The organism is Micromonospora sp. NPDC047730 (assembly GCF_043204765.1).
In the GTDB taxonomy this organism is placed as follows: Bacteria; Actinomycetota; Actinomycetes; order Mycobacteriales; family Micromonosporaceae; genus Micromonospora.
Genome location: NZ_JBIDCU010000006.1, coordinates 57,672 through 173,014 on the forward strand (window position 1 = coordinate 57,672; position 115,343 = coordinate 173,014).

Annotated in this window: 90 protein-coding genes and 1 pseudogene (2 of these 91 cut by a window edge); 26 read left to right on the forward strand and 65 right to left on the reverse strand. The window is 71.7% G+C overall.

Annotation, left to right across the window (positions count from 1 at the left end):
* The 11 genes from ACGF5G_RS16365 to ACGF5G_RS16415 all read right to left on the reverse strand — a co-directional run.
* Positions 1-259, reverse strand: partial view of a hypothetical protein gene (locus tag ACGF5G_RS16365; protein ID WP_393263410.1) — the 5' portion only. The gene continues 686 nt to the left of window position 1, outside the view; only the first 259 of its 945 coding nucleotides appear in the window; its start codon is at positions 257-259; its stop codon lies off the left edge, out of view.
* A 29-nt stretch (positions 260-288) separates the two neighbouring features.
* Positions 289-1,092 (reverse strand): sugar phosphate isomerase/epimerase family protein, encoded by an 804-nt coding sequence (locus ACGF5G_RS16370; protein ID WP_393263412.1) that lies wholly within the window; start codon positions 1,090-1,092, stop codon positions 289-291.
* Positions 1,089-2,240 carry a DUF993 family protein gene (locus tag ACGF5G_RS16375; protein ID WP_393263414.1) on the reverse strand — a complete coding sequence of 384 codons (1,152 nt, stop codon included), beginning with the start codon at positions 2,238-2,240 and terminating at the stop codon, positions 1,089-1,091. Before ACGF5G_RS16375 ends, ACGF5G_RS16370 begins: the two co-directional genes overlap by 4 nt.
* A complete protein-coding gene (locus ACGF5G_RS16380; protein ID WP_393263416.1) occupies positions 2,237-3,391 on the reverse strand; it encodes a Gfo/Idh/MocA family protein in 1,155 nt (384 codons plus the stop codon). Before ACGF5G_RS16380 ends, ACGF5G_RS16375 begins: the two co-directional genes overlap by 4 nt.
* A gap of 108 nt (positions 3,392-3,499) precedes the next feature.
* The gene (locus ACGF5G_RS16385) at positions 3,500-5,587 is read right to left on the reverse strand and encodes a PQQ-dependent sugar dehydrogenase (protein WP_393263418.1); all 2,088 of its coding nucleotides are present in this window, start codon (positions 5,585-5,587) and stop codon (positions 3,500-3,502) included.
* Between the two features lie 37 nt (positions 5,588-5,624).
* Positions 5,625-6,581 carry a LamG-like jellyroll fold domain-containing protein gene (locus tag ACGF5G_RS16390; protein WP_393263420.1) on the reverse strand — a complete coding sequence of 319 codons (957 nt, stop codon included), beginning with the start codon at positions 6,579-6,581 and terminating at the stop codon, positions 5,625-5,627.
* A gap of 103 nt (positions 6,582-6,684) precedes the next feature.
* On the reverse strand, positions 6,685-7,434 hold the full coding sequence (locus ACGF5G_RS16395; protein ID WP_350682651.1) for an ABC transporter ATP-binding protein: 750 nt from the start codon (positions 7,432-7,434) through the stop codon (positions 6,685-6,687).
* Complete coding sequence (locus ACGF5G_RS16400) at positions 7,424-8,164, reverse strand: ABC transporter ATP-binding protein (protein WP_393263422.1); 741 nt, start codon at positions 8,162-8,164, stop codon at positions 7,424-7,426. Before ACGF5G_RS16400 ends, ACGF5G_RS16395 begins: the two co-directional genes overlap by 11 nt.
* A 76-nt stretch (positions 8,165-8,240) precedes the next feature.
* Positions 8,241-9,404 carry a branched-chain amino acid ABC transporter permease gene (locus ACGF5G_RS16405; protein WP_393263424.1) on the reverse strand — a complete coding sequence of 388 codons (1,164 nt, stop codon included), beginning with the start codon at positions 9,402-9,404 and terminating at the stop codon, positions 8,241-8,243.
* On the reverse strand, positions 9,388-10,275 hold the full coding sequence (locus ACGF5G_RS16410; protein WP_393263426.1) for a branched-chain amino acid ABC transporter permease: 888 nt from the start codon (positions 10,273-10,275) through the stop codon (positions 9,388-9,390). The genes ACGF5G_RS16405 and ACGF5G_RS16410 overlap by 17 nt, the downstream gene beginning before the upstream one ends.
* A gap of 6 nt (positions 10,276-10,281) precedes the next feature.
* Entirely contained in the window at positions 10,282-11,508 is a 1,227-nt protein-coding gene (locus ACGF5G_RS16415; RefSeq protein WP_393263428.1) for an amino acid ABC transporter substrate-binding protein, read from the reverse strand.
* Positions 11,509-11,624: 116 nt separating this feature from the next.
* On the opposite strand from ACGF5G_RS16415, the gene ACGF5G_RS16420 reads away from it, so the two are divergent.
* The 6 genes from ACGF5G_RS16420 (at position 11,625) to ACGF5G_RS16445 (ending at position 15,748) form a co-directional block, all read left to right on the forward strand.
* A complete protein-coding gene (locus ACGF5G_RS16420; protein WP_393263430.1) occupies positions 11,625-12,731 on the forward strand; it encodes a LacI family DNA-binding transcriptional regulator in 1,107 nt (368 codons plus the stop codon).
* Positions 12,732-12,777: 46 nt separating this feature from the next.
* Positions 12,778-13,281, forward strand: a complete 504-nt coding sequence (locus tag ACGF5G_RS16425; protein ID WP_393263432.1) for an O-acetyl-ADP-ribose deacetylase — start codon at positions 12,778-12,780, stop codon at positions 13,279-13,281.
* A gap of 123 nt (positions 13,282-13,404) precedes the next feature.
* On the forward strand, positions 13,405-13,971 hold the full coding sequence (locus tag ACGF5G_RS16430) for an RNA polymerase sigma factor (protein WP_393263434.1): 567 nt from the start codon (positions 13,405-13,407) through the stop codon (positions 13,969-13,971).
* Positions 13,968-15,050 (forward strand): hypothetical protein, encoded by a 1,083-nt coding sequence (locus tag ACGF5G_RS16435; protein ID WP_393263436.1) that lies wholly within the window; start codon positions 13,968-13,970, stop codon positions 15,048-15,050. Before ACGF5G_RS16430 ends, ACGF5G_RS16435 begins: the two co-directional genes overlap by 4 nt.
* Before the next feature lie 207 nt (positions 15,051-15,257).
* Positions 15,258-15,461 (forward strand): hypothetical protein, encoded by a 204-nt coding sequence (locus ACGF5G_RS16440; RefSeq protein WP_393263438.1) that lies wholly within the window; start codon positions 15,258-15,260, stop codon positions 15,459-15,461.
* Positions 15,458-15,748 (forward strand): sulfurtransferase TusA family protein, encoded by a 291-nt coding sequence (locus ACGF5G_RS16445; protein WP_393263439.1) that lies wholly within the window; start codon positions 15,458-15,460, stop codon positions 15,746-15,748. The genes ACGF5G_RS16440 and ACGF5G_RS16445 overlap by 4 nt, the downstream gene beginning before the upstream one ends.
* Before the next feature lie 126 nt (positions 15,749-15,874).
* Here ACGF5G_RS16445 and ACGF5G_RS16450 read toward each other — a convergent pair whose 3' ends face one another.
* Together ACGF5G_RS16450 and ACGF5G_RS16455 are read right to left on the reverse strand one after the other, a co-directional pair.
* Complete coding sequence (locus ACGF5G_RS16450; RefSeq protein WP_393263441.1) at positions 15,875-18,214, reverse strand: heavy metal translocating P-type ATPase; 2,340 nt, start codon at positions 18,212-18,214, stop codon at positions 15,875-15,877.
* 275 nt (positions 18,215-18,489) lie between these two features.
* Complete coding sequence (locus ACGF5G_RS16455) at positions 18,490-19,515, reverse strand: acetylxylan esterase (protein ID WP_393263443.1); 1,026 nt, start codon at positions 19,513-19,515, stop codon at positions 18,490-18,492.
* 391 nt (positions 19,516-19,906) lie between these two features.
* Between ACGF5G_RS16455 and ACGF5G_RS16460 the strand changes: the two genes are divergently transcribed.
* On the forward strand, positions 19,907-21,856 hold the full coding sequence (locus ACGF5G_RS16460) for a hypothetical protein (RefSeq protein ID WP_393263445.1): 1,950 nt from the start codon (positions 19,907-19,909) through the stop codon (positions 21,854-21,856).
* A gap of 472 nt (positions 21,857-22,328) precedes the next feature.
* On the opposite strand, the gene ACGF5G_RS16465 is transcribed toward ACGF5G_RS16460, so the two are convergent.
* The 4 genes from ACGF5G_RS16465 to ACGF5G_RS16480 form a co-directional block, all read right to left on the reverse strand.
* Positions 22,329-23,474, reverse strand: coding sequence for an RNA polymerase sigma factor (locus tag ACGF5G_RS16465; protein ID WP_393263447.1), 1,146 nt, complete (start codon positions 23,472-23,474; stop codon positions 22,329-22,331).
* Between the two features lie 4 nt (positions 23,475-23,478).
* Positions 23,479-23,886 (reverse strand): YciI family protein, encoded by a 408-nt coding sequence (locus tag ACGF5G_RS16470; RefSeq protein ID WP_393263449.1) that lies wholly within the window; start codon positions 23,884-23,886, stop codon positions 23,479-23,481.
* Positions 23,887-23,949: 63 nt separating this feature from the next.
* Positions 23,950-24,081 (reverse strand): hypothetical protein, encoded by a 132-nt coding sequence (locus ACGF5G_RS16475; RefSeq protein ID WP_393263451.1) that lies wholly within the window; start codon positions 24,079-24,081, stop codon positions 23,950-23,952.
* A gap of 22 nt (positions 24,082-24,103) precedes the next feature.
* The gene (locus ACGF5G_RS16480) at positions 24,104-24,526 is read right to left on the reverse strand and encodes a VOC family protein (protein WP_393263453.1); all 423 of its coding nucleotides are present in this window, start codon (positions 24,524-24,526) and stop codon (positions 24,104-24,106) included.
* 85 nt (positions 24,527-24,611) lie between these two features.
* Between ACGF5G_RS16480 and ACGF5G_RS16485 the strand changes: the two genes are divergently transcribed.
* Positions 24,612-25,649: a hypothetical protein gene (locus tag ACGF5G_RS16485; protein ID WP_393263455.1), complete on the forward strand. Its 1,038-nt coding sequence runs from the start codon at positions 24,612-24,614 to the stop codon at positions 25,647-25,649.
* A 289-nt stretch (positions 25,650-25,938) separates the two neighbouring features.
* On the forward strand, positions 25,939-27,093 hold the full coding sequence (locus ACGF5G_RS16490) for a serine hydrolase domain-containing protein (RefSeq protein WP_393263457.1): 1,155 nt from the start codon (positions 25,939-25,941) through the stop codon (positions 27,091-27,093).
* 116 nt (positions 27,094-27,209) lie between these two features.
* Here ACGF5G_RS16490 and ACGF5G_RS16495 read toward each other — a convergent pair whose 3' ends face one another.
* From ACGF5G_RS16495 to ACGF5G_RS16565, 15 genes are all read right to left on the reverse strand, one after another.
* Entirely contained in the window at positions 27,210-30,518 is a 3,309-nt protein-coding gene (locus ACGF5G_RS16495; RefSeq protein WP_393263459.1) for a S8 family serine peptidase, read from the reverse strand.
* A complete protein-coding gene (locus tag ACGF5G_RS16500) occupies positions 30,518-30,781 on the reverse strand; it encodes a sulfurtransferase TusA family protein (protein WP_393263461.1) in 264 nt (87 codons plus the stop codon). Before ACGF5G_RS16500 ends, ACGF5G_RS16495 begins: the two co-directional genes overlap by 1 nt.
* 163 nt (positions 30,782-30,944) lie before the next feature.
* Entirely contained in the window at positions 30,945-34,031 is a 3,087-nt protein-coding gene (locus ACGF5G_RS16505) for an ATP-binding protein (protein WP_393263463.1), read from the reverse strand.
* 219 nt (positions 34,032-34,250) lie between these two features.
* Positions 34,251-34,718, reverse strand: coding sequence for a nucleoside deaminase (locus ACGF5G_RS16510; protein ID WP_393263465.1), 468 nt, complete (start codon positions 34,716-34,718; stop codon positions 34,251-34,253).
* 243 nt (positions 34,719-34,961) lie between these two features.
* Positions 34,962-35,315 carry a hypothetical protein gene (locus ACGF5G_RS16515; RefSeq protein ID WP_393263466.1) on the reverse strand — a complete coding sequence of 118 codons (354 nt, stop codon included), beginning with the start codon at positions 35,313-35,315 and terminating at the stop codon, positions 34,962-34,964.
* Positions 35,316-35,871: 556 nt separating this feature from the next.
* Positions 35,872-39,621: a S8 family serine peptidase gene (locus ACGF5G_RS16520; protein WP_393263468.1), complete on the reverse strand. Its 3,750-nt coding sequence runs from the start codon at positions 39,619-39,621 to the stop codon at positions 35,872-35,874.
* A gap of 258 nt (positions 39,622-39,879) precedes the next feature.
* A complete protein-coding gene (locus tag ACGF5G_RS16525) occupies positions 39,880-42,828 on the reverse strand; it encodes an ATP-binding protein (protein ID WP_393263833.1) in 2,949 nt (982 codons plus the stop codon).
* 337 nt (positions 42,829-43,165) lie between these two features.
* Positions 43,166-46,075: a beta-N-acetylglucosaminidase domain-containing protein gene (locus ACGF5G_RS16530; protein ID WP_393263470.1), complete on the reverse strand. Its 2,910-nt coding sequence runs from the start codon at positions 46,073-46,075 to the stop codon at positions 43,166-43,168.
* 130 nt (positions 46,076-46,205) lie between these two features.
* Positions 46,206-49,673 carry a LamG-like jellyroll fold domain-containing protein gene (locus ACGF5G_RS16535; RefSeq protein ID WP_393263471.1) on the reverse strand — a complete coding sequence of 1,156 codons (3,468 nt, stop codon included), beginning with the start codon at positions 49,671-49,673 and terminating at the stop codon, positions 46,206-46,208.
* A 404-nt stretch (positions 49,674-50,077) separates the two neighbouring features.
* Positions 50,078-50,827 (reverse strand): sugar isomerase domain-containing protein, encoded by a 750-nt coding sequence (locus tag ACGF5G_RS16540; protein WP_393263473.1) that lies wholly within the window; start codon positions 50,825-50,827, stop codon positions 50,078-50,080.
* A complete protein-coding gene (locus tag ACGF5G_RS16545; RefSeq protein ID WP_393263475.1) occupies positions 50,820-51,974 on the reverse strand; it encodes a hypothetical protein in 1,155 nt (384 codons plus the stop codon). The genes ACGF5G_RS16540 and ACGF5G_RS16545 overlap by 8 nt, the downstream gene beginning before the upstream one ends.
* 86 nt (positions 51,975-52,060) lie before the next feature.
* Positions 52,061-52,996, reverse strand: coding sequence for an N-acetylglucosamine kinase (locus ACGF5G_RS16550; protein ID WP_393263477.1), 936 nt, complete (start codon positions 52,994-52,996; stop codon positions 52,061-52,063).
* Positions 52,993-53,892 (reverse strand): carbohydrate ABC transporter permease, encoded by a 900-nt coding sequence (locus ACGF5G_RS16555; protein ID WP_393263479.1) that lies wholly within the window; start codon positions 53,890-53,892, stop codon positions 52,993-52,995. The genes ACGF5G_RS16550 and ACGF5G_RS16555 overlap by 4 nt, the downstream gene beginning before the upstream one ends.
* Positions 53,893-54,843 (reverse strand): carbohydrate ABC transporter permease, encoded by a 951-nt coding sequence (locus ACGF5G_RS16560; RefSeq protein WP_393263481.1) that lies wholly within the window; start codon positions 54,841-54,843, stop codon positions 53,893-53,895.
* Complete coding sequence (locus ACGF5G_RS16565) at positions 54,822-56,096, reverse strand: ABC transporter substrate-binding protein (protein ID WP_393263483.1); 1,275 nt, start codon at positions 56,094-56,096, stop codon at positions 54,822-54,824. Before ACGF5G_RS16565 ends, ACGF5G_RS16560 begins: the two co-directional genes overlap by 22 nt.
* Before the next feature lie 158 nt (positions 56,097-56,254).
* Here ACGF5G_RS16565 and ACGF5G_RS16570 point away from each other — a divergent pair, with 158 nt between their 5' ends.
* Positions 56,255-57,028 (forward strand): GntR family transcriptional regulator, encoded by a 774-nt coding sequence (locus ACGF5G_RS16570; RefSeq protein ID WP_393263485.1) that lies wholly within the window; start codon positions 56,255-56,257, stop codon positions 57,026-57,028.
* 20 nt (positions 57,029-57,048) lie between these two features.
* On the opposite strand, the gene ACGF5G_RS16575 is transcribed toward ACGF5G_RS16570, so the two are convergent.
* The gene (locus ACGF5G_RS16575; RefSeq protein WP_393263835.1) at positions 57,049-60,372 is read right to left on the reverse strand and encodes a beta-N-acetylglucosaminidase domain-containing protein; all 3,324 of its coding nucleotides are present in this window, start codon (positions 60,370-60,372) and stop codon (positions 57,049-57,051) included.
* 366 nt (positions 60,373-60,738) lie between these two features.
* On the opposite strand from ACGF5G_RS16575, the gene ACGF5G_RS16580 reads away from it, so the two are divergent.
* Complete coding sequence (locus ACGF5G_RS16580; RefSeq protein WP_393263487.1) at positions 60,739-60,882, forward strand: hypothetical protein; 144 nt, start codon at positions 60,739-60,741, stop codon at positions 60,880-60,882.
* Between the two features lie 279 nt (positions 60,883-61,161).
* Here the strand turns inward: ACGF5G_RS16580 and ACGF5G_RS16585 are convergent, their stop codons facing one another.
* From ACGF5G_RS16585 to ACGF5G_RS16595, 3 genes are all read right to left on the reverse strand, one after another.
* Positions 61,162-61,869 (reverse strand): hypothetical protein, encoded by a 708-nt coding sequence (locus tag ACGF5G_RS16585; RefSeq protein ID WP_393263488.1) that lies wholly within the window; start codon positions 61,867-61,869, stop codon positions 61,162-61,164.
* Between the two features lie 243 nt (positions 61,870-62,112).
* Positions 62,113-62,562 carry a hemerythrin domain-containing protein gene (locus ACGF5G_RS16590; protein WP_393263490.1) on the reverse strand — a complete coding sequence of 150 codons (450 nt, stop codon included), beginning with the start codon at positions 62,560-62,562 and terminating at the stop codon, positions 62,113-62,115.
* A gap of 133 nt (positions 62,563-62,695) precedes the next feature.
* Positions 62,696-63,502 (reverse strand): DUF2249 domain-containing protein, encoded by an 807-nt coding sequence (locus ACGF5G_RS16595; protein WP_393263491.1) that lies wholly within the window; start codon positions 63,500-63,502, stop codon positions 62,696-62,698.
* A gap of 129 nt (positions 63,503-63,631) precedes the next feature.
* On the opposite strand from ACGF5G_RS16595, the gene ACGF5G_RS16600 reads away from it, so the two are divergent.
* From ACGF5G_RS16600 to ACGF5G_RS16610, 3 genes are all read left to right on the forward strand, one after another.
* Positions 63,632-64,807: a hypothetical protein gene (locus ACGF5G_RS16600; protein WP_393263493.1), complete on the forward strand. Its 1,176-nt coding sequence runs from the start codon at positions 63,632-63,634 to the stop codon at positions 64,805-64,807.
* A 68-nt stretch (positions 64,808-64,875) separates the two neighbouring features.
* Positions 64,876-66,033 carry a hypothetical protein gene (locus tag ACGF5G_RS16605; RefSeq protein ID WP_393263495.1) on the forward strand — a complete coding sequence of 386 codons (1,158 nt, stop codon included), beginning with the start codon at positions 64,876-64,878 and terminating at the stop codon, positions 66,031-66,033.
* 2 nt (positions 66,034-66,035) lie between these two features.
* Positions 66,036-67,403 (forward strand): multicopper oxidase domain-containing protein, encoded by a 1,368-nt coding sequence (locus tag ACGF5G_RS16610; RefSeq protein WP_393263497.1) that lies wholly within the window; start codon positions 66,036-66,038, stop codon positions 67,401-67,403.
* Positions 67,404-67,598: 195 nt separating this feature from the next.
* Here the strand turns inward: ACGF5G_RS16610 and ACGF5G_RS16615 are convergent, their stop codons facing one another.
* The 7 genes from ACGF5G_RS16615 to ACGF5G_RS16645 form a co-directional block, all read right to left on the reverse strand.
* A complete protein-coding gene (locus tag ACGF5G_RS16615; RefSeq protein WP_393263499.1) occupies positions 67,599-68,774 on the reverse strand; it encodes an RNA-guided endonuclease InsQ/TnpB family protein in 1,176 nt (391 codons plus the stop codon).
* Positions 68,775-69,086: 312 nt separating this feature from the next.
* Positions 69,087-70,085 (reverse strand): IS481 family transposase, encoded by a 999-nt coding sequence (locus tag ACGF5G_RS16620; protein ID WP_393263501.1) that lies wholly within the window; start codon positions 70,083-70,085, stop codon positions 69,087-69,089.
* 489 nt (positions 70,086-70,574) lie between these two features.
* Positions 70,575-70,883 (reverse strand): YciI family protein, encoded by a 309-nt coding sequence (locus ACGF5G_RS16625; RefSeq protein ID WP_393263502.1) that lies wholly within the window; start codon positions 70,881-70,883, stop codon positions 70,575-70,577.
* A gap of 146 nt (positions 70,884-71,029) precedes the next feature.
* The gene (locus ACGF5G_RS16630) at positions 71,030-72,274 is read right to left on the reverse strand and encodes a nitrate/nitrite transporter (RefSeq protein WP_393263504.1); all 1,245 of its coding nucleotides are present in this window, start codon (positions 72,272-72,274) and stop codon (positions 71,030-71,032) included.
* On the reverse strand, positions 72,271-72,492 hold the full coding sequence (locus ACGF5G_RS16635; RefSeq protein WP_393263506.1) for a hypothetical protein: 222 nt from the start codon (positions 72,490-72,492) through the stop codon (positions 72,271-72,273). Before ACGF5G_RS16635 ends, ACGF5G_RS16630 begins: the two co-directional genes overlap by 4 nt.
* Positions 72,489-72,728, reverse strand: coding sequence for a DUF6457 domain-containing protein (locus ACGF5G_RS16640; RefSeq protein WP_393263508.1), 240 nt, complete (start codon positions 72,726-72,728; stop codon positions 72,489-72,491). Before ACGF5G_RS16640 ends, ACGF5G_RS16635 begins: the two co-directional genes overlap by 4 nt.
* Before the next feature lie 17 nt (positions 72,729-72,745).
* The gene (locus ACGF5G_RS16645) at positions 72,746-72,991 is read right to left on the reverse strand and encodes a MoaD/ThiS family protein (protein ID WP_393263509.1); all 246 of its coding nucleotides are present in this window, start codon (positions 72,989-72,991) and stop codon (positions 72,746-72,748) included.
* 513 nt (positions 72,992-73,504) lie between these two features.
* Here ACGF5G_RS16645 and ACGF5G_RS16650 point away from each other — a divergent pair.
* The 7 genes and pseudogenes from ACGF5G_RS16650 to ACGF5G_RS16680 all read left to right on the forward strand — a co-directional run bounded on the left by ACGF5G_RS16650 (position 73,505) and on the right by ACGF5G_RS16680 (position 83,251).
* Positions 73,505-74,659: a TIGR04053 family radical SAM/SPASM domain-containing protein gene (locus tag ACGF5G_RS16650; RefSeq protein WP_393263511.1), complete on the forward strand. Its 1,155-nt coding sequence runs from the start codon at positions 73,505-73,507 to the stop codon at positions 74,657-74,659.
* Positions 74,660-74,810: 151 nt separating this feature from the next.
* Positions 74,811-75,506, forward strand: a pseudogene (locus ACGF5G_RS16655) (helix-turn-helix transcriptional regulator); the annotation flags it as partial.
* Between the two features lie 552 nt (positions 75,507-76,058).
* Positions 76,059-79,757: a nitrate reductase subunit alpha gene (locus ACGF5G_RS16660; RefSeq protein WP_393263512.1), complete on the forward strand. Its 3,699-nt coding sequence runs from the start codon at positions 76,059-76,061 to the stop codon at positions 79,755-79,757.
* On the forward strand, positions 79,757-81,388 hold the full coding sequence (gene narH / locus ACGF5G_RS16665) for a nitrate reductase subunit beta (protein ID WP_393263513.1): 1,632 nt from the start codon (positions 79,757-79,759) through the stop codon (positions 81,386-81,388). The genes ACGF5G_RS16660 and narH overlap by 1 nt, the downstream gene beginning before the upstream one ends.
* Positions 81,385-82,080, forward strand: a complete 696-nt coding sequence (gene narJ / locus ACGF5G_RS16670) for a nitrate reductase molybdenum cofactor assembly chaperone (RefSeq protein WP_393263514.1) — start codon at positions 81,385-81,387, stop codon at positions 82,078-82,080. The genes narH and narJ overlap by 4 nt, the downstream gene beginning before the upstream one ends.
* Positions 82,077-82,826 carry a respiratory nitrate reductase subunit gamma gene (narI, locus tag ACGF5G_RS16675; RefSeq protein ID WP_393263516.1) on the forward strand — a complete coding sequence of 250 codons (750 nt, stop codon included), beginning with the start codon at positions 82,077-82,079 and terminating at the stop codon, positions 82,824-82,826. Before narJ ends, narI begins: the two co-directional genes overlap by 4 nt.
* A 77-nt stretch (positions 82,827-82,903) precedes the next feature.
* Positions 82,904-83,251, forward strand: coding sequence for a carboxymuconolactone decarboxylase family protein (locus tag ACGF5G_RS16680; protein ID WP_393263518.1), 348 nt, complete (start codon positions 82,904-82,906; stop codon positions 83,249-83,251).
* Here ACGF5G_RS16680 and ACGF5G_RS16685 read toward each other — a convergent pair.
* Entirely contained in the window at positions 83,151-83,417 is a 267-nt protein-coding gene (locus ACGF5G_RS16685) for a GNAT family N-acetyltransferase (RefSeq protein WP_393263520.1), read from the reverse strand. The two genes, ACGF5G_RS16680 and ACGF5G_RS16685, sit on opposite strands and share 101 nt — an antisense overlap.
* Positions 83,418-83,476: 59 nt before the next feature.
* On the opposite strand from ACGF5G_RS16685, the gene ACGF5G_RS16690 reads away from it, so the two are divergent.
* Positions 83,477-84,430, forward strand: a complete 954-nt coding sequence (locus tag ACGF5G_RS16690) for a hypothetical protein (RefSeq protein WP_393263522.1) — start codon at positions 83,477-83,479, stop codon at positions 84,428-84,430.
* Between the two features lie 264 nt (positions 84,431-84,694).
* Here ACGF5G_RS16690 and ACGF5G_RS16695 read toward each other — a convergent pair whose 3' ends face one another.
* The gene (locus ACGF5G_RS16695; protein WP_393263524.1) at positions 84,695-84,961 is read right to left on the reverse strand and encodes a helix-turn-helix domain-containing protein; all 267 of its coding nucleotides are present in this window, start codon (positions 84,959-84,961) and stop codon (positions 84,695-84,697) included.
* Between the two features lie 89 nt (positions 84,962-85,050).
* On the opposite strand from ACGF5G_RS16695, the gene map reads away from it, so the two are divergent.
* Both map and ACGF5G_RS16705 read left to right on the forward strand, forming a co-directional pair.
* On the forward strand, positions 85,051-85,869 hold the full coding sequence (gene map, locus ACGF5G_RS16700; protein WP_393263836.1) for a type I methionyl aminopeptidase: 819 nt from the start codon (positions 85,051-85,053) through the stop codon (positions 85,867-85,869).
* 311 nt (positions 85,870-86,180) lie between these two features.
* On the forward strand, positions 86,181-88,445 hold the full coding sequence (locus ACGF5G_RS16705) for an NACHT domain-containing protein (RefSeq protein ID WP_393263526.1): 2,265 nt from the start codon (positions 86,181-86,183) through the stop codon (positions 88,443-88,445).
* Between the two features lie 144 nt (positions 88,446-88,589).
* Here the strand turns inward: ACGF5G_RS16705 and ACGF5G_RS16710 are convergent, their stop codons facing one another.
* From ACGF5G_RS16710 to ACGF5G_RS16720, 3 genes are all read right to left on the reverse strand, one after another.
* On the reverse strand, positions 88,590-90,134 hold the full coding sequence (locus tag ACGF5G_RS16710; protein WP_393263528.1) for a hypothetical protein: 1,545 nt from the start codon (positions 90,132-90,134) through the stop codon (positions 88,590-88,592).
* Between the two features lie 326 nt (positions 90,135-90,460).
* Positions 90,461-90,841, reverse strand: coding sequence for a VOC family protein (locus ACGF5G_RS16715; RefSeq protein WP_393263530.1), 381 nt, complete (start codon positions 90,839-90,841; stop codon positions 90,461-90,463).
* Between the two features lie 327 nt (positions 90,842-91,168).
* A complete protein-coding gene (locus tag ACGF5G_RS16720; protein WP_393263531.1) occupies positions 91,169-91,528 on the reverse strand; it encodes an ArsR/SmtB family transcription factor in 360 nt (119 codons plus the stop codon).
* A 66-nt stretch (positions 91,529-91,594) separates the two neighbouring features.
* Here ACGF5G_RS16720 and ACGF5G_RS16725 point away from each other — a divergent pair, with 66 nt between their 5' ends.
* Positions 91,595-92,701, forward strand: a complete 1,107-nt coding sequence (locus ACGF5G_RS16725; protein ID WP_393263533.1) for a cation diffusion facilitator family transporter — start codon at positions 91,595-91,597, stop codon at positions 92,699-92,701.
* Positions 92,702-92,931: 230 nt separating this feature from the next.
* Here ACGF5G_RS16725 and ACGF5G_RS16730 read toward each other — a convergent pair whose 3' ends face one another.
* The 10 genes from ACGF5G_RS16730 to ACGF5G_RS16775 all read right to left on the reverse strand — a co-directional run bounded on the left by ACGF5G_RS16730 (position 92,932) and on the right by ACGF5G_RS16775 (position 103,619).
* Complete coding sequence (locus tag ACGF5G_RS16730) at positions 92,932-94,455, reverse strand: aldehyde dehydrogenase (NADP(+)) (RefSeq protein ID WP_393263535.1); 1,524 nt, start codon at positions 94,453-94,455, stop codon at positions 92,932-92,934.
* Positions 94,448-95,926 (reverse strand): NAD(P)/FAD-dependent oxidoreductase, encoded by a 1,479-nt coding sequence (locus ACGF5G_RS16735; RefSeq protein ID WP_393263536.1) that lies wholly within the window; start codon positions 95,924-95,926, stop codon positions 94,448-94,450. Before ACGF5G_RS16735 ends, ACGF5G_RS16730 begins: the two co-directional genes overlap by 8 nt.
* Positions 95,919-96,218, reverse strand: a complete 300-nt coding sequence (locus tag ACGF5G_RS16740) for a (2Fe-2S)-binding protein (protein WP_393263538.1) — start codon at positions 96,216-96,218, stop codon at positions 95,919-95,921. The genes ACGF5G_RS16735 and ACGF5G_RS16740 overlap by 8 nt, the downstream gene beginning before the upstream one ends.
* A complete protein-coding gene (locus ACGF5G_RS16745; RefSeq protein ID WP_393263540.1) occupies positions 96,215-97,372 on the reverse strand; it encodes an NAD(P)/FAD-dependent oxidoreductase in 1,158 nt (385 codons plus the stop codon). The genes ACGF5G_RS16740 and ACGF5G_RS16745 overlap by 4 nt, the downstream gene beginning before the upstream one ends.
* Before the next feature lie 90 nt (positions 97,373-97,462).
* The gene (locus ACGF5G_RS16750; protein ID WP_393263542.1) at positions 97,463-98,146 is read right to left on the reverse strand and encodes a GntR family transcriptional regulator; all 684 of its coding nucleotides are present in this window, start codon (positions 98,144-98,146) and stop codon (positions 97,463-97,465) included.
* On the reverse strand, positions 98,143-99,144 hold the full coding sequence (locus ACGF5G_RS16755) for a proline racemase family protein (RefSeq protein ID WP_393263544.1): 1,002 nt from the start codon (positions 99,142-99,144) through the stop codon (positions 98,143-98,145). Before ACGF5G_RS16755 ends, ACGF5G_RS16750 begins: the two co-directional genes overlap by 4 nt.
* The gene (locus ACGF5G_RS16760; RefSeq protein ID WP_393263546.1) at positions 99,141-100,046 is read right to left on the reverse strand and encodes a dihydrodipicolinate synthase family protein; all 906 of its coding nucleotides are present in this window, start codon (positions 100,044-100,046) and stop codon (positions 99,141-99,143) included. Before ACGF5G_RS16760 ends, ACGF5G_RS16755 begins: the two co-directional genes overlap by 4 nt.
* A 50-nt stretch (positions 100,047-100,096) precedes the next feature.
* Positions 100,097-101,419, reverse strand: coding sequence for an aminopeptidase P family protein (locus ACGF5G_RS16765; protein ID WP_393263548.1), 1,323 nt, complete (start codon positions 101,417-101,419; stop codon positions 100,097-100,099).
* A complete protein-coding gene (locus ACGF5G_RS16770) occupies positions 101,412-102,761 on the reverse strand; it encodes an alpha/beta fold hydrolase (RefSeq protein ID WP_393263550.1) in 1,350 nt (449 codons plus the stop codon). The genes ACGF5G_RS16765 and ACGF5G_RS16770 overlap by 8 nt, the downstream gene beginning before the upstream one ends.
* 231 nt (positions 102,762-102,992) lie before the next feature.
* Positions 102,993-103,619, reverse strand: coding sequence for a LuxR C-terminal-related transcriptional regulator (locus ACGF5G_RS16775; protein ID WP_393263552.1), 627 nt, complete (start codon positions 103,617-103,619; stop codon positions 102,993-102,995).
* Between the two features lie 447 nt (positions 103,620-104,066).
* Between ACGF5G_RS16775 and ACGF5G_RS16780 the strand changes: the two genes are divergently transcribed.
* Positions 104,067-107,645: a BTAD domain-containing putative transcriptional regulator gene (locus ACGF5G_RS16780; RefSeq protein WP_393263554.1), complete on the forward strand. Its 3,579-nt coding sequence runs from the start codon at positions 104,067-104,069 to the stop codon at positions 107,643-107,645.
* A 109-nt stretch (positions 107,646-107,754) separates the two neighbouring features.
* Here the strand turns inward: ACGF5G_RS16780 and ACGF5G_RS16785 are convergent, their stop codons facing one another.
* The 7 genes from ACGF5G_RS16785 to ACGF5G_RS16815 all read right to left on the reverse strand — a co-directional run.
* Positions 107,755-108,504 carry a hypothetical protein gene (locus tag ACGF5G_RS16785; RefSeq protein ID WP_393263556.1) on the reverse strand — a complete coding sequence of 250 codons (750 nt, stop codon included), beginning with the start codon at positions 108,502-108,504 and terminating at the stop codon, positions 107,755-107,757.
* A gap of 13 nt (positions 108,505-108,517) precedes the next feature.
* Positions 108,518-109,930, reverse strand: coding sequence for a hypothetical protein (locus ACGF5G_RS16790; RefSeq protein WP_393263558.1), 1,413 nt, complete (start codon positions 109,928-109,930; stop codon positions 108,518-108,520).
* A gap of 91 nt (positions 109,931-110,021) precedes the next feature.
* Positions 110,022-111,095, reverse strand: coding sequence for a zinc ribbon domain-containing protein (locus ACGF5G_RS16795; protein ID WP_393263559.1), 1,074 nt, complete (start codon positions 111,093-111,095; stop codon positions 110,022-110,024).
* A gap of 949 nt (positions 111,096-112,044) precedes the next feature.
* Positions 112,045-112,593, reverse strand: a complete 549-nt coding sequence (locus ACGF5G_RS16800; protein WP_393263561.1) for a phage tail protein — start codon at positions 112,591-112,593, stop codon at positions 112,045-112,047.
* Positions 112,593-114,533, reverse strand: coding sequence for a putative baseplate assembly protein (locus ACGF5G_RS16805; protein WP_393263562.1), 1,941 nt, complete (start codon positions 114,531-114,533; stop codon positions 112,593-112,595). Before ACGF5G_RS16805 ends, ACGF5G_RS16800 begins: the two co-directional genes overlap by 1 nt.
* Entirely contained in the window at positions 114,533-114,961 is a 429-nt protein-coding gene (locus ACGF5G_RS16810) for a GPW/gp25 family protein (protein WP_393263564.1), read from the reverse strand. The genes ACGF5G_RS16805 and ACGF5G_RS16810 overlap by 1 nt, the downstream gene beginning before the upstream one ends.
* A gap of 8 nt (positions 114,962-114,969) precedes the next feature.
* Positions 114,970-115,343, reverse strand: the final stretch of a protein-coding gene (locus tag ACGF5G_RS16815) for a phage baseplate assembly protein V (protein ID WP_393263566.1). 1,555 nt of this gene lie beyond the right edge of the window; 374 of the gene's 1,929 nt are visible here — the last part of the coding sequence; its start codon lies off the right edge, out of view; its stop codon occupies positions 114,970-114,972.

Consider the following 115,343-nt stretch of genomic DNA (forward strand, 5'->3'; position numbering starts at 1 on the left):
CGTAGCTGGCCGCCTGCTCCGGAAAGGGCTGGAATCGGGCCGCGTCGTAGCCGAGAGTGGGCCGGCCGCCGGGTACGAGCGCGAATCGCATGCCGTTACGGTCGAACAGCGCCATCCGGTGCGACCGCCCCGCGTACGCCGTGTCTTTCAGGCCCACCACAGTCAGGTCGTGTCGGTCGGCGATGTCCTGGGCGATCCGGCGGGCAGCGCCGTCAGACAGGTCGTTCCACTGCGCGAAACTGAGGTCGGCGTACGGCACCGCGCAAGGATAGAGCCGAAGGCGCCGATTCAGGCAACGTGCGTGAGGTAGCCGGCGACGGCCTCGTCGAGCACCTCCCGGCCGGGCCGTGCCCACACCTCCTCGGCGAAGACCTCCACCTCCACCGGTCCGTCGTAGCCGGCCGCGTCCACGGCTTCCCGGAAGCGGCGCAGCTCGACGCAGCCCGTGCCGGGCAGCCCCCGGCCGAGCAGCACCCCCGCCGGCAGCGGCGTCAGCCAGTCGGCGATCTGGAAGCAGGCGATACGTCCCTCCCGGCCGGCCCGCGCGATCTGCGCCCACACCTGGTCGTCCCACCAGAGGTGGTACGTGTCGACGACGACGCCCACCGTCTCCGCCGGATACGGCGCGACGAGGTCCAGGGCCTGACCGAGGCTGGCAACGACGCACCGGTCGGAGCAGAACATCGGGTGCAGCGGCTCCACGGCGAGCCGGACCCCTGCCGCCCGGGCGTACGGCACCAACTCGCCGATCGCGTCCCGCACGTGCGCCCGGGCACCGTCGATGTCCCGGCTGCCGTCGGGCAGGCCGCCGGAGACCAGCACCAGCACCGGCGCGCTTATTGCCGCCGCCTCGTCGATGGCACGCCGGTTCTCGTCGAGCCAGCCGGGAGCGCTGAAGAACCCGCCGCGGCACAGCGATGTGACGGTCACGCCCGCGTCCCGCACCAGCGCCGCGGCCGGCTCGACCCCGTACGCGGCCAGATCCTCCCGCCACAGCCCCACCCCGGACACCCCGGCGTCGACGCAGCCGGCGACGAGCTCCGGCAGCGGCCACCGCTTCGTCGTCGCCGAGTTGAGTGCGAACCGCTTCACTGCGCCACCCCCGCCGTGGTCATGAACGCCCGCGCGCGGTGCGCGGCCAGCTCGGCGTCGGGCAGCAGCCCGGCCGCGTCGGCCAGCCGCAGCAGCCGGCCCAGGTGCACCGGTGACCGCCCCGACTGGAGACCACCGACCATCGTGAAGTGGTCCTGGTGACCGGCGAGCCAGGCCAGGAACACGATGCCGGTCTTGTAGTAGAAGGTCGGGGCGCCGAACAGGTGCCGGGCGAGCGGCAGCGTCGACGCCAGGATCCGGTCGTACGTCGCCAGGTCGCCGCCGTCCAGTGCGCGCAGCGCGGCGGCGGCCGGCGGCGCGATCGCGGCGAGGACGCCGAGCAGGGCGTCGGAGTGGCCCTCGCCGTCGCCCCGGATCAGGGCCGGGTAGTTGAAGTCGTCGCCGGTGTAGAGCCGTACCCCCGCGGGCAGGCGCCGGCGCAGCGCGACCTCGAAGTCCTCGTCGAGCAGCGACAGCTTGACGCCGTCGACCCTGCCGGTGTGCGCACCGATCAGCGCGACCACGGTGTCCGCGGCCCGCGCGGGATCGACGTCGCCCCAGTAGCCGGCGAGGGCCGGGTCGAACGCCGGGCCGAGCCAGTGCAGCACCACCGGGCCGTCGGCGTCGGCCAGCAGCCGGCCGTAGACGTCGAGGTAGTCGTCGGCGGACCGGGCCGCGGCGGCCAGGTGGCGGCTGCACATGAGGACCGGCCGGGCGCCGGCGTCCTGCACGTCGGCGAGCTGCTCGGCGTACGCCTTGCGGATCTCGTCGAGCGTGGCCGGGCCGGCCGGCAGCTGGTCGGTGGCGACGCCCGCGCAGATCGCGCCGCCCTCGGCCCGGGCGGCCGCCGCCGAGCGCCGCACCAACTCGCGCGCCGCCGGGTAGTCCATGCCCATGCCACGCTGGGCGGTGTCCATCGCCTCGGCGACGCCGAACCCGTACGACCACAGGTGCCGGCGGAACGCCAGGGTCGCGTCCCAGTCGACGGCGGCGGGCGTGCCCGGCACGTTCTCCGCGCGGGGGTCGGCGACGACGTGCGCGGCGGCGTACGCGACCCGGCTGGTGAAGCGGGCGCCGGGCGTGACGTGCTCGCGCCCGGCACCGGAGAGGGTGAGCGGCCCGTCGGGCAGGTTGACGGTCCGGGTCACGGCCGCAGCTCCGTGACCTCGACGCGCCGGCCCTCCCGCGCCGACTGCAGGCCCAGCTCGGCCAGCTGCACACCCCGCGCGCCGGCCCACAGGTCCCAGGTGTACGGGGCGTCCTCGGCGACGTGCCGCAGGAACATCTCCCACTGTGCCTTGAATCCGTTGTCGAACGCCTCGTTGTCCGGCACCTCCTGCCACTGCGCGCGGAAGTCGTCGGTGGACGGCAGGTCCGGGTTCCAGACCGGCTTCGGGGTGGCGGCCCGGTGCTGGACGCGGCAGCGACGCAGGCCGGCGACCGCGCTGCCCTCGGTGCCGTCGACCTGGAACTCGACCAGCTCGTCCCGGTTCACCCGGACGGCCCAGGAGGAGTTGACCTGCGCGACGATGCCGCCGTCCAGCTCGAAGATCGCGTACGCGGCGTCGTCGGCGGTCGCGTCGTAGGGCTGACCGTCCTCGGCCCACCGGCGCGGGATGTGGGTGGTGACGTGCGCGGTGACCGCCCGGACCGGCGCGAGGATCTGCTCCAGGACGTAGTGCCAGTGCGGGAACATGTCGACGACGATGCCGCCACCGTCGGCGGCCCGGTAGTTCCAGCTCGGCCGCTGGGCCTCCTGCCAGTCGCCCTCGAAGACCCAGTAGCCGAACTCGCCGCGCACCGACAGGATCCGGCCGAAGAACCCGCCCTTCACGAGTCGGTCGAGCTTGCGCAGGCCGGGCAGGAAGAGCTTGTCCTGCACGACGCCGTGCCGTACGCCGGCCGCGTCGGCGACGCGCGCCAGCTCGACCGCGCCGTGCAGGGTGGTGGCGACGGGCTTCTCCGTGTAGATGTGCTTGCCCGCCGCGACGGCGAGCCCGATCGCCTTCTCCCGTTCGCTGGTGACCTGGGCGTCGAAATAGATCGAGACGTCCGGTCGCGCCAGCGCGGCGTCCAGGTCGGTCGTCCAGTCGGTCAACCCGTGCCGGGCCGCGACGTCGCGTAGTTTGGCCTCGTTCCGCCCGACCAGGACGGGTTCCGGCCAGAGCCGGCTCCCGTCACGCAGCGGTACGCCGCCCTGCTCGCGGATGGCCAGCAGCGACCGGACCAGGTGCTGCCGGTAGCCCATCCGCCCGGTCACGCCGTTCATCACGATGCCGATCGGGACACGTGCCGTCATCGTCCCACTCTCCTCAGGGGTCATCTCCGCACCCGGGCCGGCCGGGTGCCGCACACTGCCCGTCTCCGGCGGGGACGACGGCCCTGCCGTCGTCCCCGCCGGAGGGGTTCAGGCCGGGGTTCCGGTCACCGTCAGGTGACGCAGCCGGCCGATGTTGTCGAACGAGCCGAAGCCGACCCGTCCGGAGCCGAACGTGGTGTCCTTCGCGGTCATCAGCGGGTCCTTCTTCCCGTCCACGTAGACCGCGATCTCGCCGGTGGCCGGCAGGTGCACGACGCGCACCTTGTGCCAGTCGGCGTCGACGATCGCCGGGTTCGCGCCGCGTGACCGGCCGTTCCACTGGTGGTCGATGCGCTGCCGGTCGGCGTTGTTGACCTTGAAGATGCCGTTGTGCGGCAGGATCGTGTTGTCGGTCGACAGGTGGGCGTAGTAGAACTCGGTGTCCGAGCGCCAGCCGAAGACGATGATCACGTCCCGGTTGCTCACCTCGACCGGCGTGTCGAGCCGGACGTCGGCCTGGATCTCCACGGACGACCACTGCGGCCCGTCGGTCACCACCGCGTACTCGAAGGGGCGGCGCGGGCCGGGCCGGCTCACGCCCGCCTCGGCGAGGATCACCTCGTCACGGTCGAACTGCCACTTCGACGGGGTCACCGGCGCCCAGCCGTCCGGGCCCGAGGGCTTGTGCAGCTTGGTGCCGCCGACGTCGCCGCCCGCGAACTCCCGGGTTCCGGTCACCTTCCAGATCTTCCCGTTGGCCTTGGCGAGGAGGTAGAGCCCGCCGGCGGCGTCGGTACCGAAACGCAGGTCTACCCGCTCCGGGTTGCCCGGGGCGCCGGGGCCGGAGAGGTCCTGCATGCGCACCGGCTCACCGGCGGCGGTGAAGAGCGCGAGGCGGTGGATCGTGGCCATCTCGTGGCCCTGCCGCATCTCGTGCGCCTCGGTGTAGAGGACCTGCCCGTCGACCAGATCGCCGAAGACGTACTTGCCCTTCAGCGCGGGCAGCTCGTTGCCGCGGTAGACGAACCCGCCGGCCACCGCGACACCGACGTCGGAGGTGCAGTTCCAGCCGGGCGCCGGGTTGTGGTCGTACGCCGCGACCGGGTACGTGTAGCCGAAGTCGGCGTCGTCCGGCGGCAGCGGCAGGAGCTTGTCGCAGGCGCGCCCCGCCTTGTTGAAGACGAACGCGCCCTCGCGCTCGCTCCAGCCGAAGTTGTCACCGGCGCGCACCTCGTAGATCGCCTCGATGGCGTGCTCGCCGATGTGACCGAGGAACATCCGGCCGGTGGCCGGGTCCCAGCTGAACCGGTGCGGGTCGCGGAACCCGACCGCGTAGACCTCACCCAGGGCGTCGGCCCGGCCGACGAACGGGTTGTCCGCCGGGATGCCGTACTGCCCGTTGGCCGAGTCGGTGCCCTGCGGGTCGATGCGCAGCAGCTTGCCGTGCACCATGCCCAGGTTCTGCGGCTCGGTGTTGCGTACGCCGGTGCCGCCGTCGCCGACGGCCAGGTACAGCAGCCCGTAGTCGGGCTGGCCGGGCCGCGCCGTGGGGTTGAAGTTGATCTCCTGGATGCCGTGGACCTGGCCGGCGAAGCCGATCCGCAGCAGCTCGCGCCGGCTGCCGGAGAACGTGTCGGCGGCAGGGTCGGTCGCCGTCCACTCGGTGATCACGCCGTGGAAGATGCTGTTGGCCTGGGCGTGGTCCGGCGCCTTGGTGGCCAGCGACGCCTGTTCGGTGTGGATGGTGTAGAAGCGGCCGTTGGTGCCGAACTCGGGGTGGAACGCGACGTAGCCGAAGCCCTGGCCGAGCCCGCGGCCGGAGAAGAACTGCGGCGCGAACGTGTCGGCGACGTCCAGGTAGACGTGCGGCACGCCGTCCCTGACCAGGTAGAGGTGGCCGTTGAGGTCCGGCACGGCACGCCGGCCGGAGCCGTCGGGCAGCTCCATGATGGTGTTGATGCGGGCGGTACGCATCAGCCGCTGGTCGGTCGGTGCCGGAACGGGGAACGACTGCGGGAAGCTGGCGTACTCGGTCAGGACCAGTCCGAGCCGGGACTGGCTGGGCATCTCGACGACCGGGTCGTAGACGGGGTCGGCGGCCCGGACGGGGCCGACTACCAGGGTGGACAGGACGAGGGTGGCGGCGGTCAGCCCGGCCGTCAGCGCGGATCTGCGGGTCTTGCGGACACTGCGCACGCGGGTCTCCTTCCCGGTGAGGCGGTGCGGAGGGTGGTCAGCGGGCCATGTAGCGGTACTGCTTCTCGACGTCGGACGCCGAGACGACGGTGTCGAGGAACATCAGGGCGTCCATGCGGCAGTCGCACGGGTTGCGCTCCAGCGTGTCCTGCGGGAAGCTCCCGCCGATCTTGATGCCGCGCGGGTCCGAGGCGGTGGTGACGTGCGGGCCGGGGCCGGACACGAGCCACGGGTCGTCGGTGCGGGTGTAGAAGCCGTCCACCGGCTGGCCGTTGCGGTAGAGCGCCAGCGCGCCGGTGTTGAAGTCGAAGGTGGCCGCGAGGTGGACCCACTCCCCCTTCGGCAGCAGCGTCCGCCAGTCCTCCCCCGCCGCGAAGGTCTGCGAGTTGCCCCCGTCGAGGCGCCGGCCGAGCGCGACCAGCCGCAGTTCGCCGTTGACGTCGATGAGCTCCAGCAGCGCCCGGACGCCGTGGCCGTCCGAGTCGCCGGTCAGCACACCGGCCAGCCCGATCGCGTTGAACCGGTCGGCCGGGTTGGCGGTGGTGGAGTTGGGCGCCGGGGCCTCCATCTCCATCTTGAACCAGCCCATCACGGTGGTGCCCTGGGTGCCGGCGAAGGGGCGCAGGGTGCGTACGCCGCTGGCCGACCAGATGCCCGCCTTCCAGTCGTCGTTGCCGGCCTGGGCGGGGTTCACCTGCCGGGTCTGCAACGCGTTGCCGCTGCCCGGGTAGGCGTGCTCGGCCACGCGCATGTCGGCGCCGCCGTTGACGAGTTCGATCTCGGTGCCGGAGCGGCCCAGGTCCCGCTCGAGCGCCGCGTCACCCTCCGCCGGGTGGTCGAAGTCGTAGAAGGCGACCAGGCTCGATCGCAGGTGGGGATGGACGTCGCGCGGGTTGCTCCGGTCCGCCTGGGCCGGTGGCACCCCGGCGCCCGCCAGCACGCCGGTCGCCAGTACGGCGGCGGTGGCGACGGCGAGCTGTCTCGTTCTGGTCATCGCGATACGCCTCGTTTCAGCTCTGGCGGAGCACGCGACCGCTTCCGGAAGCGCTTCCGTGCTCACGCTCCAACTCTGTGTGCCGCTGTCACATCGGGGTCTGTCACCGCTTCGGCGGTGCCGTCGGCTCGGCGGGCCGTCCGCCGAGGTACAGCTCGCCGAGCTGCGGGTCGGCCAACAGTTGCGGCGCCGGCCCGGAGATGTGCACGCGCCCGAGGTCGAGCACGCAGCCGAGGTCGGCCGTCTCCAGCGCCCGCCGGGCGTTCTGCTCCACGAGCAGCACCGCCGTACCGGCGTCGCGCATTCGCACGACCTGTTCGAACACGGTGGTCGTCGCCTTCGGGTCCAGACCCATGGACGGCTCGTCGAGGAGCACGACCTTGGGGTTGACCATGAGCGACCGGGCGAACTCCACCTGCTTCTGCTGCCCGCCGGAGAGCAGCCCGGCCAGCGAGTTCCAGCGCTGCGCGACGACCGGGAAGACCTCCTTGACGAAGGCCGTCCGTTCGGCGATCAACGCCTTGTCCTTCAACGTGTAGCCGCCCAGCAGGACGTTCTCCGCCACGGTCATTTCGCGAAAGACGCTGTGCCCCTGCAGGACGTGCGCGACGCCGGAGGCGAGCATCCGCTGCGGCCCCTGGCCGGTCACGTCCACGCCGCCGACGAGGATCCTCCCGGAACGGGGCCTGAGCAGCCCGCTGGCGACCTTCAGGACGGTGGACTTCCCGGCGCCGTTGGGGCCGACCAGGCAGACGATCTGGCCCGCGGGCACCGAGACGGTCAGGCCACGCAGCACCGGCGCGGCGCGCCCGTAGCCGGCCTGGATGTCGACGAGTTCGATTTCAGACGCCAAGGTAGGCCCCCAGGACGCGTTCGTCGGAGCGGATGAGCGACGGCGGACCTTCGGCGATCGGGCGGCCGCGGTCGAACACCACGATGTGGTCGCTGACGCTCATCACGAGGTCCATGTTGTGCTCGACGATCACGAACGTGCGCCCCTCGGCGTTGAGTTCGCGGACCAGGGTGCCGATCCGGTCCAGCAGCGCCGGGTTGACGCCGCCGGCCGGCTCGTCGAGCAGGACGGTTTCCGGGTCGCTCATCAGCACACCGGCGAGTTCCAGCAGCTTCTGCTGGCCCCAGGACATGTTGCGCGCCTCCACGTCGGCCAGGTGCTCGATGCCGAGGCGGGTGAGCCAGCCCCGGGCACGTTCGACCTCCGCGTGGCCGCGGGCGCCACGCAGCAGGCCGGCCAGGCCGGCCGGGCGTACGGCCGCGAGGACGTTGTCCAGCGCCGTCATCCGGGGAAAGACGCGGCACAGCTGGAACGTACGGCCGACGCCGGCGTGGACGATGCGGTGCGGGGCCGCGCCGGTGATGTGCCGCCCGCGGTAGGTGACCTGCCCGCCGTCCGGCCTGATCATCCCGGTGACGCAATTGAAGAAGGTCGTCTTGCCCGACCCGTTCGGCCCGATCAGCGCGTTGACCTTGCCGTGCTGGAACTCGACGGTCGCGCCGTCGAGCGCCACCACGCCACCGAACGCCTTGGTGAGCCCGGCGGTGGCCAACCCTCGTACCTCGCTCATGCCGGCACTCCGCTTCGCTCCGTGCCGCCATGAGGCACCACCGCCCTGAGCCAAACGATTCGCTCACTTCGCTCGCTCATGCCCGCTCCTCCGTCGACTGGGCCCGCGTGCCGGCGGTGCCGGCGGCGGCGTCCACCGGTTCCCGGGCGGCCGGCGCGCCGGCGGCCGTGGCACGCTGCTGGCGCAGCTGCGCGGCCGTGATCTCGCGGATCGAGTTCTGCGCCGGCCGCATCCGGCCGAGCAGGGAACCGATCGCGGGCAGCACGCCGTCGGGCATGAAGAGCACGACCAGCGCGAGCAGCAGGCCCGTCGCGACCAGGTGCAGCTGGGTGTCGCCGAACTCCACCTTGAAGTACTCCAGCCCGATGCCGACCACCAGCGCGCCGATCAGCGGGCCGAACAGGTTCCGGACCCCGCCGAGCAGCGCCATCAGCACCAGGTACGAGCCGGTGAGGATGGAGAACTGGAACACCGGGTCGAGGTCGCCGAACCAGAGCGCGTAGAGCCCGCCGCCCAGGGCGGTGAACCCCGCCGAGACCACGAACACCACCAGCTTGTACGCGAAGGTCGGGGTGCCCAGCGCCTCCGCCTTGTCCTCGTCCTCCCGGATGGCCTTCAGCCCGAGGCCGAACCGGGAGCGGTCGACGACCCACCAGGCCAGCAGGGCCAGCGCGAGCAGGCCGGTGAACAGGTAGTAGAACACCCGGTGGTGCTCCGGACGGAGCAGGTCCGGGAACGGGCGCGGCACCACCAGGCCGCGTGACCCGCCGGTGAGCGACGCCCAACTCTGGAAGACCAGCAGCAGGATCAGCACCAGCGCGATCGAGACGATGACGAACGACGCGCCGCGGACCCGCAGCGCGGCGAAGCCGATCGGTACGGCGAGGGCGGCCACCAGCAGGGCCGCCACCGCGAGGGCCACGAAACTCGGCAGGCCGGCCTTCGTGACCAGCAGGGCGGTCCCGTAGCCGCCGAGCCCGGCGAGGGCGCCGTGGCCGAGGGAGATGTACCCGGTGAACCCGCCGACGAAGTTCCACGACGTCGAGAGCACCGCGTAGTTGAGCACCACGACGCCCGCCGAGAGGACGTACGGGTTGGGTGCCAGGGACGGGAAGGCCAGCACCGCCGCGGCGAACAGCACGATCGCCGCCACCTGGAGGACCCGGTCGAGGCTGCGCCGCGCGGTCACCGCCCCGGCCGGCGGGACGGCCACCGTCGTCGGGTCAGAAGCGCTGGGCAAGGCGACCTCCGAAGAAACCTTGTGGCCGGAACGCCAGCGTCGCGAACAGGGCCAGGTAGAAGATGGTCTGCGCCCAGGTCGTGCCGAGCGGGATCTGCAGCAGGCTCTGCAGCATGCCGAGCACCATCGCGGCCATCGCGGCACCGGGTACGCTGCCCAGCCCGCCCACCACGATGATGGCCATCAGCGGGCCGATCCAGTGCCAGTGCAGCGACGGGTAGATGGTGGTGTCGAGGGCCAGGGCCGTGCCGCCGACGGCCGCGGTGGCGAGGCCGAGGCCGAAGCCGTACCCGGCCACCCGCTCGGTCTCGATGCCCACCAGGCGCGCCGCGTCGCGGTGCTGGATGGTCGCCCGCAGGGCCCAGCCGAAGGTGGTCTTCTTCATCAGCAGGTAGAGGGTGGCCAGGGCGACGGCGGCGAGGCCGAACGCGATCAGCTTGACCACCGCGACCCGGGCACCGAGGATCCCGAAGCTCGCCGAGCCGTAGCCGAGCTGGACCCGCCGCTGGGTGCCGTCGAACGCGTAGCCGAGCAGGCCCTCGATGGCGACCGCGATCGCGAAGGTCAGCAGCACCGACATCATGGTCAGCGTGGCCGGGCGCAGCCGGGCCAGGAGCAGCCGCTGCAGCAGGACGCCGCAGGCGAAGAAGAGCGGCACGGTGGCGATCATCGACAGCAGCGGATCGACGCCCAGCCGGGTGTGGAACCACCAGGCGAGGTACGCGGCGAGGATGAGGAACGCCGAGTGGGCGATCATCACGACCCGCATGATTCCGAAGTAGAGGGTGAGTCCCGCTGCCAGGAGGGCGTAGAGCCCTCCCAGCAGCAGACCCAGGATGACGCTCTGGAAGAGCAGGGCACCGGAGGGCATGTCGTCCTACCAGGCCGGCTTCGGGTAGACGAGGTCGGTCTCCTTGGCGTCGGCCGGCAGCACGATCTGGATCTTGCCGCCCACCCACTGCTGGATCATGTGGGCGCCCTTGGGCTTGCCCGTCTCGTCCCAGGACAGCGGGCCGACCACCGTCTCCACGGTGTTGCCGCGGATCCAGTCGACCAGCTTCTTCTGGCACTCACCCTGCCCGGCGCAGCCCACCGCGGCGATCGCCGCCGCGACGACCTGCCCGGTCGTGTACGCGTTGGCCTCGTCCTCCTCCGGCGGCGAGCCGAACTGCGCGGTGTACTTCTCGACGAACTCCTTGTTGCTCGGGTACGGCGCGTCCTGCGTGTACCCGGTCGGCGAGAGGATCCCCTCGGTCTTGTTGCCGATCGCCGCGGCGAACTCGGGGTTCGTCGGGGCGGTGGAGAAGGCGGCCAGCTTCGGCTGGTACCTGAGCTGCTGGAGGGCGACGATCAGGTTCACGCCGTCCTGGTACTGGGAGCCGCCCACCACGAGGTCGGCCTTCGACGACGCGATCTTCGCGGCGATGCTGCCGAAGTCGGTGGTGTTCGGCGGGTAGACCTCGTCGACGACGGTGCGGACGCCGCCCGCTTCGAGCTTCTCCTTCAGCCCGTACGCCGTGCCCTGCGCGAACGGGTCGTCCATGGCCGCGTACGCCGCGGTCTTCGGCCGCTGGTCGGGCGGCAGTGCCAGGATGTACTCGGCCAGGTGGTTGTAGTGGTCGTTCGCCACCGCCGGGGCGGCATAGAACAGGTTCTTGAAGCCCTGCTCGAAGACCTCCTTCGCCGCGCCCGCCGGCTCGACGAAGAGCATGCCGTACTCCTCGGCGACCCGGGCCGCGGGCACGACGAGACGGGTCGAGAACGGGCCCACCACGAGGTCCACGTTGTCCTTGCCGATCAACTGCTCGTAGTCGGCGACCACCCGGTCCGCGTTGGACTGGTCGTCGAGGATCTTCAGCTCGACCTTGCGGCCCAGGAGGCCGCCCTTGTCGTTGGTGATCTTGGCCCAGGCCTCGTAGCCGCGCTGGACACCCTTCCCCGGTTCGGAAAAGTCCCCGGTCAGGGGAAGGGAGATCCCCACGACGATCGGATCGTCGGCGTCGGAGGAGCCCCCGCCACCACCGCCACCACAGGCCGCGAGCGCGAGGGTGAGGCTCGCGCCGAGTGCTGTCATCCACTGGATTCGCTTCAAACGGGTTGTCATCCCGAGACGCTCCTTTGCCGGGACGGAAGCGCTTGCGAAAGCGCTTGCGTAGACTAGGCTGTGGTTTGCGTCACTGGCAATAGTCAGATGACATCGATGTTTCCAGGGAGTTGCCGATGCCCAGGCCTGGCCCGAGACTGCGGCTGATCGACGTCGCCGAGCGCGCGGGTGTCTCGCTGGCGACCGCGTCCCGCGCCCTCGCCGGCCGGGAGGGGGTCAGCGAGGAGGTCGCGGGGCGCGTCCGGCAGGTCGCCCAGGAGCTGGGATACGTCGCCAACCCGTACGCCCGCACCCTCGCCGGCGGCACGAGTTCGACGGTCGGGCTGGTCGTGCACCAGGTCGACGACCCCTACTTCTCCGAGATCGCCGGCGGGGTCATCCAGGTGGCCGCCGAGGAGGGGCTGCTGGTGCAGATCTGCCACTCCGGCCGGGACCCGGACGCGGAGCTACGGCAGCTGCGCCATCTCATCGCGCAGCGGGTCGGGATCATCCTGGTCGCCGGATCGGGCTACGACGACGCCCGGATCGAGGCCGAGGCCCGCGCGGAGCTCGCGGAGTTCCAGAGCCAGGGCGGCCGGGTCGCCGTCATCGGCCGGCACGCCCTCGGCGTCGACGCGGTCCTGCCCGACAACGAGGCCGGCGGCCGCGCCCTCGCCGAGCACCTGCTGGACCTCGGGCACCGCCACATCGCCGTCGCAGCCGGCACGGCCGGGCTCACCACCGTCGCCGACCGGCTCTCCGGCGTGGCGGCCGCCCTGCGGCAGCGCGGCCTCTCCCTCGACGACCTTCCCGTCGTGCACTCCGACTTCACCCGCGACGGCGGCCGGGTCGCCGCCGAACGGATCCTGCGCGACCACCCCCGGACCACCGCGATCATCGCGCTCAACGACGCGATGGCCATCGGCGTGCTGTCGACGCTGCGGGCGCACCGCATCCCCGTGCCCGAGCGGATGTCGGTCGTCGGGTTCGACGACGTCTCCGTCGCCGCCGACCTCGCCCCCAGCCTCACCACCATCCGGCTGCCCATGACCGACATGGGGCGGATGGCGCTGTCGCTCGCGCTCAAGCCCCGGTCGACCCGTCCCCGCCGCCGGTCCACCGGCCACCTCCTGGTGGTCCGCGACTCGACCGGGCCCGCCCCCACGGTGCTGCCCGCGAGCCGCGCCGACGGCCACCGCACCGGGGCCGGCGACCTGAGCGGAGCCGTCGGGCCCGTCGGCTGAACTCTCCCCGAGGTCGCGGGCCCTGCACCGGTGGCAGGATCAGGCCATGCCTTTGATCGAGGTCGTACTGGGTGACATCACGGACGAGGACGTCGACGCGATCGTCACCGCGGCGAACGAGTCGCTGCTCGGTGGCGGCGGCGTCGACGGGGCGATCCACCGCGCGGCCGGGCCACGGCTCGCCCGGGCGGGCGCCGCGCTGGCGCCGTGCGAGCCGGGCGACGCGGTGGCCACTCCGGCGTTCGACCTGGACCCACCGGTACGACACGTCATCCACACGGTCGGCCCGGTGTGGGAGGGCGGCGGCCACGGGGAGACCGACGTCCTGGCGTCGTGCTACCGGCGCTGTCTCGAGGTCGCCGACGTCATCGGCGCGCGCAGCGTCGCGTTCCCGGCCATCGCCACCGGCGTCTACGGGTTCCCGGCCGACCGGGCGGCGGCGATCGCCGTGACCACGATCCAGGCCACCCCCACCGAGGTCGGGCAGGTACGCCTCGTCGCCTTCGACGAGGCCACGTACGACCTGCTGACCGCGGCGCTGCACACCTGACCGCCTCGTACGCGCCATCCCCGTGCCGCATCGGCGGGACCCGAATCGAGGTCGGCCCGGCGAGCGCCGCGATTCCCGGGTCGGGTCTGTCACGATGGGCGCTCCCCCGGACATGGAGTAGACGTGGGTTCGGGGACTGAGCACGAGGACCGCTTCCGACGCGTCTACGCGGCGAACTTCGAGCCGCTGCTGGCGTACGCCATGCGGCGCGTCGAGCAGCCCGAAGACGCGGCGGACGTGGTCGCCGAGACGTTTCTCGTCGCCTGGCGGCGCAGCCGTGACATGCCGCCGGAGGCTGAGGTTCGGCTGTGGCTGTACGGCGTGGCCCGACGGGTGCTGGCCAACCACCACCGCGGCGGAGTGCGCCGGGAACGGCTCGGTGAACGGTTGCGGCAACGACTCAGGGTCGCCGTCGCCGGCGACCCGGGCAGCGAGGTGCCCGAACGGCTCACGGTCCGGGCCGCGCTGGCCCGGCTGGGCGAGTTGGATCGCGAGGTGTTGATGCTGACCTTCTGGGAGGGCCTGGAGCCGCGCGAGGCCGCCGCGGTCCTGCACGTGAGCCCGGCTGTGGTCCGTACCCGGCTGTCACGTGCCCGGGCCCGGTTGCGAGATCTCGTCGGTGACGACCTCGGCCCGCCCGGACATGTACTCGACGTCATGGCAGCACGCACCTCGGAGGAGGGCAGATGACCGACGAGCACCTCGGCCGGATGGTCCGAGACGCCGACCCGTACCGACCCGATGTCATCAGGCACCTCGACGGGGCCGCGCAGAACCTCTTGGAGGAGATCATGTCCGTGCCGACCCTCGGACCTGTCGCCGAGCCGCCCGGCAAACGCCCCCGGGCGCGCCGCGGCATGATGAGCGGGCTCGTCGGCGCAAGCGTCGCGGCCACCCTTCTCGCCGGCGTCCTGGCCGTCTCGATCATGAACGGTGACCAGCCGGAAGGGCGCCCGGCGACCCCGCCGATCGCCTCCGAAGCGACGGGCCCGGCCGCGTATTCGGCGATGGTGCTCAAGGCGGCCGAGGAGAACCCGCGGCTGCTGATCGACCAGCCTGGCTGGAAGGCGACCACCGTCTACGGGTTCGCCGAGAAAGCGGGCACCATCGCGTTCAGCAACGGCGGACAGCAACTGGAGATGAACTGGTACCCGGCCGCCCAGTACGACGGCTACCACAAGGATCGGCTCCGGGTCAGCGAGCCGGAACCGGTGAAGGTCGACGGCTGGCCGGCCGACCTGTTCCGGTACAGCGCGAGCGACTTCGCCGTCATGCTCCGTCCCCGCGACGGTTCCTTCGTCGAACTGCGTACCGGGAGCGCCTGGACGCGGAGCGAGTTCGATCGCGTTGTCGCCGACGTGGTCCGCGTCGACGCCCGCACCTGGCTGGCCGCACTTCCGGCCGAGATCGTCACACCCGAGCGGGTGCAGGAGCAGGCGGCCAAGGTGCTCGCCGACGTGCCGCTCCCGCCAGGCTTCGACATCGCCGCACTGAACGGTCTCGGCACCAACGACCCCTACCAGTTCGGCGCCAAGGTGACCAGCCGGATCGGCTGCGGATGGATCGCCGAATGGCTGCGGGCGAAAGAGGCCGGCGACGACGCCGCCCTCCGGCGGGCCGCGGACGCGTTGCGCGGTAGCCACAAGTGGAAGGTGCTACACCAGATGAACGACGAGGGTGACTGGCCGGAGGTGTTCTGGGAGACCGCCGACAAGGTGGCCGCCGGAAGCCCGCCCGTCGGGTACAAGGAGGCCCTGGGCTGCGAGTAGCCGTCCCGGACCGGCGAGCAGTCTCGGGCTGGGCGCTGAGGATCCCCGGATCCTCAGCGCCCGGCGCCTGCTCTGCGTCTCATCGCGCCCCGGGGGCGGCGCGCCGATTACGGTCCTGACGGCCTTGCCGCCCTGGGCGGCCTGCTCGCCATCGCCACAGCCCTACTCGGATCGGGCTGGAACTCGGCCTGATCGCCGGCACCGCAGATGGTCACCGACGCGGTGCCCCTGGCCAACCGGGCCAGGACCCAGGGCATGATGGACGTGTCCATCGCTGTCGCCGGCGCCACCGGCGGCCTTTCCTCCGGCCTGGTCGTCTCCGCCGCCGGTTCTCCGGTCCTGGCGCTCGTCGGCGGCCTCGTGTCCCTCACCATGCTGCCCACCATCACCGCCACCACGAGGATCCGATGAACCCGCCCACCGACCCTGCCGTCCGCACCGTCGACGGCAGTGGCCTTCTCTGCGTCACCCTCCTGCTCCGCCTGCGGAAGGAAATCGACGGCGTCCCGCCGGGCACCGTCGTGCACGTCATCGCCACCGACCCCGTCGCGCCCATCGACCTACCCGCCTGGTGCCACCTGACCGGCCACACGTGGCTCGGCCGCCAACCATCCGCGGCCGGCACGGTCTACGCGATCCGCGTCACCGCAGCGGCCACACCGGTCGACCAGCAGCGACCCTGGATCACCCACCGCTGACCGGCCTGCGGGGCGTTCACCCACTTCACCGTGCCGAGCCTGAGCCGCTCCGATTCGGCGATCCCAGCCCGGTCGGGGTCAGCATCGGCTGCGACGGCGTCTGCGCTCCCCGAAGGACTCGAACCCCTAACCTTCTGGCGCATAGGTCGGGTTGAGGGAGAAGTAGTCCTCCTCTTCCTGGGCCAGGTGCAGCCGGAGCACGGCGTCCAGGCCGTACAGGGCGGCCAGCAGGTCGGGCACCTCCTCGCGGCGCAGCCGGCCGTCCGGGTGTTGGGCCAGGTGGCCGCCGATCCGGTTCATAAGCCGGTGGATCTCCACGTGTGCGCGGCTCATCGTCGAGGTCGCGTCGGCGCTGCCGAGCGGGCCCGCCAACGCCGGGTAGAGGTGGCGTTCCTCGGCCGCCTCGTGCGGCAGCACCTCGTCGACCAGGCGGCGGTGCACGTCGCGCAACGCCGGCACGCACTCCGGCGCGTCGGGGCGGGTCGCCACCAGGTCGGCGGTGTCGCGCAGCCGGGTCAGCACGTCCCGCACCCCGCCGTGCTCGCCGGCGTACCGGTCGAGCAGTTTCCGGGTTTCCGGCGGGACGTCGCGGCGGCGCAGGCCGCCCCCGAGGGCGCGCAGCGCGTTGAGGATCACCAGCACGTCGATGCCCTCCTGGAGGAACGCGCCGGCGACCGGGGGCAGCCCGCCGGCCGCAGCGATGATCATCGCGACGACGGCCAGGCCCATCCCGACGGTGGCGCTCTGCACCGCGATGCGGCGCGCGTACCGGGCGATGTCGACGGCGTCGGCGAGCCGGTCCAGCCGGTCCACGGTGAGCACCGCGTCGGCGACGTCGGCGGACGCCGTCGCCCCGGTGGCGCCCATTGCCACCCCCACGTGCGCCGCAGCCAGGGCCGGGGCGTCGTTGACGCCGTCGCCGACCATCACCGTGATCGTCCGGCCGGACTCCTCCCGGACCCGGGCCACTTTCTCCTGCGGCGAGCACTGGGCGATCACGTCGTCCACGCCGACGGCCTGCGCCACTTGTCGAGCGGTCTCCGACCGGTCGCCGGTGACCATGATCAACCGGCGGAGGCCGGCCTCCCGGAGCCGCCGCACGGTACGCCGGGCGTCGGGACGTACCGGATCCTCCAGCAGGATCGCGCCGAGCGGGACGCGGTCGTCGCTGACCCAGACGGTGGAGCGGCCGGCCATTTCGGCGCGCTCGTGTACCCGGCGCGCCCACTCGGGTGGTTCACCGGTGAGCTGGCCGACTCGGACCAGGCGGCCGTCCACCCGGCCGGTGACCCCGCGCCCCGGTTCCTCGGTGACGTCGGCCGGCTCGGCCAGCGGCAGCCCCTGCTCGCGGGCCTGCCGGACCAGGGCGGCGGCAAGCACGTGCGGGGAGAGCTGCTCGACGGAGGCGGCAAGCCGCAGCACCTCGTCCCGGTCGCCGCCGGGGGCGACCACCGTCTCGGCGGCACGGGGGCGGCCGGTGGTGAGCGTGCCGGTCTTGTCCATCAGCAGGGTGCGGGCCCGGCCCAGCAGCTCCAGCGACCCGCCGTCGCGGACCAGTACGCCGCGCCGGGCCACCCGGGACAGCCCGGAGACGATCGCGATGGGGGTGGCCAGCAGCAGCGGGCAGGGGGTGGCCACCACCAGCACCGCCACCGCCCGCAGGAACTGGCCGCTGAGCAGCCAGGCGAGCCCCGCCAGCAGCAGGGTGAACGGCACGAACGCGGCGGCGTACCGGTCGGCGAGCCGAACCATCGGGGCCTTGTGCGCGGTGGCCTCCTCCGCGAGCCGGACGATGCCCGCGTACGTGCTCTCTGCCGCGCTCTTGCCGGCCCGCAGCCCGAACCCGGCGCCGGCGTTGACCACACCGCTGACGACCTGCTCACCGGCGGAGCGGGTGACCAGCTGCGATTCGCCGGTGACCGTCGACTCGTCCAGGGTCGCGGCCTCCTCGACGGTCCCGTCCACCGGCACCACGTCGCCGGGGCCGACGACGAGCCGATCTCCCACCGCCACCTGGTCCAGGGGCACAACCTCGATCCCGCCGTCCGGGGTGCGTCGCCGCGCCTGCCGGGGTGCCCGTTCCAGCAGCGCGCGCAGGTCACGGCTGGCCCGGCGCTGCGCGTAGTCCTCCAGCGCCTGCCCGGTGGCGACCATCACGGCGATCACCGCGCCGGCCAGGTACTCGCGGACCAGCAGCGTGCCGACCAGCGCCAGGACGGCGATCACGTCCACCCCGAACTGCCGGCGCCACACCTGCCGCAGCGTCGACCAGGTGGCCGGCAGCAGTGCCACCAGGGTCACCGCCGCCCAGACCAGTTGGGCCGCCTCCGGCAGCCCGGCGAGCCACAACCCGGCGCCGGCCAGCACGGCCAGGGTGAGCAGGGTCAGCGGCGCCCACTGCCGCCAGTCCACCCGGCGCCGCCCCACCGGCCGCTCCGGTACGCACTCGCGCGGTTCCGCCCTCACCTACGGATCGTCCCAGCGGCGCGGCCGGCCGGACCGGGCAACCGAGGTAATCCGGCGCGGGCCGGGCGAGCGCCAGCGCGCTCACCGAGGCCGCCACGACGGCCGGTCGCGCCCCCCTCCGTGGACAACACCCCACCCTGGCGCTGGGCAGCCCTCCCGACGCGCTGGCACTACGGAGGGTGCGGGCCCCGCCTCGCCGCCACCGACCCGAGGGTTCGGGTAAGATCCCCCGCCAGCGGAACATCCCTGGCTAATGCCATCAGCTATCCGAGGGCTCACGCCGAGCTACTCTCCGCCGCCCCGTTCTCCCCGCCACCCCGGTTTCCTCCAGCGGCCAGCACCTCGGCGAAGAACCGCAACCGGACCTCGTCCTGCACCGACTCACCGCCTTCGTGTCCGTTGAACGGGTACACCTCGATCCGGCGCGGGCCGGCATAGTGGTGGTAGGCGCCGAACACCGTCGACGGCGGGCAGCTGGCGTCCATCAACGCCACGCTGAACAGTGCCGGGCAGCGCCCCCGGATGGCGAAGTTGACCCCGTCGACATAGCTCAACGTGTCGAAGACCCGCTCCACGTTGCCCCGGTGGACCTTCAGGTAGTTGACGATCTCCTGGTAGGGGCCGGCGGTGGCCCGCTCGGCGCCACGCCGGAAGTCACAGAGGAAGGGCACGTCGGGCGCGACCGCGCGCAGCCGGGGGTCGAGGGCCGCGACCGCCAGCGACAGCCCGCCACCCTGGCTGATTCCGGTGGCCACCACCTGGTCCGGATCGACCAGCGGATGCGCCCGGGCCGCCTGTACGGCACGCACCGCGTCGGTGACCACCCGCCGGTAGTAGAGGGTTCGGGGGTCGAGCACGCCCCGGGTGACAAAGCCGGGATGCTGCGGGTTGCCGCCGGCCGGCTCGTGGTCGGGGGTCGCTCCGGCACTCCACCCGCTGCCCTGGCCCCGTACGTCCATGAACAGGTGGGCATAGCCCGCGGCGGCGTAGAGCAGGTTCTCGTGCGGCAGGCCCCGGCCGCCGCCGTAACCGGGAAACTCCACCACGCACGGCAGCGGCTTTTCGGCACCGGTCGGGACGGCGAGCCACGCCTTGACCCGGTCGCCGCCGAAGCCACTGAACGTCACGTCGTGGACGGTGATCACGCGCAGCGGCGAGTCGACCGGCTCGAAGGTGGCGTCCAGACCGCGCCGGGCCGCCTCGGCCAGGGTGTCGGCCCAGAACTCGTCGAAATCGGCGGGCTCGCGGCGCACCGGCCGGTATCCGGCGAGTTCGGCCAACGGCAGGTCGGTCAACGGCATGGCGTACCCCATTTCCTCTGGTCGCGTCGGCCGACCCGAACCAGCCATGGTCACGCTGAGTGATGACTGGTGTCCAGTATGGACGGGCGGGTGAACGGCCGGATGCCATCCTTGGCTGCGGCGAGCGGCCGGGTCAAGAGCCCCGTCGCCTGACTAGACGACCGGGAAGTGCGCTACTAATCCGTATTAGCTTCTTGACTCGACGGATCGCCCGGGACCACACTCAGCACTCGGATCAGCCTGACACCTACCGCGCCCTTCGTCACTATCGGTGTCGGGTTGGCCATGCCCCGACGCCGCCCTCGCCGCGACCGCCGGCCAGTCTCCCGTGCCTCGTCCGAGTCGCCGATTCCGCTCCGACCCGCCTGCCCGTCCCGACAGGAGGACCATCATGGCCAACGACCCGACCCCGACCAGGTTCAGACGCCGAGCGTTGCTGGCCGCCGCAGCAGGCGGAGCAGCGCTGCTCGCCGTACCGATCCGGGCGCTCGCCGAGACGTCGGAGACCGCTGGGACGTCGGCGACCACCGCGTCGGGCCTGCCGCTGCTGGCCCCACTGCCGCCCGGAGCACCGGACCGGGCCCTGTTCGCCCCGCTGGAACAGCGGTTCGCCGGCTACCTGGCGATCCTTCCGGGGATGACCAACGACATCGACGACACGACCAACCACGGGTTCATGGGCGGCGGCTGGTGGCGCTCCCCGAACGCGCCGTACAACGCCAGGGTGCAGGAGCACGTCTACACGTTGAGCTGGTTCCACGCCAACCAGCGGCCGTGGAATCCGTACGCCGGGAACGCGGCGCTGGCCGGGCGGCTCGACGCGGCGCTCGGGCACTACCTCGGGCTCCAGCACGACGACGGATCCTGGCCGGAGTACAGCCGCAACGAGCACTCGCTGCCCGCCACCGGCTTCGGCCTCGGTTACCTGGCCAAGACCCTGGCCAACCTGCGACAGTCGGGTGCGCTGCCGCAGCGGCGGACAGAGATCGAACGGGCCCTGCACGCCGGGATGGGCTGGCTGCTGAATCCGGCCAACGGCATCTGGCGTACCCCGGTCCAGTGGACCAACCAGGTCGCCGGTGGCCTCGCCGGCGCGACCCTGGCGCTGCGGCTCCAACCGGACGCCACGCTGGCCGCCCGGCTCACCGAGCGGATCGACTTCCTGGCCGAGCACGGACAGAGCCCCGCCGGCTTCTTCTACGACCCGACCGGCATGGACATCAACTACAACTTCGAGGTGATGCTGCCGGAGCTGGCGGAGATCTACCTGCTCACCGGCAACCGGGCCGTGCTGGGGATGGCCCGCCGGTTCACCGAGTGGTTCGGCCACAACCTGCTCCGCGAGCCGGACGGCTCGGGCTGGCTCACCTACTACGCCATGTCCGCCCGGACCAGCGTCGCCTACTACGACAACGTGATCCCCGACCCGGACCGCACCAACCTCAACTCGGCCTTCGTCCCCGACCTGCCACAACTCGGCGCGTTCCTCACGTCCAGGGAGGACCGGGCCGCCGCCCGCGCCGCCTGGGCCGCCCAGCCGGGTCCCGCCCCCGGGCCGGCCAAGCAGGACACCTCGCCCCGGATCATCGCGCACGCACCGTACGAGGAGACGCTGCCGAGCAACGCCGAGAAGGAGCGAGCCATCGCGGCGCTGCCCTACCTTCGGCAGCCGGAGTTCGCCCAGGTGCGCCGGGACACCGCGGTCAAGCAGGACTACCTCTACGTCAGGCGGCCGGGGCTCTATTTCGGAGCGTTCTTCGGCACCCGGCCGACCAGCACGGTCCGCAGCGGACCGGGCTTCCTCTGGCACCCGGCGGCCGGCACCATCGTGCACGCCCAGCAGAGCGACACCGGCTGCTGGTCGACGCTGCTGCCCAACGGCAACCCGGACGGCCGGAGCAACCTGGTCGCCGAATACCAGGTCGGTGACCGGGAGTGGAACGGGAAGTTCCTCTCCCCCGGCGACGCGCCGGTGCGGGTGCGCTACCGTCTGCCGGACTCGCGGATCACCACCGAGCTGACCGTCACCCGGGACAGCGTGATTCGCTCGGTGCGGGTCACCTCGACGGCGACCGAGCAGATCCCACTGGTGCTGCAACCGCGGGACGTCGTGACGTTCGCCGACGGCACCCCGGTCGCCTACGGCGCCGACGCGGCTGCCCGCACCGACGGCCTGACCATCCGTCGCGGCGGCACCGTCGTCACGGTCAGTTGGGACAGCGTACGGCCGGCCACCGTGACCAGCACGTCCCGGACCTACCTGCACGACGCCCGGCGCCGGGTGCACACGCTGCGGGTGCCGCACGACGGCCGGATCGAGGTACGCATCACCCTCTCCTGACCGTACGGTCTGATACCGACCAACTGCCGGACAGCACCACCCTTCCGGCGACCGAGGCGGCCGCCGGCGTGGACACCACGCCGGCGGCAGTCCTCCCAGCAGATAAAATCCGTCCGTGTCCCGCGGCTCGAACAAGGACTGTTCCGCGCCAGGCTGCCCGTCCCACTCGGCTGACCGCCATCGCTTGACCAGTAGCCGTGGCCCGGCCCGCCCGATCTCTTGACACCGCGTAACGGCATTCCCGGCCGCCGGCCAGGTGCGCTACGACGCGGTGCGGTTCCGGCCCGTCACCGACGATGGCTACGGCGTCATCAGCGACGTCGCCGCGCTGTCCGGCGGGAGGCTGGCGCTGCGGCCCGGCGCACTCGCCCGGCGCACCGACGAGGGACTGGTCGAGCCGGACCGGGAGGAGAGGGACGACTACGCCGCTACCGCCGGCTCACCGGCGCGGGCAGGATCCGAGCGCGACCCGTCAGCGACTCCGGCGGGCGTTGAGCCGCGCGGCCTGACGCGTCAGGTGGTCTCGCTCGGCGAGGTTGGGGGCCTTGTGGGCCGCCTCGGCGTACAGCCGTGCCGCCGTGGCCAGGTCGCCGTCGCGCTCGTGGAGGTACGCCGCCACCGCGGCGTGGCGCGGCAGCGAGTCGTCCAGCGCCGCGAGCGCCGCCAGCCCGGCGCGCGCTCCGTCGGCCTCGCCGACGGCCACGGCGCGGTTGAGCCGGACGACCGGGCTGTCGGTCAGGCGCGCGAGTTCGTCGTACCACTCGACGATCTGCACCCAGTCCGTCTCCTCGGCGGTGCGTGCGTCAGCGTGCAGTGCCGCGATGGCGGCCTGGGCCTGGAACTCGCCCAGCCGGTCACGGGCGAGTGCGGCCTGTAGGATCTCGACGCCCTCGGCGATCGACGCGGTGTCCCACCGGCCGCGGTCCTGGTCGGCCAGTGGCATCAGGCTGCCGTCGGGCGCGGTCCGGGTGGCGCGCCGGGCGTGGTGCAGCAGCATGAGGGCGAGCAGCCCCGCCACCTCGGGGTGGTCGATCGCGGTCGCGAGCTGCCGGGTGAGCCGGATGGCCTCGGCGGCGAGGTCCACGTCGCCGGAGTAGCCCTCGTTGAAGACCAGGTAGAGCACGCGCAGCACGGTGGCGACGTCGCCGGGCTGGTTGAACCGCACGCCGGAGACGGTGCGCTTGGCCCGGCTGATGCGTTGCGCCATGGTCGCCTCGGGCACCAGGTAGGCCTGGGCGATCTGGCGGGTGGTCAGCCCGCCGACGGCGCGCAGCGTGAGGGCGACCGCGGACGACGGCGTCAGTGACGGGTGGGCGCACAGGAAGTAGAGCTGGAGCGTGTCGTCGACCGCGGGCGCGGGCCCGGGCGCCGGCTCCTCGTCGATGAGGTCCTCACGCCGGCGGCGGGCGGCGTCCGCCCGGGTCGCGTCGAGGAACCGGCGCCAGGCCACGGTGACCAGCCAGCCCTTCGGGTCCCGCGGCGGGTCGGCCGGCCAGACGCGGACCGCCTCGACCAGCGCGTCCTGCACGGCGTCCTCGGCCGCCGCGAAGTCGGCTCCGCGGCGGACGAGGATCCCGAGCACGCTCGGCGTGAGGCTCCGGAGCAGGGCCTCGTCCATCAGATCACTCCGTGATGGTGGGCGGCTCGGCCAGGAACGGACGTACCTCGAGCCACTCGTGGATCGGCTTCCCGCCCGCCCCCGGCGCGGCCGACAGCTCCCCAGCCAGCTCGATGGCGCGCTCGTAACTGTCGACGTCGATCACCATCCACCCGGCGATGAGGTCCTTGGTCTCGGCGAACGGGCCGTCGGTGACCGGCGGGCGACCCTCCCCGTCGTACCGGACGAACGTCCCCTCCGGGGCGAGCGCCTGACCGTCGACGAACTCGCCGGTCCCCTCGAGCCGGGCCGCGAAGTCGCGCATGTACTGCACGTGCGCCGAGATCTCCTCCGGCGTCCACTGTTCCATGGGCACGTCGTTGACCGCAGCCGGAGCGCCGCGGTAGTGCTTGAGCAGCAAGTACTTGGCCATCGTGTTTCTCCTCGGTGCTGGTGCGACCCATTCTGGTCACGGCCAGCCCGGGGACGGAGCCAGTCACGGGTTCTCGACATCGCCGTCCGAGATTTTTTGGCTCTCCGCCGCGGTCGCCTCGGCCCCGGGACAGGTCTTCCACAGCAGCCCGTCGATCTCGACGACGGGCTGCTCAGCCTCCGCCGGGGGGGCCACCGACCGACCTGGGGTATCTGTCCTAGAGCTCCTGGACAGGACGTGACAGCAGGCAGAACTCGTTGCCCTCAGGATCAGCGAGCACGACCCAGCTCACGTCGGAGGACTGTCCCACGTCGACGCGTCGCGCACCGAGGGCGAGCAACCGGTCAAGCTCCTCCGCGGTGGACACGCCGTCGGCACGCAGGTCGAAATGCAACCGGTTCTTGATCACCTTGCCCTCCGGCACGGCCGCCACGTCGATCATCGGCCAGGAACGGTCGGAGGCCGCAATGGTGATCACCTCACCATCCTCATCGACAACCTGCCAGCCGAGAACCGAGCACCAGAAGTCGGCGATCAGTTGTGGCCGGACGGCGTCGATGGCGATGGCGGCAAGACGGCTCGGCATGCCGTCATTCTCACCCACGAACAGGCTGAGCCGCGTTCTGGCCGTCCGCTCCACCGCGCCACTACTCAATCGACGATTCTCCATATACTGTGCAGGCCGGAAGCGCCGTCGCCGTTAACTGTGGAGCGTGGAGGAGCGGATGAGACTCATCTCGTGGCAGGACAGGCGACGCGGCCGATCGGCGCCGGCGGCCCTGGGCATCCTGGTACTGGCGGCCGGACTGGCGGTTGCCGGTCCACCCACCGCCGCCCAGGCATCCGACTGCACGCGCACCCACACCGGTCGCACGCCGTTGCCGGACCTGCGTACCGGTACGTACCTCGGTGCGCAGGGCGGGCTCTACCCGGGTGGCGTCAACGTCCGCCCGGCCGCACACGACTCGGCGGGGCGGTCCCTGGCGGCCACCCAGGTCGTCCCGCGCAACGCGGCGGGCGCCGCCGACCCGACCAACGGCCGGATCGTGTTCGCCTCGATCGGCATGTCGAACACCACCCAGGAGTTCCAGGCGTTCATGCAGGCGACGGCAGGTGACACCACCATCAACCCCCGGTTGGTGATGGTCGACGGAGCCCAGGGCGGGCGCGCTGCGACCGACTGGGCCGACCCGAACAGCACCACCTGGCAGATCCTCAACGATCGGCTGAGGCAGGCCGGGGTCACCCCAGCCCAGGTGCAGACAGTCTGGCTGAAGCAGCAGTTCGCCGGGGACGGGCTGGGCGCGTTCCCCAGCGGGGCGCAGAAGCTACGGGACTCCCTACGCAGCATCGTCACCATCGCCCGGAGCAAGTACCCGAACCTGCGAATCGTCCACCTGTCCAGCCGCACCTACGGTGACTACTCCACCGCGACCCGCGGTACCGGCGCCTACGAGCAGGCGTTTGCCGTCAAGTGGCTGATCGAGGACCAGATCGCCGGAGATCCTCGACTGGCGTACGCCGGCAGCGGCGCCCCGGCTCCATGGCTGGCCTGGGGCCCTTATCTGTGGGCGGACGGGCTCGGCGCGGACGACGTGGTGGGCGGCGTGCCGGGGCGCAGCGACGGGCTGGAGTGGTCCTGCGCTGACTACCAGAGCGACGGCGTGCACCCCAGCACCTCCGGCCGGAAAAAGGTCGCCCAGGCGCTGATCAGCTTCTACAAGAACGACACCACCGCCACCCCCTGGTTCCGTCGCAGTTGACCGCAGCCAGCCCGCGGCACGCCGCCCGGCAAAGGGACGGACCGGTCGGGCAGGATGGATCCGGTCGCGGAGAACTGCCATGATGCCGCGCATGTCACTGCACCGCCGCACCGTGCTCGGCGCCGGTCTCGCGGCAGCCGCCGCCGCCCTCGCCGGCTGTCGCGAGGTGGTCCGTTCGGCCACTTCCGGCCCGACCGCCGGCCCCAGCCCGTCGGCCGCGTCGCCGCGACCGGCGGCGCGACGGGATACGGCTCCGAGGGTCGCGACGTCAGCCACCACCGGCACCCCTGTGACGTCCGCCGACCGCAGGCTGCTCCGCGAACTCGACCGCCACCTCGTTCCGACCAGCGCCAACCCCAAGCATCCGGCGTACGCGGGCGCGGTCGCGCTCTGTCAGGTGAACGGCACCACCACGGCGCGGGCGCGGGTCGGCAAGGCGCTGCGCTACGGCGCGGGCCCGGTGCTGCTGCCCGAGTCGAAGCAGGTCGCGATGCGGCCCGACTCGATCTTCGACCTGGCCTCGATCACCAAGGTCTACACCGCGATCCTCGCGCTGCAACAGGTCGACAAGGGGCGGCTCGATCTCGACGCGCCCGTGGCCGCATACCTGCCGGCCTTCACGGGCACGGGCAAGACCAGGGTCACCGTCGCCATGCTGCTGGCGCACACCAGCGGACTACCCGTCGGAGCCAAAGTCGCCGGCCTGCCCGACGACGCGGCCCGCCGGTCGGCGGTCCTCGCCACTTCCCTGGTCAGCGGCGCGATCCCCGGCACGGTCTTCCGCTACTCCAGCGTCGGCCTGATGGTCCTCGCATTCCTGGTCGAGAAGGTCACCGGGCAGCGGCTCGACCAGGCCCTCACGACCGGGTTGACCGGGCCACTCGGCCTGAAAGACACCGGATTCAACCCCAAGACCTGGCTCAGCGCCTCAGATCAGGCGAGCCGACTCGTCGCCACCGACGCGCGGTCCTCCCGAGGGCTGCTCCGCGGCGTGGTACACGACGACGTCGCCAACCACATGGGGGGAATCGCCGGCCACGCCGGCATCTTCAGCACCGCCGCCGAGGTAGCCGTCATCGGGCAGCTGCTGCTCAACGGCGGCATCCACAACGGCACCCGGATCCTCTCCGAAGAGATCACCCGACAGATGCTCACCAACGTGAACGCCGGCCTGCCCGCCGTCGACCCGGAACGACCCAACCGCACCGCCGCGCACGGCCTCGGCGTCGTGCTCGACCAGCCCTGGTTCATGGGCCGACTCAGCAGCCCCCGCACCTTCGGGCACACCGGCTTCACCGGCACCTCCCTGGTCGTCCACCCGGACCGCCGGATGGTCCTGGTCCTCCTGACAAACCGCGCCCACCCGAACTGGAGCTGGGCGAACCCGGACCCGGTTCGGGTGGCCGTCGCCAACGCCGTCTCCGCCGCCGCGACTCCGCGCTAGTACTGCCACTACCGGGCCGCACGGTGGCGACGAAACCTCAAGGGGCGTACGGTGCGCCACGGCGTCATGCGTGGTGGGGCCCCTCCCGCCGGTCGGCGGAAGGGGCCCACAGGTCGTCAGCCCTTGACCGGGATGGCCCGGGGCAGCGACTGGTCGATCGAGGCGCCGCCGGCGTCCTCGGCGGTGACGCGGAAGCCGAGGAAGCCGCCCGCGACCAGCGCCGTACGCGGCGCGACGAAGGCGTACTCGCCCTTGCCCCTGCGCGACACGTCGACCTCGGTCCAGGTGGCGCCACCGTCGGCGGTCACCCAGGCCCGCACCTTGCGGAGCGTGTCCGACGCACCGGTGATGCTGGCCTCGAGGGTCAGCTTCCGGTTCGGCCGGGCCCGGTTGTGCAGGTCCAGGTCGGCGGTGACGCGGGTGTTGAGCAGCCGGACCGGGGTGGCCGTGCCGGACGACCCGTCGGTGCGGAAGGTCCACCGGGTCTGGCCTTCGCCGCCCATCGGGAAGACGCCGCCCGAGGTGAACGACCGCTCCAGGACGTAGGACGCGGGGCCGGCGTTGTCGAACGTCTTGTCGATCTTGGCACCCCCGTCCACGACCAGTGCCCCGTTCCGGTAGAGCCTGGTGGTGGACGACCACTTCTGCGGGTAGCTGAAGTCGATGTAGTCGACGGTACGGCCCGTCGTATCGACAGCGTCGTTCATGCTGAGCTCCAGCCGGGCCCCGGTGATGGTGCCCTGGGCACGGGTCGTCAGCGGACCGGCGAACCAGGTGGCGCTGGTGGTGGTGCGCGGCTGGTAGGTGGTGACCGGTCCCGGCGTGTTACGCAGTTCCACCCGGTCCTTCCGGCGGTAGGTGAACCGCATCCACTGGGTGTCCCGCGCCTGGATGTACTCGGTGCGGACCCGGGGCACGGTCAGGTACGACGGCGAGGTGATGTTGAGCGCGATCAGGCCAGGGCCGTAGACGGTGCTGCCCTCCTGGTAGCGGTGGTCCTCGTTGTAGCCCTTGTAGGTGGTGCGGATCTTGGCCAGGTCGCGGACGTCGCGCCGGCTGAGCCGGTGCGAGGCCTCGGCGGGCACCTCGTCGTCAGCGAAGGTGAGGTCGAAGAGGAACTTGCTGTCACCGGTCATGTGGTCGCTGTTCGCGTCGGCGAGCCGCCAGCGCTCCGAGCGGCCGACGGTGCCGCCCATGGTGCCGTTGGTCGGGCTGATCCAGAGCGTGTCCCGGCTGAACGGGCCGTACGCCCCACCGATCAGGACGCTGTGGCCGGTCCAGTACTTGCCGTCCGGCGTCGTCCGGCGCAGGTTGGCGGCGACCAGTTCGGGCCGGGTGTCGAAGCCCTCCACGGTGACGGTCCAGCGGCGGGTTTCCCGGGCGTCCAGGACGATCGAGTCGGAGTCCGTCGCGTTGTCCAGGGTCAGGATCGCAGCGGCGTGGTTGCCCCCGACCATCATGGCCACGGTGCCGACCACCACGTACGGGCCGTCGGGCACCCGGATGTCGGCGGTGCCCGGGTCCGCGGGGATGTTCGCCGTGATGGCGGTGCCGCTCTGGGTGTTGAGCAGCGTCACCTGGGCCGCTGCCGGGCTGCCGTCGCGGTCGAGCGCGGAGACGGTCACCGTACGGGTCCGGTCGAGCATCAGCGGCACACGTAGCGCCTGGCTGCCGTCGGTCGGGGTGGCGGTGAGCGCACCGCTGTAGGTGCCGGTGGGCGTGCCGGTGCTGTCGACGGTGAGCGTGACCTCGCCGGAGCCGCCGGCGGGCAGGGTGAGGGTGCTCGGGCTGACAGCCAGGAGACCGGCGGGGGTGCCGGCCCCCGAGCGGCCGAGGACGCCGGCGAGGGAGACGGTGGTCTCCGCCGTACCGGTGTTGGTGATGGTGACCTTACGGGTGGTGGTCCCCTCGGCGCCGGGGAAGGCGACTGACACCTCGGAGGCGAGCAGGCGCTGCGACAGCGCGGCGTTGGCGTCGAGCAGGCCGGCGCCCACCTCGTGGATCGACTGCGTGGCGGGCGGGGCCACGGCGGTCCCCATCAGCGCCGACTTCAACCGGTCGGCCTTCCAGTCCGGGTGTTCCTCGGCGAGCAGCGCCGCGGCGCCCGCGACGTGCGGGGCGGCCATCGACGTACCGCTCATCGCCATGTACCTGGGGTCGGGCTGAGGGGTGCCCTTGTTCGTCCCGGCGGCACGGGCGGCGACGATGTTCACGCCCGGTGCGGCGATCTCCGGCTTGATGAGGCCGGGAGCTCGCGTCGGTCCCCGGCTGGAGAAGACGGCGGTGCCGCCCGCGTAGTCGACTGCGGCGACCGACAGGGCGCTGGGGGCGATCGACGGGGCGGAGACGGAGCCGACGCGCGGACCGTCGTTGCCGGCGGAGACCACGAAGAGCGCGCCGGACTGGGCGGTGAGCCGCTCCAGCGCGGTGGACACCGGGTCGGTGCCGTCGGTGGGGCCACTGCCCAGCGACATGTTGATGACCCGGGCGCCCTGCCCGACCGCCCATTCCATGCCGGAGATGATCATCGAGTTGGTACCGTCGCCGTTGTCGTCGAGGACCTTGCCGACGATCAGGTCGGCCTGCGGGGCGACCCCGGAACGGATGCCGACCGCGCCCGCGCCGCTACCCGCCACGGTCGCCGCGACGTGGGTGCCGTGGCTGTGGCCGTCGATGGCGTTGCCCTTGCCGGTGAAGTCCGCGGAGCTGCTGATCCGGCCGGCCAGGTCGGGGTGGGTCGGGTCAACGCCGGTGTCCAGCACGGCGACCTTGACGCCCTTGCCGCTACGCCCCGTCGCCCATGCCTCGGGGGCCTTGATCTGGATCAGGTTGCGGTCGAGGGCGTCCACCCTGACCTTGGCGTCCAGCCAGATCCGGCTGAAGCTGTCCAGCGTCTCGCCGAGCTCGTCGGCGTCGTCCTTGTCCAGCATGGCCGCGCTGGCGCCGATCGACGGCAGCTCGCGTTCTGCGGAGAGCAACCCGTCGGCCGCGCTCCGCGCCCGGGCCGCCGCCTTCGGGTCGGACTTGACGATCAGCGGGAGGGTATCCCGGCGGGCGTCGTCGAAGCCGTCACGCAGCAGGCCCGTGACGTTGAACAGCTGCGGGTCGAGCCGGCCGCCGACCTGCCCGATCACGTCGCTGGGATAGAAGAAGGTGTCGCCGTCCACGTCGGTGCGGGCCAGGAACGTTCCGGGCGGCGAACCGGGCGCGGGTTCCGCGACGTAGGACCGACTGCCGTCCGGGGCGGTGGTCACCGTTACCCGGTCCCCGGTGACCAGGGTGATCGTCGTGGCCGTAGCCCCCTCCGGGGCGGTGGTGGTGCCGGCTGTCGCACCGGGCGCAGCGGACGCGGGGAGCGCCGGCAGCCCGAGGATCGCCAGGCCCGCCAGCCCCGCGATCCATCGTGAGCGGATGGGTTGTCTCATCAGTCCTCCAGATTCCATTGCCTGTGCTGCGATCCCCCGATTCGGATCCGGAGCACCACGGGAACGCCGGTCTCGTCCGTGGCGAGCAGTACCGCACCGCCCGCCGCGCACCATGCGCCCACCTCGCCGGGGACCGTCGGGTCCTCGGTGAGCAGTTCCACCACGCAGCCGGGTGGCAGGCGATGGCAGTGCCGTTCGAGAACGTCCCGCACTCGTGGCCAGGACTCACCGCCGGCGTCGACGACGGCATGAACGGGTTGCATGCGTTTCCTCGGGGTTGAAAGCGTCTGGCTCGTCGCACGGTAGGAGGCGGCAATTACCACGCCCTTACCGCCGCCAGGCGGGTCCACGCCGCCGGGTCCGCCGGCCCGCCCGGCCGTTTCCCGAGGCCAAGCCCTCGGCCTCCCGTCGGGGCTCGGCCGCGCCTCAGCCGCCGACCGGGCCGGCGGTCGCGGCGTCCGCTGCGGCCAACTCGTCGGCCAGCGCGCGGATGCCGTCGAGGACCTGCAGATCGCCGGAGTCCCGGGCCACCCGCTGGCAGGCGGCCAGCGCCGCCCGCGCCTCCTCCGTGCGGCCGGTGCGCAGGAGGATCTCGGTGAGGTTCGCCAGGGTGGGTGGTAGCGCCCACGAGTGGCCGAGCGAACGGGCCAGCCGGACCGCGGACCGGGCCAGGGCGTGCGCCCGCCGATGCTCACCCAGGTGCAGCTCGATCACCGCCAGGTTGCTCTGGTCGATGGCGAGCACCGTCGGGTCACCCATCCGCCTGGCCGCGGTCACCGCCCGCCGGGCACAGTCCCGCGCCACGTCCAGCCGGCCGTTGACCCGGGCCAGTTCGCCCATGGTGGAAAGCGCCCCGGCCAGCAGCGTCAGGTCGTCGCAGCGTTCAGCCAGCCGCAGCGCCTCCGCGCAGACGTCGGACGCCCGCTCGAGCTCCCCGGTGAGCATCAGGCACGCCGCGCGGATCGACTCGACCCGGGCGAGCCGAGGCAGGATCGCCGCCTCGTCGAGCCCGACGACCGCCTGTTCCGCGCGGGTGAGGGCCGTCAGGGCCTTCGCGTACTGCCCGCAGCCGAAGTGCATCGTCCCCACGGTCAGCTCCAGGTCGACGCGTTCGGTGACGTTGCCCCCACCGGGCACCTCCGCCAGCCGGTGCCGGACCGAGTCCAACTCGGCCAGGCCGTCCTGCGGGCGGGACACCCGGCCGAGCACCTCCGCCAGCACGATCGCCACCCGCACCGTACTGCGGGCGTCCGACGACTGCTGGAACGTCCGCAAGGCCGCGCGCAGTACCCGCTCCCCCTCCTGGTAGCGGGCGCTGCGGCGCAGCACGATCCCCCAGTCCAGGCGGGCGGCGGCCGCGGCGAACGAATCGGCGGCGTCCAGTCGGGCCACCAGGTCCGCGTAGTAGACGCAGGCACTGTCGTTGGCGAAGAGGCTGGCTGCGCGTTCAGCGGCGCGCCGCAGCCAGTGCACGGCCCGCGGGTCGTCAGCCCGACCGAGATGGAAGGCAACCGCCTCGATGGCGTCGGGGCGGCGCGCCAGAATCGTGTCGGCGTACGCGCGATGCAGGTGGCGCCGGCTCGCGGCACCGAGCTGCTCGGCGCAGGCCAACTCCACCAGAGGATGGCGGAACGCGTACCCGAGCACTGGCCGGCCCCCCGTGGTGACCTCCCGTTCCACGACCAGGCCGGCGGCGACAGCGATGTCCAGCGCCGCCGCCACCGCCGGACCGCCGAGCGGCGGGTGGAGCCCGGCCACCGCGACCGCCTCCAGCTCACCGAGAGAGACCGCACCGCCTCCGCCGACCGCGAGTGCCCCGAGCACCGCCCTGGCCTCGCCGGAAAGGCGGGTCAGCCGGCCGCGGACGAGACGTCGCACCCCGTCGGGTACGCCTCGCATGTCACCAGCGGTGGCGAGTTCCAGAGCGAACAGCGGGTTGCCCCGGGACAGCTCGTAGATGCGCCGGGCACGCTGCGGCGCGACGCCGGTGAGCCGCGCACAGTCGGCGAGGCTGAGCCGGAGCAGGGCCACCTCCATGGCCAGCCCCTGTTCCACGGCGGTGTCCAACACCAAACGCCGCGGGTCGCAGGCGGGCAGCTCGTCGTCACGGATGGTCGCGACGAGCCGCCAGCGCCGAAACCGGATGGTACGCAGCAGGTGGTGCAACAGACGCAGCGAGGCCGGGTCGGCGGCGTGCAGGTCGTCGAGGACGATCAGCAGCGGTCGGGCGGCGGCCAGGTCGGTCAGCAGCGCCGCCACCGCCCGGAAGAACCGGGCCTGCTCCTCCTCCGGGCTGGCGGCGCTGCCGGGAGCATCCCCCAGGGTGGTCAGCACAGCGGCCAGCCCTGGGTGCTCGGCCGCCACCGCTGCCCGTTCGGTCGCGGGGCAGGTGGCGAGGTACCCGTCGAGCGCCTCGGCGAACACCCCGTACGGGGTCTGTCCTTCCGCCGGGTGGCAGGTGCCCCACAACACCTGCGTGCCAACCGCGGCGGCCTGCCGAGCGGCCTCCGCGACCAGCCGGGTCTTGCCGATACCCGCCTCGCCGGTCACGAGCGCGAGCGGCACCCCACCCGGCTCGGTAGCGGCCCCGCGACCGGCCGTGGCGTGCTCCACCAGCAGGGCCAGCGGGCGGGTCCGGCCGATCAGCGGCTGGTCGTGCGGGCGGCGGATCGCCGAGGGCAGCAGCGTCGCGGTGTTGTCCGCCGGCACGGTACGCGGAGCAGCCAGCAGGTCCAGCGCTTCCCGCAGCAGCGTCTGGAACTCGGGGGCGGGTGGGACTCCCAGTTCCTCCGCGAGCACGTCGCGCGCCACGTGGTACTGCCGCACCGCCTGCCTCGGCCGCCCCGCGTCCAGCAGCACGCGAGCCAGCAACAGATGCAGCTCCTCGGCATCGGGCACCCGGTCCAGTTCGGCCCGCAGCACCTCGACGGCCAGGTCCGGCTCCCCCGCCGTCATCAGTACCCCGGCCAGGGCGGGTACCACCCGGGCACGCAGCGCCGCCCACTGCCGCCGCCGCTCGTCGGCCCAGGTGGCGTACCGGTCCTCGGGCAACAGTTCGCCGCCCAGCATCTCCAGCGCGGCGGTGAGCGACGCCCGATCCCCGGTGTCGAGGGCGAGACCGGCCATCCTCGTGGCCTCGTCCGCGTCGACCACCGTCGAGGCCGGGTCGAGGCTCAGCAACTCGCCGTCGCTGTGCACGTACGCCGACGGAATCCGCGGAGGTAGTTCCGGTTCCAGCGCGTGCCGGGCACTGTGCAGGGTCACGTGCAGGTTACGCAGGGCCGCCTCGCGTGACACGTCCGGCCAGATCGCCTCCAGCGCCTGGTCCCGGTGCAGGCGGTTGCCGGGCGTGACGGCCAGGATCTTGATCAGGGTCCGGGCGCTGCTGCGCCGCCAGTGCCCGGCGACCGGCAGGCCGCCCTCCCGCTCCACCCGGAATCCGCCAAGAAGGTGGATGCGCAGCCGGCTGGGCCGTCCGAACTCCGGTTCACCCGGCTGAGCTGGCCCTGGCATGCGCGACACCATAGCGATGGTCAGGTGCCGGCCGCCCGCAAGGGGCCACGTCGGCCCAGCGGGACCCCGGTGCGGGTGGTCCCGTCCGACGGACACCGGCCACACATGGTGTCCGAACAGCCGGAGATCCGGACGGCGACGTCTGGGGCAGCCTCAGCCGTCGTTGAGCCTGCGTGAAGCCGCCCGGACCGCTGCGGCGGCATCGGGTGGAGACGCGCCTCAGCGTGCGCCGTAGTAGCGGCGGTGCAGGTCGTGCACCTGCGCGGCGAGGTCAGGCACGGGCCCTTCCACCACGACGTTGGGAGCGATGTCCCGGATCGGCAGAGACCGCACGGGTGGCGGGGGCACGTTCATCTCGGTCAGCCAGCCCGCCAACTGCTCGGAAGAAGCCACGTACACGATCCGGCCGAGACCCACCCAGCCGTGCGCCGCAGCACACATGGGGCAGTGCTCGCCGGAGGTGAAGACGGTCGCCTGCGCTCGTTGTTCAGGGGACATGTTCGCCGCGGCCCAGCGGGCCAGCTCGAACTCCGGGTGGCGGGTCCGGTCGCCGCCCGCCACCCGGTTGCGGTCCTCGGCGAGGGCGGTCCCGTCGGCGTCGACCAGCACCGAGCCGAACGGCTCGTCGCCCACTTCCAGAGCCTCGACGGCCAGCTCGATACAGCGGCGGAGATGCCGCAGTTCCATGTCGCTTACCATGGGTCTCCCGGGAGTCAACCGCCGCTTTCAGGGCACTGCTTCAACTGGCTTCGCTCTCGGCAACGGAGGTCAGCCGGTCGGCTGCTGCGACAGGATAGCGATGATCGCGGTGTTGCCGCAGCCGCCGCGCGTTGTGTTGCACCGTGTCGATGCACAACCACCCAGCCGTGGCCGGCACCGCGCGGCCGACCCCGGAGGCCAGGTCCGTTTGTGTCGGGTTCGAGGGGCGTCTCATTGATCGAACGTGAGCCGCTCCCATTCGAGGCCGCCGCGCCAGTCGGACCGGCCGGCCGCCCAACCGGTGATGACCGACTGGAGCACGTCCAGTTCGTCGACGTACGCCCGGAAGTGGCGGTCCGGCCCGCCTTCCCGGTACTCGACGACCAGACGCCACCTCCCGTCGTCGTCGCTGGCCTCGGCGCACTGGATATAGGTCTGCCCGTCGGGGGCGCCAGTGCGATTCACAACCAGGAACTCCTCGCCCATCGAGTGCACCCGCTCGGCGAGATCCAGCAGCAGTTCCTCGGCCGGGTCGTCGTACGTGGCACCCGACTCGACTCTGGCCCGGACGGTGGGACTTGTCATGCGGCGAGTGTGCCAGCCCGACTCGACCCCGCGCCTGCCCGGGGAGAACGAACACGTTCGGCCCCTCGGGCAGATTTCATGCCCTTCGCGCCGATCGCAACAAGCCTGGAGGTTCTGGGTCGCCGCTGCCGCGCCCACGTGCCGGCGACGAGGCGATCGTAGGAAGCCGGCCGATCAAGGACGACAGCCGCAGCGCTGCTCAGCGACGGAGCCAGCCGGCCTACCGACCGTTTCGGCCGGACCGACTGGACTGGCGTCCTGACGACGCCTGCACGACATCGGGGCTGCCACCGCCCGATGTCAAGGCCGCGTTCTCCGGGCTCATCGCAGCCGGGCTGCTGGCCGTCGATGACGAGAACCCCGACGCGGTTACGGCAGCTCGGCCGGATCTCGCGGGCGAGGTTCTGCTGTTGCGCCGGATGCAGGAACTCCACGAGGCGCGGGCTGTGCTGCAACAGTTGACGCTCGGCTACCGCACGGCCCCGCGGCAACGCGACCAGTCCGACACGGAAACGGCCCGGAGCCACATCGCCCCGGGCCGCTCCTTCACCCTGGTTCAGCGCACCGCGTACGCCCTGATCAAGGTTTGCTCGACCGCGTTGCCGCGGTCGTCCTGTGCCTTGATCCGCAGCGAGACGAATCCGGAACCGGGGTTGCGGACGCCGACGTGGAAGCCGTCGCCTTGTGGGTGCACGGTCGTGTCGTGCCACGTGGCGCCGTCGTCGTACGAGGCCCGGACCTCGACGGTCTTCACGGCGCCGACGGACGCCCCGGTCTGCGGCACCACCGTCAACCGGAAGTGGCCGGTGACCCCACCGAGCTGGGTGTTGTGCTCGTCGGTGGCGAAGTCGTAGCGCGGCCACAGCAGCGGCAGCGTCGCGGATCCGCCGGCCGGGCGGGTCGAGTCGAAGGTCCAGGCGGTGCGGGTCGACGTCGACAGCGGGTACCAGTTTGCGTGCGAGGTGTCCATGGTGATCCGGTACGTGCCGGGATCGGCGCTTACCGGCACGGTGGCGCGGAGGAACCGTCGCTGCTCGTTGATCAGCTCACCGTTGCGGTAGACGCGCACCAGCGAGGTGTCACCCGGGGTGTCGAACCGGCCCAGGTGGCTGGGGTCGGAGTCGCCGATCTCGGGGATGTACAACTTGAACTCGTCGCCCTGACGGTACGCCTCGGCGACCTGCGGCCCCGCGGGCCCGTTGGCCGGGGCCAGCCAGGTGGACGAGGCCACCTCACCCGGGGTGTGGACCCGTAGGCCGTCGTTGAGCGAGCGCGAGATCTTGGTGACGTCGGGGAAGTAGTTGTGGACCCAGCGGACTCCGGCGAGCGCGCCGGGCGCGTCGCCCGCCGAGTACCACTCCTCCCGCTGGTGCGGCGCGGAGAACCAGTCCACGACGTCCAGCGAGACGCTGTCGTACCACAGCCACATCGGCTGGGTGTCGCCGATGACCGTCTTGTCCTTTGCCGCGGGGAAGGTCGACTTGTAGACGGCCGAGTTGTTGCGGGTGACGTTCACCTGCGGGTTCTCGGGGAGCCCGCCCGAGTGGAGGTAGCTCACGTTGTAGACGTACGGGCTGTTGGCGATGCCCCGCAGGTCGAGCGTGGTGGTGCCCCTGGCGATGGTGTCGGTGAGCACCTTGCCGGTGTCCGCGCCGAGGCCGTAGGTGGGGATGGGCGTCGTGCCGGGCGGGAACGGCGGTGTGAAGGCGCCCGGGGTTCCGTTGACCATGACCGCGACCGCGGCGCCCTTGGCGGCGACCGCCTTCACCTGGTCGAGCATCTGCACCCCGGTGGTGCGCTGGATCACCGCCAGCTTCCCCGTCAGGTCCACGCCCTCCAGCGCGGCCGGGGTCGCCGGGCCGGCGTCGACCGCCTGCATCTTGGTGTGGCCGTCGAAGTTGGCGGTGAAGGCGCCCGGCATCAGCGGGAGCGGGGTGCCGTCCGCGTAGGAGGAGCGGATGATCGGGGCATATCGGCGCGTGCGGAAGTTCAGGTCGAAGGACCCGCGGGTCACCTTCTCGGTCGGCACCACGTACGCGTGCTGGTAGAAGGGGCCGGACATGCCGAGCATGACCTGGAGGCCCGGGCCGAAGGGCGGGATGTAGGTGAAGCCCAGCCTGAAGCCGTGCGCCTCGGTGTTCCTCGGCGTCCGAACCTTGATCTCCTTGCCTTGCCGAGCGTCGAGGGTGACGGTTGTGGGACCGTTCACCTCGAGTTGCGGGTCGCCGGCCAGGGTGAGGTCCTCGGCGCGACCACCAGCGTTCGCGGTGCCCACCAGGCCCATGACGAAGTAGCGGCCGACCGGCACCCGCAGTGTCGTAATTCCGCTATTCAGCGGCACGTCACGGAAGAAGCCGTTGTCGGTGTTGTAGACATAGACGGAGTTGCCGACGCTCGCCGGGTTGCCCTTGCGGTCGGTGGCGTTGATCGTCAGGTCGTAGCCCGGGGGCTGGATGAGGGCACCGATCGTGGTCCGGGTGACCTCGCCGGTGTCGGCGGTCGCGGTGACCCGAGCGGTGTAGGCGCCGTCGAGGCCGGTCGACGGAGTCACCGTGACGGTGGTCTCGGCCGTGCCGACTGCCGGGACGGTGACCGTGTCGGCGGCCAGCGTGAACACACCCGCGGGCGCCGCAGACCCGGTGGGGCCGGTGGCGGTGAGGGTGAGTTTCAGTGTCCTTGAGGTGCCGGCGGTATTGACGTAGGTGATCTTTCTGAGGACCGGGGCGCTGTTGCCGTCGATCGCTCCGGCGCTGACCGTGGCCGGGTTCGAGTAGAGGGTGGCGTCGAGGGTCTTCGGCACGTCAACCCTGCCGTTGCCCTGCTGGAACGCCGTGAACGGGCCCGGCTTGGCGGTGCCGACCAAGACCTGCTTGAGGTGGTCGTACGTCCAGTCGGGGTGGCGCTGCTTGAGGATGGCGGCGGCGCCGGCGACGTGCGGGGTGGCCATCGACGTACCGTTGGCGCTGGTGTAGCTCCCGTCCACCGGGGTGCCCATGGTGGTGCCGGCGGCGCGGGCGGCGACGATGCCGACGCCGGGCGCGGTGATCTCCGGCTTGACCGCGAAGTCCGCCGCGCGCGGACCACGGCTGGAGAAGGGCGCGAGGACGTCGCTCTTGTCAACGGCACCCACGGTCAGCGCGGCGTCGGCAGCGCCGGGAGAGCCAACCGTCGTGCTGCCGGGGCCCGCGTTGCCGGCCGCGATGACGAAAAGGGTGTCGCTGGAGGCGCTCAGATCGTTGACGGCCTGGCTCATCGGGTCCGTGCCGTCGCCGGCGGCCGTCGAGCCGAGGCTCATACTGACGATGTCCGCACCCTGGGCGACCGCCCACTGCATACCCGAGATGATCCCGGACTCCGAGCCCTCGCCCTGGTTGCTGAGCACCTTGCCGATGTAGAGGTCGGCCGCAGGCGCGACGCCCTTGTACTTGCCGCTGGATGCGGCGCCGGAGCCCGCGATGGTGGAGGCGACGTGCGTGCCGTGGCCGTGGTGGTCGACGGGGTCCGGGTCGCCGGTAAAGTTCTTGGTGGCCTTGATCCGGTCGACGAGGTCGGGGTGGTTGGGGTCGATCCCGGTGTCCAGGACCGCGACCTTCACGCCCTTGCCGTCATAGCCCTTTGCCCAGGCCTCTGGGGCGCCGATCTGCGGCACGCTGCGATCCAGGGCGACCTTGACGGGCTTGTCGAGCCAGAGCTTGGTGATGCCGTCCGCGAGCACGGGCCGGACGGCCGTGGTCTTCGCGTTGTCGTCGTCGACCGCCTCCCAGAACGTCCGGGCGTGCTTCTTCGACGCCGACAGCGCGAGGCCGTCGATACTCGACAGCTTGGCCTGCCGCACCGAGCCAGCAGGGGTGGAGGCGTCATCGGCCGCCGCGGGCGTGTTGTACGTGGCGATCAGCGGGATGGCGGCGCGGCGCTCGTCGTCGTACCCGTACGAGACGAGTTTGGTGAGGTTGAACAACTCGCGGTCCAGCCGGCCGGCGGCGATGTACGGGCCGGCCTCCGTCGGGATGGCGTAGAGGTCCTCGCCGAGCTTGACGGTGAGGATGTCCGGCTGCGTTCCGTCGGCGTTCGGCACGACAGTGCCCGCGGAGGTGCCGTCCGAGTACTGGTCGAGCTGGATCCGCTCGCCGGTGACCAGCGTGAGCTGGTGGGAGTCGACGAGTTTGGCGGACTGCTGGGGCCCGGCCGATTCGGGGGGACTCGCGGTCGCTGGGCCGGCGAGTGAGCCGGCCAGGACCCCGACGGCGAGCACCGCCGTCAGCCGCCGGGGCCACGGCGGCCGGGGAGATACGGGAATGGTTCGCACGTGGCGACCACCTTTCAACGGGGGTGGGACGGGGACTTACAGGGCTTCGTAGCCGTCGTCGTCCGCGGGCACGCTGCCCTGGCTGGACGTAGGCTGCTGCGGGGCAGTGGACCGCGCGGACGCGCGAGACTGCTCAGGCTGCTGGTCCGGCTCGTTCGACGGCGGGACTTGTGGTGTTTCCATGGCGGTCGAGTGTTGTCCCCGCACCGGTTACCGGGCGACTGGGCAGATGACCCAACTTTGCCGCCCCGCACCCGCCTAGCGGTCGTCGCCGGCCGGGTCTTCGGTGACGACGCCGGCTTCCACGACCCGCACGGCCAGCGCCGTCCTGGACGACACCTCGAGCTTGCGCATCGCTGCCTCCAGGTGCCGCGCAACCGTCTTCGGTGACAGGAAGAGGGCGGTGGCGATTTCCCGGTTGGTCCGGCCACCCACGAGCAGCCGAACCACGTCGAGTTCCCGGGGAGACAGCTGATCGCCGTAGCTGCGCCGTCCACCCCGCCACGACGGACGCTTCACCTCCACGCCGTGTGCCCGCAGCGTGTGCATGACCCGCATGGCATCACCACGGGCTCCGAGGGCCGACAATCCCTGGAAGGTCTCCGCAAGGACAGGCAGCGCGGCGTTCGACCGGTCCGCGCGCAGCAGGCAGCCGGCCTGCCGCTCCCGGCTGAGCAGGGCGTCGTACGGCTGCGGGAGGCCCTGCCACGCCTCGGCGGCAAGTGCGAACTGGTCGGCGGCGCTGAGGAGATCGCCTCGGTGTTGGGCCAGGATGGCCCTGCAGGTCGCCAGGGCGGCGTGCGGGGCAGGTGCGCGGCGACCGCACACTCCCGCGGCGAAGGCGTCGACCAGGTCGCTGGCCGTGCTGACGCGGCCGGTCATGAGCAGTGCCTCGACCCGGGCCGGGGCGAGTTCGGTGGCCCAGATCCAGGTGTCCTTGCCCTCGATGAACCGGATCGGCTCGTCGGTCAGTTGCAGCACGTCGTCGATCCGCCCGGCGCCCAGCCGGAGCTTGGCCAGGGCGCCGGCAGGCTCGACCGAGTATTCCGCCCCGCCCTGCCGATCCGCCTGTTCAAGGACAAGCCGCAGGCATTCGTCCGCTCTGTCCTGGTCGCCGCGGGCCGCGTGCAGCAAGCCGGTGACCATGGCCGGCGCCAGGCGACTCACCGGCTGCAGCAGATCCTCGTCGGTAGCCAGCGAACCGGCCCGCTCGGCCAACCCGTCCCACGCTCCGGTGAGCCAGTCCAGCTGCGTCAGCGTCACCTGTCCCACCGCGCGAAGCTTGCGGTACTGGTACTTCTCGGCCAGCCCGACGCCCAGCGCGAGCACCCGACTCGCCTCCGCGTACCGCCCCCAGATCAACGCCATGTGCCCGACGTTGAGATGGCCGACCGTGACGTGCAGCCTCTCGGCGGTGGTGGCCGCGTCGTCGCCGATCAACGCCGCCTCCGCCCACCCCTCCTCCTCACCGAGCAACAGGAGCCCACTCGCCCGTCCGATCCGGATGCTCAACTGGTCCACCGGCGCCATCGAAGCCGGCACCTGCGCTACCCGGCGCAGCCACCTGAGGTGTTCGGCCGCTGGCGTGGTCGTCCCGTACGGCAGGCCGAGAAACATCATCGCGCGGGCCGCCTCCGCCGGGTTGTGCCCGAGGTCGGGAAGTGCGCGTTCCATCTCGATCCGGGCCTGCGCGAACGCCTCCATCTGCAGCAGCAGCCGGGCGACCTGGAAGCGGATCTCCGCCGCCTCACCCGGCGTCGGCTGGCCGGTGGCCAGCACACGGCGGAGAGCGTCCATCAGTTCGCGGTAGCGGTCGCGCCCGGTGAGCAGGCCGAACGGAATCTTGCCGGTGAGCCGGACCACGTCGGCGGGCAGCAAGACGCCGTTGGTGAGCAGATCGTGCAGCAGGACTACCGCCGTCGCACCGTCGCCCGAGGCGAGCGCGAGGTCGGCGGACTGTTCCGCGTACCGACACCAGGCCGTGGTGTCGCCGGCCTCCCTGAAATGGCGCGCCAGTTGCGCGACCGGTGGCGGGGTGACGCCTTCGAGCACATGTGCGGCGCGCCGGTGCATCGCCCGCCGTTCCGGAGCCGGGATCGCCTCGTACACTGCCCGGCACGACAGCGTGTGACGGAACGAAACCAGCCCTCTCGGATCCTCCCTCAGCAGCCCTGAACCCACCGCCTCCGCCAGGCCGACCAGCCTGCTCGCGGGATCCCCAGCCGGCTCCATCACCTCGACGACGGTGTCCTCGGCAGCGGGGTCGGTCAGTACGGCGGCCGCACGCAGCGCCGCCTGCGCGGCCGGGCCGAGCCGTACGGCGCGTTCCAGCACGGCGTCGCGGACCGTCGGCGGTACATCGATCTCGCCGAGCCGATGCCGCACCCAGGAACTACCCCGCCTGACCAGGTCAGCGCGGTTCCACATCAGTCGCACGGACTCCTCGATGGCGAGCGAAAGCCCGTCGGTCCGATCATGCAGAAAGGTCGCGAATTCGTCGGAAACCGGTTCCCCGCCGAGCATCGAGGACACCATGTTGGCAGTCCCGGCGACGTCCAGCGGTTCCAGCGTCAGCCGCAGCCGCGCCACCCCCACCGGTTGCCGCGACGACAACCGCAGCAGCAGGGAGTCCGGCGCGATCTCCCCCGGACGATAGGTCACGAGCAGGCTGATCCGTTGCCGCGGACGTGACGCCAGAAAGAGCAGGAACTCCAGGGTTGCCTCATCCGCCCAATGCACGTCCTCCACCGCGAGCAACCTGATGTTCAGCCGGTCGAGGATCTCCGCCAAGGCCCGGAACAGGCGGTGTCGTGCCGCTGCCGCGTCTTCGGCCGGCTCGGGAGCAGGTGGCAACGCCGTCGCCCACTCGGGGAACAGCGGTCGAAGCGCCCCCGCCAGCCCGCTCAGGCCGAGCCCGGCGACATCCTCAGCCGCCGGTCGGATCGCATCCACCACCGGGCCGAGGGTGAACGGCTGCCGGAACGCCGGGCAGGTCGCCAGCAGCACCTGTCGACGGTCCGAGGTCCGCGTCGCGAGAGTCTCCTGCACCAACCGGCTCTTGCCGATACCGGCTTCGCCCTCGACGAGCACGATCGCCGGCGGATCCGACAGCGCCGTCCTCAGGGCGGCGAGTTCGTGCCCACGTCCGACCATGCCGGGCGACGAAATCGCCGAGAGGTCGCCGGTGTCAGACCCGCTGGTAGACATTCGCACTATCGGGCGAACAGGGGCGACCGCGCACCGGCCGTCATGCCGGTTCCGGCGGAGGCGAGCAACATGAGCAGAGGCTACAACGCGGGAAAGCGCGTTTGAAGTGCCCGTACAAGGGCTCAGGAACCTTGCTGGAGTGCCACAGTGCCGGTCGGCGGCCGCTCGATCCCGCCGCAGCGTGATGTCCTTCGTCACGCAGGCTGCCTGCTCCTTCTGCCGACCGCGGGGGTACAGCTCGCTCGAGCTGTACCCCGCCACCCCGGCCAGCCGGTGCCGCGCCACCACACAGGGGCGCGTCGGCACCGTCGGCCGATGGCCAACTGGGACGGCCCCGTCAGCGCAGGAAAGTGGTTCCTCCCCATCCTGGGCCGTGTGCTGCCGCCGTCGGGAACATCAATCCGCTCGCGAAACGACCCGCATTGATGTTCGTGAGGAGCCGGCCCTCACCGTTGATCGAGATCAGGTCGGCGCGGCCGTCCCCGCTCAGGTCGGTCGGGTAGGGCAGCATGTTGGCGTTCCAACCCTGGCCCACCGAAGCTCGGGGTCCGAAGCTGACCAGCCCGTTCGTCACACCCTGGTTGCGGAAGGCGGCAAGCGTCCCGTCCGCTAGCACGCCGAGCACATCCGCGGGTCCGTCACCATCGAGGTCGACGACGTGCATGGCCAGGTAACCGGTCCAGCCCGCACCGACCCGCTGACCGGCGGCGAACATACCTCCGCTGAAGCTGCCGGTGTTGAGGTAGTGCCACAGCGACCCATCCGGCTTGATGGACATCAGGTCGGCTCTTCCGTCACCCGTGAGGTCACCGACGAAGGGAAGCTCGGCGGTGCTCCAGCCCTGGCCCACCGGGACGGCCGGACCCCAGGTGACCGCACCGTCGTTCATGCCGGTGTTGCGGAATGCCTTGAGCGTGCCGTCCGGGAACACCCCCAGCAGGTCGGCGCGCCCGTCGTCATCGAGGTCGGCCAGGTGCACCGCCAACGTCCCCTGCCAGCCACCGCCGACCTGGACGCCTGCGGCGAACATGCCACCCGTGACGGACCCGGTGTTCCTGAACTGCACCAAGGCTCCGGTGCTGGTCACCGTGAGCAGGTCCGCGAGCCGGTCACCGTCAAGGTCACCGATGATGGGCAGTTGCGAGGCCGACCATCCCTGCCCGACCGTCTGGGTAGCGCCCAGCTCCGGCCAGTTCACCGTGGTGCGCAGGTTCTCGTACGCGTTCAGCGTGCCGTTTCCCGTCACGGCCAGGACATCGGAGCGCCCGTCTCCGCTCAGGTCCACCCGGTCGATGCCCCGACGCAGCGCGAAGGTCACCAGGGGGTGGAGCACACCGTGTGCCACCGACTCGGGATGGGCGGCGATGGCGGGAAGAAGGTTACGGATCTCCTGGCGAAGGTTGTCCGCGACGGTGGTCTGTCCGGCGCGCTCGGCGGTCAGGAGATCCACGGCGCGGGTCGCCGCGTCCACGAGGCGCACCGCCTGCTGCAGCCATGGCTTCGCCTGGGTTGTCAGGCTGGTTTGCATGGCCTGCAGGTCCATGCTGGCCGTCTTGAGATCAGCGAGCCTCTGTTTGAGTGCGACGGCGGCGCCGTCCACCCCGTTTCCGGTGCGGAGGGCGTCGCGGAAGCTTCTGATGGCGGCCGCCAGCGCCACCGAGTCGGTGTGGTCGATGACGGACGAGCGGTTGATCTCCGCGAAGGTTCGGAGCTGGCCGGCCTTCGGCCCACCGAGGGTGTTGATGGCGCGTAACCAGGAGTTCTCTGGCTGGTACTGTGCCGGATTCCAGGCGAAGTCGGCGGCGGTGAGCAGGGGGAGCTGAGAGGGGCCCTGCTGGGTCATCTCGTTGAACAGGATTCCTGGAGCAGCCGAGAGCGCGGGCTCTCGCCCGGCCAGCGGGCCCATCTGGAGCCGGTCCCAGACCTGGTCGTTGACGGGGAAGTTGTCCCAGATGGCGAGGCGGTGCCGGGGGAACGCCAACTGTGCGTCGTCGAGATTCTTCTTGGTGATACGCGGAGACAGCACCTCGGGTCCGGTCCAGTACACGCCCACGTCGGCGCCGAGCCGGGTGTCGAACTCGGTGCGGTAGCTGCTGGCCGCCGTCCCGGCGTACTCGCTGCTGACGGTGTACAGCTGGCCCATGTCGGCGTGGGTGCTGATGAACTGTGTCTGGACGAAATTCGTGACGTCGGCCTGCGCCCGGGCCCACGCCGTGACCCCGGTTCCGTATGTGCCGGTGTCGGTGGAGCAGGAGAACGGCCGTGTCGGGAAGACGTCGTCCCAGGCGATGACGAAGTGCCTGACTCCGATCTGGCGCAGCTGGTCGAGCCGGGAGAGCAGCGTGCTGCGCTCCGTGGCGGACGAGTGGCAGATGCCGTTGGCCTGGTCGAGTGGCATCTCGGGTGAGATCCGGTATACGAACGCGACGTGCAGGCTGTTGGCCTTGGTAACGGTTTCTCGTAGATCGCCAAGTTCGGCGTCCGTGTACGGGGTCCGCCAGTTGTTGCTGCCGCTGCCGCCCGTGCGCGGGTCCGCCGCGGGCCCGTAGAAGAAGCGGTTCATCTTGTTGCGGGCGAGGACCTCCACCTGTTCCAGCCGGTCAGCTTTCGTCCACAAGGCCACCCCTGGTGGTGGGGGGTTGGCCGAGTCCATACCGCCGCGGAACGAGAAGGCCGGCCAGTCCTTGATCGTGACCCGCGCGATTTCCGCGCCGGAGGAATCCGACGCCAGGAGCTGTCTCAGGGTCTGCGCGGCGTAGAAGGTGCCCACCTTGTCGCCGCCGGCGAGCACGACCCGCTGCCTGCCGCCAGAGTCCGTCCCGGTGGCCAGCAGATAACCCTGGTCCGGCAGGGTGCTCGGGGTGGTGACACCGAGTGCGTTCAGGGCCGCCGCGCTGGCGGGGGTCTCCCGCGCTCCCCCGACGTAGACGGTTGTTCCGGCGCCGGGATCGGTGTTGGTGAGGGTGACCCTGGTGCGGTGTGCGGTGAGAGCGGCCACCACGGCGTCAACGGCCGGCTGGTCCGCGGCCGCGCCACGGACGACTGTCACAGCGACCGGCAGGTCAAGCGTGGTCCCGGTGACGGACAGCTCCCGTGGCTGTGGATTGAGGGGCGGGGTGGCCGCAGCGCCGCTGGCCGTGGACGGTGAGCCCAACAGCCCGACCGCGCCGAACAGCGAGGCGAGCACACAGCCGGCCACTGTGCGTGGGAAGCGCCAGCGTCCCCGAGGACGGTAGCCGTTTCGCATGGACGCACTCCTAGGAACTCGAGGTTCGTGACTGGATGCCGTGGCGCGCGGCAGGCACGCACCGGCTTAGAAATACTGGACTAGACCATCGAGATTCGTCAATGACTACAGGCCGGTTGATCAACAGGCTTCACCGCCCCACGACCGTCACACCCTTGACGTAGTGGGCCTTCACCATGTCCGGGGTGAGCGCGCGATCGTAGACGGCGACCTCGGACATCCATCCGCCGAAGCGGTTCGCCGCGTCATCCCCTCGTGCCCCGATCTTCAGCGAAGCAGCCCCATCGGTCGGCACCCGGCTGATCGGCACGGATGCGCGCTCGGTGCCGTCGAGATAGACCTTGAGCGTCGAGCCGTCGAAGACGGACACCAGGTGGTGCCAGCCCCACTGCAGCACGGGGGCACCGACCGGACCGGTGGTGGACAGGGAGTCCGAGAGGTTCATCGCCGCCGGCCGGTTCTTCGCACCCAGGCGCAGGAGGTACCCGTTACGGGCGGGCGAGTCGTACTTCTCCAGCACGCCCTGGTCGCCGCCCTCCCGGACGTAGACCCATGCCTCAAGGGCATAGGGGCCGGTCAGGCTCAGGCTTGCCGAGTCGGGTACCTCGATGTAGCCGCCCTCAAGGCTCATCGACCGGCTGTTCCCAGCGGCCAGCGGCCCCGGCTGGCCCTGGACCACGGATCCCCGGACGACCCCGTTGTTGCCGTGCCCGGACCTGTCGAGCACTGTCGCCCCGCTGTCGTCGAGCCGCCAGTAACCGACGGCGCCGTCGGCCCGCACCAGGTCGGCGTAGGTCCCGGGAGCCGGCCTGGCCACCGTCACGGTCGTGGTGAACGCCCTCGGCTCCCCGCCATCCGGGCGGGCGGTCATGACGATCCGGTAGTCACCCGGCGCCGCATTCTCCGGGACCGAGACGCGCGTACGGACCTGCTGCCAAGCGAGCCCGTTCCTGGCGTTGCGGGCGAACAGGATCTGCTCGGACGATGGCGTCCATCCGTTCGGAAGGTCCACCGAGATCCGGCCCTGGACGACTGCGGTCCCGGACATCTCGACGAGCATCCCGAGATCAGTCGTCGCCCCCGGGGCGACCATGGTCGCCAGTTCGGTCGCAACGACCTGCGCCCGGGACAGTTGGCCCACCTTGACGCGCGACACCGTAGCTCGAACGGTCGTCGTCCCTGTGCCCGGCACCGTCACGGCGTCGCCCTCGATGGCGACTGCCGCGCCGTTGGCGGTCGCGGCCTCCAGCCGGTAGCCGGCCGGCAGTCGTAGGTGCAGCTTGACCTGCTGGAGCCCGGGGCGACCCGCCGCGGCGGGCGGGGGCGTCACCGTGGCTTCGATCGTGCCCCGGGCAACGGCCGAGGTGATGGAGTAGGTCACCGGGCCGAACAGGGTCGGCAGTTTGGTGACCCCGACCGTCTGGCCGTCGGACAGCCACGGCTTGGGCGTTGCCGGCGCGAGGTCGAGCTCGGTCGGCACCCCCGCGGCGTCGAGGGTCTCGTTGACGAGCATCCCCCGCAGCGCCTTGAGGTACGTGGCGTTGTTCGGTGACAGGGGTGCCCGGAACTGGGAGCGGTAGTACTCCATCGGGCACGGCGCGACGGTTTCGCCCTCGCCCCCGATGAAGGTGTTGCGGGTGAAGCCCTGGGCGAGCATGCCGTAGAACGTCAGCCCGATCCGGTCGGCATCACCGATCTGGTCGAGATACTTGAGGTAGGACCAGCCGTACTGCTGGTCGACGCCGCTCGAGCGGTAACCGTCCGCTGCGGGCCACGGGCCGGCAGGGCGGGTCTGGCACGCCTCGACCGGCTCACCGCTGAGATTGAACCGGGTGAGCCCGAGGAACGTGGCGCCGTGCTTGTTGAGGAAGGTCGTCAGCCCCTGCCCGACCGGGCTGTTGAGATCGATCAAGCCGCTGCCCAGGGCGTACGGCATGATGAGGTTCCAGTAGCTGCCCTGCGGTGAGTTCGTGATCATCCCGGCCGGGTCGAAGTCGTTCGGCTCGAGCAGCGCAACGGGCACGAAGACCGAGCCGTCGGGCAACTGGGTCTTGCTCCGGTCGATCGCGGCGAGGGTCGCGGCGCGTAGCCCGTCTGCCTGTGCGGTGAAGGCGGCCGCGTCGTCGGGGCGGCCGATGAGACGCAGGACGACACCCATGTCGCGCAGGCCACGCCACACGTCTGCCTGGTGGTGGATGCCGTGAGCCCGTGCGCTGTTGTCGGAATAGAGGCTCGTCTTGGCGAGCAGCCCGTTGGGGTCGTTGCTCCGCTGGGCCGCGATGTCGTTGAGCCACGCCTTGAAGGTGGCCAGGTGGGCCGTGATGAGTCCGGAGTCCCCGGTCTGGAGGTGGTATCTCGCGGCCGCCTGGAGCTTGATGCCCCGCTCCCAGGTCGTGAACCCGTCAAGGTACTGCCCCCGGACGAGGAACTCGTCCATCGTCTGCCGGGTGCGCGGCGCGTAGCCGAAGTCGCCGAGCGATCCGACCGTGGCCACCACCTCGGGGATCCAGGCGAACTTCGGGTCGTCGGGCAGCTCGTAGCCGTTGCCGATCGTGAGGTTGTAGCCCATGACGAGGTTGGTCAGCAGCATGGACCGCATGGCGTCGGCGGCGTACTTCTCCGGAATCTGCACCCCGCTCCCGGCGTCGAGCTGGCCCTTCCAGTAGGCGATCATCTGAGCCCGCCTGGCGTCGTATCCGCTGCTGTCCATGACGACCGTCCCGAGCGCCTGGGGCTGGTTCATCATGAGCAGGTGGACCTCCGCCGGGCCCTTGCTGAGGTCGAGGGTGTAGGTCAGATCCGGTGCGCTCCACGCAGCCTGGCCGCTGTAGGCGAGCGCGAGCTTGTCGCCCACCTTGAGGTTGTTCTCGGCAGCCACGGCCCCGGCGACGTACATGCCGTTCAGGTTGACGCGGAGCGTGGCCGACGTCTGGCCGGAGTTCCCCGGCCGGACGATGAAGCGGATCATGCTCATGAGCCGAGCGGAGCCGGAGAACCGGGTGACGTAGGACTCCCGTTCATAGGTCCGTCCCTGGCGGTCGGTGTAGCGGTTCTGCAGCACCGGCTGGTAGCCATCGGCGAGCGTCGGCTCGTCAAGCCTGGTCTCGGCCGAGCCGTAGAGTTCGGTCCCGTCGCCGACGTAGAACTTGACCCACTGCCGAGTCCGCCCGTCGGCGAAGTCCGAGTTGATCTGGCTGCCGTCGGTGAAGTGGAAGCTGAAGTCCCGCTGCGCGCTGAAGTTCTTGAGGTCCGGCATCGGGTATGTCAATGGAAGGTTGTTCCACCGGGTGTCGTGCCAGAAGTCGTCGCCGTGGTTGGCCGGTACGAGAAGGTCCCGCATGTTTGCCATCGTCGGGCCGTCAGGCAGCGCCATGAGCTGCTCGCCCCACGTGTCGGTCCCTTGCCGCAGGGCCGCCTGCACGCGCTGGACGTATCCGTCGGGGAACGCCGGCTGTTCTGGACGACCGATTGGCCCGTCAGGCATGGCGTCCCCAGCTGACGGCCCGGACGCAGCCCGGGGTGAGGCCGGCGCCGCTGCGGTAACCGGCGCCAGGACGACTCCCCCGGCCGCGAGACAAGCCACCAGGAGCGCAGCCATGCATGCCCATCGGTTCGTACTTTGTCTAGCAGCCATCAGCCCTGCTCCTCATCGATTCGGTAACCGCGACGCGGGCTGGCGGGCGTGCACTCGGCGCCCAGGGCCACCCGCGCGTTCGGGCAGATGCGGCAGACGCTAATACTGGTATAGACCGGAGTCAAGATGCGTCGTCTGCGCGCCTCTCCGCAGCACCCACCCCGGTCTGGTAGCCGGCCGAAGCCGGACAACGCCTGACGGCAGCAACCGTGGAGAACCCGTTGCGCGGAGACCCGCACGGCGGGTTCGGCGAGCGGCCTGGAGAAACGGACCAGCGGCAACGCAGGCACCGCGCTCCAGGCCGACCCAACCAGGACTTCCCCGATGAACGTCTCCCCCGACGCCTGGAAGCCTTCGTCCGTGGCGGATCAGGGTTCGATCGGCCGGACCTGATCCCGGTACCGCTCATAGAGGCCGCGATTGTGCGCGTCGCCCTGAGCAAGGTTCGCGGACACGTGGACGGGCGGGTCGATGTCGCGGGCCAACAGCCGGCGGCAGACCAGCTCGGTGAGGAGCTGCGCGATGAGGACTCCGGTGAACGACGAAACCGCCCCGGTCCGAACTCCTGGGGTGATCTCCAGTGCCGCGTCTCCTGCGGGCGCGTGGTTGTCGATCACCACATCCGCCAGGTCAGCGAGATGCGGTCCCTCGGTGGAACGTGCACCGGCCGAGCGCGTGTGGGCCAGTGAGGTGACCGCCACGATCGGATGGGAACGCTCGCGGGCCAGCGTCGCCATCTCGATGACGGCGGCGTTGATACCGGAGTTGGAGACGATGAGGAAGGCGTCGTGCTCGGAGGGTGCGGCGAGGTGGTAGATCCGCTCGGCGAGACCGGACTCGCGCTCGTACGTCGGGTCGAGGATCGGCCCCGGGTCGGCACCGCCGAACATCACGAGATCCTTGACCGCCAGCATGCTGACGGCGGCGAGCCCGCCGGCACGCCCGGCGAGTTCGAGGGTGACGATCCGCGAGTGACCGGTCCCGAACGCCTGTAGGACGCCGTCGGCGGCGATGGCGTCGGCGACGAGCCCGGCTGCGGCCTCGATGGCGTCGAGCTCCGTGGCCAGAACCCGTTCGAGCGCGTTCCGGGCGATGGTGGCGTAGGCCGGCTCAGGCACTGATCCTCCTGGAATGTTCACGGTCGCCGACGGCTTCGATGGCGGCTTCGACGGCAGCCTCGACGACGATCTCGCCGCTGCCCGAGGTGACCGGACTGACATAGGTTTCGTAGCAGGGTTGCGTGTCGCGGGCGGGTAGGTAGCCGAGGTAGCCGTTCGCATAGCCGAGGACCACGATGGCCCCCACCTGGTCGGACGCTGCCGAACGGATCGTTTCGCCCAGCTCGAGGAACAGCTCGCCGGGAACGGCCACGATCGTGACCCCGTCGAGGTCCACCGCCTCCACGTCGACGACGTACGGTTCGGTGCGGCGGCGCGCCGCCTGCTCCTCCGCGATCCGCCTCCCCTGTTGCAGGACCCAGCGGATGCGTTCGTCCTTGCCCACCGGCAGCGGCGCTTGCCGCAGGGCCACGTCGAGCTCCGCGGGCTGCTTGGGGGCGAGTGTGACGGTTCGCGAGACCGGCGGCCGTACCGGCGTCCGGGTGCCCCCGCCGACGTGCGGCGGCACCGGTAGTACCCGGTCGGCCAGCCAGGCCCCGAGCCGATCCACCTCGTCAAGCCCCCGCCCCTGACGGGTCTGCCGGGTACTGATGTCGCCGGCGGCACCGGTGGCGACGACCACCCACCTGCCTGGTGCGGACAGCGCCCGGCGGATGCCGCCGTTCAGGTCCGCGCTCACATGGTTGTTGTCAGCGGGGAGGATGGTCGGGTGGACCGGAGAGATCACGACCAGTCCCACCACGTCGGCGCCCGCGGTGACCGTGAGGGTGTCGACGGGAATGTCCAGCGGGCCCGCGTCGGCGACGTTGCGGCGACCGGCCAGCTTGGGAACCAGTGTGCGGACCCAGCCGAGTCCGGCGGTGCGCTCGGACGCCATGGCGGACCGCACGGCTTCGAGGGATGCGGCTTCGAGCCGGTCGGCGAGGTGGCGTGGCGTGGCCTCGCCGCCGGGGCTGCAGCCCGCCTCGGGACTCGCGTGGGTGTGGGTGGCGGCGACCCAGCAGGACTGCACGCCGACGTCCCGCATGGCGCTCCGGATCCGCTCGACGACGTCGACGTTGACGCAGATCAGATCCGCGACCACCAGCGCGAACCGGTGGCCGTCGTCGGCGAACGTGACGGCATGGACCTCCAGCGGGTCGAGCACGTTCTGGACGCCGTCGGAGCGGTCGGCGTAGCCACCCATGGGTTCTCCGGGCACGACCTCGAGCCGCACCACCCCGTGTCCGACCCTCATGCGTCGCCACCGGTTCCGTGGCCCGCCAGCAGGCGTGCGTAGGGGTCGGCACCGCTCAGCAGCGCCGGACCGCCATCGAGCGGCTCCGCTCTGGGTGTGACCAGGGACAGTCCCCTGGCCTCGAGTTCAGCCGCCAGCGACTGGTGGAGCGCGTTCCCCGGGGCCAGCAGCCGTCCGCTGAAGGACACCCGCCGGGCTGCCCCGCTGAGGCCGAGCCGGACGGCTGCCACCTGCGCCGCAGCGGCGAGATCGGCCGCGGCCCGGGCGCAGATCCGCCCCGCCTCCGGGTCGGCCCGCGCGGCCGCGTCGAGCACGTCGCGGGCGAAGGCCGCGGTACGGGCGACAATGGCGGGGTCGCGGTAGTAACGCTGTAGCGACGCCAGGTCGATGCCGCCGAGCGCGGTGACGAGACGGTCGGCCAGTACCGTTGCCGGCCCGACCTGGTCGTGCGACGCGGTCGCGGCGCGCATGCCGGCCAGTCCGATGGCGTACGCGCTGCCCCGGTCACCGAGGTGGGGGCCCCATCCGTCGAGCCGGGCGTGGTCGCCGCCGGCGTCCACCGCGAGCACGGTCGTCCCGGTCCCGACACACAGCAGTACGCCGGGGCCGCCGAGAGCGCCGGCGTGCGCGAGGATGCTGTCCTCCACGACCACGGCCCGGCCGCCGAACTGCCGCTCGAGGGCGAGTGCGAGACGCCGGCGTCCAGCGCGCTCCCCCGGTACGCCGGTCAGGCCGGCCACCACGCCGGCCACCTGTGCGGGGAGGGAGATCGTCGCCGCGGCGCCACGAACGGCGGCCAGGATCCGTTCGACGCCGTCCTCGTGGGGCTGGTAGGAGAAGCCCGGGCCGACGCCGAGCTGGCGGCCCTCCGGGGTACGCAGCAGCAGCCGAAGTTCCGACTTGCCGCCGTCGATGGTGATCGTCGTGGTCATCGCGACATCCCTGCGGTCAGCCCTGCGACAATCTGCTTGGTCGCGAGTGCGAACACCACGGCCAGCGGTACCAGGGCGATCACGAGTCCGGCGAACAGGGTGCCGCGGTCAGCGGCGAACTCGCCGAAGAACCGGGTCAGCCCGACCGGAATGGTGTACTTGTCGCCGCTGCGCAGCAGGACCAACGGGTAGAAGAAGTCGTTCCAGGTCGGCGCGAACTGGAAGACGGTTGCCACCGCGAGCGCCGGCCGCATCAGGGGCAGGACGACCGACACGAACAGTCGGCCCTCGTTCGCCCCGTCGATCCGCGCGGCCTCCTCCAGCTCACCGGGCAGTCCCCGCATGAAGCCCATGATCACGAAGACCGAGAACGGGATTCCGCTCGCCGCGTAGAGCAGCACCAGCCCGATCCGACTGTCGATCAGACCCATCGACTGGAACATGTAGAACACCGGCAGCAGGCCGAGTTTCGCGGGAATCATCAACCCGGACAGGAAGAACGCCGCAAGCAGGGCGCGGCCCCGGAACTTCCACCTGGCCAGGGCGTAGGCGGCCATCGCCGACACGCTGACGCACAGTGCCACCGAAGCGCAGGTGACGGTGAGGGAGTTGACGAAGTACGTCGAGATCGACGCGGTCTGCCACGCGCGGGTGTAGTTGCTCAGGTCGAACGAACTGGGCAGGCCGACCGGCGCGCGGAGGATCTCCGCGTTGGGCCGGAGCGAGCCGATCAGCACCAGCAGCAGCGGGCCGAAGGCGATCGCGGCGTACGTCCACAGGAGGAGCTGGCTGCCCGCGCCGTGCAGCAGCGAACGCTGGCGGGTGCCGCGCGAACGTACGGTCTCGGCTCCGACCTTCGATGCCCGGCGGGGTGCGACGCGAAGGGTGGTACCCATCTAGTGGACCTCCCGACGGCGCAGCGCCCGCTCCAGGGCCAGGGAGACGCCGAAGATGAGCACGAAGATCAGCATGGCCAACGCCGACGACTCTCCGATCGCGTTGCTGCCGCCCTGGAAGGCGGTCCGGTAGTAGAGAAGGCCCAGCACGTCCATGGCGCCGCCGGGCCCGCCGTCGGAACCGCCGAGCGCGTAGACGAGGTCGAAGATGTTGAAGCATCCGATGAACGTCAACACGGTGATCACGCCGACCGCCGGCATCAGAAGTGGGAACCGGATGCTCCAGAACGCCCGGGTCGCCGACGCGCCGTCCATCGCGGCCGCCTCCTCCAGCTCCTTGGGGATACCGGCCAGGGCGGCGCCGAAGATGAGCATCGGTCCGCCGATCCACTGCCAGGCGTTGACCAGGATCAGTACCGGCAGGGCGAGGTCCGGCTCGCCGAGCCACGGGCGCGCCCAGGCGTCCAGGCCGACCGCACTGAGCGCGAAGTTGATCGGGCCGAAGGTGGGGCTCAGCAACAACGACCAGATGTACCCGACGATAAGCGGGCTGATCAGGTACGGGAGCGAGAAGAGCGTCTGGAACAGCCGCTTGCCCCAGGGGTTGCGGTGCAGGAGCACCGCCAGGCCGAGCCCGATGGTGTTCTGGATCGCCATGGTGCCGACGAAGAAGAGCACGTTGTGTCCGAGCGCGGCGGGGATCTCGTCGCTCAGCGGGTAGCGGGTGAGGATCTCCCGGTAGTTGCCGATCCCGACGAACTCCCCCTGGCGGGTGCCGTCCCAGCGGAACAGCCCGTAGTAGAAGGCGGTGACGAGCGGCACCACGAGGAACAGCCCGTAGAGCGCGAACGCCGGCAGGCAGAACGACGTGATCCACCCTGCCGAGACCCGTCCTGCCCGGCGGCGTGACCGCCGGGCAGGACGGACCGTCAGTTCTTGGGCCGGAACCACTGATCGACCCCTCGTTGGATGTGTGCGGCCACGTCGGCGGCGGTGCTTCGGCCCAGGACGTAGTCGGAGAACGCCTCGGAGGCGAGGTCCCAGGCGGTGGGTGTGCCGCCGGAGAAGTACGCGTAGGTGACGTACGGGCTGGGGTTCGCCTGGTAACCCTTGAGTGCCTGCGCCAGGAGTTCGTCCTGCGGCTCGGCGCCCGGTACCGGGGAGATCTGCTGAAGCTCGTTGGACAGCGCCTTGCCGAACTCCTCCGTCGCCATCCACCGCACGAGGTCCAGCGCCGCGTCCCGGTGGCGGGATTTCGCCGAGACGCCGAACGACCCGTCGACGTAGCCGGGCACCAGCGTCTTGTCGACCGCCGCGCCGGGCGCCGGCGGCACGTTGAAGATGCCCATGTCGAGCTGGGGGTTGGCCTTCTTGAACCCGGCGAGCTCCCAGACGCCACCAGGGAACATGGCGGCCCGGCCGGAGGTGAAGAGGGCCTGCGCGTCGCTGTAGTTCACCCCGGCCGCCTGCGCCGGCCAGTACTTCTGGGTGCTCTGCCAGGTCTCGAGCGACTTCACCCAGGGCGCGTCGGTGAACTTCGCCGAGCCGTTGAGCATCTTGGTGAGGTAGTCGGGGCCGCCGTACGTGGTGGCTCCGAAGATCTCCTGCTCGATCGGCAGCATCCACTTGTCGGTGACGGTGTTCGCCAGCGGGGTGACGCCGGCCTTGCTGAGCTTGTCGAAGCCCGCGATCATGTCCGCCCAGGTGGTGGGGGCGGCGATGCCGTTGTCGGCGAAGATCTTCTTGTTGTAGATGACGTGCAGCGTCTGGATCGCGAACGGAACGCCGTAGACGCGCCCGTCCTTCTCGCCCTTCGCGCCGTCGAGGATCGGCTTCGGGAATCCGCTCAGCTTGTCGACCTGGTCGTCGAGGGGCACCAGGCTGCCGGAGCCGACCAGCGGCTGGAGCAGCCCGTAGGAGCGCAGCTGCGCGACGTCGGGGCCGTTGGCATCGGTGAGCCCGGTCTTGAGGATCGTGTCGTACTCGGTGTTCTTGTAGGGGACGTACTCCACGGTCACGCCCGGGTGGGCCTTCTCGTAGATCTGGAAGATCTTCTTGTACGCCGCGACGTCCTCCTGCCGCCAGCCCCAGACCTTCAGGTTGACGGCGTCGCCACCACCGTCCCCGCTGTCGCCCGGCGCGCAGGCGGCGAGGGTGACGGCGAGTGTCGCGACCACCCCTATCACACCGAATCTTCTGGGCATCTCGTCTCCGATCGTCGTGGCCGCCACCCTCCAGACCTGGCGGACGCGCCGAGCGTAATACTGGTATAGACCGGAGGTCAACGGGTTGCAGCGAGTCAACGGCGGGCCGGAAACTGCCCGTAGGATGGCTCCAACTGCGGGGAAAGGGGATCGGGTCCGTGCCAAGGAGGCGACACGAGCCGAGCGACGGGGCGCTTGAATCGTTGCTGGCGGAGCACAACCGCGGCAAGGGCGAGCACATCAGAGACGTGCTCACCGCTATGGTCCTGAGCTCGCGGGACGGCGCGCTGCTTCCCTCGGAGCGGGTCCTCGCCGAACGGTTCGGCGTCGCCCGGATGACCGTCCGGGGCTCCATCGACGCGCTGGAGTCGAAGAGAATGGTCCGGCGGGTGCCCGGGCGCGGGACCTTCGTGCAGCACCCCACGCTGACCCACTCGGAGATCTTCCGCTCGTTCAGCGAGGACATGCGGATGCGCGGCATGGCACCGGGCGCCAAGTCGTACCGCGCCCGCACCCGCCCGGCCACTCGCGCCGTCGCCGCCAGCCTCGACATCGCCCCGGGCGAGCCGACCCATTACATCGAGCGGATCCGCACCGCGGACGGCATCCCGATGGCGCTGGAGCGGACCAACCTCGCCGCGACGCGGTTCCCCAACCTGCTGGCGGTGATGGGGCGCGACGACTCGCTGTACGAGGTGCTGGGCCGCGCCTTCGGGGTGCGGCTGGAATCGGCGCGGCAGACGGTCACCATCGCCCGGCTGACCGACGCCGAGGCGAAGCGGCTCGAAGTCGCGGAGGACAGCCCGGCGTTCCTGATCGAGCGCATCTCGGTGGACAACATGGGAAAGGTCGTGGAGTTCGGCCGGTCGCTCTACCGCGGGGATCGTTACGCCATCCAGATGCACGTCAGCCCCCCGTCGCCGGAGGGCTGACGCACATCGGGGGAGGCCGGTCAGCCGAGGCCGGTGAGGTGGTGCGCCTCGAGTTCGGCCGCGGTCAGGGCCCGGTCGTAGATCGCCGCCTCGTCGAGGTCGCCCTGGAGCCGCTGGTTCGCGTCGTCTCCGCGGCCACCGAGCTTGACGCTCGCCGTACCGCTGCCTGGCGACACCGACGTCGCGACGCTGTTGTCCGCCACCCCGTCGAGGTACACGGTCAGTCGTGACCCGTCGAAGACGGCGGCGACGTGGTGCCACGTGTTCGGTGACAGCCGGGTACGGCCGGTCACCAGGCCGTACCCCTTTCCGGCAGCGCCCAGCGACCACGCCTGCAGGACGCCGTCTGTCACCCTCAGCGCATACCCGTTGACCGCCGGCCCGCTGTAACTCTCGATGATCGCCTGCCCCGGCGCCGGGGCGAGCGTGTCGAGCTTCACCCACGCCTCCAGGGTGAACGCGCCCCGGAGGTCGGTTCGCGGGCTTCGTGGCGCCTCGACGTACCCGGCGGAGAGGTCTGCCGCCCGGTCACCGGTGATCGCACCCTCGGCCCCCGGGTGGGCACCGGCCAGGTAGGTGCCGTTCCGCTGGCTGGCGGAGCCGTCCACGGCGGTGCTGGAGCCGGTCGCGTCGCCGAGCCGCCAGTAGCCGGCCGGGTTCGCCCCGGTCACGAGGTTCGGGTAGCTCTGCTCCCCGACCAGGATCGGGAGCGACACGTTCACCGGTGGCACGCCGTCCTCGGCGAAGGACACCGTCACCTGGTGGCGTCCCGGCTCGGCGTCGGCCGGGACGGTCACCTCCACCGGTACGCTCGCGACGATGGTCCGCCCACCCGGCTGGGCACGGAACACCTGCTTCGCCGGGTCGATGGTCCAGCCGGCCGGGCCGGTGGCGCTCACCTGGCCACTGATCCCGTGATCCGCGAACACCTCGAAGGTGACCTGGAATCGCTTCGTCTTACCGGGCGCGATCAGCGATCCCGGCGGATCGACCGAGACGGTGCCGCTGAACACGTCGGAGTAGTGCGGGACGATCTCGTAGATGTGCGGGGCCGCGCTGCCCGATGTCCACCGGATCCGTACCGCGCTGGCCGCGAGGTCCGCGGCCGGTACCTTGGTGAACCCGTCAGCGAGCGGTCCGAGATCCACCCAGGCGCCGTCGACCAGCGCCTGGATCATGCCGTCGGCGGGAGCGGTCGCGTCCTGCACCACGGTCACCGCCGACAGCCGGTGCGGCTTGGTGATCGGAACCGTGATCACGTCGCCGTCCTGCGGCTTGCCGGCGGCGACGTACGCCGTGTCGTCGCGCCGGTCGGTCAGGTTGCCCAGCGCCGACCCCTGGGTGGCAGCCGGCAGGCCCGTCGGAGCCCCGAGGTCGCCGTACCAGCGGTCACCGATGTAGCCGTCGCTCTGCGAGGCCGCGAAGCTGAGCAGGTCGTCGACCGGACCGGGGCTGATCTGGTGCCACGTCCTGTCGAGGATGCCACGGGCACGCGCCTGGTCCCGTCGTGCCAGCCAGGCCGCTTCGCCGTCCCCCCGGTCCTGGGCCCGGAGGACGGCCACGGCCGCCCGGCCTGCCTGGCCGGTCACTCCGACGCGGTCCAGCCAGGGCCCGATCTGCTTGAGCAGCGCGGGGTTGTCGAGCTGCGCCCGGAGCGCGGCGGGCAGTTCCGCCAGGCGGCGCATCTCACGATCGAGCTGCTCGAGTTCGTCGCCCACCGGCCGGCCCGCCGAGTACTCGGCGATGAGCCGGTTGACGAGCGCGGCGAACTGCGGCCGTGCGGTGTTGTCGAGGACGCTGGCCCGGTTGTTCTCCGCGAACAGCCGCAGCTCCTGGTAGGCGTCGCCGCCGATGATCTGCAGCGTGCGCGTCCATGAGCGCTCCGGGTCGTAGGCCCCGGGGTTCCAGGCGTAGTCGGCCTGCGTGCCGAGTGAGATCAGCGAGGCCTCCTGGTGCTGGACGAGTTCGTTGAACGAGATGCCGATGACGTCGTCCGCCATGCTGGCGTCGCGGTTCACCAGTGGGCCCAACAGCAGCCGGTTGGGGCTGTAGTCGTTGACCGGGTAGTTGTCCCAGAGCATGATCCGGTGCCGCGGCCAGGCGGCCTGCGCCGCCCGGAGGTCGTCCCTGGTGATGCTCGGCGAGACCACTTCCGGCCCGGTCCAGTAGAGGTCGACGTCGGCGCTCACCAACTCGTCGAACCGGTTCTTGTACGGCGTACGGGTCATGCCCCAGTACTCGGTCGGCACGGTCACCAGACGGGTGGCGCCGGGGTGCTTCTCGATGAACTCGCGTTGGACCAGGTTGGTGACCCCGGCCTGGGCGGCGGCGAGCGGCGATGAATCGCCCTGGTAGGCGTCCCGGTCCTCCTGGCACGCGAAGTTGCCGGACACGTCGTCCCAGGCGATGACGTAACTGCGGACCCCGATCTCCCACAACTGCGCGAAGCGGGCCAGCAGCTTGGCCCGATCGGACTCGCGCACGTGGCACATCCCCTGACCGGGCGCCAAGGGCGCCTCCGGCGAGACCCGGTACACGAAATCGACATGACGCGACCGCGCCAGGTCCACGATCTCCTTCAGCCGGCCCAGCTCCGCGTCGTCGTACAGGGAGTCCCACTTCGAGCCGGTACGCAGGTCGTCCGCAGGCCCGTAGAAGAACTGGTTCATCTTGTGCCGAGCCAGGAACTCGATCTGCGAGCGCCGGTCCTCCTGCGACCACACCGGTCCGTAGAACGACTCCATGCCGCCACGAATTCGGTAACCCGGCCAGTCGCGCACCGCTACACCGTCAACTGTTACCCGGGAGCCTTCCGACACGAGCAGCTGACGCAGCGACTGAACGGCGTAGAAGGTGCCGGCGCCGTCCAGACCCGCGAGGACGATCCGCGGTCGCCCGAGACGATCGTGGCCGGCCGCCAGGACGTACCCCTCACCGGGCAGCCCCGCTGGCCCCTCGACCCCGAGGGCACTCAGCACCGCGGTGCTCGCCGACGTCTCGCCCGGTCCGCCGAGGAGGATCAACGGGCGCGACGTCGACATGTCCGCGGTTCGGACGACCCTGGCCGTGACACCGTGCGCCCCGAGCAGATCCACGAGCGATTCCTGGGCCGCCGAATCCACGGCCGCGCCCGCGACGACATCGACATCGCGGGGCAGGACGACGGACCCCGGACGCGGCGCTACCTGCTGCGGCACCGGGAGAATACGGGCCATATCCACCCGATCAGGAGCCTGGGCCTCGCCCCGAGCAGGAGGAGGGTTCACCAGTCCAATGGCGAGCCCGAGCAATCCGGCGAATATTCCGGCGCGGCGACAGCCACGAAACGAACGCGACAGAAACATCACACCTCCACTCCTTCAATAGTCGCGGCGCCGACCGGCACCCGATCCCTGCGCCGCGTCGTCCACTCCCACCCGAGATCAGCTAGCCAGACCGGTCTATACCAGTAACAAGAATCCATGCCGCGCCTGGCCACGTCAACCCTGCCGCGAACCGCAGATGCGGGCGGCCGGCCATCAACGGTCGTGCGCAGCACTCGGGGGGCCATGACCCGGCACGACGCCGAACCACTTCGATCGGCACGACAGCGACGTAGGCAGAACGAGGCGCACGCACAACCGGACGGCTGTACGTGCGCCTCGTGACCGAGAAAGACGCCGACCGGGCGGACGCCCTGTCCATGCGCTCGCTGACAGCGGAAGGAGCAGTTGGCCGGCGGCGACGTGACGGCGGTGCGGTCGGCGGCATCCATGCTCACCGAACTCGAACAGGTCTGGCGCAGGTGGTCGACCACGACCTCAAGCCCGGCGGTCCCGCCGGCCGACCCGGTGGCCCGGCTGCGCGAGCGGTGACCTACTCGCGCCCTCGCCTACGAACCGCTGGCCGACGACGAGACGTTCACCCGCGTCCAGGCACTGCTCGCCAGCGTAGGGAGACGTCCCGACGGAGCCATGAAGCCGCGCGCCAGCAAGTGCATGCGTGCCGTCCGGGCTGCTGCACCGCGGCATCTGCCAGCGACGCATGATCGGCAGCTTCGACAACGGCCGCAACAACGGCGGCGGCCTCGGCACACCCTCCGCCAGCCAACGACGTCGACGATGCTGGCGAGCACATCGAAGGTGACCGTGAAGTCAGCGACGAGGTCGTCGGTGAACAGCCGGAAAGCCCGACTGCCAGGGCACGTTCGCGGAATCGCCGGGCAGCGAATCGGTCCAGGGCGAACCGCCGACCATCACCGGCTCCGGCTCGTCGGCCCTACCCGGCTTCGTCGGATCCTCAGCCTGCTTCGTCGACCCGAGCCCGTCCGCGCCGAGCGGGCGGAGTCCGTCCGCGCCGAGCGGGCGGTCCCGTTCCGACGCCAGCGGAATGATCTTGTCGGGGACGACGGCCGCCGACTCATCGGCGTCCGGCTGCGGCCAGCGCCGCCACCTCTGGACACTGGCGACCCCGACCAGGAGCAGCGAGCCCAGCAGCAGCGTCGTCCCGGTCCGTACCGGGGTGAGCAGGTCGATCTGGTAACCCACCACGCTCAGCTTGTGACCGAGTAGATCCAGCAGCCGTGCCGGGCTGAACAACAGGCCCACGTAGCTGACCGTGTACGCCAGCCCGGTCAGCACCGAGCCGAGCGGGGAAATCCGTACGGTGGCGACGAGCCCGAGCAGAAGGCCAGCAGCCGCGAGCACCAGCAACGGCTCGAGCAGAGCGTCAGCGTCGAGGGCACCACCGCTTTCCTGCGCATCCCCGAACACCCGCAGGGACCGGCCTTGTCCAGCGGCGAGCAGGACCCAGGCCAGCGGACCCACGACGAGCGCGGCGATTACGGTCTTGATGTGTCGCATCCGGGCAAGGTACCGAGCTTCCGTCGTTGACCGGCAACGCGATAAGCAAAACTTAACCCGCCATCACGCTACGCCGTCCGGCGTAGCTGAGGGTGTCGAAGGTGGGCTGTCAGCATGCGTGGAAATCGATGAGTTCCGCGCCAAGATCGCGACAAGGATCGCGCGGCGGCGCCGACCGGCACCTCTGCTGCCCCAACGGGTCGAGCGTCCGAAGGGTCGGGCGGGCTCACGGCGTACCCGTACCTACGACGTCGCCGGATCGGCCTCCGCCATGCCGGTGATCCGGTCCCACGCCGGAATGGGCAGGGCGATCACGGCGGCCGGGAAGAGCCCGTGCTCCTCGTTGTCGATGTGCCGGTGCAGCCGGTCCAAGGCGGCGAGCACGGCGGGCCAGTCCGGGGTCGTCCGATCCACCGCACCGAGCACGCCGTGGATGTCGTCGTGTTCGGCGCAGAGCTTGTCGACGGCCTCGGCCAGGCTGCCCTCTTCGCGCAGTTCGACGAAGAGGCCGGTCTCCTCGGTCGCGGTGTGCGGCAGCAGCAGGGAGAGCAGGGCGTCCAGGGCGGCCAGCCGGTCGTCGGTCTCGGCGAGAATGGCCCGGCGGAGCTCGCCGGCCGCGTTGGCGATCTCGTCGTGCTCGGCCGACAGCCGGCCGATCAGCGGGAAGTCGCGGCAGCCGCAGTAGTTGCACATGTCCTTCTCCCTATCTCCTCCAGGCGCGGTTCGATCGTCCACCCGGCGCGGCACGGCCAGCCAGGCCGAAAGACCCGCCGGCGCCGGGACGGTGGTCACACCGCCCGGCGTCCCGCAATCGTCGTCGTGCCGGTCAGCGGGGTGCGAGCGTCCGGCTCAGCCGGATCTGCCACACCTGCGGGCCCTCCTGCAGCCACTCGGTCGTCACTGCGCCGCCGTAGCGTTGGTCGATCTCGGCGAGCAGCGGCCGGGGCGCGTGCGGCGCGACCAGGACCAGCGCGTCACCCGCCCGCAGCCGGTCCAGGGCGGCGAGCGCGGTGGCGTGCCGCTGTCCGTGCGGCAGGTCCCGGACGTCCAGCCGGGGGTCGATGCTCAGCACCGGCGCCGCGCCTGCGCCGGCCGGGGCGTCCCCGCCGCAGCCACAGGAGCCGCCGCCGCACCCGCCCCCGGCGGCCGGCGTCGCCTCGCCCAGCAGGTCGTGCATGCCGGCGAGCAACCCCGCGAGCGAGACGTCCGCGGCTCCGACCAGTAGCGGTACGACCAGGTGGTTCTCCTTGTCGAGGTGCACCGCGAACAGCGCGGCGAGGGCGCTGGCGGCCGCTGCCGCGGGTACCGCGCGGGTGAGGCCGGCCAGCTCGGAGACGAGCCCGACGATGGCCTTGTGCTCACCGAGCATGCCGTCGACGAGCAGCTTCCCCTCGGCGAGTGCCGCCGCGGCGGGGTATAGGGCGGCCTCCTCTGCGTGCGCGTGCGGCAGCAGCTCGGCGTGCAGCCACCGGACGAGTTCGTCGCGAGCACGCATCGCCTCCGCGTCGTCGCCGCGGCCGGCTGCCTCCACCAGGTGGTTGGTCAGCGTGTCGAGTGTGGTGGCGAGTGCGGCGTGGTGCCGTACGACCGCCTCGGCCGCCTGGCGGTCCGCGGTCGCTTCCGACTGTGACATGGCGCCCTCCCGGGTTTTGATGCCGTTTGACGTTGTAACGTTAACCATCGTGAAAACCCGTGGAGAAGGGCCGGTTGGGGAGACGATCGGCACTCCCCGCCGTCGGGCCCTCGGCACCCAGAGCCAGGGGTGGCGATCCGCAACCTGGTGCGGCTCTCCCTGCCACCGGCTCCGGTCATGACCACGCCCCGGCCGATACCCGTCGCCTGGCGGTTGCCAGCCCTCGCCGCTGGCGGGGTCGCCCTGCTCACCGGCCTGTACGCGGCCCTGCTGCTGCTCGGCACCCGGGTGCCCGCGCCCCCGGGACAGCTGGCAGAGGTGCACGGGCCGCTGATGGTCCTCGGCTTCGTCGGGACCCTGATCGCCCTGGAGCGGGCGGTGGCACTGGGCGACCGCTGGGCCCTGCTCGCGCCGGCCTGCTCCGGCGGCGGCGCCCTGCTGCTGGTGCTCACCGGGCCGAGCCTCACCGCCCGCCTGTTGCTGATGGTCGCCTCGGTCCTCCTGCTCGGCGTCTACCGGCAGATCTGGCGGCGTCAGCCGGGCGTCGCGCTGCTCGCCCAGGCTGCCGGCGCGCTGGCCTGGTACGCCGCCACACTGCTCTGGCTCGCCGGACTCACCGTGGCCGAGATCGTGCCGTGGCTGGCCACGTTCGTGGTGGCCACGATCGCGGGGGAACGCTTCGAACTGGCGCGTGTGGCGCTGCCCCCACGCGCCGGTCGGTGGTTCCTCGGCGCCCTGTCGGCACTGATGGCCGGCGTGACCGCCACCGCCGTCTGGCCCGGCATCGGCCCGTACCTGTTCGGCGCGGGACTGCTCGCCGTGGTGGCCTGGCTCGCCGCCTTCGACGTCGCCCGCCGCACCGTCCGGAGCCGGGGTCTGCCCCGGTACGTGGCGCTGGGCCTGCTCGCCGGCTACGCCTGGCTGGGACTGGCCGGCCTGCTCTGGGCCGGGGCGGGCGCCAGCGCTGACGGCCCCCGCTACGACGCCACCCTGCACGCCGTCTTCCTGGGGTTCACCATGTCGATGATCTTCGTGCACGCCCCGGTGATCCTGCCGGCCGTGCTGCGCCGGCCCCTGCCGTACCAGCGCCTGCTGTACGCGCCGTTGGCGCTGCTGCACGCCTCCCTCCTGGTGCGGGTCGTCATCGGTGACGCCCTGCGGGTGCAGCCGGTGTGGCGTGGGGCCGGCGTGGCCAACGTCCTCGCGGTCCTCGCCTTCGTCGGCCTCGCGGTGGTGTCTTCGCTGCGACCGCCCCGAAACCGGGACGCGTCGCCGACCCGACCCGTTCCGATGGCGGTGAGGTGATGGCCCTGACGGACCGGGCGGCCACGCCTGGGTCGACGGGGACCGGTCGGGCCGGCTGGCACCGGCGCGTGACCGCGCTACCGATGGCGTACCTGGCCGGGCTGGTCGTCCTCGCCTTCAGTCACCCGTTCCTGCCCTCCTGGCGTTGGCTGGCGATCCACCTTCTCCTGCTCGGGGCGGTGACCAACGCGATCGTGGTGTGGGGCGCCCACTTCACCGTCGCCGTGCTGCGCGCCCCGGCACCGCCGAACCGCCGCGGGGAGACGGCCCGTCTCGCCGTACTCAATGTCGGCGTGCTGGCGGTGCTGTTCGGCGCCCTGGTTGGCCGGCCGTGGGCCGGAGTCGCCGGCGCGGCCCTCGTCTTCACCGCGATCGCCGCCCACGCCCACTGGCTGGCCGGCCGCCTGCGCGCCGCACTGCCCGGCCGGTTCACGGTCACCGTCCACTACTACCTCGCGGCGACCCTCGCCATCGGCGTCGGTATCCCGGTCGGAGCCTGGATGCTGGTGGTGGACGACGCGACCCGTCCCCGGCTGACGCTCTTCCACGCCCACGTCAACCTGCTCGGCTGGGTCACCCTCACCGTCCTCGGCACGCTGCTGACGCTCTGGCCGACGGTGTTGCGCGCCCGGATGGCCGCCGGCGCCGCCCGCGCCGCCACGCTCGCCCTGCCCCTGCTGACCACCGGACTCGTCCTGCTCGGCGTCGGGCTACTCGCCTGGTGGCGTACGGTCATCGGGGGCGGCCTGGTGCTCTTCGTCCTCGGCGCGCTGACCGCGCTGCGCCCCGCCATCACCGCCGCCCGCGCCCGGCCACCCGCCTCCTTCGCCACCTGGTCGATCGCGGCGGCCGCCGGCTGGCTGCTCGTCGCGCTCGCCGTCGACACCGCGACCCTGCTCGCCAGCACCGGGCCGGAGGCGGCGGCGGGCCGTTTCGGGATCGTGCTCGTCCCGTTGCTGGCCGGCTTCGTCGCGCAGGTCCTCATCGGGTCGTTGAGCTACCTGCTGCCGGTGGTCCTCGGCGGCGGACCGGGGCCAGCGCGGCGCCGCATCGCCATCCTCGACCGCAACTGGCCACAACGGGTGGCGATGGCGAACGCGGCCCTCGTGGTGTTCGCCCTGCCGAGTCCCCCGTTCGTTCGCATCACCACCTCACTGTTGATCCTCGCCGCGCTGGTGCAGTTCCTCGTGCCGGCCGTGCGGGTCCTACTCGCCGCGCGGAGGTAACCGTGTCCGGGCCCGACCCCACCACGCCGATCCGCCCCCTCGGTGGCGTCGCCGTAGGCCTCACCCTCGTCCTGATCGCCGTCCTGGTCGGCGTCGCCGGCCAGCGGCTCTCCACCGCACCGTCCGGTGCCGGCACGGCCGCGAACGGATCCGTGCCGGCCTCCGGGCGCACCACCACCGTCTCCGTGGTCGCGCAGGGGATGCGGTTCCAACCGGACCGGATCACCGTTCCACGCGGCGACCGCCTGGTCATCGAGGTGACCAACCGTGACGACCGCCGCCACGACCTCGTCCTGGCCACCGGCCAACGGACCGCCGCCATCGGCCGTCAGGCGACCGCGCGGCTGGACGCCGGCGTGATCGGCGGACCGGTGGCGGGTTGGTGCTCCCTGCCCGGGCACCGCCAGGCCGGCATGACGCTGACGATCACGACCACCGACGCGCCGGCCGGCACCGGCCACGAGAGCGGGCACACCACGCCCGGCGCGGAGGTACCGCGCGTCGACGCCATGGCCGCCCCCGCGGCGACCTTCACCGCCCGGGACGCCGCCGCGCCGGCCACGCCGCCCGGTCGCCTGCACAAGCGGGAACTGCGGGTGCGCGAGGTGGAGCGCGAGGTCGCCCCGGGCGTACGGCAGAAGCTCTGGACGTTCGACGGCACGGTCCCCGGGCCGGTGCTGCGCGGCAAGGTCGGCGACACCTTCGAGATCACCCTGATCAATGACGGCACGGTCGACCACGGGATCGACTTCCACGCCGGTGCGGTCGCCCCGGACGAGGTGATGCGCCCGATCGACCCCGGGCAGCGGTTGACCTACCGGTTCACCGCCACCCGGGCCGGCATCTGGATGTACCACTGCTCGACCATGCCGATGCTGCACCACATCGGCAACGGCATGTACGGCGCGGTGATCATCGACCCGCCCGACCTGCCCAAGGTCGACCGGGAATACGTCCTCGTCCAGTCCGAGCTGTACCTCGGCGGCGACGGCGAGCCCGGCGACCTGGCGAAGATGCAGGCGGAGCGGCCCGATGCCGTCGTCTTCAACGGCTACGTCGCCCAGTACGCCCACCGGCCGCTACCCGCGCGGGCCGGCGAGCGCGTCCGCGTCTGGCTGCTCGACGCCGGCCCCAACCGGGACAGCTCCTTCCACGTCGTCGGCGCCCAGTTCGACACCGTCTATCGAGAGGGGCGCTGGGAGAGCCGGCCGGCCGACCCCGGCGGGGCTCAGGTGCTCTCGTTGACTCCGGCCGCCGGCGGCTTCGTCGAGATGGTCTTCCCCGAGCCCGGGCACTACCCGTTCGTCAGCCACGCCATGGTCGACGCGGAACGCGGTGCCCGGGGCGTCTTCGAGGTGACGCCCTCCTGACAGCCACCTGACGACCCTCGTCACCGCCGTGGCCTCCGACCTGGTCGCGCTTCCCGGCGTCGTCTCGACACCGCCGGGCAAGTTGCGGATCATCGGCAGGCACCCTCGAATCAATGGCAGCTGACGAGCACGGCGGCCACCTGCACATCGAGTACTACCCCGATCACCCCTACCTAGTGCGGTGTCCACTAACGTTCACCGGGTTTCCGGTGCCCTGTTGTGGATCCTCGCCGTGCGGGCGAGCGACTCCCCACCTGGTGGTGGGGCGGGCCTCCGCGGGCCAACTGATCCTCGCGCCGCCACGGGTGGGCGGCGGGGGTCACGCCGGGACTGGCCGGCACCGGGGAGGTGTCGGCCGGCTCGACGGTGCGTGACCACCTCGGGCAGCACAACGGCTGCGGTGGGGGTGGTGGGTCCGCCGCCCGGGGTGCGGGTGGCGATGATGGCAGCCGCGATCAGGTCGCGGTGCCCAGAAAATGCGCAGTGCGGGCAGGACAGGGTCCGGCCACGCGGTTTCGGTATCCGCCGCAGACAGGCGGGGCAGGTCGACGACGTGCCGCGCTCGTTGACGGGGTGCACGGTGATGCCGGCCTGGGTGGCCTTGTCTTCCAGGACCTGCATCAGGCGGCCGATCTGCCATTGCCGCAGCCGCAGGTTGTGCCGCCGCCCCGCATCGATGTCCAACACACCGCGCGGGTCACCCACCCTGAGCACACCGACCCGCTGCTCCACCGCCCACGACACCACCGTGCGGGCGGCTTCGTGTTGGGCCTGCCGGACCCGCCGCTTGTGCCGGCCCTCCACCAACCTTGCCCGCCGCCGGTGTTTCCGCCACCGCCGTGACCCTCGCTGGCCGGGCTTTGGCGCCCTGCGGGCCACGGCGCGGCGGCGGGTTTTGGTGTCGGCCAGGTGCATGCGGTGCTCGGCGCGGATCGCCCGCCCCGACACCAACAAGCCTTCCCCGTCACGGCTGGCCACCGCGTAGGGGTGGATGATGCCCAGATCCACCCCGGCCACCCTGGCCGGGTCCGGGCCCTCGCCCGGCGGATACACCGCCACCGGCACCTCGGCCGTGACGTCGAGGAACAGCCGGCCGCCCTCGCACAGCAGGGTGACCGACCGGACCTGCTCGACCGGATACGGCACCTCCCGCGCCAACCTGACCCACAACGGCGGCATGCCCTTGGCCACCGGGATACGCACCCGCAGCCCGTCAAGGGTGAACGTGCCGTGATACCAGCGCACCGGCATCAACCCGCGCCGACGACGCGGGAACCGCGCCGACGAGTCACCGTCCTTGCGGGCTTTCGCCGCCGCGAACCAGGCATCGGAGAACCGCCGCAACACCGACCGGGCACCCGTGGTGTCCAACTCACCGAACGTGCCCGGCCCCGACCCCGACAGCTCCCGACACAACGCCTGATAGCCAACCAACGGCGCGTCCTGACGGCGGCGCCGCCACCCGTTCACCTCCAGGACACACGCCCACACGTCACCAGCCGAACGCAGCAGGCCGAAACACCGCCGCCGCTGCCCAACCGTCACCCGCACCGCAACACGAGCCGTGCGATACACCAACCGAGGCGCAGCGGGATCCCGACGACGAGACACAACCACACCCAACACCACCGGTACGACAATTTCCGGCAGCGGCCAACCCGGCGAACGTTAGTGGACACCGCACTAGCTGTACTGCCCAGGGAGGTTGGTCAACCTGGTGATAGGTGGCCGGCCGCTGGTGGCGGTGTGGGGTCGGTGGTGATTGTAGTGATGCAGCCAGGCGGGTAGAGCTGCTCGGTGGGCGTGCTCTGAGCTGTAGAAGCGTCGTATCGCCCAGCCATCGGTCATGGTGCGGTGGAAGCGTTCGACCTTGCCGTTGGTTTGGGGGCGGTAAGGGCGGGTCTTCTTCGGGCGGATGCCGAGTTGGTGGCAGGCGTCGCGCCAGGCGTGTGACTTGTAGGCCGAGCCGTTGTCGGACAGGACGCGTTCGATGGTGACGCCATGGTCGGCGAACCAGGTGACGGCGTTGCGGAGCACGTCGATGGCGGTGTTGGCGGTTTCGTCGTCGCGGATCTCGGCATAGGCGACGCGGGAATGATCGTCGATGACGGTGTGCATGAACGCCGTGCCGATGCGTGGGTCATAGCGGGTGTTGCGGGTGCCGGTGCGTCGGGCGGTGGCTTGGCGGTGGCGCCTGCCCTGGGCTCGGCCGACGTAGCGCCAGCCGCCGCCGTCGGGGATGTTGCCGTACTTCTTGACGTCGACGTGCAGCATCGCGCCGGGCCGGTCGTGTTCGTAGCGGCGGTTCGGCTCGCCGGTGGCGCGGTCGATGTGGGACAGCCGGTTGATCCGGCAACGGGTCAGCACGGCGTGCACGGTCGAGGCTGGCATGCCCAGCAGGCCGGCGATCTGCACGGGACCGAGCCGTTGTTTCCACCGCAGGTGCACGATCTTGCGCACCACCGGCTGGGCAGTCCTTGCAGGGCTGTGGTGCGGACGTGACGACCGGTCAACCATGGCCGTCGGCCCCTGCTCGGCATACCGCACGGCCCACCGCTTCGCCGTCGGCCAGGACACGTCATAGCGCTCGGCTGCCCGGGCGACCGGCCAGCCCTCGTCCACGATCAGACGCGCCAAGCGAAGACGCGCACGAGGGGTCACAGCGGCGTTAGCGTGGGACACGAAGGCCTCCTGTTGCCGGAGCGGTTCCTAGACAGCTCCACTCCACAACCGGAGGCCTTCACCTGCCTACGACATCAGATCGTGTCGTCACACAATCTCGACCAACCTCCCTGGGCAGTACAACTAGCGCCGGCATCAGCCGATCTGATCGTCAACAGCCCGCACGGCGGCATGCCAACGCGGTAGCTCAACAGGCTCGACGAAAGCAGGAGCGTCCACTTCGCCGGTGGCCGGCTGTCCGACTTCGGTTGATGCGTAGAACGCGGGTAAGAGGTACCCGAACCCCAGCCCCCTGGGTGGCGGAGGGGGCTGGACCGTGTGCGTCAGGTGGTGGCCGTGGCGACGGGATCTCGACCAGGCCCGGTCGGTTCTGGCCCGAACGCCACCGCCACCGCTGCCGAGCTGGGGTTGCCTGCGCCGATGCTCACCACCGACACCCCCACCGGACGGCAGCGGCCAGGTCTACGGAGTGTTTCAGAAGTCGCGGCGTCAGCCGCGTACCCGGGAACCGTCGACCCCGAGTATGTCCGCCAGCGCCGGATGAACCCGCCCCGGATCGATCGTCGTGACCGTGTACTTCGCGACCCCCGCCACGACGAACGGGTCCTCCGCCAGAATCCGCTCGACTGCTGCACGATCGACGGCGCAGGCCACGATGGCACCGCCCTCCATCGAGGGCACCGTCTGCCCGGACACCAAGAACGTCCCCTCTTGGTGGTAACGCTCCAGGAAGAGGACATGACCAGCGACGAACGGCTCCGCCTCCTGCTCCGACCCCGTGTACCGCAGGAACAGCAAGTGCAACATCCGATCCCCTCAGCTCTCCCCCAGGCGGACGGCACATCATGGCACCGCTGACCGACACCTGAAACACGGCCCAGGACTGACGGGCGCGGCGGGGGGAGCCCGCCGCGCCCGTCAGGCAGCCGCTCGACCGCGGGACCTCACGCCGCCACCGGTTGCCGACCGGGCCTGCGGGCGAAGCCGCCCATCCGTACCGCGGTGAACACCGCTGCGGCCAGCGCCACGTCCGACAGCAGCATCAACCCGATCGAGTACGAGCCCTGTGCGCCGTACACCCAGCCCATGACGAGGGGCGGCACGAAGCCACCGAGGCCGCCCGCCGCGCCGACCAGCCCGGTGACCGCGCCGACCTGCTCGGCCGGGGCGACCTTGCCGACCAGCGCGAAGACGGCTCCGCTGGCGGCACCGAGCAGGATCGCCATGCCGAGGAGGGCCACCGTGGCAACCGGCATCAGCGGCGGTTCGAAGGCCTGGACGACGGCCAGGGCGGCCACCAGGGCGAAGCACCACACCAGCACCGGCACGGGGTGCAGACGGTCGGACAGCCAGCCGCCGACGGGGCGGGCGGCCACGGCCAGCACCACGAAGCCGGCGGTGCGCAGCGCCCCGTCGGCGGCGCTCAGTTCGTACGTGGTGCCCAGGTAGGCGGGTAGGTAGACGCTGAAGGCGACGAAGCCGCCGAAGCCGACCGCGTACAGGAAGCACAGTTGCCAGGTCACGGTGAGCCGCCCGACGTCGGCCAGTCGCCGCCAGGGGGAACCGGTGGGCCGGGTGCGGCCGGGGGCGTCCCGCAGCAGCAGGAACGCCAGCACCGCGTACCCGGCGAGGATCGCGGCGACGAGCAGGAACGGAGCCCGTTCGCCGTAGGCGTCGGCCAGCCGGACGGTGGTGAAGTTCGCGATCGCCGTGCCACCCATGCCCACGCCGAACACGCCGATGGCGAAGCCCCGCCGCGCCGGCGGGTACCAGCCGGAGACGTGCGGGACGCCGACGGCGAACGCGGTGCCGCCGATGCCGAGGAAGAAGCCGGTCAGGATCAGCGCCGCGTAGGAGTTGACCACGGTGAGCGTCAGCACCGGGACGATCGTCGCCACGGTGACCAGGGGAAACACCAGGCGCGCGCCGTACCGGTCGGTGAGTGCCCCGACCGGGATGCGGCCGAGCGAACCGACGACCACCGGCACGGCGACGAGCAGCGACTGGGCGGCGAAGCTCAGGCCGAGCCGCTCCTTGATTCCCGGGCCCAGCGGCCCGAGCAGCGCCCACGCCCAGAAGTTGACCAGAAATCCGAGGGTGGCGACGGCGAGTTGAAGGGGCGCGCCGCTGGTTCTGGCCGGCTGCGTCCGGTTGCCCGCCGCCGGGTGTCTTTCTCCGGTCATGGTCATCGCTTTTCTCCGTCGAGATTGTCGAGGTGTGCCCCAAGCCAAAGCGGATCAGCATGATCCGCTTCCTGGTTCTGAGCCTGTTGCAGCCGAACGGGACGAGTCAGGGTCGGAAGTCCCAACTCCGCGGCGCCCGGTGTCGGGAGCGCGTGCGCCAGCGGGCGCGCCGCCGCCCAGTCGGTCGGCCGGGAGGTGTGCGGATGCCCCGCAACGATGGTCACGTGGCCTCCTCAGGTACGAGGGCGGTCAGGGCGACACGTGCCACGTCGAGGTCGGCCCGCCGCCCGACGGCCACCCCGACGAGATACGCCGCGAGCGGGCCTGCCGGACGGCAGACACCGTGTGCCACCGTCCGCACCAGGTCGAGCAGTGCGCGGGTGTCGTCGCTCGACGGCGTCGGCAGGTCGAGCGCCGCCGCGGCGCCGGGGAGCCAGTCGTCCAGCCGTGGGTCGGCCATGATGTCTCCTTCGTGGTTCAGCCGCCGGCGAACGGCGGTAGCACGTCGACCGTGGCGGCCGGAGGTAGGAGCTGGTGTTCGTCGCGCCACTGGGTGCCGTCGACCAGGAAGCTGCACGCCCGCAGGGCGTTCCGTAGCTCCGGTCCGTGCCGAACGCCGATCCGGTCGAGCAGTTCGGCCAGCGTGCCGGCCTGCTGGTCCTCCTCGGGCACTCCGGCGGCGGCCCGGGTGCCGCCGAAGTACCGGACCCGTACGGTGGTCATCGGCCCGTCCGGGCCCGGCCCCGGTGCCGTGGCCGAGATGGTCCGTCCCAGCCGGTCCGGGTGGGCGTGCGGCCACCCACGGCCAGCAGTGCCCGCTCCGCCTCCTCGGTCGCTCGCGACATACGCCTCATGCCTCCGATCGGTCGCTGTGGCGTCCACGGTCGGACCGGTCACGGCACACGAACCGGAGGGACGTCCCGGCAATCCTGCCGACCCGATATCTCGCCGGACCGGGGCCGAAGGTCCCGAGATCACCGGGCAGTTACGCCCGTGGTCGAGACGACCGGGCTACGCGGCGGCCGCAGGTGGGAATGGGGCGGTTCGGCGGCTGAGGACGAGCGTCCTCGGCCGTGCCGTCACGGCCGAGACGTCCGTGGCATTCCCGGGTCGAGCGGCCCATCGGCGGGGGTCTCCGGTCCCTGGTGTGCGCCGTTTCCGCCGGGCACCGTGCACGCCGTGACAGGGGCTACCACATCGGCATCAGGCGGCGGGCCGCACCGGGCGGGAGCGTCGGTGCGGACACCACGACATGACGTACGGGAGCGCCCGTTCATCGTCATCTGGGAGGCCACCCAGGCCTGCCCGCTGGCCTGCCGGCACTGCCGCGCGTCGGCCCGGCCGCTGCGCGACCCGGCCGAGCTCGACACCGACGAGGCGACGACGCTCATGGCACAGGTCGCGGCCTTCGGCCGCCCCGCGCCGCTGTTCGTGATCACCGGTGGCGACCCGTTCCAGCGGCCGGACCTGGAGACGCTGGTCCGCCGGGGGGACGAGCTGGGCCTGCCGGTGTCGGTGTCGCCGTCGGGCACCCCGACGCTCACCCGGGACGCCCTGGCCGGCATCCGGAACGCCGGCGCCCGGGCCATCTCGCTGAGCCTGGACGCGGCCACCGCCGCCGGACACGACGGGTTCCGGGGCGTGCCGGGAGTCTGGGAGCTCACCGGCCGGGCCTGGCAGGAGGCGCGGGACCTGGGACTCAAGGTCCAGATCAACACGACGGTCACCCGGGACACGGTGCGCGACCTGCCGGCGATCGCGGCCCAGGTGCACGATCGGGGCGTCTCGCTGTGGAGCGTCTTCTTCCTCGTGCCGACCGGTCGTGGACGGGCGCTGGCGAGCCTGGACGCGGCGGAGACCGAGGACGTGCTGCACGTGCTCTACGACCTCGGGGAAACCGTGCCGGTGAAGACCACCGAGGCGCACCACTTCCGCCGGGTCTGCCTGCAACGCGACGCGCTGGCGCGCCGCGGGGAGGACCCGGTGACGGCGTTCGGGTTGGGGCCGCTGTACCGGGAACTGCGCGCGCGCCTGGACGAGCACGGCCTGACCGGTCGCGCCGATCGGGTGCGACGGGCGCCACTACGGGTCAGCGCGGGCAATGGCTTCGTCTTCGTCTCGCACCGCGGGGACGTCCACCCGAGCGGGTTCCTGCCGCTGCCCGCGGGCAACGTTCGGCGGCTGTCGCTGGTAGACATCTACCGCGACTCCGAGCTGTTCACCGGCCTGCGGGATCCGGGGCGGCTGCGGGGACGCTGCGGCGCCTGCGAGTTCCGCGCGGTGTGCGGGGGATCTCGGGCCCGGGCGTACGCGGTCACCGGGGACCTGTGGGCGCAGGACCCGTCCTGCGGCTACCGGCCCGGCTCGTTTCCCTGGCCAGCGGAGAAGTGACCCGTTGTCGTCCCTCCCCCGCGGATCCATCTGTATCGGCCTCGTCAGACCCGTCCCGCCGGGACCAGGGTCCCGGTCGTTGTCGGGAATGTGAGCGGCAGAACATGACTCCCGGGTTTTTACGGCTGGCGACGTTGTAACGTTATCCAGCGTGGAAACCACGCGGACAGGGCCGATCGGGGAAGTGATCGACACGGGCCGGCACCGGGCGCTGGGCACCGCGAGCCGGGCCTCGATCCTGGAGATCATCAAGGCGTCCGGGGGCGGCATGACCATCGCGGAGGTGGGAGAGCGGACCGGGCTGCACCCGTCGACCGCCCGCGCCCACCTCGACCGGCTGGTCGACGCGGGCCTGCTGGTCAAGGCCCGGGCCAGCGGCGGTCAGCCGGGCAGGCCGGCCTGGCGCTACCGGACCGTCGCAGCCGAGGCTCCTGCGCCCGCGCCGTACCGGGCCCTGGCCGTCGCTCTGCTCGACCATCTGTCTCGGCGTAACCGGGGCGACGTGCGGGCCGAAGCCGCCCGGGCCGGGCAGGACTGGGGCCGGCAACTGGCCGCCGTCACCCCGCCCGGTGACGACCCGACCGACGTTCTCCTCGCCGTGCTGCGCGGCCTCGGCTTCAGCCCCCGCCTGCACCACACCGGCGACGGACGGACGGAGATCCACCTGCACACCTGCCCCTTCCTGGAGCTGGTCAACCGCAACCCGGACGCGATCTGCAACCTCCACGTCGGCGTGGTGCAGGGTGCCCTGGAGCAGGCCGGGGCCCCGTCCGCCAGCGCAGCCCTCGAGCCGTTCGGCGCGCCGGACGCCTGCGTGGTGCGCCTGGTCGTGCCCACGGCCGACACCGCCGGCCGGCGCCGGTCGGCGTCCCGACGAGCGCCAGCTCCACCCAGCCGTGCTGGCGGACCCCGGCCCTCGCCGCCGGCGGCTGCGCCCTGCTGACCGGCCGGTAGGGGCGAGGCGGAGCCTGCCCCGCTCGCCCGCTCGTGAGCGGGCTCTTCCCGAGTCACCGCCAGCCCGTGCCGTGACCACGGCCTCGCGGCAGTTCAGCCGCCGTCACCCTGCCACCTCATGACTGTCTCCGTGGACGTGCTGGACGACCTGTGTGCCGACGTGACCCCGCTCCGCAGGGTTCGCGATCCGGCACCGGATCGCTGGCCGATGAGCCCCGGACTGCTCCCATGACGTGCTCGTACGGCGTGGGATCGCGCAAAAGGGCAGCTACCGGACGTTGCCACCGCCGTTCCCGCGACATCAGGACTTTGGTCCTTCCGGCTCAGGACCGCTGCCTCCCGATCCGAAGGTATTCGCACTGGAGGCTGGGCTGGTGCGGCGCGGCAGCGCGGCACCGACGCGCCACGGGCCGTCGCCTCACTCGACGCCGAAGGAGTGACCACCGTGTCACCACACCGCTCGCCGGACGCCGCCCAGCCTCCCGCGACGGACCAGGTTCCCGGCGTGGCGCCGTTGCTGGCCGCTCGCCGCTTCCTGACCGGGACGACGACCGGCGACCATGGTCGGACCCTGCACCAGGTCGAGGAGAACGGCTGGGAGTCGTTCTACCGCGACCGCTGGCGCTACGACCGCGTCGTCCGCTCCACCCACGGCGTCAACTGCACCGGCTCGTGCTCCTGGAACGTCTTCGTCAAGGACGGACTGATCACCTGGGAGCACCAGGCCACCGACTACCCGACAACGGGTGCGGACTCGCCGGACTACGAGCCGCGCGGCTGCCCCCGGGGCGCCTCCTTCTCCTGGTACGAGTACTCCCCGTCGCGGGTACGCCACCCGTATGTGCGCGGGGTCCTTGCCGAGATGTTCCGCGAGGCGTACCAGCGCCTCGGCGACCCCGTGTCAGCCTGGGCCGAGATCGTGGGGAACCCGCTGAAGGCACGGGCCTACAAGAGCCAGCGCGGGCGCGGCGGCTTCGTCCGTGCCAGCTGGGACGAGGCGATCACCATGATGGCCGCCGCGCACGTCTACACCACCAAGACGTACGGGCCGGACCGGGTCGTGGGTTTCTCGCCGATTCCGGCGATGTCGATGGCGTCGTTCGCCGCCGGCACCCGCTACCACGCGCTGCTCGGCGGCACGCTGCTCAGCTTCTACGACTGGTACGCCGACCTGCCGGTCGCCTCGCCCCAGATCTGGGGTGACCAGACCGACGTGCCGGAGGCGGGCGACTGGTGGAACGCCACGTACCTGATGATGTGGGGCTCCAACATCCCGGTGACCCGCACCCCGGACGCGCACTTCCTGGCCGAGGCCCGCTACAAGGGGACCAAGGTGGTCGCGGTCAGCCCGGACTACGCCGACAACGTCAAGTTCGCCGACGACTGGCTCGCCCCGCACCCCGGCACCGACGGCGCCCTCGCCATGGCGATGGGCCACGTCGTCCTCGCCGAGTTCTTCCGCGACCGGCAGGTGCCGTACTTCACCGACTACGTGCGCAGGTACACCGACCTGCCGTTCCTGGTCACGCTCCGGCAGCGCGCGGGCGGCGGGTGGACGCCCGACCGGTTCCTCACCGCGGCCGACCTCGGCGACGACGGTGGCGAGCACAAGACGGTGCTGATCGACGAGCGTACGGGCGAACCGGTTGTGCCGAACGGCTCGCTCGGCTTCCGCTACGGCGCCCACGACGCCGGCCGGTGGAACCTGGACCTCGGCGATGTCGTGCCCGCCCTCGGCCTGCTCGGCCGTACCGACGACGCCGTGGAGGTCGACCTGGCCCGCTTCGACGTCGGCGACACCGAAGGCGGCACCACGATGCGCCGCGGCGTGCCGGTGACCCGGGTGGGCGACCACCTCGTCACCACCGTGTTCGACCTGCTGATGGCCGAGTACGGGGTGCGCCGCGGCGACCTGCCGGGTGACTGGCCGACCGGGTACGACGACGTGGACTCCCCGAACACCCCGGCCTGGCAGGAGCAGATCACCGGCGTGCCGGCTGCGCTCGCCGCCCGGATCGCCCGCGAGTTCGCCCGCAACGCCGAGCGCAGCCGGGGCCGCTCGATGATCGTCATCGGCGCCGGCGCGAACCAGTGGTTCCACTCCGACATGACGTACCGGGCCTTCATCGCGCTCGTCACGCTGACCGGCTGCCAGGGCGTCAACGGGGGTGGCTGGGCGCACTACGTCGGCCAGGAGAAGGCCAGGCCGCTGACCGGCCAGCAGCACATGTCGTTCGCCTTCGACTGGCAGCGCCCGATGCGCCACCAGGCCGCCACCCCGTTCTGGTACCTGCACACCGACCAGTGGCGCTACGAGCGGGTGCCCGCCGACGAGCTGTCGTCACCGCTGGGTACCGGCCGGTTCGCCGGGATGTCGTTCGCGGACACGGTCGCGGCCGCCCAGCGGATGGGCTGGAGCCCCGGCCACCCGGCCTTCAACCGCAACCCGCTGGACCTCACCGACGAGGCGGCCGCCACGGGCCGCACCGTGCAGCAGTACGTGGTGGACGAGCTGAGGGCCGGCCGGCTCAAGGCGGTGGCCGAGGACCCCGACGACCCGACGAACTTCCCCCGGTGCCTGACCCTGTGGCGGGCCAACCTGCTGGGCTCCTCGGGCAAGGGCAACGAGTACTTCATGCGGCACCTGCTCGGCGTGGACTCCCTCGCGAGCGCGGAGGAGTGCGCCCCCGGCCAGCGGCCCCGCGACGTGGTCTGGCGCGACGAGGCGCCGACCGGGAAGCTGGACCTGCTCACGGCGATCGACTTCCGGATGACCAACACCGGCCTGCACGCCGACGTGGTCCTGCCGGCCGCCACCTGGTACGAGAAGCACGACATCTCGACCACCGACATGCACCCGTTCGTGCACGCGTTCAGCCCGGCCGTCGAGCCGCCGGCGGACGCGCACACCGACTACGACACCTTCCTCGCCCTCGCCGACCGGTTCAGCGAACTCGCCAGCGTTCACCTGGGTGTGCGCCGGGACGTCCTCGCGGTGCCCTTGCAGCACGACACCCCGGACGAGCTGGCCACCCCCGGCGGCCGGGTACGCGACTGGAAGGCGGGCGACTGCGAGCCCGTACCCGGTGTCACGATGCCGAAGCTGTTCGAGATCGAACGCGACTACTCGCTGATCGGCGCCAAGATGCGCGCGGTGGGCCCGCTGCTGGACACCCTCGGCACCACCACCAAGGCGATCACGGTCGACGTCACCGCGGAGATCGAATACCTGCGGCACCAGAACGGCGTGGTCCCGGACGGCCCCTTCGCCGGGCGCCCGTCGTTGGCCACCGCCGACCGGATGTGCGAGGCGATCCTCGCGTTGTCCGGCACCACCAACGGCCGGGTCGCCGCGGCCGGCTTCGCCGCCCTGGAGGAGCGTACCGGGCAGCCCTTCGTCGACCTGGTCGCCGGCCACGAGCAGGACCGGATCTCGTACCCGGACACCCAGGACGCGCCGCAGCCGGTCTTCACCAGCCCGGAGTGGTCGGGGTCGGAGAAGGGCGGCCGTCGGTACTCGCCGTTCACCCTCAACGTCGAACGGTCGAAGCCGTGGCACACCCTCACCGGCCGGCAGCACTTCTTCGTCGAGCACGACTGGATCGCCGAGCTCGGTGAGCAGCTACCGGCCTTCCGCCCGCCGCTGAACATGGCGCGCCACTTCGGCAGGCCCGGCGAGCTGGTGGACGGCGGCGTGACGGTGCGGTTCCTGACCCCGCACGCCAAGTGGTCGATCCACTCCATGTACCACGACAACGAGCTGATGCTCGCGCTGTCGCGGGGCGGGCCGGTGATCTGGATGAGCGTCGAGGACGCCGCGAAGATCGGCGTCCGGGACAACGAGTGGGTGGAGGCGCACAACCGCAACGGCATCGTCGTCGCCCGGGCGGTGGTCAGCCACCGCATGCCCGAGGGCACGTCGTTCCAGTACCACTCGCCGGAGCGCACCGTGAACGTGCCGAAGGCCGAGAAGGGCCGCCGCGGCGGCTACCACAACTCGATGACCCGGCTGCTGATCAAGCCCACCCACCTCGCCGGTGGGCACGCCCAGCTCACCTACGCCTTCAACTACTACGGCCCGATCGGCAGCCAGCGCGACGAGATCACCGTGATCCGCCGTCGCAACCAGGAGGTGGAGTACTGATGCGGATTCGTGCGCAGGTCGCCATGGTGATGAACCTCGACAAGTGCATCGGCTGCCACACCTGCTCGGTGACGTGCAAGCAGACCTGGACCAACCGTGAGGGCACCGAGTACGTGTGGTTCAACAACGTCGAGACCAAGCCGGGCATCGGATACCCCAAGCACTACGAGGACCAGGACCGCTGGCACGGCGGGTGGAAGCTCGACGGCAAGGGGCGGCTGACCCTGCGCTCCGGCGGGCGGGTCAAGCGGCTGACGCGGATCTTCGCCAACCCGGACCTGCCGTCGCTCGACGACTACTACGAGCCGGCGACCTTCGACAAGGACATCCTCGTCAGCGCGCCCGCCGGCCTCACCGACACGCCGGTCAAGCGGCCGTACTCCGCCCTGACCGGCGAGCCCATGTCGGTGCAGTGGGGCGCGAACTGGGAGGACAGTCTCGGCGGCGCCCACGAGCGCGCCGACGCCGACCCGAACATCGCGCGTATGCCCGCCGACGCCGCGGCGAAGGTCAGGTTCGAGTTCGAGAAGACCTTCATGTTCCACCTGCCGCGGATCTGCGAGCACTGCCTCAACCCGGCGTGCGTGTCGGCCTGCCCTTCCGGCGCGATGTACAAGCGGGAAGAGGACGGCATCGTGCTGGTCGACCAGGACAAGTGCCGGGGCTGGCGGATGTGCGTGTCGGCGTGCCCGTACAAGAAGGTGTACGTCAACCACGCCACCGGCAAGGCCGAGAAGTGCACGCTGTGCTTTCCACGCATCGAGGCCGGGCAGCCCACCATCTGCTCCGAGACGTGCGTGGGGCGGCTGCGCTACCTCGGCATCGTCTTCTACGACGAGGACGGCGTGCTCGCCGCCGCATCGGTACCGGACGAGCGCGACCTGCTCGATGCCCAGCGCGACGTCTTCCTGGATCCGCACGACCCGGCGGTGCAACAGGCGGCCCGCGACGCTGGCATGCCCGACGAGTGGATCGAGGCGGCGAAGCTGTCGCCGGTGTGGCGGCTGATCAGTGAGTACCGCATCGCGCTGCCGCTGCACCCCGAGTACCGCACGCTGCCGATGGTCTGGTACGTGCCCCCACTGTCGCCGGTGCTCGACGCGGCCGGCGCGGCCGGCCGGGACGACACGGACGCCGACGAGGTGTTCCACACCATCCGGGACCTACGTATCCCGGTGGAGTACCTGGCGGAGCTGTTCACCGCCGGCGACGCCGACGCCACCGCCGGCGTGCTGATGAAGCTGGCCGCCATGCGCTCGTACATGCGCGCCCGCACCCTCGACGGCACCGTCGCCGAGGATCTGTTGGACCGCATCGGGATGACCGCCGGCCAGGTCGAGTCGATGTACCGGCTGCTGGCGATCGCCAAGTACGACGAGCGGTACGTCATCCCGACCGCCTACCGCGCCGACGCCGCCGCCCTCGAGGCGCAGGCCGCGCAGACCGGCTGCTCACTCGACTGCGAGGGCGGACCCGGTATGGGGGGCGAGGCGACGGCCGCAGCGGCCGTGGAGCGCTTCCACCTCGTCGACGGCAGGGACGACGTGCACGTCGGCCGGCGCGGGCTCGTGTCCCGTCGCCGCGACGGGCGGGCCGGGCTGTCCATCAACCCGCTGCGGGGCCAGTCATGACCGCCTCCGCCATCGACACCGTCCGGGTGGCCGCAGCCGATCGGACCCGGCTGTTCCAGCTCACCTCCGTGCTGCTCAACTACCCCGACGCCGAGCTGCTCGCCGCCGGGGACGAGCTGCGCGGCGCGGCCGAGCGGATCGAGCACCCGCGGCTGCGCGGCCAGGTCGAGGAGTTCCTCACCTGGCTGCTGGGCACCGCGCCCATCGACGTGCAGCGGCACTACGTGCAGACCTTCGACCTGCGCCGCCGCTCCGGCCTGTACCTGACGTACTACCTGCACGGCGACACCCGCAAGCGGGGAATGGCGCTGCTCATCCTCCAGCAGCGCTACCGCGCCCACGGGCTGCGGCTGACCGGCGGCGAGCTGCCCGACCTGCTGCCGGTCGTGCTCGAGTTCGCCGCGACCGTCGGCCCGGGTGCGGGGGAAGCCCCGCTGCGCCAGCACCGGCGCGGTATCGAACTGCTGCGCGCCGCGCTGGCCGAGCTCCGCACGCCCTACCACCTCCTCCTCGACGCGATCACCAGCGCCCTGCCCGCGCTGACCGACGCCGACCGGGACGCCATCGCGGCGCTCGCCCTCGACGGCCCGCCCGTCGAGTCCGTCGGCCTGGACGCCCTCGGTCCCGACGAGCTCACCGGCGTCGGCCTCGCCCCCTACCCCACCTGCCGCCCGTCGGAGGCGCCGCGATGAACACCGTCATCTGGATCGTCCTGCCCTACCTGTGCCTGTCGGTGTTCGTCGCCGGCCACGTGTGGCGGTGGCGACACGACCAGTTCGGGTGGACCACCCACACCAGCCAGCTGCTGGAGAACCGGATCCTGCGCCTGGGATCGCCGCTGTTCCACCTCGGCGCGTTCGGCGTCATCGGCGGGCACGCCATGGGGCTGCTGGTGCCGGCCTCCGTCACCGAGGCCGTCGGCATCTCGGAGCACGCCTACCACCTGACCGCCGTCTGGGGCGGCACCATCACCGGCCTCATGCTCGTTGCCGGACTGGCCCTGCTCATCGCCCGTCGCTTCGTCAACGGGCGGATCCGGCGCAAGACCACCCTCATGGACAAGGTGCTCTATGCCGCGCTGGCGGCCATGGTCACGCTCGGCATGACCGCCACGGTCGCCACCAACCTGCTCGGGAGCGGGTACGACTACCGGGAGACGATCGCTGTCTGGTTCCGCAGCGTCTTCTGGTTCGCGCCGCACAGCGACCTCATGGTCGGCGCGCCGCTGGTCTACCAACTGCACGCCATCGGCGGTTTCCTGTTCCTGGCGCTGTGGCCGTTCACCCGGCTCGTTCACGTCTGGTCTGCGCCGCTGGCCTACCTGTGGCGCCCGTACGTCGTCTACCGCGCGCGCCGCGGCCCCGTCCCGGCCGCTCCCGCCTCCCCGGCCGCCGTGCGCGAGGCGACCGCCCGCCGGCCCGGGTCACCGGTTCGGTGAGGGACAGGAACGAACGTCACCCCCGGGTTACAACTAGGGTAGGGCCTGACGAGGTCACGGAGACCGGCGGAGGAGACGTGGTCGACTACCTGCCCACCATCTACAAGCAGTTCCTCGGACGCTTCCCCGAGGTCGCCGAGGCGCAGGGGGTGCTCGCTCGCCTCGTCCGTGAGCGCAGCCCCTTCGACGAGCGGACCGACCGGCTGATCCGACTTGCCATGGCGATCGGAGCCGAGGCCGAGGGGGCGGTGCGCTCCAACGTTCGCAAAGCCGTCGAGCACGGAGCAACGCTCGACGAGGTGCGCGCCGTCGCCCTCGGCGCCATCACCACGTGCGGCTTTCCCACCGCGATCGCCGCCCTCGGCTGGATCGAGGAAGTGGCGGTGGCCGAGAACTTCCCCGACGGCGGCGCAGCCGCCTCGTAGGCCCGGCAACCGGAGTCGGCGGCGAAGCCGCCGTCGCGGCCTCGACCAGCCGCCGGCCGATCCCCTGGTGCCGCCAAGCCGGATCCACTGCGGTATCCAGGAGGACCGAGGGCCGCCCCGCTCCGTCCAGCGTGTCGACCCTGGACGTCCCGGGCCGCGGGACCATCCGACCGGCATCGATCAGATACGATACGTCGGCCGGTCGGTCATGAGGGGGAGTGACGTATGGGTCGTCGACGGAGGATCACCTGGCGGTATCTCGCCGCCGCGCTGCTGGCGCTGACCATGGGAGCGGTCGTCCTGCCGGCGCCCGCACAGGCGGTGGACTACCCCGGCGGACGGCGCATCTACAGCGTCGCGCTCGGGGCCATCCCCGCCGCCGGCGCGCCCGCCACCGCTCCGGTCTGGGTCCGGCTGGCGACCTACTACTTCTTCGGCAACGGCACGGTGACCGAGAGCTTCTGGTACTGGAACCGGTCCACCGTCGTCGGGGCCGCCGGCACGGGCGTCCGGACGACCGGCTGCACCGGCCACGACTGCGAGGTGCGGACGGCCGCCGGGTTCCAGCCCGGTGGCGTCGTGAAGTCCCTGAGCGGCACGTACACCAACTCCGGTGACAGCGTCACCATCACCTGGAGCGGGGGCGTCCAGGAAACCTGGGCGGTCAGCCAGCCCGCCAGCGACCTGGCCCGGCTCGACTTCGTCAGCTCCAACTACGGGGTCACCGCCGGCTGGGGCTTCGGCAGTTCCGCCTCGAACGACGCGTACACGCCGGTCAGCAACATCCCGCTGGCCCAGTACACCGGCCGGTACGCCGGCTACAGCGGAAGCACCGGCGCCGCCGGCCCCAGCGGGATGGACCTCCGGTCGTTCGCCCGATGCAACGGGAACTGCCTGAGCTGGCTCAGCCCCCCGACCACCACCTGTTCGTCCTGCCCGAACGGCGCGACCTCCGCCCCGATCCGCTACTACCTCGCGGGAGCGGGCCGGCGGAACTTCTACGAGCACTGGTGCACCTGCCTGACGTCGAGCACCTGCTACACCGGTGGTTCGCACCGCAAGCCGCAGCTCCAGGTGATCGGCGACAACGGGACGTTCCACGGGTGGGTCGGCGTGGAGGCATCCAACTCCACGGCGAACACCGGCTACTTCGCGGTGCATTACCACGTGAACGTCTGACCGACCGGGGGCACCGCCGGCTCAGGCCAGGGTGCCCAAGTCCAGGGTCCGCCAGGCGGTCACCGTACGCCCGCCGGTGGACCCGGACCACCAGAGCATGTCGCCCCGGCAAGGCGGTGACGGCTTCCAGGAAGCGCCTTCCCGCGAGAACCAAGAAGTTCGCGACGCCACCTCGCCACACTGTCGAACATGTGTACGATCACCGCGTGGATGAGGAGGTCCCGTGAAAGAGATCTCCTGGTGGAGCATCTGGGCGGCTGGCCTCTAGGACGCCTGGCGGATGGGCATGTCGGCCAGCCAGACGTCGGCCAGGCCGCTGAGGGGGACGTCGAGGGCCTGACTGAGGCAGACCACGGTGCCGAATGCCGGCGCGGGAAGACGGCCCGCCTCGATCTTGCGCAGCGTCTCGGGGGAGATGCCGGCTGCCAGGGCCACCTCGACGAGGCTGCGGCCGGCACGCGCGGCCCGAAGGGCGGCTCCGAGGCGCTGGCCCGCTGCGATCTGTTCGGCGGTGAGTGGTTGGCGAACCATGCCAGCAGGATATCCCTCCGGAGCACCCCGACCTGACGTGGTATAAAAATGCCGGTATAAAAATACCGCATCCGGAGAGGGAGGCTGTCGTGATCGAACTCAAGTCCGCCGAGGAGATCGGCCGGATGGCGGTGACCGGCCAGTTCGTCGGCGAGCTGCTCGCCGAGCTGAGCGATGTCGCCGCAGTCGGCGTCAACCTGTTAGACCTCGAACACCACGCCCGCCGCCGGATCAAGGAACGCGGCGCCGAATCCTGCTACTGGGACTACGCCCCTTCGTTCGGCCGCGGCCCGTTCCGCAACGTGCTGTGCCTGTCGGTCAACGACGCGGTGCTGCACGGCCTGCCGCACGACTATGTTCTGCGGGACGGTGATCTGCTCAGCATCGACATGGCAGCCGGCATCGACGGCTGGGTCGCCGACTCCGCGCTCTCCGTCATCGTCGGCACCCCCGACCCGGCCGATGAGAAGCTGATCGAGGCCACCGAGGTCGCACTGGAGGCCGGCATCACCGCCGCCCAGCCCGGCGGTCGCCTCGGCGACATCTCCGCCGCGATCGGCGAGGTCGCCCGCTCCTACGGCTACGCCGTCAACGCCGAGTTCGGCGGCCACGGCATCGGCCGCACCATGCACGAGGCCCCGCACGTCTCCAACAACGGCCGCGCCCGTCGCGGCATGAGGCTCGACCGCGGTCTCACCATCGCCATCGAGCCCTGGTTCTGCCGCTCCACCGACAAAATCAAGTTCGACAACGACGGCTGGACGATCCGCTCCGCCGACGGCTCCCGCACCGCCCACTCCGAGCACACGGTCGCCATCACGGCTTCCGGCCCCCAGGTCCTGACCCGCCGCCCCACTCACTGCCCCACCTCGGCCGACCCCACCAAAAAGCCCGCCACAGCCTCCTGACCACTGCCCGCCCCGGGGCGTGACTCAGCGGTTCCGGGCATGGGGCCGGCCACAACTTCCTGAGCAACTCGCAACCGCCAGCAGCTCACCCTTCCGCCAGCCTGCACCAGCGTGGCCAACAGTCGGTCCCGGCCGCAACCACGCACGAGGTCGTCAGGCAGGCGCCATCACACTGATCACCGAACTGGCCCTTGGTTGACGGGCCTCTACTCTGGACAGGAGGAACGACCAACCAAGGGATCGTGCCCACATGGAGCCAGGGGTCGGCACCGAACCGCTGAAGAGCCAAGTCAGGACTGCGGGAGATCTACATGCGGCGTTTCCTTCTACCTCTGGCCGTGGTGCTGTCCGCCGTACTCGGCCTCGCGGTCAACCTGGCTTCTGAGACGATCCCCCTACCGCCGTGGCTCGGCTGGGCCCCCTGGGTCGCGATCGTCCTGCTGCTGGTGGCCATCGTGGTGGTGGAGGGGCGGCGCGGTCGTGAGGAGCCGCAGTTGTCGGCACCGGAACAGGTCACGGAGGCGGCGAACATGCTGGCCCAGGCCACCGTGTCGCAGTGGTCAGCGCAAGCCGATGCCCAGGGCATCGGTACGAACGCCGACCCGGTGCGGGTCACCTGGCACCGGGACCATCAGCGGTCACTGCCGATGCACGAGGTGTTCGGCGCTCCCGGGGGTAACGTTCGGCGGGTTCCGCGCCGTCGAAGCGCCAGCCGCCGAGCCCCGGCCGGGGACCAGCCGGGCGAACAAGGCGTGGTCACCCGCCTGTATGTCGACCTGTATCGGCGGATCCAGCGCCAGCAACTGGTCCTGCTCGGCCCGGCCGGTAGCGGGAAGACCGCAACGATGCTGATCCTGCTGATCGAGGCAGCGAAGGAGTGCGTCAGACCGGCCTCGGCACCGGAGCGCGCCGACACGCCGGTGCCGGTCTGGGTCACCCTGGGCGGGTGGAACCCGGACGAGAGGTCGCTGCTCGACCACGTGGTCGAGGAGATGGAGACGAACTTCCCGGCGCTGCGGCACCCGCGCTACGGCGCGAAGGTCGCACGCCGCCTGGTCGAGCACAAGCGGGTGGCGCTCTTCCTCGACGGCCTCGACGAGATGCCCGCGGCGGGGCAGCGGGCCGCGCTCACCAGGATCGCGCGCGAGGCCGCCGGGCTGCGGATCGTGCTCACCTCCCGGATCGAGGGGTACGACCAGGCGCGTGCCGGCGGACGGTTGCCGCGTCCGGTCGTCCTCCAGCTCGACAAGGTCGAGTCGGAGACTGCCGTCGAGTACCTGCGCCGTGGTCACGACAGTGACCGGCAACGCCGGTTTTGGCACCGGCTCACCGAACATCTGCTCAGCCGACCCGACTCACCGGTCGCGGAAGCGTTCGCCACCCCGCTGATCCTGAGTCTGGCCCGCGACGCGTTCGACGGGCCGGACGGTGACGTACCCGACCCTGCGGAGCTGATCGGGCTCACCTCGGTGGCAGCGGTGAAGGTCCGCGTGATCGGCCAGTTCCTGGAGCGGGCCTACCCGTCCGGTTCCGGCCGGCGCGGCGGGCGCGACCAGCGTCACCTGTTCTACCTGTCCTGGCTCGCTCACCACCTGCGGGGGCGCCGCGACCTGCGCTGGTGGGAGATCCCGACCTGGATTCCGATCAGGGATCTATCGATTGCGATCTGCACCGGGTTCGGACTGCCGACGGCAGTGCTGGCCGGGGCGTACGTGGCGTTGACCGGCGGGGCTCGGTCCGACGTGTTGTTGACTTCCCTGGGCGCGTTTCTCGTGGCTGCCGCCGCGGTCGGGTTCGTCCTGACGTCCTCTCCTTCCGCCTCGGTGCCGACCCCGACCGAACCGATCGGTATGGACCTGCGGTGGCCGACTCGGGCGGAGCTGCGGACGCTGTGGCTGGCCGGATCGGGACCGCCGCTGGTTGTCGGGGTGGGCGTCGGACTCGTCCTCGGCCCGTTCGCCGGCGTGATCTCCGGGTTGGCTCTCATGGGCCTCCTGATCGTCGGTTCGTCGATCGTCCGGGCCAACGTCACGTTCGGCCTGCTCGGCATCTGGCTGACGCCGCTGGCCGACTCACCAGCGAGCACCCCGGACGGTACGTTTCGGGCCGACCGCCGCCGCACCGTGGTCACGTTCAGTTCTGCGGTGATCCTCGGTGGCGTCATGTTCGCGCTGTTCAACGTCGCGGATCCGCCTCGGCCCGGGACGTGGTCGGTCGGACCGGAGTCCGGCATCGTGATCGGGGCGGCGTATGGCGTCATCACCGGCCTCGGCCCGGCGGTGCTGACGGGCTTCGGCCAGGTCGCGTTGCTGCTGCACGGGCGTCCGCCGGTGCGGTTCCCGGTGCTGTTCCGGGAGGCGCTGCGGCGGCAGGTGCTGCGGCAGGCTGGTGTGGTGTACCAGTTCCGGCACGCCGAACTCCAGGACCACCTGGCCGCCGTCTACCAGCGACGGCAGGATGCGGGCCCGGCCCGCCGGCCGCTGGCGCCGGAGTCCGACGGTGAGACCGTGGCGACCGCCCGGTGGTCGGGCGGTCAGCGGAACCGGCCGGGGCGGCTCGACCTCGGCTCGATCTGACCCTACCTCCGCCTGCCTCGCCCGGACGCTCGCAGCCACACCCATCCGATTCTGGCGGCTGCAACCCCACCCGCAGCAAGATCAAATCGAGCTACGTGGCATTGGTCCTGGCGTCGCGGCGGCGAGTGGACCGATCATCGACCACTACCGCTCCTTGAGGCGGCGGTCGACCTCCTCGGCGACCCGCCGGTGCAGCTCGGCCAACCGCTCGTCGGTGTACTTGGTCAGGTCGCCCGGGTCCGTACCGCCGTTCGCCGCCTGCTCCTGTTGCTTCTGCTGCTCCCGGCGTTGCAGCTCCTGCTCCTCAGGCGAACCGGGGGCGGCGTACGCGCATCGGACGAGGGTGCCGTCGGCGTTCTTCAGGCAGGTTGCCTCCCGGCCGTTGATCTGGCCCCGGCCCTCCACCCGGTACCGGATGCTCTGCTCACTGCCGAGTGTGGCGGTCCACGTGCTGCCGCCGGTCGGCACCACCTCGAACACCTGGTCGTCGTTCCAGCAGCAGACGTCCCGGTACTCCGCCTTGATCAGGGCGACGATCGCCTGGGGCGACGACCAGGTCGGGTTGAGCCGGTGCACGGTCAGCGGGGCGAGACCGCTGCCGGCGTGCCGGGTCGGCACGGTCGACACCGCCACCACCGAACTGGCCTCGCCCTGCGGGGTGAGCGGGGTGACGTACGCGCTGCGTCCGCTGCCGTCGCGGTAGCGGAGGGTGAACTCCGACTCGTTGCCCTCGTTGGCGCCGTCCTCGGAGGCGTCCCAGCCGCTGCGCTCGAACCACCAGTCGGCGAAACCGCCGACGGCGGTGGTGCCCTCCCGCTGCCGGGCGGCCAGGCTGATCGGGTAGGACGGTCCGGGCACCTTCGTCGTGTCGTCGGTGATGGTGACCTCTCCGGTTCGGCCGTCGTACCGCGCCACACCGGCCGGCCGTTCGGTCACCACCAGGATTCCGGTCTGCTTCTTCAGCGGCACCACCACGATCGGGTTGTCGCCCTGGCAGTAGACGTACGCGTCGTCGGCGGAGAACCGGGCCCAACGTCGTTCGGCGGAGATCTTCCGGCCCAGGTTGTGGCTGAACCAGCCGCCGATCCGCGCGTCGGCGGCTGACACGTCGAACTGGCACCGCTGCTGCGCCCGGCTCTTGCCGCCGAGCGGCACCTCCTGCATCAGACCGACCTCGTAACCGGCCAACCAGCCGCGCCGCTCGACCAGGACGGCGAAGCGGTCGGAGTCGGGCAGGTAGCTGACGTCGGTGATCTCGCCGGTGACGTCGCCCAGGTTGGGCGCGGCCTGTGCCTTGCCGACCAGGTACGGCGCGCGTGCGGCCAGCTCCGGGACCGGATCGCTCACCACCGTCATGGTGGTCCCGTACGCCCGGTCCTGGAGGTATTCGCCGTAGACCAGCCAGCAGCCCCCCAGGGCCAGTCCGACGACGGCGCCCAGCCAACCGAGGACGATGGCCCCGCCGGTCGACCTGGGCGTGACCTTGCGCCCGCGGAGCCGGTGGGTGAGCAGCCGCACCAGGGCCGGCGCCCCGGCGAGCAGGGCCAGCAGGGCCGGCGCTACCAGCCAGGGCACGAGTTTGCGCAGCTCCCACACGAGGACGGTGGTGGCGTACGAGGCGTACCAGCCGACCGCGCCGAGCAGGATGAGCAGAAAGATCGGCGTACCCATCCGCAGCGCCCGATGCATCGACACTCTCCTTTGACAGGACGAGCCCCGATCCTATTCGGACGTCAAGACGCCTTGGTGCCGTCAGAGCAGCGCGACGCCGATCAGCGGATGCGTCGAGGATCGCTCACCTGCGGGTACCGGCGGCGGGCGACCACCAGGTGGCTGTTGGATGCCCGGGTCGTGATCTTGGGCGACTGTCGCCATGACGCGCGTTCCGGCCGGCCGTAGGTGCCGGCTAGCGACGAGGCCATTGGACATGTGCTGGCCGGGCGCCGAACCGGACGCCCGTCCGGAACCTCCGGGTCGCGCTGCACACCGCCCAGTCACGCGGGCCGCGTCCGGGATCAACCTTTGCGGGGCTGGCTCACGCCGAGAATGTTGCCTTCGCTGTCCTTGAACCATGCGCCGCGCATCGTCGGGAACTCTGCGACGCCGTTGACTGTCTTGAGGCCAGGGAGATCGTATTCTTCGAACGTCACGCCGCGCCTCCGGAGGTCCGCCATCTCGGCGTCGAGGTCGGCGACCAGCCAGGCTGCCAACGTGTGGGGCGCCTGCCCGGCGTTGGATGTGGGATAGATGAAGAACCGCGTTCCGCCGGACTCGAAATGGACTGCGTCCTCGGCTTCCTGCGACATGGTCAGGCCCAGGGTGTCGCGATAGAAGCGCTTGGCCCGTTCCATGTCGCTCGCGGGAATGGCCGCCTGCATCGGTGCGTCTGTCAACATGATGGCTCACCTCGTGTGACAGCGTAGTCGGCACCAGGCCGACAGGCTTCCGCTTTGTCCCACTTTGCCATCGTCGGGGGCCGCTCTGGAACTCGCCGGCCCGGTAGTGCCCGCCGGCAGAACACCTGGTAGCGCACCTCGGCGAACTCGCCGCGCTGCCGCGACGACGGCGGCGTTCGCCATGCTCGCCGGCGCGGGCCCCGCTTCCCGCGTCCTCCGGCAAGACCATCCGCTACCGACTCAACCGCTCAGGAGACCGCCAGCTCCATCGACGCCTCGAAACACACCCCAACCACTTGGCGCGCCATAGGAGCGTTTCCCGGGCGGTCAGTCGTGCTCGGGAATACCGGCCACCCGGTGCGACGCGGCGTGCATGACCTCGGTCACCAGTCGACGCACATGACCTCCCCGGGCGCTGTACAACGCCCGCCGGCCGTCGCGCCGCACCGTGACCAGTCCTGTCAGCCGTAGCTTGCCCAGGTGCTGCGACACCGCCGGCCGCGCCACTCCCAGCGCCGCCACGAGCGCGGTCACATCATGCTCCCCGTCAACGAGCAGCCACATCAACCGCAGCCGAGTGCCGTCCGCAAGCATCCGCAACATCTCCGTTGCTGCCTCGACGTGGCTGTCGACAGGGAGGCGTTGTTGCAGGTCACTAGCACCTGCACCGTTGTCGCGTGCGTACATGAGCACATATTATCGCCGTCGTCGGGGGTACCAACCCCCTGCCGTAAAGGGATGGTGGGAGACGCGGTGAACGACCACGACCACGACCAGGGCCACGACCATCCGGGCGGGCACGAGCACGGTCACGGGCAGGGCCATGACCACCCGCACGATCACGGCCATCACCACGGGGGCCGGCTCACCGCCTGGTGGCACCGGCTGACCCACGCGGTCGTCCCCCACTCACACGACTCCCGCGCGAAGATCGACCCGGCGTTGGAGTCCTCCCGCGAGGGACTACGCGCCCTGTGGATCTCGCTCGTCGGCCTCGGGACCACCGCCGTCGCCCAAACGGTCATCGTCGTGCTGTCCGGCTCGGTCGCCCTGCTCGGCGACACCCTGCACAACGTCGCCGACGCCCTCACGGCCGTGCCCCTCGCGATCGCCTTCCTTCTCGGCCGGCGTGCCGCCACCCGCGCCTACACCTACGGCTACGGCCGGGCCGAAGACATCGCCGGCATCATCATCGTCGCGGTCATCGCCGCCTCCGCCGTCGCCGCCGCCTGGACCGCTGTCGCCCGACTGCTGCACCCCGCCGAGGTGGCCCACCTGCCCTGGGTGGCCGCCGCCGGCCTCGTCGGCTTCATCGGCAACGAACTGGTCGCCCGCTACCGCATCCGCGTCGGCCGCCGCATCGGCTCCGCCGCCCTGGTCGCCGACGGCCTGCACGCCCGCACCGACGGCTACACCTCCCTCGCCGTACTCGCCGCCGCCGGCGGGGCCGCCCTCGGCTGGCACTGGGCCGACCCGGTCGTCGGTCTCGCCATCGCCGTCGCCATCACCTTCGTCCTCAAGGACGCCGCCCGCGAGGTCTACCGACGCCTCATGGACGCCGTCGACCCCGAGCTGGTCGACCAGGCCGAAACCACACTGCGCGCCGTCGACGGCGTCCGCGACGTCACCGCCGTCCGGCTCCGCTGGATCGGCCACCGCCTCCACGCCGAAGCCGAACTCGTCGTGGACACCCACCTCAGCCTCGTCGCCGCCCACGAGATCGCCGCCGACGCCGAACACCAACTCACCCACGCCGTACCCCGACTCACCAGCGCCACCGTCCACACCGATCCCGACTGCCACCCCGGCGCCCACCACCACACCGACCTGTCACACAAGCGCCGGCAGATGACCCGCTGACGACCCGAGCGCGCGTGCACGACATAACGGCTGACCGACACGCTCCGGCGGCGGAGAGCGCCTGACGCGATCCGTGTGGGGTTCGGCCAACCACGCGCAGGGCGGACGACGGGGCGACGTGGACCACGGGTCCGTGGTTTCGCCGTCGGGACGGCATGGCCCACGTTCCACGATCAGGGCGCGGCCCTCTCCGGCCACCGGCCGGGGCACCACCCGCGCCCCGACCCGGTTCAGGTCGTACTGACGCCGTCGACCGTGCGGGGGACGCGGAGCGGGTTGGCCTCGCGCAGCACCGGCGGAAGCAACGGATCCGGGACGTTCTGGTAGCAGACCGGGCGCAGCCAGCGCTCGATCGAGGTGCTTCCCACCGAGGTCGAGCCGCTCGTGGAGGCGGGGTACGGTCCCCCGTGGTGCATGGCGGGGGCGACCGTCACCCCGGTGGGCCAGCCGTCCACCACGACCCGTCCCGCGATCTCGCTCAACCCGGCGACCAGGTCCGCCGCCGCGTCGTCCCGCTCGTCGGCGGCCAGGTGCACCGTCGCCGTGAGGTTGCCCGGCAAGGCGTTGAGCACCGCGTCCCGTTCGGCCGTCGAGCCGTAGCGGACCAGCACGGTGACCGGCCCGAAGCACTCCTCGAGCAACTCCCGGTACGCCCCTGCGTCGAGCCGCGACGCCGCGACGGTCAGTACGCCCGGCCGTACGGCCAGCGGCACCGCGTCATCGCCGGCCTCGCCCGCCCCGAGCGGTTCCGCCACCCCTGGTAGCGCCGCGCGGGCGCGCACCCCGGCGAGGAACGCCTCCCGCATGCGCGGGTCGAGCAGTGGCCCGGACGGGACCGCCGCCGCGACGACCGCCTGGACGACGGCGTCACCCGCTGGTCCCTCGGGCAGCAGGACGAGGCCCGGCTTGACGCAGAACTGGCCCATGCCCTGCGTGTACGAGGCCGCCAGCCCCGCACCGATCTCCTCCGCCCTGGTCTCGGCTGCGCGTTCGGTCACCACCACCGGGTTGAGGCTGCCCAGCTCACCGTGGAACGGGATCGGTCGCGGCCGGGAGGATGCGATGTCGAACAAGGCGCGGCCGCCGCGCACCGAGCCGGTGAACCCCACGGCCGCGGTGAGTGGATGGCGTACGAGTTCCGGGCCGGCGTCGAAACCGTGGACCAGGCGGAGGACGTCCTCGGGCAGTCCGACCTCGGCCGCCGCCGACCGGAGGATCCGGGCGCAGAGGACGGAGGTGGCGGGGTGGTCCGGGTGTGCCTTGACCACGACGGGGCACCCCGCGGCCAGAGCGCTCGCGGTGTCGCCGCCTGGCACGCTGAACGCCAGGGGGAAGTTGCTCGCCGCGAAGACGCCGACCACGCCCAGCGGCACCTTGTAGCGACGCAGGTCGGGGCGAGGTGCGGGCTGCGCCGACGGGTCGGCGTGGTCGATGATCACGCCCAGGTAGGTGCCGGCCGAGACCACGTCCGCGAACAGGCGCAGCTGGTAGCACGTGCGGGCGAGTTCGCCGCCGAGCCGCACCCGGCCGAGCGCCGACTCCGCGTCGGCGGTCGCGATGATCTCCTCGCCGTTCGTCTCCAGGAGCGCGGCGGCTGCGCGAAGCAGCTCCGTACGCGCGGCGCGGTCCTGCAGTGCCGCACCGGCGGCTGCGGCCGTGCGCACCGCCTGGTCCACATCGTGCGCCGTCGACTCGGCCGCCACGCGCTCGCGTGGTCTGCCGGTACGCGGGTCGACGCTCAACACGTCATTCACCGTATCGTCCTCTTTCTTCCTTCTCGGCGGGCGTCGTGTCCTCGGCCAGGGCAGCGAGCTCCCCCAGGGGCACCGGCACGGCGAGGCTGCGGGTGGCCAGCGGGCGCAGGTCGTCCGTCGTGGTCTCACGCCCGGTCAGCCAGGCCGCGATCCCGGCGGTGGCGAGGCCGCACACCCGTCCCTGACACCAGCCCATCCCAGGCCGGGCCAGCATCTTCAGCGTCCGCGCGTCCTCCGCGCCGAGGTGCTCGTGCGCCCGGCGCAGGTCGCCGTATGAGACCTCCTCGCAGCGGCAGACCAGCGTCGTCTCCGACAGCCACTCGGGCCATGCACCTGGCACCGGATAGGTGCGGTGCATGGCGGCGGCGAACCCGCGGCCCCGCCGGACGGCCCGTCGCAGCCGCCTCATCAGCGCCCGGTCGGTCGGGCGGCCGCGCGCGTCAGCGAGGGCGAGCGCGGCCAGCCGCCCCTCGTGGACGGCCAGCGCCGCGCCGCCCACACCGGTCGCCTCACCAGCGACGTACAGTCCTTCGACGCTGCTGCGCTGACGGTCGTCGACGACCACGACGAGCGATCCGTCGGTGTCCTTCGCCGTTTCGGCATCGAGCATGAGCGGCAGTTCGAGCGAGGGGGTGAAGCCCCAACCGAGTGCGACGAGGTCGGCGGCGATCTCCTCGTCCGGCCCGGTCGGGCGGCCGTCGCGGTCCACCCGGGCGACCCGGACCGCCTCCGCCCGGTCCTTCCCGAGTACCTCACGGATCACGGTCCTCGTCCGGTACGGGATGCGGTGCCGGGCCATCAGCATCGCGTACCGCAGGGCCTCGACGCCCTTGGCCGGCGCGGACATCGCGCCGAGCGGATCGCGTAGCCAGCCCAGCGTCGCGTTGGCCTCGATGACGGCTGCGACGGTCACTCCGGCGCGCGCGAGGCCGGTGGCCACGGGGAGCAGGAACGGGCCGGTGCCGGCAATGACGGCACGCCGCCCCGCCGCCGTGCGATGCCCCTTGAGCAGGGCCTGCGCTCCCCCCACGGTCATCACGCCGGGCAGGTCCCAGCCGGGCACGGGTAGTTGCCGGTCGTATCCTCCTGGGCACAGGATCAGCGTTGGCGCGACGAGCGTGAGGTCCGCGCCGTCCAGCGGGGTGACGGTGGACGTGGCGGCCGTCATCCGGAGCGTGAAGGTCCCGCCAGTGTCGCGGGTGATGAGCCAGACCTGGTGGCCGGGGAGGTAGCGGACCTGGCCCGCTGTGCGGAGGGCGTTCAGGCGGTCCCGCAGCCGGGTGAAGGCCGGCCAGCCGTGATGGCCGACGCGATCGTCGGGACGGGCGTGGGCCTCGTCGTAGTGCCGCCAGTACTGCCCGCCGGGTTGCGCGGCGGTGTCGATGAGGGTGACCCCGAGCCCGGCCTCGGCGGCTTCAACGGCGGCGGCGAGGCCGGCTGGTCCCGCGCCGACCACGGCGACGTCAGGCACGTGTGGCCTCGCTGTCTCCCCGGTCGCCGGCGTCTGGTGTGTCCGGCCCGGCGTCGTCGCCGAGGCGCATGCCGTCGGCGGCGGTGACGAGACAGGCGCGCTGGTCGGGAACGCCGTCGACCGTGATGAGACAGTCGAAGCAGCTGCCGATGCCGCAGAACAGTCCTCGCGGCGTGCCGCCCATGCGGGTGGTGCGCCAGCTCGTGATTCCGGCGGAGACCAGCGCGGCGGCGACGCTCTGGCCGGGCTCGGCCGGCACGACGGCACCGCGGAATGTCATCTGGTGCGTCATCGAAACGCCTCCTCGTCCTGCGCGAAGCGGTCCGGTGCGAACGGCGTGAGACTCAGGTCGGTCCGCTCCCCCACGAGCGCCTGGGCGATCAACTTGCCGGTGCCGACGGACAGACCGATGCCTGCGCCCTCGTGGCCGCAGGCGTGCCAGAGGCCGGGTGCCCGGGTGTCCGGACCGATGACGGGCAGATGGTCTGGGCAGTAGGGACGGAAACCGAGGTAGGTGCGCATCACCCGGATCTGCCGGAGCATCGGGAACAACGCGATGGCCTTGGCCGCGAGCGTGCCGACAGCGGTAACGGACATGGTCCGGTCGAGTCCGACGCGCTCACGCGACGCGCCGATGAGGATCGTGCCGCCGACGGTCCCCTCGACCACGGGCGAGGTTTGCAGTGCCGCGTCGGAGCTGCTCACGTCACCGACGTACTCGGCGGCGTACACCTTGTGACGGATCGTCCGGGGTGGCATCGGCTGGGTGACCAGGACGAAGCCCCGTCGGGGTAGCACGGGGACACGCACTCCGGCGCGGCCGGCGAGGTCGCCGGCCCACGTGCCGGCGGCGTTGAGCACCGCGCTGGCCGGGATGTCTCCTCCCGAGGTGCGTACGCCCGTCACCCGCGGGCCGTCGCGGAGGAACCCCGTCACCTCGGTGTGCGTACGCACCCGCGTGCCGCGCTCGCGGGCCAGCCGGAGCAGGTGGGCCGCCACCAGCATCGGCTGGACCTGAGCATCCTGTGGGTAGTAGGCGCCACCGGCGAGCCGCGGCGACAGATGCGGCTCGTAGTCGCGCAACTCGGCTCGCGGGACGTCGCGGACCTCGACGCCGCAGCGGCGCTGGTGGACGGTGAGCTCGCGCAGTGCGGCGTGGCTCTGCTCCGATGCCGCTACGACCAGCCCGCCCTTGGCCTCGAACTCCCACAGATCGCCGTGCTCGGCGAGATCCTCGCGCCAGACCCGCTGCGAGTACAGTGCCAGGTCCAGCTCGGGACCGGCCTGTTTGTCGGACACCAGCACGTTCCCCTCGCCGGCGCTGGAGGTACCGCCGGCGATCGCACCGCGCTCGACGACGACCACCCGCAGGCCCGCCAGTGCCGCGAAGTACGCGCTGGCAGCGCCCACCACGCCTGCCCCGACGACCACCAGGTCCGCGCTCACGCCGTCGCTTCCCCACGGTGGGCGGCAGCGTGGGGCTCGACCGCGCCGTGGATCCGCTCGCTGCGCTCGGTCATGCCGCCCCGCTTCGCCTCATGGGGCGTCCTTGACGCTGTCTGCCCACAGACCGCGAACGTGGCCGATGTGGCGGTGCATCAGCAGTTCGGCCCCGGACGGGTCGCGGGCTTCGATGAAGTCCAGAAGCTCGTGGTGCTCCGCCGCCGAGCGGCCCAGTCTGCCGCTCTCCAACAGTGGGGTCAGGCCGAGCAGCCGGGTCCGCGAGCGCAGGTCGGACACGACATCCACCAGGAAGCGGTTGCGGCTGTAGCCGAGCAGGGTCAGGTGGAAGACGTGGTCGGCCTCGATGTAGCCGACCAGGTCGCCGCGCTCCGCCGCGTCGACGATGGCCTGCGCGAGTGCCCTCAGCTCGGGGAAGTCCGCCTTCGGGATCACCGCCACGACATTGCGCACGGTCGGCGGCTCGATGAGCAGCCGCACGGCGGCCAGGTTGTCGAGGTCCTCCTCGGAGACCTCCGTGATGCGGAAGCCCTTGTTCGGATGAGGTACGGCCAGGCCACTCTTCACCAGGTCGAGCATGGCCTCCCGCACCGGTGTGGGCGATACGCCGAGCTGCGCGCCGAGCGCCGGAGCCGAGTACACCACGCCGGGCTCCAGCTTGCCGGAGATGATCGCCGCACGCAGGGCCTCCCTGATCCGGTCGCGGAGGTTCTCTCTGCGACCGATGTCAGGAAGGTCCGGGACCGGCACCGGGCTCACAGCAGGAATCCCGCGGGGAACGGGTCGGTGGGGTCGAGGTGGAACTGTGCCGTCGCGGTGACCCATGCCCTGCCCGTGATCGATGGCAGCACGGCGGGGAGCGACCCGACCGTGGTCTCGCCGAGCAGCCGCCCGGTGAAGCGGGTGCCGATGAACGACTCGTTGACGAAGTCCTCGCCGATGCCCAGCTCGCCCCGCGCCCACAACTGCGCCATCCGGGCGCTCGTGCCGGTGCCGCACGGGGACCGGTCGAACCAGCCGGGGTGGATGGCCATGGCGTGCCGCGACAGCTTGGCGGTGGAGCCGGGGGCCCTCAGGTAGACGTGGTGGCAGCCGTTGATGTCGTCACGCTCGGGGTGCACCGGCCGGTCCTGCTCGTTCACCGCATCCATGATCGCCAGACCCGCGGCGAGCAGGTCGCCGGCGCGGGCGCGGTCGAAGGGCAGCCCGAGGTCCGCCAGGTCGACGATCGCGTAGAAGTTTCCGCCGAACGCCATGTCGTACTCGACCGCGCCGATGCCCGGTACCTCGATCTTCCGGTCGATCGCGTACGCGAAAGACGGGACGTTCTGGATGGTGACCGACTCCGCCGCACGGTCGCGCACCGTCACGGAGGCGACGACCAGGCCGGCGGGAGTGTCGAGCCTGATCGTGGTCACCGGCTCGACGAGGGGCACCATCCCGGTCTCGACGAGGACCGTCGCGACGCCGATCGTGCCGTGGCCGCACATCGGCAGCAGCCCGGAGACCTCGATGAAGAGCACGCCGTAGTCGGCGTCGGGACGGGTCGGCGGCTGCAGGATCGCGCCGCTCATCGCGGCGTGGCCGCGTGGTTCGTACATCAGCAACGTGCGGACGTCATCGCTGTTCTCCATGAACCACAGCCGGCGCTCGGCCATGGTCGCCCCGGGGATGGTGCCAATGCCACCGACGACGACCCGGGTGGGCATCCCCTCGGTGTGCGAGTCGACGACGTGGAACGTGCGGCGGGACCTCATCGGTAGCCCTTGGCGAGCACCGCTTCGGTGTCGGCGGTGATCCTGGCTGCCAGTTCCGACGGCAGCGGCAGGCGTGGCGGACGGCAGGCACCGCCCTTGCGCCCGGCGACGTCCATCGACAGCTTGATCGACTGGACGAACTCGGTCCTGGAGTCCCAGCGCAGCAGCGCGTGCAGGTCCCGGTAGATCGGCAGGGCCTTGGCGATGTCGGCGGGGTCGCCTGAGGTGACCAGCCGGTAGAGCTCCACGGTGCTCTCCGGGATCGCGTTCGGGTAGCCGGCGATCCAGCCGACGGCGCCGGCGATACCCAGTTCGAGCAGCACGTCGTCGGCGCCGACCAGAATGTCCAGGTCGGGGGCCAGTTCGTTGATCTCGTACGCCCTGCGCACGTCGCCGGTGAACTCCTTCACCCCGACGATCAAGCCCTCCTGGAACAGTTCGGCAAGCAGCGCAGGCGCCAGGTCGACCTTGGTGTCGATGGGGTTGTTGTAGGCGACGACAGGCAGTCCGGCGCGCGCGACCTCGCGGTAGTGCTCGACCACTGCCCGGCGGTCGGCGCGGTAGGCGTTGGGCGGCAGCAGCAGGACGGAGGTGGCTCCGGCTTCGGCGGCCTGTTCGGCCCAGCGGCGGGCCTCGAGCGCGCCGTAGGCGGCGACGCCGGGCATGACGCCGAATCCGGCGGGGGCGGCCTGTACGGCGGTCTCGACGACGCGCTCCCGCTCCTGCGGGGTCAGCGTCTGGTACTCACCGAGGGAGCCGTTGGGCGTCACGCCGTCACAGCCTCCAGCGGCGAGGAACCCGACGTGCTCGGCGAACGCGTCGTAGTCGATGGAGAGGTCGTCGTGGAGGGGCAGCGCCGTCGCGACGTGCACGCCGCGCCAGGGCCTTGCGGGGGTGGTCACTGCTGGCTCCTCATCGATCGTACGGGGAAAATACACAGTGCAATGTCACATCATCCATGCACGGCCATCCACTTCTCCAGGCCCTCGGCCTCCAGCGGCAGCGCGCTGGACAACACCTCCGGACCGTCGGGCGTGACCAGCAGGTCGTCCTCGATACGCACACCGATCCCACGCAGCTCCGGAGGCACGGTCAGGTCGTGCGGGTGGAAGTACAGTCCGGGCTCGACCGTCAGCACCATGCCGGGCGCCACAGCCGCACCCTGATAGGCCTCCTCCGCGGCTCGGCCGCAGTCGTGCACGTCCAGCCCCAGGTGGTGGCCAATTCCGCACACCAGATAGCGCCGGTGGTGTTGCCCGGTGTCGGACAGCGCCTCGTCCACGGAGACCGGCAACAGCCCCCAGTCCGCCAGGCCCCGCGCGATCACCTCCATCGCCGCGTGGTGGAACTCGGTGAACCGGCGGCCCGGGCCCACCGCCGCCAACCCGGCCCTGTGGGCCTGTTCCACCAGGTCGTGCACCTGCCGCTGCGCCGGCGAGAACCGCCCGGAGGCGGGAAACGTCCGGGTGACATCGGCGGTGTAGTAGCTGTTGACCTCGACCCCCATGTCGAGCAGGAGCACCTCGTCCGGCAGCACCGGGCCGTCGCAGCGCACCCAGTGCAGGGTGGGCGCGTGCCGGCCGCTACCGACGATCGTGGTGTAGCCGGGGCCGTTGCCGTACGCCCGGGCGTACCGGTCGAAGGTGCCCTGCAGCCACCGCTCCCCGGGCCCCGCAATCGCGGTGGGGATCTCCCGGACGACCGCGGCGAAGCCCTCGACGGTGCGGTCCACCGCCTCCCGGAGCTGCCCGATCTCCCACTCGTCCTTGTACATGCGCAACTCGGCGAGGGTCCGCGCGACCTCCTCGTCCCGAGTCACGTCCTCGGTGAGTTCTGCGCGCGGCCGAACCTCGACGTTCAGCGCCCTCGCCCAGTCGGCCAGCCCCGGCGCCGGGCCCACCCACAACTCGCCGTAGCGGGCGTCGGCGAAGAAGCCAGGGTCACCGGGCTGGGCCGGCGGCGGCAGGTAGAGAGTGGCGTCGCCGCCGCGCAACACCACGACGGCGTTCTCGACCGAGCAGCCGGTCGTCCAGAAGAAGTCACTGTCCGGACGGAAGTCGTAGCTCGTGTCGTTGCTGCGTACGGGCGCCTCCCCGGCCGCCAACACGACAGTCCGGCCCGGGAGGGCCTCGGCCAGGCGGGCCCGGTGGGCGGCAGCCGCCTCGGCGGTGCCGGGCACGACCGACGGGGTGCGGTCGGGCACGTCCCAGCCCGTCGTCATGTACTCCGTGAACGCCGCGACCTCGGACAGCTTCGGCGGCCTGCCATCACGCAACGGAAATTCCCTCCTGCCGTGGAGCGGACGAGCTCGGGTCGGATCCGTCGATGTCGCGGACTCCTCCGCCCACCTCGTTGATCATCTCGGTCAGCCGGGCGAAGACCCGGTCGTCCTCGCGTAGGCCGTCGTGTTCGTACTCGTTGGTGATCCAGGTCCGGACGTTGCCCACCCGGGACGCCGTGTCCAGTTGCAGACCCGCGTCCACGTACATGTCGTCGTGGTAGACGGCGGCCACCACCGGGATCTCGTTGCCGGCCAGCCGGTCGAGGTCGTAGAGCGGTGGCCACTCGTCCCGGACCGCCAGCGCTTCCACGGCGTCGCGAAACGGACGCAGCTCGGCGATCTCCTGGAACATCCAGGGGTAGACCATCTCACCGGTGAACAGCAGCGGCCTGGTCTCCTCGGCGAACTGCGGATGCCTCTCCCGCTCCGCCTGGGCCGCCCAGCCGGTGGCAGCGGCGCCATGTCCGTAGATGCTCTCGTGCAGGGCCGCGAAGAGCGGGTTGTCACTGTACGCCGTCCTGGCCAGCACCTGGTGCAGGAACGTCGCCGACAGCTCGTCCCCGGAGAACGCCTCGTCGAGCAGCCAGTGCATGCGCTCGTATCCGGGCTTCATGCCGAGGTCGATGCCGAGCGACTGCAACCGGCGGACCGTCAGCACATCGCCGCCGGGCAGCAACACGTCGCCTTCGGCCAGCCGATCGGCGATCCGACCCACCTGCGCGACCTGGTGCGGGTACCGCCGGTAGAACTCCCTGTTCTTCGCCTCCACTCGCGGGTAGGTACGCCGGTAGACCTCCGCCGCCGACGGGTCGAGACCGGGCAGGCCACCGGTGACGTAGCAGGCGCTCAAGCCCTCCGGAGCCTTCGACAGGTACGTCAGGGTGACGAAGCCGCCGTACGACTGCCCGAGGGTGGACCAGCGCCCGCCGCCGAAGACGGACTTCCGCAGGTGCTCGTGGTCGGCCACGATCGAGTCAGCCCGGAAGCACGCGAGGAAGCGGGCAGCCTCCTCCGCCGTCGCGAACGCGCTCATCCGGCGGCCGTCGACGCGGGTGCTGCGGCCAGTGCCACGCTGGTCGACCAGGACCACGCGGTGATCGCGCAGGGCCAGGCCGAGCCAGCCGGACCGGGTGAGCGGACGGGGCCCCTTCCCGCCCGGTCCGCCCTGCAGGTAGACCAGGCACGGCAGGTCCTCCCCGGCCCGGGTGGGATCGACGATCTCACGGGCGAAGACCTGGATGTCGCCGCGCGTCGGGTCAGACCAATCCAGCGGCACCTCGCTGACGTGGTCCCGGATGCGCATGCCAGGGATCGTGTAGGTCGCGGTGACGGTCATCGGCACCCTCCTCTCGCCGCCGCGGCCGGCTGAGCCGCTGTCGCCCTCGCGGCACCGAACACGATCACCACCTGCTGCGGGCACGCACGCCTGGACCCATCAGTAAGGTGTGCCATTGCACTGATCGTAGGTGGAGATCCGGTATCTGCCAAGCCGGACGCCCGTACGGCCCCCACCAAACCGGGCACCGCCGGAGACGCTCCCTCGGAACCAACGGCGCCATACGCACAGTCAGATCAGGCCCTCGCGCACCGCGTACGCCACCGCGTGGGTGCGGTTGCGCAGCTGGAACCGCGTGGTGATGTCGTGCAGCACGTTCTTGACGGTCCGCTCGGAGTAGCTGAGCCGGGTGGCCACCTCCCGGGTGTCCATCCCGTCGGCGACCAGCCGCAGCACCTGGCTCTCCCGGTGGGACAGCCCGTTGACGTCGATGCCGCGCGGGGCGAGCACCGTCTGCTGCAACCGGGTGACCTGCTTGACCAGCCGGCCGAGCACTTCCGGCGGCATCGCGGCACCCCCGGAGGCGGTGCTGACGACGAGCTGCGCCAGCCGGTGACTGGTCGCCTCGGCCCGTGAGGCGAGGGCGCGTACCCCCAGCTCCACGGCGGGGATCAGGGCCGTGTCCGACTCGACGGCGGCGACCAGCACGAAGCGCCGGCAGCCCAGCCGGCGGACCGCCCGGATCAGGTCCAGTGCCTCCTGGTCGAGCGTGTCGGCGGCGACCACGCCGACGGTCTCGGCGGTGATCCGATCCTCGGGGACGACCTCGATCTCCATCCGCCCGCGCAGGGCCGCGGTGATGCCGGCCGTGGAGATCGGGTCGGGGGTACGAATGTGTGCCTGCGCACGTCCGGTCATGACGGTTCCTTAGCCTGTGGGGTCGAACGAGCATCGGGGGTACGCGACACGGTCGCCGGGTTGCGGGCCGGCCGTCGGGTCGCGGAGTGGCGGTGTCTCGGGTGACGGGCGGGACCAGCCGGCGGTGGTGATCCGACCCGGCCTAAACGGTAGAGAACCCGGTGGCCCGGGGACTGGCGGCGCACTGGACGCGACCGGACGGCGGTCCTGTCCATCGCCTCCCTGTCGAGCTGCGGAGTTGCCCGTCCGGGCAACGACGGGCTGGACGGGCACCGGCAGAAACCGGCAGAACGGTTACCCGGGCGGATGGTCCACGCTCCGTGCTCGGTCCGTCTACGCTCCACTGTGGTTACTGGCCGGTTTCGCTGGATCACCTGACCCCGAACCGCCAGGATCACGTGTCGGTGGTGGCCGGCCGAGCCGCGGGGGCGAACAGGGGACCGGAAGATGGCGGAGAACGGCGCCGAGCTGAGGCTCCGGCGGTTGCGCGCCGGGCTGACCCAGGAGGAGTTGGCCCGTCGGGCGGGGATCAGCGTCCGGGCGGTACGGGACATCGAACAGGGTCGGGTACGCACTCCCCGCCCGGAGTCACTGCGCCGCATCGCCGAGGCCGTCGGCCCGCCCGACCCGGAGCCACCCGGCCCGGAGCCGCCCGGCGGGACGGGGTCGCTACGCATCGGCGTGCTCGGTCCGTTGACCCTGCGGGTGGGCGCGGAGCCGGTCGCGCTGGGCTCGGGACGGCAGCGGATGCTGCTCGGTCTGCTCGCCCTGCATCCGGAGACGACCGTCTCCCGGCAGGAGATCGTCGACGTCCTCTGGGGCCACGATCCGCCGGACAGCTGCCTGAACCTGGTGCACACCTACGTGGCCCGGCTCCGCCGGGCGCTCGCCCACCCCGGCGGCGGGACGAGCGGCGGCAGGGCGAACGGCATTGCCGGGGCGGGCGGGAGCGGTGGGGCGACCAGCGGCGGCGGCACGACGATCGTGCACGCCGGTGGCGGCTACCAGCTGCGCGTCGGCCCCCGGCAGCTCGACCTGACCCGGTTCACCGCCCTGATCGGTCGGGCCGAGGGCAGTGTGGCCGGTGACCTGCCGAGCCTGGACCGCCTGGCCGAGGCGCTGGCCCTGTGGCGGGGACCGGTCCTGACCGACCTCGGGCCCGGCCTGGCCCAGCATCCGACCGCCGCCGCCCTGAACCGCCGCCGGATCGCCACCGCCGTCACGTACGCCACGCTCGCCGTGGAGCTGGGCCTGCCGGACCGGGCGGTCCGCGAGCTCAGCGCGGTGGCCAGCCACGAGCCGCTGCACGAGCAGGTGCACGCCCGACTGATGCTCGCCCTCGCCGCCTGCGGCCAGCAGGCCCGGGCGCTGACCCTGCATCGGAAACTACGGGACCGCCTCGCCGACCAGCTCGGGGTGGAGCCCGGCCCGGAACTGCGCGAGGCGCAGCTACGCATCCTCCGGCAGGATCTGCCGGTGATCGTGCCTCGGGCCGGGACGGCCGCCTCGGCTCCGCCCCGGCCGGTCGAGCCGGCACCGCCCCGGATGCCCGGCCACCGGCCGCCGGCCCAACTGCCGGCCGACGTCGCGCACTTCACCGGCCGGAGCAGCCAGATGGCCGCACTCGACACCCTGCTGGCCGCGTCGACCGGCGCCAGCGGGCCGGTCGTCGTCGCCACGATCACGGGCATGGCCGGGGTGGGCAAGACCGCTCTGGCGGTGCACTGGGCCCACCGGGTGCGGCAGCACTTCCCGGACGGGCAGCTCTACGTCAACCTGCGGGGCTACTCGACGGCCAACCCGGTCCGCGAGGGCGAGGCGCTCGCCGGGTTCCTGCACGCGCTGGGCGTGCCGGCCGAGCAGATCCCGGTCGACCCGGGCCAGGCCGCCGCGCTGCTGCGTACCCTGCTCGACGGCCGCCGGATGCTCCTGGTGCTCGACAACGCGGCGAGCGCCGACCAGGTCCGACCGCTGCTGCCCGGCACCCCCGGCTGCCTGGCACTGGTCACCAGCCGGGACCGGCTCAGTGGGCTGGTCGCGATCGACGGCGCGCGCCGCATCGCCCTCGACGTGCTCACCGGGGCCGAGGCCAGCGCCCTGCTGACCCGGATCATCCCTGCCGACCAGGTGGCCGCCGCCCCGGCCGAGATCGCCGAGCTGGCGGAGGTGTGCGCCCGGTTGCCGCTGGCACTGCGGATCGCCGCCGCCGACCTCATCGATCATCCGGGTCGGCCGATCAGCGCGCACACCGCCCGGCTCAGCGCCGGCAACCAGCTCGCCGGGCTGCGGGTCGAGGGGGACGACCAGGCCGCCGTCCGGGCGGCCTTCGACCTGTCGTACGCGGCGCTGCCCCCCTCGACCCGCCGGCTCTTCCGGTTGCTCGGGCCGGCTCCCGGGGCGGACGTGACCGCGCCGGCGGCCGCCGCCGTCGCCGCGGTCGACGAGGCCACGGCCGCGCGGGAGCTGGACCGGCTCGCCGCCGCACACCTGGTGCAGCAGCCCCGCACCGGCCGGTACACCTTCCACGACCTGCTGCGGATCTACGCGGTGGAGCGGGCCACCGCCGAGGACCCGGCACCGAAGCTGCGCGCGGCGAACCGGCGGCTCTACGCCTGGTGCCAGCGACGCACCGAGGCCGCCGCGGCAGCGATCTACCCGCAGATGGTGCGCCTGCCGTCGAGCAGGCACCTCGGCACCGACGACGCGGCGGGGTTCGCCTCGGCCGGCGAGGCGATGGCCTGGCTGGAGGCGGAGCGCACCAACCTGGTCCGGGTCGTCGCGCACGCCGCCGAGCACGCGGACCCGGCCGCCTGGCGCGTCCCCGACGCGCTGCGCGGGTACTACCAGTTCCGCCCACACAGCGACGGCTTCCTGGCGGCGACCCACGCGCTGCGCGCCGCGCAGACCGCCGGCGACGAGGCGGGCGAGGCCGCGAGCCGGCTGGGACTGGCCAGCCTGCACCTACGCCGCAGCGAGTACCGGGTGGGCCTGGAACACGCCACCGCGATGATCGACGCGGCCATCCGGGCGGACTGGCCCGAAGGGCTGGCGGCGGCGTACGGCACCTGCGGGTTGATGCACCTGCGGGCCGGGCGGCTGGCCGACGCGGCGGAGCTGACCCGACGGGCGGTGGAGATCCACGAACGGCTCGGCGGAGCCGAGCGGTTGAGCACCAGTCTCGGCAACCTCGGGGTCATCTACCGCGACATGGGTCGGCTACGCGAATCCGAGGAGGTCTTCCGGCAGGGGCTGGCGCTGACCCGGCGTACCGGCATGCGGATGAACACGGGAATCAGCCTGAGCAACCTCGGGGACGTCGAGTACGCCCTCGGCCGGTACGACGATGCCCTGGCCCACCTCGGCGAGGCCCTGGAGGTGAGCCGGGAGACCGGTTACCGGCCGACGGAGGTGGAGAGCCTGCGGCGACTGGCCGCGCTGCACGTGCACGCGGACGACCTGGCTCGGGCGGCCGAACTGGCCGAGGCCGCACTGGCCCTGGCCGAGCTGGTCGGCGACCCGCCCCAGCAGGCCGCCGCCCGCAACGTGCTGGGCATGGTGCACCTGCGGCGGGGAGACGGCGACGCCGCGGTGACGGAGCACCGGCGGGCGCTGGCGCTGGCCCGGGCCAGCGGTGCCCACGGTGAACAGGCGGAATCGCTGATCGGACTGGCCGAGGTGCACCGACGGACCGATCCGACGGAGGCGCTCGCTGTGGCGGGGCAGGCGTGGGAGGTGGCCCGGGCCGCCGGGTACCGGGTCTGGGTGGGCCACGCCCTGGTCACCAGGGCCGAGGCGCTGAGCGGCCGGGACCCGGTAGCGGCGGTACGGACGGCCCGCGACGCGCTGGCGACGCACCGGGAGACAGGCCATCTCCTCGGCCGGTTGCGCAGCCTGCGGCTGCTCGCCGGGATCGGCCCGGTCGCCGGCCTCACCGCCGCCGAGCAGACGGCGTACCGGCGGGAGGCCGACCGGCTCGACGGCCTCGGCCGGTGGGGGCCCGCCGGCCGGCCGCCCGGCGTCGGGTGACGCGGGACGGCCGGCGCGGTGCCGAGCCGGTGGGGCTGGCCGGTGGGATCAGCCGACGCGGGTCGGTGAAACCGGTCGGCGGTCCACCCGGGCGTCCCGGAGCGCCCCCTCAGACCAGGTCGAACTCGCGGGCCAGGTACTGGAACCTCTCGACGGTGAGCACGGTGGCCAGGATCAGTTCGTCCTCGGCCGAGAGGTCGTCCACCTCGTCGTCGAGCACCTTGGCGAGGACCTGCCGGGCGGCGTCCGGGTCGACGTGGGTCAGCGGCTCCTGCCGCGTGAGGTCCGGCTGGTCGGCGGTTCCGGTCTCCGGGTCGAACACGGCGGTCGGGTCGTACTCCGCCGCCGGGTGGTGGCCGCCGGACGGGTCGAGCCCGGTGTCGTGGTCGTGGGGCGTCCACTGCTCCCGCCCGGTGGTCCACTGGTCGTGCTCGACCCACTGGTCCTGCCCGGTCCACTGGTCCTGCTCCGACCACTGGTCCTGTTCGTCGTCGGACTGTTCGTCGGCCTCCGGGTCCTGGTAGGCGGCGAGGGTCCAGGTCTGCACCACCCTGTCGATCACGCGCGCCATGTCCGCCGCCGGTTCGCCCAGCTCGTCCACGGCGAAGATCTCGACCGGGGGCACGGAGCTGGCGTACTGGTAGACGGTGTCGTAGAAGTCGGCCAGCCACTCGTTGTGCTGGTACCAGTCCAGGTCGCCCCAGTTCTCGCCGAGCAGGCCGGGCAGCAGCTCCCAGCTCGTCTCCGGCTGCCCGGCGAGGATCCGGCCGACGCTCACCGCCGTCCAGTTCAGGTAGAGGTACGCGTCCTCCAGGCTCGCCGGCCCGGTGGGGTCGAAGGTCTCCGGGTAGTTGCTCATCTCGACTCCCCTGTCAGGCCGTCACGGTGAAGTACTTGTTGCTGTCCTCGTCGAGCAGGCGCAGCACCGGATTGCCGGACTGGTCGACGCCGAGCCGGAAGTTGCCGGTGTCGTCGTGGGACTGGGACTTGCCGACCGAACCCGCGTGCTGGGCCCGCCAGGTGATCTTCACCTGGGCCCCGACCTGACCGTTGACCTCCTCGACCCGTGCGCCGAACCGCAGGGTCGACGTCTCGTGGAAGCGGTTCTTGATCGCCTTGATGTCGTACTTGGTCCCGTCCTCGCCGACCACGAGTGGATCCCCCGCCACGGTGTCCAGCACGGTGAGCGACACGTCCTGGAAGCTGGCGTACCGGACCCCGTTCTGCTGGACGACCTGGCGGTGGCCGGCCTGGTCCGGATCGGTGAAGTAGTGGACCAGGGTGTAGCGGAGCAGCAGCAGCACCCTGATCTTGGTGCGGACCTGGCTGCCCAGCACGGCACCGTTGCGGATGTACTCCAGCCGCATCGCCCCCTGGCGGCCGTTCTGGCCCGTCCGGGCCACCACCCCGTTGGCGGCGGCGCTGTCGACGGTGAGCGTGTCCGGGCCGCTGAGCTGGTCGAATCCGATCACCCGCAGGCTGTCGTGCTCGTGCGCGGCGAGCGCGTGCGCGGCCTGCCAGGCGCTCCGGGTGATCCGGGTGGCGGCGAGCAGGGACACCCGGCCGGCCGGGGCGTCGGCCGCGCCGATCAGGCTCGGCCGGTTGTGCACCCGTCCGCTGAGCGGCGTGATGCGGAAGTGCTTCTCGGTACGCCCCTCACCGGGGGCGATCTCCAGCAGGCCGTTGCTGTGCACCAGGAACGCGCCGACGTCGTTGTGGTTCAGCGCGAGCGTGGCCCCCATGACGGTCTTGGCCTGGTGCTGGACCCGGTAGTTGATCCGGAAGTGCGGCAGCCCGCTGGTGATCGGCGTGGTGTCGAAGACGAGGCTGCCGACCTCGTTGAACTTGTTGAACGGGTTCCGGCCCCGGCCGGTGGCCATCAGCGAGATGCTCAGCCCCGAGATGCCCCACATCGGGTAGTCGGCGAGCGCGTCCAGGTGGCGGGTCTTCAGGTGCTGGCCGGCCTTCGGCACGTAGTCGAAGGTGGTGAACCGCACCAGCAGTTCCACGCAGACCCGTTTCCGGTCGGTCACGCCGACCTTGCCCCGGCGCAGGTAGCGCAGCCAGTACACGTGGTCCACGGACTGGCTGCCCCGCACCATGACGACCTGTTTGTCCCCGAGTGGGTTCGGTGAGGCCAGCATGTCCAGCGGCATCTCCTTCTCGAAGCGGGCGTCGTTGAAGCCGGTGACCTGGAACAGACCTTCGGTCAGTCCCCGTGCCTGGCCGGTGACGAACCCGGTCAGGCCGGCGGTGGTGTTCAGTACGATGGCTGCCTCTGCCACGGACGTACCTCCGTCTCAGGTGGACCGCCGGACGGGTGACCGACGGGGGTGGTCGGGGTGGTGGCGCGGTGGACCGCGCGGCCGGGGAGCGTCACTCCCGGGCGAAGAACTCGAGTTCGCTGACGGCCACGTCGGTGCCCTTCTCCGCCCGGTACACGTCGGTGACCTGGATCTGCACGCTGGTGACTCCCTTGGCGGCGGTCAGCGTGAGGGTCTGCGGCTCGCCGGTGTCCTGCACGGTCAGCGTGTCCGAGCGGTTGGTGGACCAGACCAGGTGCAACTTCGCCGGCCGGTGCGAGGCGGTGTAGTCCTCCGCCGTCCCGGCGGTGACGATGAGCCGTTCCAGGTCGACCTCGGCGCCGAAGCGCAGGGTCACCGTGGGCGGCTGTTCGGCGTCCCAGCGGACCTGCCAGTGCGTGTTGCGGTACTGGTCGACGGTGAGGTTCGGGCCGTGCTCGGCGACCGACGCGCTGCCGGTCACCTCCACCGGCCGGGCCGCCACGAACCGGGGGTTGAGCTTCCGGTCGACCCAGGTGCGGGCGTCGCGCACCGGCGGCACCACGACCGCGTTCACCCGTTCCCGCAGCGGCGGATGGATCAGGTACGCGACACCGAGCGCGAAGAGCAGCACCGCGGCGACCGCGTTCGCCCGCTGGTAGACGCGATGGAGCACACCGACGACGCCACCGCCGCCCGAGCCGCCGCCCGGGGTGCCGGGACGGGTGCCCGCCGCTGCGACCTTCGGGCCGCGCCGGGGCAGTAGCCGTTGCCACCACCGGCGGCGGACCACCTCGGCGGTACGCAGCGAGTCGCCGCAGCGGCTGCAGAACCGGCGGGTCGGCGGGTTGCCCTCACCGCACTCGCCGCAGATCAGGTCACCCGGTTCCAGCCGGCGGGTGGGAGCGCGTCGGCCGGTCGTGGCCGTCCGGGGCCGGACCGGCTGGGGCGTCACCTCCTCCGGTTCGGAGCCGACCAAACCACCGGCACGGGGCCGCCCGGACGTCCGGCCGGTGGTCGTCCGCCCGGCCTGGCTGGCCGGGTCCTCCTCGGTCGCCACCAGTGGGCTGGTGTGCGGCGCGGCGAGCGCGCGCCGGGGACGCGGCGCCGGGACGGGCTCCTCGTCCGGATCGTCGGCCCGGTCCGCCCCGTCAGTCGGTTCTGGCACGGCCGACGCGACGGCGGCCACCTCGACCGCGTCGACCGGTTCGTGCTCCGGGTCCGATCCGGCCGGCCGGGACAGCCCGGCACGCCCGGCAGCGGTCCCGGACCCTCCAGCGCTCCCGGGTTCGCCGGAGGCAGGCCGCGCCGGGCCGGACGGTGGTCCGTCGGGCACGCCGGGCCGGGTGCCGGCGGGGCGCTCGACCGGTCGGGGCAACCGTGCGTTGGCCACCCCCGGTGGCGGTGGGGGCAGGCGGCGCGGCGGCCCACCCGTACCCGGCGGCCTCGCGCCCACGCCCGGCGGGCCAGCCGGTGCGGAACGAAGCCCCGGGACCGCACCACCACCGGCGCCGGAAGGGCCCGGACGAGCGCCCGGAACGTCCGCGCCGCCGGTCCCCGGCGGACCGGGACGGACAGCCGGGGTCGCTGGGCCACCGGTTCCCGGTGCCGGGATCCCCGACGGCACCGCCCTCGGGCCGACGGTGCCGGGTCCGGGGCGACGTGAAACCGCCGGGCCGGTGCCGGGCGGGCCGGGACGCACGCCCGGGGGCGTTGCGGGTCCGCCCCCTCCCGGCGGACCGGGACGGGACACCCCGGGCGGGCCGGGACGGAGACCGGGCGGCGCACCCGGGCGGCCGGTGCTGGGTGGGCCCGGTCGGGTCCCGCCGGGTCCACCCGGCGACCCCGGGGGACCGCCCAGCCCGGGACGGGCCCCCGGTCCCCGGGCGGAGCCGTCCGAGACCCGGACCACGCCCTGGTCGACCGGGGAACCGCCCGGGGCCGGCGCGATCACGCCGGCGATGCGTTGCAGCAGGGTCGGACGCAGGCGCTGCTCCGGCTCCGGCTCGGGATCGGGCTCCACGGTGACCTTCGGCGTGGTCTTCTCGCCGGTCCACTCGAGAAAGCTCCCGCAGGAACCGCAGAAGGTGTCCGCGTCACCGTTGTGGTTGCCGCACTCACGACAGACGGTCACGGCCGAGCACCTCCAGGGTCGTCGCGACGTGGGCCGGCACGGCCGCGCGGATCAACTCCTCCAGGGCGTACCGGGCGACCCGGTCGGGTTCGGCCGCCCGGACGCGGACGTGCAGCCGGGCCGGCGGGACCGGCCCGGTGTGCGATCGCGGGTGGGTCGACCAGGAGACCTCGGCCGAGTCCACGACCTCCACCTCGCCGTCGGTGGCCAGCTCCAGCAGCATTCGGAGCCCGCGCGCGGTGCCCCGTAGCCGGTGCGCCGCGGCCGCGTTGGCGACCATTGCGCGCTGCCGTTCGACCGGCCAGTTCTCGTCCAGGTGCGCACCGACCCACTCGCCGAGCCAGAGCAGGAAGTCCGGCGGCGTCAGCCACGGATCGAGGTACGCGTCGAGGCAGTCCAGGGTGGAGACCCCCGGGGCGACCACCTGGTCCAGGGCCGCTGTCCAGCGGACCAGCAGGTCGTCCTCCTGCAACAGGGCGGGTAGGAACCCGGCGACCGGGTACGGCATCCGCACGTCGACCAGGCCGCGCATCAGTGCTCCTCCACTCGGAGCTGGTGGTCGAAGGAGAAGACGAGGCTGTCCGGCTCCAGGTCGACCCGGCCCGCCTCGGCACCCCGTTCCCCGGTCACCGGGTTGGCGGTGAACAGCCTCAGGTCCTCCACCAGCTCCACGCCCCGGACCCGTTGCAGCACGGCGAAGAGTTCCCCGGCCTGCACCGGGCGGCCGAAGGGCCAGCCCAGCCCGTCCGGGCCGCCGCCGGCCAGCGGGCTGAGGAAGCCGTACAGGGCGGCCAGGCCGTCCTCGCGGACCCGGTCGACGCGGACCCGGGGCCGGGCGACCACCCGGGCCACCACGGTCACCCCCCGGTAGCGGGGCGGCTCGACGACCGCCCGGGTACCGATCAGCCGGGTGGCGTCCAGCCGCTCGGCCACCCGGGTCAGACTGGCCTCGGCCGGGATCAGGTCCTCCAGCCGCAGCCGGCCCCGGTCGGTCGGGGCCGCCGGCACCACCAGGATCCGGGCCACCGGCGGGCCGCCGCCGTCGCTCGGTACGCAGCGCACCCGGGCCAGTTCGGGGGCCGCCTCGCGGGCGAGCACCTCGTGGTCCTCGGCGGTGACCGCGCGGTCCCGGCTGCGCAGCGTCAGCGGGCCCCGGCGGCGGGCCTCGTCCAGGGTCTCGCCGTCCACGCCGCCGCTGGCCGGGTGGCGGTTCTCCACTCCGGCGACGTACGGGACGCTGGTGCGTAGCGCGCGGACCGCGCTGGCGGCGACGTTGCCCCGGCTGCCACCGCCGACCGCGTAGCGGCGCAGCCGCAGCCGACTGCCCCGGGGCGGCACGGCACCGTGGCGGCGCAGCGTGCCGTCGGGCTGCCGGACCGCCGGGCCGAGCACGACCTCCCCGGCCACCCCGTCGAGCAGGAAGTGCCGGTCGTCCGGGCCGCTGGCGGCGAAGTGGCGAACCGGGGTCCATGGCTGCCAGCCGTCGTCGGAGCTGACCTCGAGCACCGGGTCGCCGAGGTTGGTCAGCACCGGTCGGCGGGACAGCGGGAAACGTTGGCCGGGCACCCCCTCCGAGTCGCCGAGTTCCTCGTCGTCGACCAGGTCGGCGTGCACCGCCTCGGTGGTGCCGCCCACGGTGTTGGCGGCCAGGCCGAGGATCACCGGGGTGGCGCGGTAGGCCGGCTGGCCCTCCTCGGGCTCCACCACCCGGGCGCGCAGCCAGCCGGCGAGGACGCCGTCGACCAGGGTGGCCTGGTGTCCCTCGGGTACGTGCAGCAGGAGCGCCCCGGGCCGGTTGAGCGCGCCGGTCTCGTCCAGGCTGACCTCGCACTCCCGCCAGCCGTCGGCGACCCACGCCTCCCAGCGCAGCGGCGGATGCTGCGGGTTGACCCCGACGCCGTCCACCCGGCCCTCGAACTCCAGCCGCACCGCGCAGCCACCGACCGGCCGGTCCAGGCCGACCAGCAGTTCGTCGCCCGGCCGGGGTACGGCGGAGAACGCGGCCACCGGGCCGCCGAGTTCCAGGGCGGCGGTCTGGTCGGTGGTCCCGTCGGCGGTGCGGACGCGTAACCGGGTCAGGGCGCAGGGCGGCACGGTGAGGTCGGCCAGGGTGGTGAAGACCAGCGGGTCGTCGCCGTCGGCGACGGTGACCGCCCGGGTGCCCGCCGGGACGACCTGGATGGCCCGGGCCGGCGTGGAGAGCCAGAACGTCAACGACGTCCGGGCTGCGGTGGGCGGCACCAGGCGCACCCCGATCAGCTCCAGGAACTTCACGTAGAGCCGGTCGGGCACCCGGTTGAGCCGGTAGATGAGCTGGTCGGTCAGGGACGCGAAGGTCTCGATCAGGGTCACGCCGGGGTCGGCCGGGTGCAGGTCGGTCCACTCCGGGCAGCGGTCGGCGATCAGCCGACGCGCGTCGGCGACCAGGTCGTCGTAGGTACGGTCGTCGAGGGCGGGGACCGGCAGCGCCATCAGTTCGGCACCTCCGCCCCGGCCGGGGCCTCGCCACCGGGCAACGTCCGCAGGTCGAGCTGGAGGCTGTGCGGATCCTCGGTGCCGCGGACCCGGTAGCGGATGTCGATGTGCAGCAGCCCGTCGCCGCCGGCCGGGTCGTCGGTGACGGCGACCTCGTCGATCTCGGCCCGGGGTTCCCACCGTTCCAGCGCGGTACGGATCTCCACCGCGACCGCGCGGCGGGTCGCGGCGGTGGCCGGCTCGAAGACGAAGTCCCGCAGCCGGGAGCCGAACTCCGGCCGCATCGGGCGTTCGCCCGGGTAGGTCGCCAGGATCACGTGCATCGCCTGCTCGAGCAGGGCGGCCCCGCTGACCGTGGCGAGCCCGCCGTGGGGCTGGACGCGCAGGGGAAAGGCACACCCGGTGCCGATGACGTCGGCCTGCATGGCACTCCTCAGTTGAGCTGGATGGGTTTGCCCTTGATGGCGGTCGCCGCGGTGCCGCTGATGTTGATCTGCGTACCGTCGATGTCGACCGTCTTGGCCTTGAGCTTCAGGCTGGTGCCGCCGTCGAGGGTCATGCTGCCGCCGGGTCCGGCCTTGATCTCCACGGCGGTCTGCCCGGTGCACTCGATGACCAGCTTCCCGGGCCGGTCGGGGGCGCAGCGCAGGGTCACCTCCCCGGTCACCTGGTCCATGGCGAGGGCGAGCTTGTCGCCCTTGGTGCCGAGGACCACGTTCGCTGCGGTGGGCCGGCCCTTGCCGCCGGGCGGTACCTCGTCGTGGAAGACCAGGCGGTTGCCGGACGGCGAGAGCAGCCCGCGCCGGA

Excerpts from the sequence above, each read along its gene's own strand:
- ACGF5G_RS16695 (WP_393263524.1), bottom strand. The coding sequence starts at position 84,961 with ATGGTTCGCCAACCACTCACCGCCGAACAGATCGCAGCGGGCCAGCGC.
- ACGF5G_RS16535 (WP_393263471.1), bottom strand. The coding sequence starts at position 49,673 with ATGGCTGCGCTCCTGGTGGCTTGTCTCGCGGCCGGGGGAGTCGTCCTG.
- ACGF5G_RS16470 (WP_393263449.1), bottom strand. The coding sequence starts at position 23,886 with ATGGCCAAGTACTTGCTGCTCAAGCACTACCGCGGCGCTCCGGCTGCG.
- ACGF5G_RS16785 (WP_393263556.1), bottom strand. The coding sequence starts at position 108,504 with ATGAGCAACTACCCGGAGACCTTCGACCCCACCGGGCCGGCGAGCCTG.
- ACGF5G_RS16555 (WP_393263479.1), bottom strand. The coding sequence starts at position 53,892 with ATGGGTACCACCCTTCGCGTCGCACCCCGCCGGGCATCGAAGGTCGGA.
- ACGF5G_RS16410 (WP_393263426.1), bottom strand. The coding sequence starts at position 10,275 with ATGCCCTCCGGTGCCCTGCTCTTCCAGAGCGTCATCCTGGGTCTGCTG.
- ACGF5G_RS16740 (WP_393263538.1), bottom strand. The coding sequence starts at position 96,218 with ATGACGCACCAGATGACATTCCGCGGTGCCGTCGTGCCGGCCGAGCCC.
- ACGF5G_RS16775 (WP_393263552.1), bottom strand. The coding sequence starts at position 103,619 with ATGACCGGACGTGCGCAGGCACACATTCGTACCCCCGACCCGATCTCC.
- ACGF5G_RS16590 (WP_393263490.1), bottom strand. The coding sequence starts at position 62,562 with ATGTGCAACTACTGCGGCTGCCGCGACTTCCCGCTGATCGGCCGGCTG.
- ACGF5G_RS16645 (WP_393263509.1), bottom strand. The coding sequence starts at position 72,991 with ATGACCACCGTACGGGTCCGGTACTTCGGCGGCACCCGGGCCGCCGCC.
- ACGF5G_RS16640 (WP_393263508.1), bottom strand. The coding sequence starts at position 72,728 with ATGGCCGACCCACGGCTGGACGACTGGCTCCCCGGCGCCGCGGCGGCG.
- ACGF5G_RS16705 (WP_393263526.1), top strand. The coding sequence starts at position 86,181 with ATGCGGCGTTTCCTTCTACCTCTGGCCGTGGTGCTGTCCGCCGTACTC.
- narJ (WP_393263514.1), top strand. The coding sequence starts at position 81,385 with ATGACCGCCTCCGCCATCGACACCGTCCGGGTGGCCGCAGCCGATCGG.
- ACGF5G_RS16630 (WP_393263504.1), bottom strand. The coding sequence starts at position 72,274 with ATGACCATGACCGGAGAAAGACACCCGGCGGCGGGCAACCGGACGCAG.
- ACGF5G_RS16495 (WP_393263459.1), bottom strand. The coding sequence starts at position 30,518 with ATGAGACAACCCATCCGCTCACGATGGATCGCGGGGCTGGCGGGCCTG.
- ACGF5G_RS16510 (WP_393263465.1), bottom strand. The coding sequence starts at position 34,718 with ATGGAACTGCGGCATCTCCGCCGCTGTATCGAGCTGGCCGTCGAGGCT.
- ACGF5G_RS16530 (WP_393263470.1), bottom strand. The coding sequence starts at position 46,075 with ATGCGAAACGGCTACCGTCCTCGGGGACGCTGGCGCTTCCCACGCACA.
- ACGF5G_RS16690 (WP_393263522.1), top strand. The coding sequence starts at position 83,477 with ATGGGTCGTCGACGGAGGATCACCTGGCGGTATCTCGCCGCCGCGCTG.
- ACGF5G_RS16565 (WP_393263483.1), bottom strand. The coding sequence starts at position 56,096 with ATGCCCAGAAGATTCGGTGTGATAGGGGTGGTCGCGACACTCGCCGTC.
- ACGF5G_RS16415 (WP_393263428.1), bottom strand. The coding sequence starts at position 11,508 with ATGACAACCCGTTTGAAGCGAATCCAGTGGATGACAGCACTCGGCGCG.
- ACGF5G_RS16595 (WP_393263491.1), bottom strand. The coding sequence starts at position 63,502 with ATGTCACAGTCGGAAGCGACCGCGGACCGCCAGGCGGCCGAGGCGGTC.
- ACGF5G_RS16575 (WP_393263835.1), bottom strand. The coding sequence starts at position 60,372 with ATGTTTCTGTCGCGTTCGTTTCGTGGCTGTCGCCGCGCCGGAATATTC.
- ACGF5G_RS16435 (WP_393263436.1), top strand. The coding sequence starts at position 13,968 with ATGACCGACGAGCACCTCGGCCGGATGGTCCGAGACGCCGACCCGTAC.
- ACGF5G_RS16400 (WP_393263422.1), bottom strand. The coding sequence starts at position 8,164 with ATGAGCGAGGTACGAGGGTTGGCCACCGCCGGGCTCACCAAGGCGTTC.
- ACGF5G_RS16755 (WP_393263544.1), bottom strand. The coding sequence starts at position 99,144 with ATGAGGTCCCGCCGCACGTTCCACGTCGTCGACTCGCACACCGAGGGG.
- ACGF5G_RS16515 (WP_393263466.1), bottom strand. The coding sequence starts at position 35,315 with ATGACAAGTCCCACCGTCCGGGCCAGAGTCGAGTCGGGTGCCACGTAC.
- ACGF5G_RS16710 (WP_393263528.1), bottom strand. The coding sequence starts at position 90,134 with ATGCATCGGGCGCTGCGGATGGGTACGCCGATCTTTCTGCTCATCCTG.
- ACGF5G_RS16810 (WP_393263564.1), bottom strand. The coding sequence starts at position 114,961 with ATGCAGGCCGACGTCATCGGCACCGGGTGTGCCTTTCCCCTGCGCGTC.
- ACGF5G_RS16485 (WP_393263455.1), top strand. The coding sequence starts at position 24,612 with ATGAGACTCATCTCGTGGCAGGACAGGCGACGCGGCCGATCGGCGCCG.
- ACGF5G_RS16715 (WP_393263530.1), bottom strand. The coding sequence starts at position 90,841 with ATGTTGACAGACGCACCGATGCAGGCGGCCATTCCCGCGAGCGACATG.
- narI (WP_393263516.1), top strand. The coding sequence starts at position 82,077 with ATGAACACCGTCATCTGGATCGTCCTGCCCTACCTGTGCCTGTCGGTG.
- ACGF5G_RS16685 (WP_393263520.1), bottom strand. The coding sequence starts at position 83,417 with ATGGTCCCGCGGCCCGGGACGTCCAGGGTCGACACGCTGGACGGAGCG.
- ACGF5G_RS16500 (WP_393263461.1), bottom strand. The coding sequence starts at position 30,781 with ATGCAACCCGTTCATGCCGTCGTCGACGCCGGCGGTGAGTCCTGGCCA.
- ACGF5G_RS16525 (WP_393263833.1), bottom strand. The coding sequence starts at position 42,828 with ATGTCTACCAGCGGGTCTGACACCGGCGACCTCTCGGCGATTTCGTCG.
- ACGF5G_RS16550 (WP_393263477.1), bottom strand. The coding sequence starts at position 52,996 with ATGACCACGACGATCACCATCGACGGCGGCAAGTCGGAACTTCGGCTG.
- ACGF5G_RS16445 (WP_393263439.1), top strand. The coding sequence starts at position 15,458 with ATGAACCCGCCCACCGACCCTGCCGTCCGCACCGTCGACGGCAGTGGC.
- ACGF5G_RS16420 (WP_393263430.1), top strand. The coding sequence starts at position 11,625 with ATGCCCAGGCCTGGCCCGAGACTGCGGCTGATCGACGTCGCCGAGCGC.
- ACGF5G_RS16425 (WP_393263432.1), top strand. The coding sequence starts at position 12,778 with ATGCCTTTGATCGAGGTCGTACTGGGTGACATCACGGACGAGGACGTC.
- ACGF5G_RS16585 (WP_393263488.1), bottom strand. The coding sequence starts at position 61,869 with ATGCGACACATCAAGACCGTAATCGCCGCGCTCGTCGTGGGTCCGCTG.
- ACGF5G_RS16505 (WP_393263463.1), bottom strand. The coding sequence starts at position 34,031 with ATGCCAGGGCCAGCTCAGCCGGGTGAACCGGAGTTCGGACGGCCCAGC.
- ACGF5G_RS16455 (WP_393263443.1), bottom strand. The coding sequence starts at position 19,515 with ATGCCGTTGACCGACCTGCCGTTGGCCGAACTCGCCGGATACCGGCCG.
- ACGF5G_RS16440 (WP_393263438.1), top strand. The coding sequence starts at position 15,258 with ATGGTCACCGACGCGGTGCCCCTGGCCAACCGGGCCAGGACCCAGGGC.
- ACGF5G_RS16770 (WP_393263550.1), bottom strand. The coding sequence starts at position 102,761 with ATGACCGTCACCGCGACCTACACGATCCCTGGCATGCGCATCCGGGAC.
- ACGF5G_RS16380 (WP_393263416.1), bottom strand. The coding sequence starts at position 3,391 with ATGACGGCACGTGTCCCGATCGGCATCGTGATGAACGGCGTGACCGGG.
- ACGF5G_RS16460 (WP_393263445.1), top strand. The coding sequence starts at position 19,907 with ATGGCCAACGACCCGACCCCGACCAGGTTCAGACGCCGAGCGTTGCTG.
- ACGF5G_RS16390 (WP_393263420.1), bottom strand. The coding sequence starts at position 6,581 with ATGACCAGAACGAGACAGCTCGCCGTCGCCACCGCCGCCGTACTGGCG.
- ACGF5G_RS16805 (WP_393263562.1), bottom strand. The coding sequence starts at position 114,533 with ATGGCGCTGCCGGTCCCCGCCCTCGACGACCGTACCTACGACGACCTG.
- ACGF5G_RS16800 (WP_393263561.1), bottom strand. The coding sequence starts at position 112,593 with ATGCGCGGCCTGGTCGACGTGCGGATGCCGTACCCGGTCGCCGGGTTC.
- ACGF5G_RS16465 (WP_393263447.1), bottom strand. The coding sequence starts at position 23,474 with ATGGACGAGGCCCTGCTCCGGAGCCTCACGCCGAGCGTGCTCGGGATC.
- ACGF5G_RS16720 (WP_393263531.1), bottom strand. The coding sequence starts at position 91,528 with ATGTACGCACGCGACAACGGTGCAGGTGCTAGTGACCTGCAACAACGC.
- narH (WP_393263513.1), top strand. The coding sequence starts at position 79,757 with ATGCGGATTCGTGCGCAGGTCGCCATGGTGATGAACCTCGACAAGTGC.
- ACGF5G_RS16780 (WP_393263554.1), top strand. The coding sequence starts at position 104,067 with ATGGCGGAGAACGGCGCCGAGCTGAGGCTCCGGCGGTTGCGCGCCGGG.